At 35.3% G+C, this 84,055-nt stretch carries 87 protein-coding genes, 1 tRNA gene, 1 rRNA gene and 1 pseudogene (1 of these 90 running past the window's edge); 10 read left to right on the top strand and 80 right to left on the bottom strand.

The annotated features are described in order from the left end of the window. The 4 genes from N7659_RS03065 to N7659_RS03050 form a co-directional block, all read right to left on the bottom strand. Window positions 1-79, bottom strand: a 16S ribosomal RNA gene (locus N7659_RS03065); the annotation flags it as partial. A 243-nt stretch (window positions 80-322) separates the two neighbouring features. Beyond that, window positions 323-871 (bottom strand): ribosome hibernation-promoting factor, HPF/YfiA family, encoded by a 549-nt coding sequence (gene hpf / locus N7659_RS03060; RefSeq protein WP_263275752.1) that lies wholly within the window; start codon window positions 869-871, stop codon window positions 323-325. Between the two features lie 78 nt (window positions 872-949). Continuing rightward, the gene (locus tag N7659_RS03055) at window positions 950-1,612 is read right to left on the bottom strand and encodes a ComF family protein (protein WP_263275751.1); all 663 of its coding nucleotides are present in this window, start codon (window positions 1,610-1,612) and stop codon (window positions 950-952) included. After that, window positions 1,612-2,910, bottom strand: coding sequence for a DEAD/DEAH box helicase (locus N7659_RS03050; RefSeq protein ID WP_263275761.1), 1,299 nt, complete (start codon window positions 2,908-2,910; stop codon window positions 1,612-1,614). Before N7659_RS03050 ends, N7659_RS03055 begins: the two co-directional genes overlap by 1 nt. Before the next feature lie 56 nt (window positions 2,911-2,966). On the opposite strand from N7659_RS03050, the gene N7659_RS03045 reads away from it, so the two are divergent. Together N7659_RS03045 and cysK are read left to right on the top strand one after the other, a co-directional pair. Next, entirely contained in the window at window positions 2,967-3,593 is a 627-nt protein-coding gene (locus N7659_RS03045; protein WP_263275750.1) for a YigZ family protein, read from the top strand. A 51-nt stretch (window positions 3,594-3,644) separates the two neighbouring features. Further along, window positions 3,645-4,565, top strand: coding sequence for a cysteine synthase A (gene cysK / locus N7659_RS03040; RefSeq protein WP_263275749.1), 921 nt, complete (start codon window positions 3,645-3,647; stop codon window positions 4,563-4,565). Between the two features lie 31 nt (window positions 4,566-4,596). Here cysK and N7659_RS03035 read toward each other — a convergent pair whose 3' ends face one another. From N7659_RS03035 to rpmG, 16 genes are all read right to left on the bottom strand, one after another. Next, on the bottom strand, window positions 4,597-4,953 hold the full coding sequence (locus tag N7659_RS03035) for a S1 RNA-binding domain-containing protein (protein ID WP_263275748.1): 357 nt from the start codon (window positions 4,951-4,953) through the stop codon (window positions 4,597-4,599). Then, window positions 4,953-6,350: a Cof-type HAD-IIB family hydrolase gene (locus tag N7659_RS03030; RefSeq protein WP_263275747.1), complete on the bottom strand. Its 1,398-nt coding sequence runs from the start codon at window positions 6,348-6,350 to the stop codon at window positions 4,953-4,955. The genes N7659_RS03035 and N7659_RS03030 overlap by 1 nt, the downstream gene beginning before the upstream one ends. Before the next feature lie 29 nt (window positions 6,351-6,379). Next, entirely contained in the window at window positions 6,380-7,018 is a 639-nt protein-coding gene (locus tag N7659_RS03025; RefSeq protein WP_263275746.1) for a response regulator transcription factor, read from the bottom strand. Then, a complete protein-coding gene (locus tag N7659_RS03020) occupies window positions 7,011-8,018 on the bottom strand; it encodes a sensor histidine kinase (protein ID WP_263275745.1) in 1,008 nt (335 codons plus the stop codon). Before N7659_RS03020 ends, N7659_RS03025 begins: the two co-directional genes overlap by 8 nt. Continuing rightward, window positions 8,015-8,713, bottom strand: a complete 699-nt coding sequence (liaF, locus tag N7659_RS03015) for a cell wall-active antibiotics response protein LiaF (RefSeq protein ID WP_263275744.1) — start codon at window positions 8,711-8,713, stop codon at window positions 8,015-8,017. Before liaF ends, N7659_RS03020 begins: the two co-directional genes overlap by 4 nt. A gap of 130 nt (window positions 8,714-8,843) precedes the next feature. Next, complete coding sequence (gene pknB, locus N7659_RS03010) at window positions 8,844-10,703, bottom strand: Stk1 family PASTA domain-containing Ser/Thr kinase (protein ID WP_263275743.1); 1,860 nt, start codon at window positions 10,701-10,703, stop codon at window positions 8,844-8,846. After that, complete coding sequence (locus N7659_RS03005; protein ID WP_263275760.1) at window positions 10,703-11,440, bottom strand: Stp1/IreP family PP2C-type Ser/Thr phosphatase; 738 nt, start codon at window positions 11,438-11,440, stop codon at window positions 10,703-10,705. Before N7659_RS03005 ends, pknB begins: the two co-directional genes overlap by 1 nt. Window positions 11,441-11,481: 41 nt before the next feature. Beyond that, the gene (rsmB, locus tag N7659_RS03000) at window positions 11,482-12,804 is read right to left on the bottom strand and encodes a 16S rRNA (cytosine(967)-C(5))-methyltransferase RsmB (protein WP_263275742.1); all 1,323 of its coding nucleotides are present in this window, start codon (window positions 12,802-12,804) and stop codon (window positions 11,482-11,484) included. Continuing rightward, window positions 12,794-13,729 (bottom strand): methionyl-tRNA formyltransferase, encoded by a 936-nt coding sequence (fmt, locus tag N7659_RS02995; protein WP_263275741.1) that lies wholly within the window; start codon window positions 13,727-13,729, stop codon window positions 12,794-12,796. The genes rsmB and fmt overlap by 11 nt, the downstream gene beginning before the upstream one ends. A gap of 48 nt (window positions 13,730-13,777) precedes the next feature. Then, window positions 13,778-16,159 (bottom strand): primosomal protein N', encoded by a 2,382-nt coding sequence (locus tag N7659_RS02990; RefSeq protein ID WP_263275740.1) that lies wholly within the window; start codon window positions 16,157-16,159, stop codon window positions 13,778-13,780. Between the two features lie 40 nt (window positions 16,160-16,199). Continuing rightward, window positions 16,200-16,517 carry a DNA-directed RNA polymerase subunit omega gene (rpoZ, locus tag N7659_RS02985; RefSeq protein WP_258511751.1) on the bottom strand — a complete coding sequence of 106 codons (318 nt, stop codon included), beginning with the start codon at window positions 16,515-16,517 and terminating at the stop codon, window positions 16,200-16,202. A 21-nt stretch (window positions 16,518-16,538) separates the two neighbouring features. After that, a complete protein-coding gene (gmk, locus tag N7659_RS02980; protein ID WP_263275739.1) occupies window positions 16,539-17,165 on the bottom strand; it encodes a guanylate kinase in 627 nt (208 codons plus the stop codon). Window positions 17,166-17,333: 168 nt separating this feature from the next. Beyond that, complete coding sequence (smpB, locus tag N7659_RS02975) at window positions 17,334-17,801, bottom strand: SsrA-binding protein SmpB (RefSeq protein WP_263275738.1); 468 nt, start codon at window positions 17,799-17,801, stop codon at window positions 17,334-17,336. Further along, window positions 17,764-20,130, bottom strand: coding sequence for a ribonuclease R (gene rnr / locus N7659_RS02970; RefSeq protein WP_263275737.1), 2,367 nt, complete (start codon window positions 20,128-20,130; stop codon window positions 17,764-17,766). Before rnr ends, smpB begins: the two co-directional genes overlap by 38 nt. 48 nt (window positions 20,131-20,178) lie before the next feature. Next, window positions 20,179-20,415: a preprotein translocase subunit SecG gene (secG, locus tag N7659_RS02965; protein ID WP_258511749.1), complete on the bottom strand. Its 237-nt coding sequence runs from the start codon at window positions 20,413-20,415 to the stop codon at window positions 20,179-20,181. Between the two features lie 47 nt (window positions 20,416-20,462). Further along, window positions 20,463-20,609, bottom strand: a complete 147-nt coding sequence (gene rpmG, locus N7659_RS02960) for a 50S ribosomal protein L33 (RefSeq protein ID WP_199567817.1) — start codon at window positions 20,607-20,609, stop codon at window positions 20,463-20,465. A gap of 376 nt (window positions 20,610-20,985) precedes the next feature. Here rpmG and N7659_RS02955 point away from each other — a divergent pair, with 376 nt between their 5' ends. Next, on the top strand, window positions 20,986-21,186 hold the full coding sequence (locus tag N7659_RS02955; protein ID WP_026216741.1) for a cold-shock protein: 201 nt from the start codon (window positions 20,986-20,988) through the stop codon (window positions 21,184-21,186). 74 nt (window positions 21,187-21,260) lie between these two features. On the opposite strand, the gene coaE is transcribed toward N7659_RS02955, so the two are convergent. The 12 genes from coaE to rplK form a co-directional block, all read right to left on the bottom strand. Next, window positions 21,261-21,857: a dephospho-CoA kinase gene (gene coaE / locus N7659_RS02950; protein ID WP_263275736.1), complete on the bottom strand. Its 597-nt coding sequence runs from the start codon at window positions 21,855-21,857 to the stop codon at window positions 21,261-21,263. Continuing rightward, window positions 21,854-22,675 (bottom strand): DNA-formamidopyrimidine glycosylase, encoded by an 822-nt coding sequence (mutM, locus tag N7659_RS02945; RefSeq protein WP_263275735.1) that lies wholly within the window; start codon window positions 22,673-22,675, stop codon window positions 21,854-21,856. The genes coaE and mutM overlap by 4 nt, the downstream gene beginning before the upstream one ends. A gap of 9 nt (window positions 22,676-22,684) precedes the next feature. Next, the gene (gene era / locus N7659_RS02940) at window positions 22,685-23,584 is read right to left on the bottom strand and encodes a GTPase Era (protein ID WP_263275734.1); all 900 of its coding nucleotides are present in this window, start codon (window positions 23,582-23,584) and stop codon (window positions 22,685-22,687) included. A 15-nt stretch (window positions 23,585-23,599) separates the two neighbouring features. Then, entirely contained in the window at window positions 23,600-24,004 is a 405-nt protein-coding gene (locus N7659_RS02935; RefSeq protein ID WP_263275733.1) for a diacylglycerol kinase family protein, read from the bottom strand. Further along, a complete protein-coding gene (gene ybeY / locus N7659_RS02930) occupies window positions 23,988-24,482 on the bottom strand; it encodes an rRNA maturation RNase YbeY (RefSeq protein WP_263275732.1) in 495 nt (164 codons plus the stop codon). Before ybeY ends, N7659_RS02935 begins: the two co-directional genes overlap by 17 nt. A gap of 110 nt (window positions 24,483-24,592) precedes the next feature. Continuing rightward, on the bottom strand, window positions 24,593-25,552 hold the full coding sequence (locus N7659_RS02925) for a PhoH family protein (RefSeq protein WP_263275731.1): 960 nt from the start codon (window positions 25,550-25,552) through the stop codon (window positions 24,593-24,595). Window positions 25,553-25,667: 115 nt separating this feature from the next. Then, on the bottom strand, window positions 25,668-25,883 hold the full coding sequence (locus N7659_RS02920) for a YozE family protein (RefSeq protein WP_199567810.1): 216 nt from the start codon (window positions 25,881-25,883) through the stop codon (window positions 25,668-25,670). Window positions 25,884-25,959: 76 nt separating this feature from the next. Next, window positions 25,960-26,826: a S1 RNA-binding domain-containing protein gene (locus tag N7659_RS02915; RefSeq protein WP_263275730.1), complete on the bottom strand. Its 867-nt coding sequence runs from the start codon at window positions 26,824-26,826 to the stop codon at window positions 25,960-25,962. Between the two features lie 93 nt (window positions 26,827-26,919). Then, a complete protein-coding gene (gene frr, locus N7659_RS02910) occupies window positions 26,920-27,477 on the bottom strand; it encodes a ribosome recycling factor (RefSeq protein WP_263275729.1) in 558 nt (185 codons plus the stop codon). Between the two features lie 26 nt (window positions 27,478-27,503). After that, window positions 27,504-28,235, bottom strand: coding sequence for a UMP kinase (gene pyrH, locus N7659_RS02905; RefSeq protein WP_263275728.1), 732 nt, complete (start codon window positions 28,233-28,235; stop codon window positions 27,504-27,506). Between the two features lie 162 nt (window positions 28,236-28,397). After that, complete coding sequence (gene rplA / locus N7659_RS02900; protein WP_263275727.1) at window positions 28,398-29,087, bottom strand: 50S ribosomal protein L1; 690 nt, start codon at window positions 29,085-29,087, stop codon at window positions 28,398-28,400. Between the two features lie 95 nt (window positions 29,088-29,182). After that, complete coding sequence (rplK, locus tag N7659_RS02895; protein WP_199567805.1) at window positions 29,183-29,608, bottom strand: 50S ribosomal protein L11; 426 nt, start codon at window positions 29,606-29,608, stop codon at window positions 29,183-29,185. Between the two features lie 246 nt (window positions 29,609-29,854). Here rplK and N7659_RS02890 point away from each other — a divergent pair, with 246 nt between their 5' ends. Then, window positions 29,855-30,202 (top strand): DUF3397 domain-containing protein, encoded by a 348-nt coding sequence (locus N7659_RS02890; RefSeq protein ID WP_263275726.1) that lies wholly within the window; start codon window positions 29,855-29,857, stop codon window positions 30,200-30,202. Between the two features lie 86 nt (window positions 30,203-30,288). Here the strand turns inward: N7659_RS02890 and N7659_RS02885 are convergent, their stop codons facing one another. From N7659_RS02885 to N7659_RS08215, 3 genes and pseudogenes are all read right to left on the bottom strand, one after another. Further along, window positions 30,289-31,251, bottom strand: a complete 963-nt coding sequence (locus N7659_RS02885) for a Gfo/Idh/MocA family protein (RefSeq protein WP_263275725.1) — start codon at window positions 31,249-31,251, stop codon at window positions 30,289-30,291. Between the two features lie 144 nt (window positions 31,252-31,395). Next, window positions 31,396-32,154, bottom strand: a complete 759-nt coding sequence (locus tag N7659_RS02880) for a DUF3883 domain-containing protein (RefSeq protein WP_263275724.1) — start codon at window positions 32,152-32,154, stop codon at window positions 31,396-31,398. A gap of 64 nt (window positions 32,155-32,218) precedes the next feature. Beyond that, a pseudogene (locus tag N7659_RS08215) lies at window positions 32,219-33,667 on the bottom strand (DNA translocase FtsK); the annotation flags it as partial. 972 nt (window positions 33,668-34,639) lie between these two features. Between N7659_RS08215 and N7659_RS02870 the strand changes: the two are divergent. Further along, window positions 34,640-35,389 (top strand): peptidylprolyl isomerase, encoded by a 750-nt coding sequence (locus tag N7659_RS02870; protein ID WP_263275722.1) that lies wholly within the window; start codon window positions 34,640-34,642, stop codon window positions 35,387-35,389. Between the two features lie 94 nt (window positions 35,390-35,483). Here N7659_RS02870 and N7659_RS02865 read toward each other — a convergent pair whose 3' ends face one another. The 12 genes from N7659_RS02865 to N7659_RS02810 form a co-directional block, all read right to left on the bottom strand. Next, window positions 35,484-36,428 (bottom strand): metal ABC transporter substrate-binding lipoprotein, encoded by a 945-nt coding sequence (locus N7659_RS02865; protein WP_411575293.1) that lies wholly within the window; start codon window positions 36,426-36,428, stop codon window positions 35,484-35,486. A gap of 1 nt (window position 36,429) precedes the next feature. Further along, window positions 36,430-37,266, bottom strand: a complete 837-nt coding sequence (locus tag N7659_RS02860) for a metal ABC transporter permease (protein ID WP_263275721.1) — start codon at window positions 37,264-37,266, stop codon at window positions 36,430-36,432. Beyond that, window positions 37,263-37,991, bottom strand: a complete 729-nt coding sequence (locus N7659_RS02855; RefSeq protein ID WP_263275720.1) for a metal ABC transporter ATP-binding protein — start codon at window positions 37,989-37,991, stop codon at window positions 37,263-37,265. Before N7659_RS02855 ends, N7659_RS02860 begins: the two co-directional genes overlap by 4 nt. Window positions 37,992-38,312: 321 nt before the next feature. Next, window positions 38,313-39,593, bottom strand: a complete 1,281-nt coding sequence (locus N7659_RS02850) for a cell division protein FtsQ/DivIB (protein ID WP_263275719.1) — start codon at window positions 39,591-39,593, stop codon at window positions 38,313-38,315. Window position 39,594: 1 nt separating this feature from the next. After that, window positions 39,595-40,680 (bottom strand): UDP-N-acetylglucosamine--N-acetylmuramyl-(pentapeptide) pyrophosphoryl-undecaprenol N-acetylglucosamine transferase, encoded by a 1,086-nt coding sequence (locus N7659_RS02845; RefSeq protein ID WP_263275718.1) that lies wholly within the window; start codon window positions 40,678-40,680, stop codon window positions 39,595-39,597. Window position 40,681: 1 nt separating this feature from the next. Continuing rightward, the gene (murD, locus tag N7659_RS02840; RefSeq protein ID WP_263275717.1) at window positions 40,682-42,037 is read right to left on the bottom strand and encodes a UDP-N-acetylmuramoyl-L-alanine--D-glutamate ligase; all 1,356 of its coding nucleotides are present in this window, start codon (window positions 42,035-42,037) and stop codon (window positions 40,682-40,684) included. A 123-nt stretch (window positions 42,038-42,160) separates the two neighbouring features. Beyond that, on the bottom strand, window positions 42,161-42,421 hold the full coding sequence (locus N7659_RS02835) for a DUF3165 family protein (protein WP_263275716.1): 261 nt from the start codon (window positions 42,419-42,421) through the stop codon (window positions 42,161-42,163). Between the two features lie 25 nt (window positions 42,422-42,446). Further along, the gene (typA, locus tag N7659_RS02830) at window positions 42,447-44,297 is read right to left on the bottom strand and encodes a translational GTPase TypA (protein ID WP_263275715.1); all 1,851 of its coding nucleotides are present in this window, start codon (window positions 44,295-44,297) and stop codon (window positions 42,447-42,449) included. Between the two features lie 186 nt (window positions 44,298-44,483). Then, complete coding sequence (locus N7659_RS02825) at window positions 44,484-44,876, bottom strand: rhodanese-like domain-containing protein (RefSeq protein WP_263275714.1); 393 nt, start codon at window positions 44,874-44,876, stop codon at window positions 44,484-44,486. 9 nt (window positions 44,877-44,885) lie between these two features. Continuing rightward, window positions 44,886-45,857: an ROK family glucokinase gene (locus tag N7659_RS02820; protein WP_263275713.1), complete on the bottom strand. Its 972-nt coding sequence runs from the start codon at window positions 45,855-45,857 to the stop codon at window positions 44,886-44,888. Further along, window positions 45,847-46,056 (bottom strand): YqgQ family protein, encoded by a 210-nt coding sequence (locus N7659_RS02815; RefSeq protein ID WP_263275712.1) that lies wholly within the window; start codon window positions 46,054-46,056, stop codon window positions 45,847-45,849. Before N7659_RS02815 ends, N7659_RS02820 begins: the two co-directional genes overlap by 11 nt. A gap of 119 nt (window positions 46,057-46,175) precedes the next feature. Beyond that, a complete protein-coding gene (locus N7659_RS02810) occupies window positions 46,176-46,709 on the bottom strand; it encodes a Dps family protein (RefSeq protein ID WP_263275711.1) in 534 nt (177 codons plus the stop codon). 110 nt (window positions 46,710-46,819) lie between these two features. Here N7659_RS02810 and N7659_RS02805 point away from each other — a divergent pair, with 110 nt between their 5' ends. Further along, window positions 46,820-47,338, top strand: a complete 519-nt coding sequence (locus N7659_RS02805) for a prepilin peptidase (protein ID WP_263275710.1) — start codon at window positions 46,820-46,822, stop codon at window positions 47,336-47,338. 306 nt (window positions 47,339-47,644) lie between these two features. On the opposite strand, the gene N7659_RS02800 is transcribed toward N7659_RS02805, so the two are convergent. From N7659_RS02800 to N7659_RS02730, 15 genes are all read right to left on the bottom strand, one after another. Further along, window positions 47,645-48,871: a dihydrolipoamide acetyltransferase family protein gene (locus N7659_RS02800; RefSeq protein ID WP_263275709.1), complete on the bottom strand. Its 1,227-nt coding sequence runs from the start codon at window positions 48,869-48,871 to the stop codon at window positions 47,645-47,647. Between the two features lie 14 nt (window positions 48,872-48,885). Then, window positions 48,886-49,917, bottom strand: a complete 1,032-nt coding sequence (locus N7659_RS02795; RefSeq protein ID WP_263275708.1) for an alpha-ketoacid dehydrogenase subunit beta — start codon at window positions 49,915-49,917, stop codon at window positions 48,886-48,888. A gap of 18 nt (window positions 49,918-49,935) precedes the next feature. Beyond that, window positions 49,936-50,859: a thiamine pyrophosphate-dependent dehydrogenase E1 component subunit alpha gene (locus N7659_RS02790; RefSeq protein WP_411575294.1), complete on the bottom strand. Its 924-nt coding sequence runs from the start codon at window positions 50,857-50,859 to the stop codon at window positions 49,936-49,938. Window positions 50,860-51,039: 180 nt separating this feature from the next. Beyond that, window positions 51,040-52,380: a dihydrolipoyl dehydrogenase gene (gene lpdA, locus N7659_RS02785; protein ID WP_263275706.1), complete on the bottom strand. Its 1,341-nt coding sequence runs from the start codon at window positions 52,378-52,380 to the stop codon at window positions 51,040-51,042. A 308-nt stretch (window positions 52,381-52,688) separates the two neighbouring features. Beyond that, window positions 52,689-53,219, bottom strand: a complete 531-nt coding sequence (locus tag N7659_RS02780) for a VanZ family protein (RefSeq protein WP_411575292.1) — start codon at window positions 53,217-53,219, stop codon at window positions 52,689-52,691. Between the two features lie 66 nt (window positions 53,220-53,285). After that, on the bottom strand, window positions 53,286-53,879 hold the full coding sequence (locus N7659_RS02775) for a YutD family protein (RefSeq protein WP_263275705.1): 594 nt from the start codon (window positions 53,877-53,879) through the stop codon (window positions 53,286-53,288). 198 nt (window positions 53,880-54,077) lie between these two features. Continuing rightward, window positions 54,078-55,118: a SepM family pheromone-processing serine protease gene (locus tag N7659_RS02770; protein ID WP_263275704.1), complete on the bottom strand. Its 1,041-nt coding sequence runs from the start codon at window positions 55,116-55,118 to the stop codon at window positions 54,078-54,080. Beyond that, window positions 55,096-55,596, bottom strand: a complete 501-nt coding sequence (gene coaD / locus N7659_RS02765; protein WP_263275703.1) for a pantetheine-phosphate adenylyltransferase — start codon at window positions 55,594-55,596, stop codon at window positions 55,096-55,098. Before coaD ends, N7659_RS02770 begins: the two co-directional genes overlap by 23 nt. Beyond that, entirely contained in the window at window positions 55,586-56,125 is a 540-nt protein-coding gene (gene rsmD / locus N7659_RS02760) for a 16S rRNA (guanine(966)-N(2))-methyltransferase RsmD (protein WP_263275702.1), read from the bottom strand. The genes coaD and rsmD overlap by 11 nt, the downstream gene beginning before the upstream one ends. A 215-nt stretch (window positions 56,126-56,340) precedes the next feature. Then, window positions 56,341-57,288 (bottom strand): carbamate kinase, encoded by a 948-nt coding sequence (arcC, locus tag N7659_RS02755; RefSeq protein ID WP_263275701.1) that lies wholly within the window; start codon window positions 57,286-57,288, stop codon window positions 56,341-56,343. 14 nt (window positions 57,289-57,302) lie between these two features. Continuing rightward, entirely contained in the window at window positions 57,303-58,637 is a 1,335-nt protein-coding gene (locus N7659_RS02750) for a dipeptidase (protein WP_263275700.1), read from the bottom strand. Between the two features lie 20 nt (window positions 58,638-58,657). After that, window positions 58,658-60,151 (bottom strand): YfcC family protein, encoded by a 1,494-nt coding sequence (locus N7659_RS02745; RefSeq protein WP_263275699.1) that lies wholly within the window; start codon window positions 60,149-60,151, stop codon window positions 58,658-58,660. A 76-nt stretch (window positions 60,152-60,227) separates the two neighbouring features. Beyond that, a complete protein-coding gene (argF, locus tag N7659_RS02740) occupies window positions 60,228-61,241 on the bottom strand; it encodes an ornithine carbamoyltransferase (protein WP_263275698.1) in 1,014 nt (337 codons plus the stop codon). Between the two features lie 17 nt (window positions 61,242-61,258). After that, the gene (gene arcA, locus N7659_RS02735) at window positions 61,259-62,488 is read right to left on the bottom strand and encodes an arginine deiminase (RefSeq protein WP_263275697.1); all 1,230 of its coding nucleotides are present in this window, start codon (window positions 62,486-62,488) and stop codon (window positions 61,259-61,261) included. Between the two features lie 258 nt (window positions 62,489-62,746). Continuing rightward, complete coding sequence (locus N7659_RS02730) at window positions 62,747-63,427, bottom strand: Crp/Fnr family transcriptional regulator (protein ID WP_263275696.1); 681 nt, start codon at window positions 63,425-63,427, stop codon at window positions 62,747-62,749. A 202-nt stretch (window positions 63,428-63,629) separates the two neighbouring features. Between N7659_RS02730 and N7659_RS02725 the strand changes: the two genes are divergently transcribed. Beyond that, window positions 63,630-64,106 carry an arginine repressor gene (locus N7659_RS02725; protein ID WP_263275695.1) on the top strand — a complete coding sequence of 159 codons (477 nt, stop codon included), beginning with the start codon at window positions 63,630-63,632 and terminating at the stop codon, window positions 64,104-64,106. Between the two features lie 255 nt (window positions 64,107-64,361). Here N7659_RS02725 and N7659_RS02720 read toward each other — a convergent pair whose 3' ends face one another. The 9 genes from N7659_RS02720 to N7659_RS02680 form a co-directional block, all read right to left on the bottom strand. Further along, on the bottom strand, window positions 64,362-67,007 hold the full coding sequence (locus N7659_RS02720; RefSeq protein WP_263275694.1) for a valine--tRNA ligase: 2,646 nt from the start codon (window positions 67,005-67,007) through the stop codon (window positions 64,362-64,364). A 376-nt stretch (window positions 67,008-67,383) separates the two neighbouring features. Beyond that, complete coding sequence (locus N7659_RS02715; RefSeq protein WP_263275693.1) at window positions 67,384-67,638, bottom strand: DUF1912 family protein; 255 nt, start codon at window positions 67,636-67,638, stop codon at window positions 67,384-67,386. Between the two features lie 111 nt (window positions 67,639-67,749). Then, window positions 67,750-67,820: transfer RNA gene (locus tag N7659_RS02710), tRNA-Thr, on the bottom strand. Between the two features lie 116 nt (window positions 67,821-67,936). Continuing rightward, the gene (locus N7659_RS02705; protein ID WP_263275692.1) at window positions 67,937-68,473 is read right to left on the bottom strand and encodes an Asp23/Gls24 family envelope stress response protein; all 537 of its coding nucleotides are present in this window, start codon (window positions 68,471-68,473) and stop codon (window positions 67,937-67,939) included. Between the two features lie 39 nt (window positions 68,474-68,512). Continuing rightward, window positions 68,513-69,058, bottom strand: a complete 546-nt coding sequence (locus N7659_RS02700) for an Asp23/Gls24 family envelope stress response protein (RefSeq protein WP_263275691.1) — start codon at window positions 69,056-69,058, stop codon at window positions 68,513-68,515. A 12-nt stretch (window positions 69,059-69,070) separates the two neighbouring features. Continuing rightward, window positions 69,071-69,262: a DUF2273 domain-containing protein gene (locus N7659_RS02695; protein ID WP_018370258.1), complete on the bottom strand. Its 192-nt coding sequence runs from the start codon at window positions 69,260-69,262 to the stop codon at window positions 69,071-69,073. An 18-nt stretch (window positions 69,263-69,280) separates the two neighbouring features. After that, the gene (gene amaP / locus N7659_RS02690) at window positions 69,281-69,868 is read right to left on the bottom strand and encodes an alkaline shock response membrane anchor protein AmaP (protein ID WP_263275690.1); all 588 of its coding nucleotides are present in this window, start codon (window positions 69,866-69,868) and stop codon (window positions 69,281-69,283) included. 17 nt (window positions 69,869-69,885) lie between these two features. Next, on the bottom strand, window positions 69,886-70,125 hold the full coding sequence (locus tag N7659_RS02685; protein WP_263275689.1) for a GlsB/YeaQ/YmgE family stress response membrane protein: 240 nt from the start codon (window positions 70,123-70,125) through the stop codon (window positions 69,886-69,888). A gap of 34 nt (window positions 70,126-70,159) precedes the next feature. Continuing rightward, window positions 70,160-70,402: a GlsB/YeaQ/YmgE family stress response membrane protein gene (locus N7659_RS02680; protein WP_263275688.1), complete on the bottom strand. Its 243-nt coding sequence runs from the start codon at window positions 70,400-70,402 to the stop codon at window positions 70,160-70,162. 364 nt (window positions 70,403-70,766) lie between these two features. Here N7659_RS02680 and N7659_RS02675 point away from each other — a divergent pair, with 364 nt between their 5' ends. Then, window positions 70,767-73,487 carry a transglutaminase domain-containing protein gene (locus N7659_RS02675; RefSeq protein ID WP_263275687.1) on the top strand — a complete coding sequence of 907 codons (2,721 nt, stop codon included), beginning with the start codon at window positions 70,767-70,769 and terminating at the stop codon, window positions 73,485-73,487. A 56-nt stretch (window positions 73,488-73,543) separates the two neighbouring features. Here N7659_RS02675 and N7659_RS02670 read toward each other — a convergent pair whose 3' ends face one another. After that, window positions 73,544-74,827 (bottom strand): MATE family efflux transporter, encoded by a 1,284-nt coding sequence (locus N7659_RS02670; protein ID WP_263275686.1) that lies wholly within the window; start codon window positions 74,825-74,827, stop codon window positions 73,544-73,546. A 360-nt stretch (window positions 74,828-75,187) separates the two neighbouring features. On the opposite strand from N7659_RS02670, the gene N7659_RS02665 reads away from it, so the two are divergent. Further along, the gene (locus N7659_RS02665; protein ID WP_263275685.1) at window positions 75,188-75,736 is read left to right on the top strand and encodes an NADPH-dependent FMN reductase; all 549 of its coding nucleotides are present in this window, start codon (window positions 75,188-75,190) and stop codon (window positions 75,734-75,736) included. Window positions 75,737-75,840: 104 nt separating this feature from the next. Here the strand turns inward: N7659_RS02665 and N7659_RS02660 are convergent, their stop codons facing one another. From N7659_RS02660 to N7659_RS02640, 5 genes are read right to left on the bottom strand one after another with little or no spacing between them, the layout of a single operon-like run. Continuing rightward, window positions 75,841-76,245 carry a PTS sugar transporter subunit IIA gene (locus N7659_RS02660; protein WP_199567759.1) on the bottom strand — a complete coding sequence of 135 codons (405 nt, stop codon included), beginning with the start codon at window positions 76,243-76,245 and terminating at the stop codon, window positions 75,841-75,843. Window positions 76,246-76,261: 16 nt separating this feature from the next. Continuing rightward, window positions 76,262-77,089: a PTS system mannose/fructose/sorbose family transporter subunit IID gene (locus N7659_RS02655; RefSeq protein WP_263275684.1), complete on the bottom strand. Its 828-nt coding sequence runs from the start codon at window positions 77,087-77,089 to the stop codon at window positions 76,262-76,264. Continuing rightward, complete coding sequence (locus tag N7659_RS02650; RefSeq protein ID WP_263275683.1) at window positions 77,076-77,969, bottom strand: PTS mannose/fructose/sorbose/N-acetylgalactosamine transporter subunit IIC; 894 nt, start codon at window positions 77,967-77,969, stop codon at window positions 77,076-77,078. The genes N7659_RS02655 and N7659_RS02650 overlap by 14 nt, the downstream gene beginning before the upstream one ends. A gap of 30 nt (window positions 77,970-77,999) precedes the next feature. Then, window positions 78,000-78,482 (bottom strand): PTS system mannose/fructose/N-acetylgalactosamine-transporter subunit IIB, encoded by a 483-nt coding sequence (locus N7659_RS02645; RefSeq protein WP_263275682.1) that lies wholly within the window; start codon window positions 78,480-78,482, stop codon window positions 78,000-78,002. Window positions 78,483-78,505: 23 nt separating this feature from the next. Beyond that, on the bottom strand, window positions 78,506-80,272 hold the full coding sequence (locus tag N7659_RS02640; protein WP_263275681.1) for a glycoside hydrolase family 35 protein: 1,767 nt from the start codon (window positions 80,270-80,272) through the stop codon (window positions 78,506-78,508). A 203-nt stretch (window positions 80,273-80,475) separates the two neighbouring features. On the opposite strand from N7659_RS02640, the gene N7659_RS02635 reads away from it, so the two are divergent. Continuing rightward, window positions 80,476-81,186, top strand: coding sequence for a GntR family transcriptional regulator (locus N7659_RS02635; RefSeq protein WP_263275680.1), 711 nt, complete (start codon window positions 80,476-80,478; stop codon window positions 81,184-81,186). A 31-nt stretch (window positions 81,187-81,217) separates the two neighbouring features. Here N7659_RS02635 and N7659_RS02630 read toward each other — a convergent pair whose 3' ends face one another. The 3 genes from N7659_RS02630 to N7659_RS02620 form a co-directional block, all read right to left on the bottom strand. Next, a complete protein-coding gene (locus N7659_RS02630; RefSeq protein ID WP_263275679.1) occupies window positions 81,218-82,390 on the bottom strand; it encodes an SIS domain-containing protein in 1,173 nt (390 codons plus the stop codon). 39 nt (window positions 82,391-82,429) lie between these two features. Then, complete coding sequence (locus tag N7659_RS02625; RefSeq protein ID WP_263275678.1) at window positions 82,430-83,146, bottom strand: GntR family transcriptional regulator; 717 nt, start codon at window positions 83,144-83,146, stop codon at window positions 82,430-82,432. A 176-nt stretch (window positions 83,147-83,322) separates the two neighbouring features. Continuing rightward, a protein-coding gene (locus N7659_RS02620) for a nucleoside phosphorylase (protein ID WP_263275757.1) crosses the window boundary here: on the bottom strand, window positions 83,323-84,055 show its 3' portion. It continues 41 nt past the right edge of the window; only the last 733 of its 774 coding nucleotides appear in the window; its start codon lies beyond the right edge, outside the window; it ends in the stop codon at window positions 83,323-83,325.

Genomic DNA, 84,055 nt, shown 5'->3' with positions numbered 1-84,055 from the left:
TGATCAAAATGCGTTCCACTTGCATGTATTAGGCACGCCGCCAGCGTTCGTCCTGAGCCAGGATCAAACTCTCATTAAAGTTTGAGTCTTTACTCATTACTGTCGTCTGACAGATTTATTGCTTCTTATTTTTTGACAGGTTACTTTCATAACCCTGCACGTTTGGTTTCTTGTCTTGTTCAGTTTTCAAAGGTCATGCTCTTTCGAGACAACTATTATATTCTAGCACCTCAGCTAAGCTTTGTCAATACATTTTGTCGCTTTTTTATAAAAATTTCTCACCAAGTAGACTCGGTGAGAAGGATATATCATTATTTTTGAATTATTTTGCTTCGATAAGGCCAATTTGTCCATCTTCTCTACGGTAAAGGACATTTGTGGTATTGTCATCTCCATCAGTATAGATAAAGAAGTCGTGTCCAAGTAGTTCCATTTGTAACAAAGCCTCTTCAACATCCATAGGTTTTAGAGTGACATTCTTTGTTCTCACAATTTTTGACACAGGTGCTTCTTCAACTTCTTCTGCCTCAAAAACAGAAGAGAAAACTTCATGTGAAGGTAATTTTTCTTTATGTTTTCTTTCAATTTTAGTTTTATTTTTACGAATTTGGCGTTCAATTTTATCTACCACTAAATCAATTGAACCATACATATCTTGTGATACATCTTCTGCTCTTAGCGTGATAGATCCTAATGGAATGGTAACTTCTACTTTTGATGTTTTTTCACGATAAATTTTCAAATTGACTCTTGCATCTAATTCTTGTTCTTCATTAAAGTATTTTTCAATTTTTGAAATTTTTGCTTCGACATAGTTGCGTATAGCATCTGTTACTTCAATGTTTTCCCCACGAATACTATATTTAATCATACTTATACCTCTTTTCTATTAATAAGCGTTACCTTTACTTATATTATAACGTTTTCATGGATATTTGCAAGTTTTAAATTACCTTGCTAGTGAAAAACTAATCACTTCTTTAGCACCTTTTTGATAGAGTAACTTTTGAATGCCTAAAACAGTTGCACCCGTTGTATAAATGTCATCAATTAATAAAATTTTTTGGGGTATTTTGACCTTTGATTTTATTTCAAATCCCATTAGTGCTGTTAATCGTTCATTTTTTGATTTTTTTGATTGGGCAATACCGTCTTTTTTTATTAGTATGTCTTCATAAGTTACTTTAGCATCATCTAAGAATCCTGTTACTTGGTTAAACTGTCTTTTGGAAAATCGTTCTTTGTTTGTTGGAACAGGGACAATAGTGTAGCTTTTATATCCTTTTAAAAACAGTTTTATTTGATTTGAAAAAACTTTTCTAAGAAGATAATCTCCTTCAAACTTATAGCGACCAAAAAAACCTTTCATGGCTTCATTATAGAGATACAAACTTTGATGTGATGGCTTACTGCCTTTTTCTTGCCAGCGGTGACAATCATCACAAATTCCTGAAATGCCTTCTTTGAAACAAGTCATACAATGGCAGTCGGATAGTTTGGTAAATTGTGATGAGCATTCTGTGCAAATCGTTGGGATTTCTTTTTTAAGAAGGATAATATCAGTTAGTTTAATCTGATTCATCATTGCTTTTTGACATAATAAACAAGTCATTAAAATCCTCCTTTTTGATTCATTATTTTAATTTCTTTTATCGCTTTTTTAATATTGATATTTAAACCATCATGAAAAAACAAAAGTTCTCCTGTGGGTCTTTCACTACTACGTCCGACCCTGCCGGCAATTTGCACTAATGAACTTTTTGAGTAGAGTTTATGGTTGGCTAATAGGACAAAAACATCAACACATGGAAAAGTAACACCTCTTTCTAAAATGGTTGTCGTGATTAAAATCCTCAATTTTCCTTGTCGAAAAGATTCAACAATTTCTAAACGATCTTCTGATAAACTCGTGACAAAAGCTATGTTTTCATCCGAAAAATAACTGGTCATCACTTCTAATAATTGTTTCCCCAGTGTGATATCTGGGATAAACAGTAATAAAGGGTATCGTGTTTTTGCTTGTTGTTTTATTTTTTGTTGCAGTTTTCTGGGTAATTTTCCTTTGACAATACTTTCTCTTAGTTGGCTTAACCAAAAAGGTTTTGGAACAACTAAGGGATTGGCATGAAAACGTCTTGCTAAATCAACTTTTTGTAACCTTTTTTGAGCCACTTCTTTATCTAATTTTTCGGTTGACGTTGCTGTTAAAAAAATGGTTAGACCATCTTTTTTTAAAGCATTGGTCACTGCTTGATATAAACTTCTGTTATCAACAAAAGGAAAAGCATCTACTTCATCAATAATAATCAAATCAAAGGCATGATAGAATTTAAATAATTGATGGACAGTGGCAACAATCAAAGGACTTCTTTGATAAGGTTTTGAACCATTGTGGAGTAAACTGATAGAACATGTAAAATCACGAGAAAAACGATGGTGAAGTTCACGGCAGACATCAATCCTAGGACTTACAAGAGCAATACTTTGACCCTTTTTTAAAGAGCTTGAAACGATTGGATAAATCATTTCTGTTTTCCCAGCTCCTGTAACCGCATGAACCAAACTATTTTCTTTTTCTTTCATGGCAACTAATAGTTTTTGTGATACTTCTGCTTGTAAATCAGTTAACTTCCCTTGCCAGTCTAAGTAATCTTTTTTAGGAAAAGATTTTTGTGGCAGATAATAAAGTTTTTCTGAACTACTTATTCTACCAAAAACAAGACAGTCTCTACAATAATAATCACCGTTAGGTAGGTAGGCTTCTTGTTCAACTGTTGAGGCACATCTCTGACAATAATAAACACCATTTTTCTTTGTCATTGCTGGCATGCTTTTCACGTGTCCTTTTACAATTTCTGGTAAAGTATTTTGGGTAAACAATCTACCGTAATAATCATCTAAATTGGTCATCATTTCTTTATTCGTCTTTTTTTGTCAAAAAAACTAAAAAGAGGTAAAATAAACCTATGAATTATAAAACAATTGCGCAAAACGGTGAGAACGAACAAGAGATTAAAAAATCACGCTTTATTTGCCAAATGAAGCGTATTTCGTCTGAAGAAGAGGGGAAAGCCTTTATTAATGACGTTAAAAAGAAACACTATAAGGCCACTCATTCTTGTTCTGCCATGATTATTGGTGACAATAGTCTCATCAAACGAAGTAGTGATGATGGTGAACCTAGTGGTACGGCAGGTGTTCCTATGCTAACCGTTCTTGAGAAGAATAATCTGACTAATGTTGTTGCTGTAGTGACACGCTATTTTGGTGGTATTAAGTTGGGTGCTGGAGGGTTAATCAGAGCCTATGCTGGTAGTGTTTCTGAAGCCATCAGCCAATTGGGTAAGGTTGAAGTCAAACAATTAGAAGGGATCAAAATTGAGCTTTCTTATGCCCAATATCAAACCCTATCTCAATTTTTAGAAGCTGAAAATTTACAAGAATACCATACCGAATTTTTAGCTAATGTTACAACTTTTATATACTTGGAAAAAGAAAATGTTGACGCTACTCTTTCTCGTTTAACAGAATTTTACAATGGTAAAATAACTACTTCAAAGGAGGGAAGCCAAATTGTTGAAATTCCATTTTGATAGTGATAATATGTTATTCTATAAAAGCTTAAAAAGATTGGAGAATATTTTATGACTAAACTATATAACAATATTACTGAACTTGTCGGGAATACACCAATTGTCAAATTGAATAAGTTGGTTCCTGAAGGAGCTGCCGATGTTTATGTTAAATTAGAATCTTTCAATCCTGGTTCCTCTGTTAAAGATCGTATTGCTTTAGGAATGATTAATCAAGCTGAAAAAGATGGTCTTCTGAAAGAAGGAGATACTATCGTTGAAGCAACTAGTGGAAATACCGGTATTGGTATTGCTTTTGTTGGTGCCGCAAAAGGGTATCATGTTATTATTGTTATGCCTGATAGTATGAGTGTTGAGCGACAAAAATTAATTAAAGCCTATGGTGCTGAGTTAGTTCTAACACCTGGTAGCGATGGTATGCCGGGGGCTATCCAAAAAGCTAAAGAAATTATAGAAGAAAAAAATGCTGTGGCATTATCACAATTTAATAATCCAGCTAACCCAGCAGCTCACGAAAACACTACTGGCCCAGAAATTATTGCTAGTTTTGAAGATATTGGTCTAGATGCTTTTGTTTCAGGTGTTGGTACTGGTGGTACTATCTCAGGGGTTTCTCATGCTCTAAAAAAATGGCAACCAAACATTGCTATCTATGCCGTTGAAGCTAAAGAGTCTGCTGTGCTTTCTGGTGAACCAAAAGGAAAACATGGTATCCAAGGTATTTCAGCAGGATTCATTCCAGATACACTAGATACTAAGAGTTATGATGGCATTGTTACTGTTTCGACAGATGAAGCACTACAAACCTCTCGTAATGCAGCACAAAAAGAAGGGTTGTTAGTTGGTATTTCCGCAGGTGCCGCTCTCTTTGCAAGTATTGAAGTTGCAAAAAAATTAGGTGAAGGTAAGAAAGTATTAGCTATCCTACCGGATACTGGAGAACGTTACCTCTCTACAAGTTTGTTCCAATAAAATAAATAAAGGTTGTCATAAACGACAACCTTTATTTATTTCTTAAAAACTGAAGAGATTCATTAATCCAATGGGGTAATTCTTTTTCTAATGATCGAAAGCCAATCTTAATGCGACTATTAGAAAATCGATGGCGATGTTTCTTTGCTTGTTTTTCTTCTTCAAGGGTTCTTAAAGAAAGGCTTACTTTGTGATTATATTCATCATAGTCAATCACTTGAGCTAGTACATCATCTCCAATTTTAAGTAGTTTATGAATATCATCAATATAACCAGCCTTAATTTCTGAGATATGAATTAATCCGACTAAGCCATTGTCTAAATGGACAAATGCACCATAAGGTTTAATCCCAGTGATAACCCCCTTATGTTTTTCACCGATTTTCATCAATCATTAACCTCTATTGTTAAAATAGTCACATCTTGTGTAGGTTTGTCCGCTAGTCCTGTTTCAACACCAGCAATTTTGTCTAACACCTCATAAGACTCTTCATTTAACAGATGACCAAACACAGTGTGTCGATTATCTAAATGAGGGGTTCCTCCTTTGGTATAAGCTTGAGCAATTTCTTCAGGCCAACCACCTCTTACCATCTCTTTTGGACTATATGGCAAGGTTTTATTTTGTACAATAAAGAACTGACTGCCATTAGTGTTTGGTCCGGCATTGGCCATCGATAAAGCACCACGAAGATTATACAATTCTTTTGAAAACTCATCTTCAAAACGTTCGCCATAAATGGATTCTCCACCCATACCAGTTCCGGTTGGATCGCCACCTTGAATCATAAAGTCATTTATCACACGATGAAAAATCACACCATCATAATAACCATCTTTACTCAGTGCAATAAAATTAGCAACTGTTTTAGGGGCTTGTTCAGGAAATAATTTAAGAGTTAAATCACCTAAGTTTGTTTTAATAACGGCCACAGGCCCTTCACTATTTTCCACTTCTAACTGTGGGAAGTGTAATGTTTTTTCTACCATTCCTAGTTCCTCCAAGGCATTAAAAATACCATTTTCTTCTACTGTTTCTGTAATATAATCTGCTTTTTCCTTAATTTCATGAATAGCATTACCCATAGCGATTGTCATGCCAGCATAATCAAAGATTTCTAAATCATTTTTTTCATCACCAAACACAAGAACATTCTCTGGTTTTAAATCCAAAGTTTCAAGCACTTTGGCTAATCCTAAAGCTTTTGATGTTTCTTTAATCACAACATCCGAAGAATTCTTATGCCATCTAATCAGTCTTAAATTATCAGAAAGATCATCAGGTAATGTAAGACTATCACCTATATCTTCAAACGTCCACATTTGAAAAACATCATTAGTCTCATAAAAATCAGGAACAACATCTAGTTTACCATAAACTGGAATCATGGCATCATCAATAAGACTTGTTCTTTTAGATACCACTGCCTTTTTTGAACCAACAAAACCATAATCAATACCAACTGCTTGACACCACTTAACAAATGCTTCCACCCATTCTCTAGGAATGGGTTTTTTAAAAATTTCTTTTCCTGTAGCAGTCTCAACATAACCACCATTAATGGTTATAAAATAATCAGGTTTTAGAGCTTGAATTTCTGGAACAACGCCATAAAGAGCTCTGCCTGAAGCAATACCTGTGATGTAGCCCTTTTTTTTCAATGATTGAAAAACTGTCTTGATCGACTCTGGCATATAGCCAGTATCTTTGACTCGCAAGGTATCGTCTATGTCAAAAAAGACTGCTTTTATTTTCTTTGCTTTGTATTTTATTTTTAAATCCATGTTTCTCCTTTGTTCTTCCTATACTTCTATTAATCATCCTCAGGTACTAGGTGATGCTGAAAGGCATAGACAACAGCTTGAGTGCGGTCATCAACATTTAATTTTGAGAGAATATTTGAGACATGTGTCTTTACAGTCTTTAGGGAGATAAAGAGTTCATCAGCAATCGTTTGATTATCATAACCTTTCACTAAAAGACTCAAAATATCTCTTTCTCTAGCTGTTAAGTCATCGTGAAGTTCTGGATGCTCTTTATGATGTTTGAATTTTTTATCAACTTCTGTCTCAATAGCTAGCTCACCATTATATACTTTTTTAATGGCATGTAATATTTCAACAGCACTTGATGTCTTCAACATATAGCCTCTAGCACCAGCTTCTATTACTGGATAAATCTTTTCATTGTCAAGATAGCTAGTAAGCACTAAGATTTTAGCTTCTTTCCACTCTTTTAAAATTTCTAGTGTCGCCTTGACACCATCCATCTCAGGCATAACCAAATCCATAACGATAATATCTGGCTTTTTTTCTATGGCAAGACTGACTCCTTCACGACCGTTTTTTGCTTCTGCAACAACTTCTATGTCTGGTTGCATATTTAAAAAACTGCTCAAGCCAAGTCTTACCATCTCGTGATCATCAACTAAAATGACTTTTATCTTACTCATCTTGTTCTCCTTCTTGCATCAATGGCATACGAATGTCCATTGATACTCCTTTTCCTTTAGCACTTTTAATATCAAGTGTTCCTGCTAAATCATCAACGCGTTCTTCAATGTTTTTAAGACCATAACTAAGACTTCTTGCTTGATCAACATCAAAACCTTGGCCATTATCAACCATTTTCAATTGCACTTCAGACTCTTTTTGATTGAGATAGACTTCTAATTGACTGGCTTTGGCGTGTTTTAAGGTATTACTGATAAATTCTTGTGCTATCCTAAAGAGATTGTCTTCTATGGCTTTAGGTAATTGTTTAATGTTTTCCTTATAGACCACTTTTATGCCACTTTTATCCGTTAATTCTTGTAAAATCATGGCAAATCCTTCAGAAAGTGTTTTATCCTCCAACTCCGTTGGTCTTAGGTGTAACAACATCACACGCAAATCATTTTGAGCATCTGTTAAAATGCTTTCTACGGTTAATAACTGATTCTTAAGGTTTTCCTTATCTAGCTGATCAATATTTTGAGAAACACCTGATAGAATCATAGCTGACGCAAACAATTCTTGACTGACCGTATCGTGAAGATCTCTTGCAATACGATGTCTTTCTTTTTTAACAATTTCTTCACTGTTTTGAATATAAGCATTTTCAGTTCTTTGTAAATTAGCAACAAGATGCTTCATTTTATGAGATAAATGACTAATGTTATTTCCCAACTCACTGCTACTTTGCTTACCAATTGGTTTATTATTAATAATACGTCTCAAGTTATTATTCAATTGTCTTTTACTGTATTCATCCATTATAAACCAAACAATTAGTAAAAAGAAGGTTAAAGAAATGATAACAGAAAATGTTGAAAAAATAAACTTGATAAAGATTGATTGATTGCTTGTTATCAGTTCAATATCAAGTCCTAAACTATCAAAAATGATATAGATAATCGATAAAATCGCAATAATAGCATAGAGAAATAAAAGGAGAACGGTATGTTTTTTCATATGCGTTTCACCTCAACATTTCCAGCGATAACACTAATCACAATTTTGACAGTCTTAACAGAGTCTTCATAATCTTTTTCTTGAAATTTTATCGTCTCATTTCGTAAATCATACTCTGGAAAATCAAGAAATTGGATGCTGCCATAGACACTACTAATGTCTAATTTTATCCCAACATCAATAGGAACTTTGATAATAGTGGGGCCATAAATTTTGCGGATGAGAATAATATTATCATGTCCTGTCACAATGACTTGACTCAAATCAATAGTATCTGTACCACTTAATCGGATAATATTAATGTCATCAAAAGCATAGACAGATGAGTTGAGATGATTGTTGTTTCCAATCCACTGATTAGCCATTGGTTTACTTGATAAGCGACGTTCTTGAAATTTAATGAGTGCATATCGATTTTTTTTCTTGACCTGTGAAAAATGATTAATAATCATGTAAAGAATGGCCAAAATAATAGCAGTAATCACATAGGGATTTAGCATCAAGATTAAAAAGAATAACAAAACACTTGTTGTTAAAAAAAAGTTGCCGCGGTTATCGCGATTATAAAATCTCAAAGCTAGTAAAGTCAATACGACAATCAATACAAAACCAGTCAAATCATTTGAAAGAATTGTCATAAAAGCTAAGGCAATTAAAACACTTTCAATAATTAAAAAAATTTGAAATTTTCTCATAGGAGTCCTCATGTCATGGTAGTCTATTTTTGTCATTTTAACAAAAATTCAAGAAAAATTCATCTTCTGCCCATCAAAAAAATATCTTTAGGTGATACCCCTAACAAGGGGCACCAACCTAAAGATAACGTTATGGGGTAGCTTCTTCTTGAGAAGGGGTTGTTTCTTCTATCGTTGTCGTTGTTCTTTGACTTTCTGTTGCTGGCGCTTCAGTTGTTTTATTCTCCGTTGTTGCTCTACTTGTTTCTTCATCATTTGTTGGTTGAAGGTAGATGATGATATCATCTTTTGCAGATAAAATAATCTCTGCTCCATAGTAGGGTTCTTGGGCGACAATCAAACTAGATGTTGGAGGTGATTTAACTTCCACATAACCAGCATTACTTGCTACAAAAGTTTTAATACGAGATGTTGAAACACCAAGTTCTTTCAAGACATTAAGGGCATTGCCATAGGTATCACCGGTAATATTTGGCATAGTAATAGAGTCATTGACAGCTACTTCCAAGGTAATTTTAGAAGAGCCTTTTGGATTATAGGTTTTACCTGGTGCAGGTGTTTGAGCTACGATAATGTCTTTTTCAAACTCGGTAGTTGGAACTTCTTTAATCACAATATTATCTCTAGGGACTCCAAAATTTTGAACAAGTGAGTCCACGATAATTTGATAAGGTTGACCAACATAATTTTCCATCGTAAAAGTAGTGTTACCAATAGAAACATAGATATCAACATCTGTTCCTTTTCGTCTACTGACTCCAGCTGAAGGATTAGTTCTTACAACATGACCTTCTTCCACTGTTTCACTTTCTACTTCCTTGATTTCTCCGATTGAAAAACCTGCATCTCTAATCATGTCTTGAGCAACTGCTAAGGTTTTATTTTCAACGTCAGGTACTTTTTCAGTACTAGGTTGTGTTAAAACAAGGTAGGCAAAACCAACAATAGCTAGAATAACCAGACCAAAGAATAATTTCAAAGCTGTTGATAAAAATGGGTTTTTCTTACCTTTTTTCTCTTTAGTCTCTTCTTTTAATTCTTGTGTTTCTTCTTGTGCTTTTAACAATTGATTGGCAGGAATCGTTGCTGTACTTGAAGTGAATTTTGGTAGAACTTTAGTATCTGTCTGTTGCTCAAAAACAACTTTTCTGTCCTTGATTCTTTTTGGATCTAGAGCAGCGGTTAAATCACTATTCATTTCAACTGTTGACGAATAACGATTTTCAAGTTTTTTAGCAGTTGCTTTAATCACAACATTTTCAAGTGATTGCGGGACATTTAAATTCTCTACTGTGATAGATGGTAGAGGATTTTGGAAATGTTGTAGGGCTATCGTAACAGCACTATCGCCATCATAAGGGATATGACCCGTAAGCATCTCAAAAAGCATGATTCCCATGGCATAGATATCACTTTGAACGGTTGCTTTAGAACCTCTAGCTTGTTCAGGCGACAAGTAATGAACACTTCCTAGCATTGAGTTGGTTTGTGTTAAACTTGTTTCTGCAAAGGCAACAGCAATACCAAAATCGGTTACCTTAGCCATACCATCTGCCGTGAGTAAGATATTTTGTGGTTTTAAATCACGGTGAATAATACCTTTTTGGTGAGCAAGTGTCATTGCTGATAGGACTTGCGTCATAATCGACACCACTTTTTGATTGGATAGTGGTGCGTGTTCTTTGATGTATTTTTTTAAATCTGGGCCATCAACATATTCCATTACGAGGAATTGTTGACCTTCTTCTTCTCCAATATCTCTTATGGCAACAATATTGGGATGATTCAGTTCAGCCATAGCCTTTGCTTCACGTTGGAAGCGAGCTACTGCTACATGATCTGTTTGATAGTTGGTTCGAAGGACCTTAATGGCCACTTCTTCATTATCCAAAATCAAATCATTTGCCAAATAAACATCAGCCATCCCCCCACGACCAATCGATTTGAGGATTCTATAACGCCCAGCAAATAATTTTCCTATCTGGATCATTAGGTTTCCTCTCTTTCAATCTTAACGAGAGCTACGGTGATATTATCTAGACCACCTGCTTCATTAGCCATTTCAATCAGTTTTTCTGTTTTTTCATCAAGGCTCAAATCCTCTTCCAATACTGACACAATTGTTTCATTTGGCAACATATTGGTTAGACCATCACTATTTATCAAGAGATAGTCATTTTCTTCAAGAATTTGAACACCTAAATCTGGTTCAACAGGAGCTGCTTGACCAATTGATTGGGTGATAATATTTTTTTGTGGGTGAACAGAAGCTTCTTCCTCAGTTAGCTGACCAGCTTTAACGAGTTCATTTACCAAAGAATGATCGCTTGTTAGCTGATTATACTCGCCATTACGAATCAAACCGATTCTTGAATCACCGACATGGGCAAACAAGGCGTTTTTATCAACGATAGCCACTGCCTCAATAGTTGTTCCCATCCCTTTATAATCTTCTGATTTACCTAGATCATGGATTTTTTTGTTTTCAATTTCAATAATGGAAATGAGCCAATCTTTTATCTGATTAAGTTCAGTAAAATCAGTATTAACCCACTCACGGCCTAAATCAGTGACAGTCATTTCACTGGCAATATTTCCAGCTCTATGACCTCCCATCCCATCTGCTAAAATAATGAGAGTAATCCCACTTTTATTATCAAATTTATTGATATAATCTTGATTATTTGAGCGCTTCTGCCCAATATCTGTTAACAATGAAATTTTCATATGATTCATACTTTTTCTGACTTTGTCAGTCTCCTTTCAAACTATGAAATACGTTTTATTTGCCCGATAAAGAAACCATCTGTATGGTATTGTTCCGGGGTGATACTTATAAAGCCATTTTTAGTAATATCCTTAAGAGGATGTGTTAATGCTACTTGTTTAAAATTAGGGTGTGTCTCTAAAAATTGAGAAATCACCTGATTATTTTCTTCTTCAAATAGTGTACAAGTACTATAGGTTATTATACCACCTTTTCGTAGTGTTTGACAAACACTAGCTAGGATTTGTAACTGAATCTTTTGTAAATCGACTAAATCTTGTTCTTTTTTTTGATATTTAATCTCTGGTTTACGACGAATAAGTCCTATCCCTGAACAGGGAGCATCAACTAAAATTTTGTCAAAGCTATCTTTTGGAAAATGTTTGTGCACAGTTGTTGCGTCTAATTGCTGAGTATTAATCTTGTCAGAGACGTTCATGCGATTTGCATTTTCTCTTACTAATTCCAGTTTATGTTCATAAATATCTAAAGCAGTAATCTGACCACTGGTTAAATAAGTAGCCATGTGAACTGTTTTTCCACCAGGAGCACTACAGGCGTCAAGAATAGTTTCATCACCTTTTATTTTTAGAGTAGGAGCAACAAGTTGACTAGATTCGTCTTGAATGGTTATTTCACCATTTCTAAAATAATCTGTTCTCGTTACATTTCCTGATGATTTCACTAAACCAACCGGCGATAAAAGTGATGAACTGGCTTCTAAAACGTCAGCTATTTCTGTTATTTTTTCTGGGTTTGTGACACGAAAACTGGTTTTATTGCGTACAAAAAGACTTTCAAAAATGGCTAGTGCTCTTTGTTCACCGTATTGGGCAATCATTTTTTTCACCAACCAAACAGGTACAGAATATTGGATGGAATAACGTTTATTGATACGTTTTATGGTTTTATAATCTGGTCTTTTTGTTCTTAAAAATTGACGAAGAACAGCATTAACCAACTTCTCTTTGCCTCTATTTTTACCTCTATCTTTAGCGATAACGACGGCATCATTGACTACGGCATGATCTGGTATTTTATCAAGATAGATGATTTGATAAAGACTCATCATCAAAAGATGATAGAGCCAAGGTTCTAATTTATCACGGTCTTCTATAAAATGAGAAAGATACCATTCTAAGGTGATTTTTCGAGAGACGGTTCCATAAACAATTTCGGTGATAAGCGCCTTATCTTTATCTCCTAATTGACTTTTCTCTAAGTTTTGATTTAGGAGAATATTAGAGTAAGCACCTTCTTCAAAGATAGCAGTTAACATTTCTAGTGCTTTACCTCTAGGCATTTTTTTCCATTTACTCACCAAAAACATCACCTACTTCAATCGTTCTTCCAACTCCATTTAGAAAATCACTAACAGACATTCTTGGTTTTCCTGCTAGTTGCACACTCTTTAATGAAATAGCCCCTTTACCGGCAGCAACAATCAGTTCTTTTTTTGTCTTCTTAATGATTGTTCCTGGATGACCCTCACCTGAAACTTCACTGGCTTCATAAATTTTAAAGCGTTTGTCATTTAAAAAGGTGTGGGCTACTGGCCACGGGTACATCCCTCTAATTTGATTAAAAATGGTTCTAGCAGGTTTCTGCCAGTTTATTTGTTCTTCTTCTGGAGTAATATTGGGTGAAAATGTCGCCTTATCTTCTTCTTGAGCGATTGGTTTTAATTCTCCCTTAATATAATCTGGTAAACTCTCTAACAACAAATCTCTACCGATAATGGCTAATTTGTCAAATAAGGTGCCAACATTATCCTCATCGGTAATAGCTAGTTTGGCTGTTGCAATCATCGCACCTGCATCCATTTGTTTGACCATTTCCATGATGGTCACTCCAGTTTCTTTTTCATCATTCATCAGAGCGTAATGAATCGGAGCCCCTCCTCGGTATTTAGGTAGAAGAGAAGCATGAACATTAATCGCAAAGTCTACTGATTTTAGGAGTTTCTCTGGTAAAAATTGACCAAAAGCAGCCGTAACAATCCCATCAGCTCCCAAGGTCATTAGTTGATCAAGTTCTTGGCTGTTGGATAGTCTTTCTGGCTGATAAACAGGAATGCTATGCAGTAAAGCAAGATTTTTTACTGGCGTCATTTTGATTTCTTTTTTGCGTCCAACGGCCCTATCAGGCTGAGTGACCACTGCAATAATATCATACTGTGGCTGGGTTAGTAGCCCTTCTAAAACAGTCGCTGAAAAATCAGGAGTCCCCATAAAAATTAGTTTTGTCATTATACTTCCCTTTCCTTGTTCCAACTATTATAGCATAAGTCTGACAAGCTATATAAAGTTTTGAGGTTCGTAATCAATGGCTAAACGCAAGTGTTTATTTTCTTTGTCTTGCGTCAATTCTAAAATATGATTCATTGCCTCTTCTAAATGATCTTCAAAACGATACTTGACTATTAACTGGTAGTGGTAATAATTATTGGTTCTTGCAACAGGTTTTGGTGTTGGACCAAGAATGGTCACTTGATCGCTGAGTTGATTTTTCAAGATATCCAAGACCTGATATGATTTTTTAATGGCTTCTTCTTCACTACGATGTGACAAGGTTAAACCAATCGTAAAATAATAAGGCGGGTAACCGAGTTGGTGTCTTAGTGTCATTTCATAGCGATAAAAACTTTCATAATCTTGTTGTTGAGCTAATTGAATAGCATAATGATTAGGATTGTAGGTTTGGATAATCACTTCCCCATTTTTATCAGAACGACCTGCTCGACCAGCAACTTGGGTTAAGAGCTGAAATGTTTTTTCAGAAGCACGAAAATCTGGGAGATTAAGTGAGGTATCAGCATTTAAAACACCAACAAGAGTGACGTTAGGAAAATCAAGCCCTTTAGCAATCATTTGAGTTCCTAAGAGAATATCGGCTTCTTGTTTTTCAAATTGAGACAAGAGAGACTCATGTGCTCCTTTTTTTCTTGTTGTATCGACATCCATTCTTAAAATTTTAGCAGTTGGAAAGGCTTGTTGTAATTCATCATAAGCTTTTTGAGTTCCTGTTCCATAATATCTAATACTTGAACTACCACAGTTTGGACAGGTTCTTGGAATCGCCTTTGAAAAACCACAGTAGTGGCAATTCATTGTTTTTGTCGACATGTGAAGCGTTAATGAAATGTCGCAATTTGGACATTCATCAACATAAGCACACTCCCGACACATGATAAAACTAGAATACCCTCGTCTATTTAGCATTAAAATACTTTGCTCTTTTTTATTGAGACGATCAGCTATCTTCTCAAGTAATAGCGGAGTATAGTTACTCAATTCTTGTTGACCAACATAATCCCTAAAGTCAACCACTGTCACTTTAGGAATGGTCGCATTTGGCGTTGCTCTTTTTGTCAACTGAAGAAAATGATAAACCTCTTTACTAGCACGTGCACGACTTTCTATACTTGGTGTTGCACTTCCCATTACCAAAACTGCTTGGTGATATTTGGCTCTTATGAGAGCAACATCACGCGCGTGATATCTTGGGTTAGAATCTTGTTTATAGGAAGATTCATGCTCCTCATCAATAATAATGGCTCCAATATTATCTAGTGGAGCAAAAATGGCTGACCTAGCACCAACGACGACCTTGGCTTCTTTGTTTTTAATCTTTCGCCATTCATCAAATTTTTCACCTTCAGACAAGCCAGAGTGCATAATCGCCACTTGATGACCAAAACGTGAAATAAAGCGACTAGTCATTTGTGGCGTTAAAGAGATTTCAGGGACTAAAACAATAGCTGTTTTTCCCATTTTTAAAACCTGATCAATCACATGAAGATAGACTTCTGTTTTTCCACTACCTGTAATACCCTCTAAAAGATAAGGTTTATTAGGTTTTCCAACATGAGCAACAATCTCATCAACAATCTCTTTTTGTTGCTTATTGAGTTGTAAAAAATCTGTTTTAGAAATGGCATCAAAGTAATTTTGATTACGATTAATTTCAATTTCAGAAATTGTGATAAGCTGATGATCAATAAAATAGTTGACAACATTTCTTGAAAATTGTTGATAAAGGTCTGATAATTTCCCTTTTTCTTTTTGGGTCAGTAGATATTCTTTCAAGGCAAGACGTTTCTTTGCACGATTAGAAATCTCTACTTGTGATAGTGCTTTTGAAATGTCATAATACTTTTCAACTTTTATCGTTTTTTTATCTTTGGCTTCATAGGTTACTGAAATTTGCCCTGAAGCAATTAGCTTAAGACTTATTTTTTGTACTTCTTCTGAAAGAGATGAAAACAAAACATCTTCTTTCTCTTTGAAAATGAGTTTGGCATCTTCTTGGCTAAGACTCTCTCTAGGTGTCAACCGTTTATCATAATTAGAATTAAGGAGGTTAGGAATCATTGCTTTTAGGATTGATACTTTATAAGAAAAGACAGTTTTTCTCATTTCAGTTGCCAAAAACAGTTGTTCTTTATTAAGAACTGGCACAAAATCTAACACACTAACAACTTCTTTTAACTCGTCAGACTCAGAAAGAGTAATATCAAGGACAAAGCCTTGTAGTAATCGATTTGCTCGACCAAAAGGGACATGAACTCTTGAACCAACGGCAACAAGGTCAAGCAAGTGATCTGGAATACTGTATGAAAAAGGTTTATCTGTTTGCATTGAAGGAATATCAACAATGACTTGAGCTGTTTTTTTCATTAGCTACCTCCATACGAAAAATCTAAGATTGATAGCAATCTTAGATTTTTTCACCTTCTTCTTCTTTTTCTTTTGCAATTTGTTCTTTTATCTTACGTTCTTCAGCTTCTTTAGCAAGTCGTTCTGCTTCAATCTTAGCTCGTACTGCTGCACGTTTTGCAACAGGATCTGGATGGATAACAACATTTCCAGACTCAATTTCTTCTAAAGCACGCAAGGTTGACTTCACTGATTTAAAGTCTTGTGTTGGGGTTGCTCCCATCTCTAACTCATGAGCTCTTTTAGCTTGAAGCACACAAAGTGAATATTTAGATGGTACTTTATCTAATAAAGTATCAATGGAAGGTTTTAACATCATAAGTTTGATCTCTTTTCTATATTATCTAACAGGTAATTCTTTGGGAATCATGGCATTGTAATGACCAATCACTCGCTCAACTCTAAAATGTTCAACTTCAATAATTCGTTTTACACGTTCAGCTGCTAAAGCTACTTCGTCATTAACAACGGCATAGTCGTACTCACGCATAAGAGCAATCTCTTCTTTGGCACGCTCAATTCTTTTAGCAATCATTTCTTGACTATCTGTACCACGGCCGATTAAACGTCCTTCTAACTCTTCTAAGTCAGGTGGTGTCAAGAAGATAAAAACACCATCTGGTACTTTCTTTTTAACTTGAAGGGCACCTTGAACTTCAATTTCAAGAAAGACATCAATGCCTTTATCAAGCGTTTCATTAACATAAGTGAGCGGGGTTCCATAGTAATTGCCAACGTATTCTGCATACTCTAGCATCAACCCTTTTTTAATAAGGTCCTCAAACTCTTCACGCGTCCTAAAGAAATAATCCACACCATCTACTTCACCAGGTCGTTGTGGTCTGGTTGTCATTGAAACGGAATATTCAAATTTGTGATTGGGTGTCGAAAAAATTTCTTGTCTAACTGTGCCTTTTCCAACACCTGATGGTCCAGAAAAGATGATTAATAAACCACGTTCAGACATTCTATTCTCCTTATCATTTTGTTCTCTTTAGTCTATCAAAAATCGATTGTTTTTTCAAGTTTATTTCACAAGGACTAGCTGGCAACGTCTACTCTATCACTTATTTATCTTTTTATTTTAAACACTTCTTTACAATTCAAACATTAGAACAATAACGCCATTTTTACCTTAGCGTTTGTTAAATTGTTTCATCTGACGTTTAATGTCTCTTTCTTGCTCACGACGCTTGATAGATTCACGTTTATCATAGTCATGCTTACCTTTTGCTAGACCAATCAAAACCTTGGCAAAACCATTTTTAAGGTAGACTTTCAAAGGAACCAAGGTCATCCCAGTCCCTTTTAATTCTTTTTCAATTTTTTCAATTTCTCGACGTTTTAGCAGTAATTTACGGGTTCTATAGGGGTCTTGGTTCCAGATGTTCCCTTGTTCATATGGGGTGATATGTACATTATTTAGCCAAACTTCACCATTTTTAATTTGGGCAAAACCATCTTTTAAGGTGATTCTAGCAGCTCTGACACTTTTAATTTCTGTTCCTGTTAGAACAATTCCTGTTTCGTAGGTGTCAATAATATGGTAATCGTGTCTCGCTTTCTTATTTTGAGCGACGAGTTTTCCCTCTTCTTTTACCATGGCCTCCTCCTTTTTTAATCACTTCCTTATATTTTATTTTCTCGCCTTTTTTCTTGGGAATGGCTTTAGCGATTTTTTTATCAAGTGATTGTTTATTAGCTTTTTTCTCACCGTGTTTGGTTAAAGGTTTCTTTTCTTTTGTTTTTGAACGACGACGATGATTTTTTTCTACTTTCATGCGTTTTTCAACAACATCAAAATCACTAGGAAGATACTCAAAATCAATATCGCCTGTTTCTTTATCGGCATTAACCAGTTTGACTCTAATGGGCTGTCCAACCCTAAAAACCTTGCCTGATTTTTCTCCTAGCAATAACATGCCACGTTCATTGTAATGATAGTACTCAGGGAGATTAGTGACATGGATTAAGCCTTCAATAGTATTTGGTAATTCAACAAACATCCCAAACTTAACAATACTACCGATAATACCATCAAATTCTTCACCAACATAGGCAGACATGTATTCTGCTTTTTTCATTGACTCAACTGTTCTTTCAGCATCAACGGCACGTCTTTCTAATTGTGATGATTGGCTAGCAATCTCTGGAATCAGATGGCTAAAGTGTTCTGTTTTTTCATGTGAAACTGTTTCATATTCTCTAATCAAACGGTGAACCAGTAAATCTGGGTAACGTCTGATGGGACTTGTGAAATGCGTATAATACTCTGCAGCCAAGCCATAATGTCCATGATTATGCTCAGAATATCTGGCTTGTTGCATGGAACGTAGTAGCATCATAGAAAGCACTTCACTACCTGGTTGCCCTTTAATATTTTTCATGAATTCCTGAAGGGCAGTTTGTGTGATTTTATTGGCTGTTCCTTGAATTTTCACACCAAAAACACTAGCATAGTCAATAAATTTTTGTACTTTTTCTGCTTTTGGTTCTTCGTGAATACGATAGATAAATGGTAATTCTAATTTGGCAAAATGTTCAGCAACACATTCATTGGCAGCCAACATAAAGGATTCAATCATCCTCTCAGATAGACCTCTTTCACGCACAGCAATATCAATCGGAAAACCTTTGTCATTCACGATAATCTTGGCTTCTGTTGTGTCAAAGTTAAGACTTCCTCTTTTTTCACGCATTTTTTCAAGACGATCATGAAGAATAACCATCTGTTCAACACTGTCTTTAATAGTTGAGTAGGTCTGTAACAATTCTTCGTCACCAGCAATCATCTGGTTAACATCACTATAAGTCATCCTAAAAGTAGTGTTAATCACTGATGGTGCCATTTGATAGTGGACAACTTTCCCTTTTGGATTAATTTCCATGATGGCTGAAAGTGTTAGGCGATCAACGTTTGGATTAAGAGAACAAATACCATTTGACAAACGTTCTGGTAGCATAGGGACCACACGGTCTGTCACATAAACACTGGTTCCTCTTGATAAGGCTTCCTTGTCAAGTGGTGAATTTTCTGTGACATAATAAGAAACATCTGCGATATGTACTCCCAACTCGAAATTGCCGTTATCAAGTGCTTTGATATGAATGGCATCATCCAAGTCTTTGGCATCTGCACCATCAATAGTAAAGGTAATCTCATCTCTTAAATCAATGCGACCAAGATAATCTTTTTTGTCGGGTTTTTCTGAAATACTATTTGCTTGATTAATGACCTCTTCTGGAAATTGTGAGACGATGTCCATCGACTCTAACACTTCCAAGACATCAATACCTACCTCACCCTTGTGACCAATAATATCTGTAATGTCAGCTATAAAATAATCAGCTTCTTTAGTCGGATAACTGCTAATAGCTACTTTTAAAACTTCTGTCCCATCTAAAACAAGCGGTGTTTTTTTGAGATAGATTTTTTGACTAATCTTTTGATTTTTACTCTTAATATAACCGATAAAACCATTTTTTTCTGTGCTTGGGACAAAGGAGCCGACAACTGTTTTGATACTTCTTTCAACAATTTCAACAATCTCGGCTTCTGCTGAAGAATCACTCAAGCGATTTGCCACTTTTTTGATACTGACTTTCACCCTATCACCATCTATGGCATTCGCGGTATCTTGTCTACTGACGAATAAATCAGCTTCTTCACCATCAATTGAGATAAAGCCAAAACCAGCTCGGTTAGCTCTAAAAATCCCTTCTATTAAGACTGCTTCTTTCTTTTTTTTCGCCTCTTTTAAAGAGATATCTCCTTGGTCATTAAACCATAGAACTCCCTTGTTATCTAATTGGGCAATTATCTTAATAAGATCACGAAAACCAGTTGACGTGTCAACATCTAAGGCCTTAGCGATAGTGTCAACACTAGATGGTCCGTGTTCTTTTAAGTAGTTCAATAATAAATCTTTCATTTGTTCCTTTCATTAAAAAAATGAGCTAGACAATGTCAAGCTCACCTTTTATTTACTTGATAAAATAGCTAAAGCAAGTGCAACTAAGAGCCAGACAAAAACTAAAATTCCGGTAAAGCGTTGCATGAATGCTTCAAAACCACGCGCCTTTGTTCTTTCAAACAGGGCTTGTGAAGCACTATTGTCAAATACGTTGCTACTTGGATTTTTTTGTGGTTGCATAAAAATAGCAACAATAATAATACCAGATAATATCAATAATATATTTAGTAAAATGCTATACATGAGTCATCTCCTCTACTGTCATCTTGGTCATTCTATCATAATTTTTATTAAGATTCAAGATGTAAGGTCACTTTTCTTTCTTTTGGGCAATACTTTAAAACCTTTATTTTTTCGGGATGATTGGTTTTATTTTTGCTGGTGATGTAATTTTTACTACCACATTCTGTACAAGTTAAATTAATTTTAATGCGCACACCATCACCTACCCTTCTTTCAATATTCCAGTTATAACAATCATAAGATTTCTTTTAATGTTTATCATGATGATGACTTCATCTAAAATACTAGAGATATTATATCACACAAACCATCACTTTAGGAAATAAACTTGACAAGTCACATCAAAAGAACTAAATCATCTAATATTTTTTTAAGGATTGTTTCTTACCCATTTTTAATCTTCAAAAGCAATATTTAAAAAGAATTGTCAATTAGTTTTGCTATATGGGTGGACAAAGGAGTGAAATGATGTTATACTGACTCTAGTAGATTGATTAAGAGTAACATTTGTGTTTTATCATATTTTGTCTCAAAGATTTACCAATATTAAAGAGAGGAAGTATGTATACTATGACACAAGGTACAGTAAAATGGTTTAATGCTGAAAAAGGTTTCGGTTTTATCAGCACTGAAGAACATGGCGACGTTTTCGCACATTTCTCAGCAATCCAATCTGATGGTTTCAAAACATTAGATGAAGGCCAAAAAGTGACATTTGATATTGAAGAAGGCGCTCGCGGACTTCAAGCAGCAAATATTACAGCAAACTAAAACAAAGCCACTAATTAGTGGCTTTTTTGATTGCCCCAAAGAAAAGGAATTTCTTTTTCTTTAGGATTTTAGTTTTAAACAGAAGATTCTTTTAAAAGTGCTAATACTTTTTGTTTTGTGACTTCTTTTGAGCCGTTGTTATCAATGATAACATCTGCTTTTTTCTTTTTTGTTTCGAGACTTTCTTGAGAGGTTATTCTTTTCATTGCCTCTTCTTCACTATAATGGTTTCGTGCCATAAGACGTTTTAATTGTGTTTGTTCATCTACATAAACAAGCCAAACCTCATCAACAGAAGTTTCATAATGCCTTTCAAACAAGAGGGGGATATCCATGAAAAATATATCATGGGTTTGACTGGCACGTTCTCTTTCAAAAGCTAGAGCTTCTCTGATAATATCATCTTGGAGCTGCGAAACTTTTTGTTGCACTTCGCGGTTAGAAAAAAAGAGAGCCGATAATTTAGGACGATTGAGTTCCCCATCAGTTTGAAGAATGTCATCGCCAAAAAAATCTACCAAAACACGATAGAGTTTACCTCTTTTTTTTTGGAGGTTGTGGACCACTTCATCAGCATCAATCACTAGAAAACCTTGCTCTTTAATCAACTGACTAACAAATGATTTCCCTGAGGCAATCCCGCCTGTTAAACCAATAATTTTTGCTTTCATTTCACTTGACAAGACGGACAAAAGTGTGTCCCTCTTCCTCCTAACTTTATTTTTTCAATTGGTGTTTGACAATTAAAACAAGGCAGGCCTTGTCTACCGTATACTTTTAAGAAATCCTGCATTTCGCCCGCTTCCCCTAAGGTGTTTTGATAGGTTCTAATCGTTGAGCCTCGTTTTAATACTGCAAAAGCCAGCAACTCAATAATCGCTTGATGTAAGTGTGTGACTTGTTTTGATGAGAGGTGGGAACTTACTGTTTCAGGATGAATTTTACTAGCAAATAAAACCTCATCAACATAGATATTACCTAATCCTGCTACAAGAGTTTGATCTAAAAGATGAGACTTGATAGGACGACTAGACTTTGATAGGGCTTTTTTAAAGGGAGCTAACTTAAAATCATTTTCTATAGGCTCTGGGCCTATTTTTTTTGATTTAAAATAGTTATCCAATTCTGCTTTAGAAAAAAGTTCCATGGTGCCAAATTTGCGAACATCTTGATAAACCAAGGTAGAGCCATCAGATAATTCAAAGAAGGCATGAAAATGCTTGTTTTCAGGCACATCATTAGCAAAACTAAAATATTTCCCTTCCATGCGCAGATGAGAAATAATAACATTGTCCGTCAGCTCAATCAAAAGGTATTTCCCTCTTCTTTTGACAGCAGTAATCACTTTATCAGTAATTTCCTGCATAAATTGTTTTTTATCTGTTTTAATCATTTGAGGATAGGAAAAGAAGACCTTTTTGATCTTCTTTCCTACAAGTAATGTTTCTAAACCACGTCGAACAGTTTCAACTTCTGGTAATTCAGGCATGTTAACTCCTTAGTATTCTTTTTTATTATAACCAAAATCAGCTAAATCAAGTTTTTTATCACGCCAGTTTTTCTTAACTTTAACCCAGGTTTCTAAAAAGACCTTGTCTCCAAGCATTAATTCGATATCTCTGCGAGCAAGACTGCCAATTTTTTTCAGCATACCACCTTTTTTCCCGATGATAATCCCTTTTTGGCTATCTCTTTCGACCATGATTGTCGCTCTAATATGGATTTTATCAGTTTCTTCATCACGTTTCATCGATTCAACAACAACGGCAACTGAGTGAGGTACTTCTTGCATGGTTAAATGAAGAACCTTCTCACGAATCATCTCAGACACTAAAAAACGTTCCGGATGATCGGTAATCATATCTTCTGGGAAATACTGAAAACCCTCTTCAAGATTATCAACTAAGATACTCATCAAGCGCTCAACATTGTTTCCTTGAGTGGCTGATATTGGGACAATTTCTTTAAAAGCCATCTGACTTCTAAAATCATCAATTTGTTCTAGTAATTGATCAGGATGCACCTTATCAATTTTATTAATGACTAAAATAACGGGAATATTGGCGGCTTTTAAGCGTTCAATAATCATGTCATCACCTTTACCACGCTTTTCATCAGCAGGTACCATAAAAATGACGGTTTCTACTTCCCGTAGAGTACTATAAGCTGATTCCACCATGAAATCACCCAGAGCCGTCTTTGGTTTATGAATACCAGGAGTATCGATAAATACAATCTGTTCTGTTTTAGTGGTATAAATCCCCATGATTTTATTACGGGTGGTTTGTGCTTTATCGCTCATGATGGCAATTTTTTGACCCATCACATAGTTTAAAAAGGTTGACTTCCCAACATTTGGGCGTCCTAAAATGGCTACAAAGCCTGATTTAAATGTCATTCATTTCTCCAATACTTAATCAAAAATAAGGTTCCAAATTTTTGGAACAAAGATAACGAGACCGGTGATAACAGCATAAATAGAGACTAGTAAAACTGCTCCTGCTGCCATATCTTTTGCATTTTTAGCTAGCATTGAAAAGTGATAGTCACTAGCTAAATCAACCACATTTTCAATGGCTGAATTTAATACCTCAAAAGAAATCACTAAAAAGATGCTCAACAGTAGCAATAACCATTCCATTGCTGATAGATGGAAAAAAAGACCGGCAAGGGAAACCAAAATAGCAGATAAAAGATGCTTTTTCATGTTTCTTTCTTCTTTAAATGCCGTAAATATGCCCGTCAAAGCAAATTCTAGACTTGCTATCAGGGTCTGATTTTTCCACTTTTTCTTTGTTTTCTTATCTGGTGAGGCCATAAGCAGTCAGTATCTCCTCTTGTAACGTAAACATCTCTTTTTCTTCTTCTGGGGTGTAGTGGTCATAGCCGTTAATGTGTAAAAAACCATGGACGACTAAAAAGCCCATTTCTCGCTCAAAACTATGACCATAGTCATCTGCTTGTTCTTTAGCCTTATCTATCGAGATAAACAATTCACCAATGTAGGCATTCATCTCAAGAAGCATCTCAGATAACTCGGGATTTTCTGCTAAATCATCCTCTGAAAACATGATGTCATTATCTGGTTTGTACTCTAAACTAATCACATCAGTAGGTCTATCGGTATCACGATAGTAACGATTTAGCTCGTGGCTACGCTCATTAGTCACAAACGTCACAGCCATTTCCTTATCTGTTTTATTGATTTTCTCGGCTGCTAAATTAAGCAAATCAAGTGTTTGCTTCTTAATCACATCAGAGACTGAATTTGTCTCATCAACCATCTCTATATACATATCTATCTTCTTTCACTTTATGATAATTTCATTATACCATAGACTATGCATTATTGCTTCAAACATCTAAAAAAGCAGCACTTGCTGCTTTTATTTTTCTAAAAACTGTTTTAGTTTGTTTCCTTAGGTTCATAAGCATTGATAATTTCAGCCACAACGGGATGTCTAACCACATCTTTAGCAGAGAGGTGAACAAAATCAATGGCTTTGATGGTTCTTAATTTTTCTCTAGCATCAATGAGACCCGACGTCACATTTTTTGGCAAATCAATCTGACTAATATCGCCATTAACAATCATCTTGGAATTAAAACCTAGACGGGTTAAAAACATCTTCATTTGCATGATTGTAGTGTTTTGCGCCTCATCAAGAATGACAAAGGCATCATCTAACGTCCGTCCACGCATATAAGCTAGAGGGGCGATTTCAATAATTTCACGCTCCATCAAACGGTTAGTATGTTCTTTTCCTAAAATCTGGTAGAGTGCATCATAAACAGGACGAAGATAAGGATCAACCTTTTCTTTTAAGTCACCAGGTAAGAAACCTAGGCTTTCACCGGCTTCAACAGCAGGACGTGTCAGGATAATACGTTTGATTTGACCACGCTTTAATGCGGTGACTGCTAGAGTAACAGCTAGAAATGTTTTTCCTGTCCCTGCTGGACCAATACCAAAAACAACATCATGAGACTTGATGGCGTCAACATATTCTTTTTGACCTAATGTTTTAACGCGAATGGGCTTACCGGAATTGTCTTTAATGATTTCTTCTTCATACAAAGCGACAAATTTATTAATCTCATTATTTTTAGCCATTGATAGAGCCGTGACCACATCTGGTGTGTTGATTAGCATGCCACGCCCGACAAGAATTAACAGAGCTTCAATCGTTAGACGAGCCAACTCTACCTTTTCTTTGTCGCCAATTATTTGAATATTTTCAATGCGAGCATGGATAGTCACTCCCAATTCTTTTTCGATGAGTTTCAAGTGACGTTCATTACTCCCAAACAGGCTAAATAAATCATCTGGATGGTTTAAAATAATATCAATAGAATAATCTTGCAAAAAGTGTCTCCTTTAGTTTAAACTCTTTTCTTTCATTATATAATAAACGCAGTAAAATACCTAATAAATGCCACAACTAAGTTGATGCCACCTCAGTAAAAAGATATTTTCATTTTTAATGGTTAAGGTACTCTTCCCAAATCAAATCAAATTCATTTAAAGGAAAGCTAAAGCTAGCTTCTTCTTCCAAAAACCGACTAATGCGATCAAAATCACTGGTTTGCTTGGGAAAATCAGACTCTTCAAAAACATGATCGGCTAAAATGGCCAAAGGGGCATTACTTTTAGGATTTCTTTGCGACATTAGCCAAGTATAAAAACTTTTTCTCATTTGCTATCTCTTTCTGGAAAATACACTGAGTATTTCACTCATGGTATCTCTTAACGTTTATCGTTGTTTAAGGTTATCAGGATTGGGGAGAAATTAAGGTGACGCCTGTTGTGTCTTGTTTAATCTTTTTAGCTTTCATCAAGCCACCAAGAGCTTTTTTAAATTGACCTTTTGAAATACCAAAGGTGGTTTTAATGTCTTCTGGTGATGATTTATCATTTAGGGTCATAAACCCACCATTACTTTCCAGATAAGTTAGAATCATCTGGGCATCATTTTCAAGCATTTCAAAGGAGCGAGGTTTTAAAGAGAGGTTCAATGTTTGGTCTATTTCACGATAACCAATAACGCGAACACTTAATTCTTGACCTAGTCTTGGCTCAGTATACCTTTCACTAGGATGAATAAAACCAAGTATGTTATTATCAGGTAAGTAGACAAAAGTTCCAGATAACTTCAAACGATAAACAATGGCTCTTAATTGCTGATTGTGCATGTTGTCGTAGGCACGACCGGCTAGCTTTTGAAAAACTTCTGGTTGTGCAGGTTGCGCCCAAAGACGTCCTTTGGCATCAACGTCTAAAGAAACTAGTAATTGATCGCCTTTTTGTGGCCATAGTTGCTTTAATTCGGGTAAAATATCAAGAGAGACAACAACTTCTTTATCTGGTAAACCTGTATCAACAAAAACACCCAAATCTTTTCGAACAGCTGTCACAATTCCCCAACCATAGTTGTCTTTTGTTGCTTCAATCATTTTTGTTGTTAGGCGCATTTTTTGATGCTTGTCGGTATAAGTAAAACCAGAAACCATCTCACCCAACTGGTGTTCACCTTCTGATTTAGAAAGAGCAAAAGTAACCCCTTCTTTTTGGACAAAATAAAACTGTTCATTTTCATCCGTCACAAGACCTGTTAGTCTAGTAGCAAGTAATTCATTCATGTTTTTACCTCGTGTTTATCTTTAAACACATTTCTTTTTATTAGGGATGACTTAACGATAGGAAAAAGGGATCTGCTTGCAAATCCCTTTTACTTAGACTTCAAGCAACTCTTTTTCTTTTTCTGCTGTCATCTGATCGATATGTTTAATGGCATCGTCTGTTGCTTTTTGAATATCTTTTTCTAGCGTTTTTAAATCATCTTCTGTGATTTCTTTATTTTTTTCTTGTTTTTTAGCTTCATCCATAGCATCACGGCGAATGTTTCTGATTGCTATTTTGGCATTTTCACCAACTTTTTTCACTTCTTTGGCTAACTCTTTACGTTTATCTTCTGTTAAAGCAGGGATAACAAGACGGACAACACTACCATCTGATTGAGGTGTAATCCCAATATCACTTGCATTGATACTACGTTCAATTTCTTTTAAAATTGATTTGTCAAAAGGTGTGATGAGTAGCACACGTGCTTCAGGAACAGTAATAGAAGCCATTTGATTTAGGGGTGTCATGGCACCATAGTATTCTACTTGAATACGATCTAAAAGACTAGCATTGGCACGTCCAGCACGAATAGTCGCATACTCACGGCCTAGTGCTTGAAATGATTGTTCAAATCTCTCATTAGCTTTGGTAATAATAGCGTTTGTCATTATCTCTCTCCTTAAAATAAAATTGATTATTGTTGATGTTTATTAGATACGGTTGTTCCGATAGGCTCACCATAGACAACTCGTTTGATATTTCCTGGTTGATTAAGATTGAAGACAACCAAATCGATATCATTGTCCATGGATAATGAACTAGCGGTTGAATCCATAATCTTCAAGCCTTGTTTTAAGACTTCAATGTGGGTTAATTCGTCAAATTTGATGGCATCGGCATTTTTCCTAGGGTCATCATTGTAGACACCGTCAACCCCATTTTTTGCCATTAAAATAGCATCAGCCTCAATCTCTACAGCTCTTAGAGCAGCTGTTGTATCCGTTGAGAAATAAGGAGACCCTGTCCCTGCTGCAAAAATAACAATGCGATTTTTTTCTAAGTGTCTAAGCGCACGTCCTCTAATGTAAGGTTCAGCAAGTTGTTGCATATTGATGGCTGTTTGCACACGAGTTTCCACACCATATTGTTTCAAACTATCTGCCATGACTAAGGCGTTCATCACTGTACCAAGCATTCCAGTATAGTCTGCTGACACACGATCCATTCCCGCTTTTGCGGCAGGTTCACCACGCCAGAGATTGCCTCCTCCAATAACCAGTGCAATATCAATACCTTCTGCATGAACTTCTTGAATTTCTTTAGCCATTTTTTGAACCGTTGGTAAATCGATACCGACGCCTCTCTCACCAGCTAAAGCTTCTCCAGATAGTTTTATCAATACACGTTTATATTTAGGTTTTACCATATGACTACTCCTTACTTTATCTGTACTATTTTATCATATTTTATTTTTTTTAGATAGTTAAATCTATAGAGAAGATTGAAAAACTAAAATTGACAGTTTAAGCTATTACCTGTCTGATAATATTCATAAAAAAACACTTGCCAAAAGCAAGTGTTTTTAAGATTAAAGTGAACTTGTATCAACTTTGATACCAACACCTTGAGTTGTTGTGATTGAAAGATTTGCAATATAAGTTCCTTTAGAAGTTGCTGGTTTAGCTTTAAGAATTGTGTCGTGGAAAGCTTTAAAGTTTTCAACTAATTTTTCTGAATCAAATGACACTTTACCGATAAGTGCTTGAACGTTACCTGCTTTATCAGCACGGTAAGTGATTTTTCCACCTTTAGACTCTTCAACAGCTTTAGCAACATCCATTGTTACAGTACCTGTTTTAGGGTTTGGCATAAGGTTACGAGGTCCAAGAACACGTCCTAGACGTCCAACAACTGCCATCATGTCTGGTGTTGCAATAACAACATCAAACTCTAACCAACCACCTTGGATTTTTGCCACAAGGTCGTCTTCACCGACAAAATCTGCACCAGCAGCTTTTGCTTCTTCAGCTTTTGGTCCACGCGCAAAAACAAGCACGCGAGATGTTTTACCAGTTCCGTTAGGTAAAACCATAGCCCCACGGATTTGTTGGTCAGCTTTTTTAACATCAATGTTAAGGTTATAAGCCACTTCAACTGAAGCGTCAAATTTTGCGAAGTTAGTTTCTTTTGCAAGTGCTACAGCTTCTTCAACGCTGTAGGCTTTTGTGCTGTCAATTTTTTCAAGAGCAGCACGTAATTGTTTGCTTTTTTTAGCCATTTTAAAATTCTCCTTGTAATGTGGTATTATCGATTTAAAATCTCCCACGTCACTCATCCAATTATGATGAAGTCTTGCGGGTAATGGGGTTACGATTAATCAGTAACGTTGAATCCCATAGAACGAGCAGTACCTTCAATCATACGCATTGCAGACTCAATGTTTGCAGCGTTCAAATCTGGCATTTTAGTTTCAGCAATTTCTTGTACTTGTGCACGAGTAACTGTTGCCACTTTTGTTTTGTTAGGTGTTCCAGAACCTTTTTCAACACCTGCAGCTTTTTTCAAAAGAACAGCAGCTGGTGGTGTTTTGGTAATGAAATCAAATGATTTATCCTCATATACTGAGATAACAACTGGTATAATCATACCAGCTTGATCAGCTGTACGAGCGTTAAACTCTTTTGTGAATCCCATAATGTTAATTCCTGCTTGACCAAGTGCTGGTCCAACTGGTGGCGCTGGTGTAGCTTTACCAGCAGGAATTTGAAGTTTGACAATTTTTTCGACTTTTTTCGCCATTTTAAAATCCTCCTGTTGTGGTTCTTTCGGTAATTAAGATTTTTACCTCCCACAGTTATGCTAATATAGCATACCTTACTATTATACCTTAAAATCAGTAAATTGCAAGCTATTTTTCTTATTTTTTTATCATTAAAATCAGAAAGATATAGACTAAGTTAAATTGATTCTTGCTCTGTTCTTTTTCATATGATTATTTTAGGATTGGTCATTTACAATTAGAACAATTAACGTTAAAATAGAACCATGATGATGTACAAAATGATGGCAATTTTATTTGTTTTTATAACTCCCCTATTTTCATTTATTATGGTGAAATTATTAGGACTTAGTAAATATAAGATTAACTTAGCAGACCTATCACTTCCGCTTTTTGTCGGCGAAATTTATCTGGTGTCTAAGAATTTTTTTACACATAGTTTTATTTTTTACTATCTGATTGTGATGTCACTCCTTGCTATCGGATTAACGATTTGGTTACTACGTTCTAAAAAAGAATTCCATTACCGTCGTTTCTTTAAATTCTTTTGGCGAGCAGGGTTTATTTTAACCTTTTTATTCTATATTGCCACTGTTGTCGCTATTTTTCTATAAGACAGATCGTTTAAAAGCGCCTATCTCTAGTTTATCAGAGATGAGACGCTTTTTTGTTGTTCTATAATAGAAAAATTTTTTAGCTTCTATGATTTTCCCCAAGAACGATATAGTTCTTCAATGATTTTAATGCCAGATAAGGTCAAATCCTTAGTCATGATTGGGCTTGTTTTTTGATTTTCTAAAATCATCTGACTGACATGGTAGGCTTCTGCTTCAAAATCACTTTGCATGGGAGCCTCGATGATGTCGTGACTGCCGTCTTCTCCAATCAACCTAGCGTGTGTTGCCTTCCAAAAATGTGGAATTTCAAGACGCCCCTTGGTACCTACAATCACCATCTCATGTGGTAATTTAACATATGTGGTGAGATAGACATTCACCAAAATATCATTAGATAATTTTAGCAGGATTTTTGATTGACTATCACTTTGACCATCAGGAAAAGTAGCTACACCACTGTATGAAGTAATGGTCGCATCAAAAATATATTGTAAGTAAGATAAGGCATAGGGTGCCATAAAATGCACTGTCCCACCTCCAAGAGCTAAATCTCTAAACCAAGTGACATGGTCAATATTATCATAGGCTGTGGTTGACGACACTGAAACAATTTGACCCAATTTCCCAGAAGCAACCACTTCCTTAATGGCTTGTGTCATAGGGATAAACACTGATTTTTGGGCCTCCATCAAGAAAAGGTTGTTGGATTGCGCTAAATCAAACAATTCAACGGCTTGAGCATAAGTCAGTGTGAAGGGTTTTTCAACGAGCACATGCTTACCTGAAAGGAGCGCTTTTTTAGCTGTGAGATAGTGGGCTTGATTGACATTCGCAACATAAATGACATCAATATCAGGGTCTTTTAACATCTCATCAAGACTTCCATAAGCTTTAGAAATATCATGTTTACTAGCAAAAGCCTGGGCTGACTCTAGCGAGCGACTAGACACTGCCACCACCTCGCCATTACCAGCAAGACGGACTCCCTCAATAAAACGAGGCGCCACCTGAGCAGTTGATACGACACCATACTTTACCTTAGCCATAGCAATCTCCTTTGTCTTTGATAAAACTATTATAACATGTCAAAGAGAAATGTGATTTTTTGAGGCTTGTTAAGCTTTGGAAAGATAAATAAATGGCATCAGAAAACCCCTATCATTTAGAATGAAAGGGATTAATTTTTGAGATTATATTTTGTCAACAAGGTGATATTCAACGATAGATTTCGTTTCTTTAGTCTGTTTTTTAAATTTTAAATGATGAGTCGGGTCATCAATTAAGAGTATTTTGGGTGATTCATCTAGATTGGTTACTAAGGAAATAACATAATTTTTTCTATATTGTTTTGCTTTTTCAAATTCTTTTTCTGTCATTCTAAAAGTACCATGCTTTGCTCTAATACCTTTTACCTCAGACAAATAATGATTATCACCAACACTAATTTGAAAATCATAACCATCACCATATAACCTAGCATCTTCTAAGATGCCTTTTCTGAAAAGACTTTGCTCTTGATAATGACTCATGAAATAAAGTTCTGCTTCAAGCCCTGTTTCTTGCAACCTTTTAAAGCGTGATGAGATGATAGGTTTTTCAATAACAGCCAAGTTAGTGATTTGATAATTTTCTTTGAGATAAATTTTTACAATATCAGCAAATTCTTTAGCATTTGCTTGACCAAATAGACTATCAATTAAATCTTTTCGATGGCGGTAAATATCTGCTTTTTGCCACCAACCACGTCTACCATTATCAAAGTATGGGTCAAATAAATCCATGCGATTCTTGATAACGCCACTTGTCGCTACTAATTTTAAATCAACAAAATAGCGATAAAAAGCAGTCTTTGTGCTAAAACCAAACTCTCGAACAAATGTCATATTAAACTTAGCCAAACCATAACCAATCAAGTTCAGTACTTCATAATTTTCATGTTTGCTTGCCATTATTTTCCTCTCTTCTTTCTTCAAACTTTTTAAAAAGAGAGGGACAAATTGTCATCCCACCCTTTTATTTACTTTGTAACACTTTTCGTGGTTTGGTGCCTTCGGCTGGGCCGATGACGCCTGCTTCTTCTAGTTCTTCCATCAATCGTGTTGCTCGGTTAAAGCCAACAGAAAGGCGTCTTTGTAGCATGGAGGCACTGGCTTTTTGTGATTCGATAATCAATGCTTTAGCTTCTTCAAATAGAGGATCCCCCTCACCAGAGGAGCCATCACTTGAGGCATCATTTTCTGATACTTCGCCTGGATCAAAGCTATCGTCATAGTCCGCGTCAGCTTGTTTTTTGATAAAGTCAACAATTCGTTCCACCTCATCATCAGAGATAAATGAGCCTTGCAAGCGAACAGGGTGATTTTCATCAATTGGTTTAAAAAGCATATCGCCTCGACCAAGGAGTTTTTCTGCGCCATTTTCGTCTAAAATCGTACGGCTATCTGTCCCACTTGATACCGCAAAGGCAATTCGACTTGGCACATTGGCTTTAATCAAACCACTAATAACATCAACACTTGGGCGCTGTGTGGCAAGAATCATGTGGATACCAGCCGCTCTAGCTTTTTGCCCCAAGCGAATAATGGCATCTTCAACTTCTTTACTAGCTACCATCATTAAGTCTGCCAATTCGTCAACGATGACAACAAGAAGTGGGAGTGGGATTTGTTTAACTTCTGATGTGAGATTATATTCTGCTACTTTTGCATTATAACCAGCAATGTTTCTGACACCGATTCGGCTAAAGAGCTCGTAACGGTTTTCCATCTCATCCACTACTTTTTGAAGCGCCTTACTGGCTTTTCGAGGATTGGTCACCACAGGAATCAAAAGATGAGGAATATCATTGTAAACGGATAATTCAACCATCTTTGGGTCAATCATCATCATTTTTACCTGATCTGGTCTGGCTTTCATCAAGATACTTGCGATAATGCCATTAATCGCAACAGACTTCCCAGAACCAGTTGAGCCGGCAACGAGAAGATGAGGCATTCTTGCCAGGTTAAAGGAACGGCTAGTGCCATTAACAGCTTTTCCAAGTGGCACTTCAAGCAGTTTTTCTGGGTCTGTTTTTGACTGCTCCCACAACTCTCTAAAAGAAACTGTTGCCACTTCTGAGTTTGGCACCTCAATGCCGACCAAGGACTTCCCTGGAATTGGTGCCTCAATACGAACGTCTTTTGCTGCTAGGGCAAGGGCCAAGTCATCAGCCAAGTTAGAAATGCGGTTGACACGAACACCAATGGCAGGTTTAACCTCATATTTTGTCACAGAAGGGCCTATCTCTGCTCTTTCAACAACCACTTTAATGCCAAAGCTGGCAAATGTTGCTTCTAGTACTTTGATATTATCACGCACCAGTTTTTTCTCGCGTGTTTGGTTTTTCGGTTTGTCGATATCAAATAGATCTATGGTTGGTAACTGATAATGAAGCGTTTTTTTCGGTGTAAAATCAACATCAATTGGCGTCTCATCATCTTCAAAAGAAGGCTTATCTGCTAGATCATCATCTAAATCATAGGTGATTTCTTCTTCCTCATCAGCCACATAACCAACAATTTCTGGTTCACGATAACTTTTGGTCTCCAAAACGTTATCATAACTAGGTGGTCTTACTTCTTCTTGAGAAAAATCAGAGTCCTCTAAATCTTCTTCAGCCACTTCAATTTGTGCCAAAGCTTTTTCTTCTTCAAGGCGTTTTTTTTCTTCTTGTTTGAGGAAGCGTTCTTGTCTTTTTCGTTCATTTCTTGCTTTTATTTTTTGAGACGTGTCTTTTACAAATTCAGTAATGTCTCTAATATTCCACGGCGTCATTAAAAATAATCCTAATAAGATAAAAAGGCCACCGATGAAGAAACTACCAATGTTTGAAAATAAAAAGGAAATGGGTTTGTATAAAAGGGCACCAATCATGCCACCACCAGTGAAAGATTTGACCTGAAAAGCCATCAAATCATTAACGATGACTTTCATTGTCCCAGCAAAAATCTCCTTGTCTCTCATTATTGGCAGTGAAAAGAAATAAGCATGCCATTCCAAAAGAAGCCCCATGAGTGCCATGATAAAGCCACCTAAAAGACCATCTCTTTTTCTAATCCATTTGAAAGCATACAAATAAATAAGATATGAAAAAATAACGAGATAAGCTAGGCTACCAAATAAAAAACGGATGACATTGTAAATAGTCGTCCCAAATGGTCCCAATTTAAAAATCGCAAAAAAGAGAACTATCGTCATCCCAAGCGCTAATACTAAGCGTTTGGTTGCCGCTTGTTTTTCCTTTTCTGCCTTTGTTACGTAACGTTTTTTTGTTCTTGTTTTTCCAGAATTCTTCGATTTAGCCATACTTTTATTATAACATGTTTTTAAGTTTTAGGTAATATCAGATAAATATGGTAAAATAAAAAAAGATTATCATTTGAAGGAGTTCCTATGAAAAAAATTATTCTTTTGGCCCTTGGTTTGCTACTTTTTTTAACTGGTTGCAGTAGTGAAGCAAAAGACACCCAAGAAACAACACAAAAGGATCCAGCTACAGAAAGACTTGAAAAACTCAACAAGGCCGACTTCCCTCAGCTATCAACAACGATTGCTGACAATGAAGCTGCTGTTAAGATTGTCACTTCTAAAGGTGACATCACGATTAAACTCTTTCCAGAACTTGCGCCTTTAGCCGTTGAAAACTTTTTAACACATGCTAAAGAAGGTTATTATGATGGCGTTATCTTTCACCGAGTGATTGATAATTTCATGATTCAAACAGGTGACCCTAAAGGAGATGGTACTGGTGGGGAGTCTATTTGGCAAGGTAAGGATGATAGTATTGACGCAGGCAATGGCTTTGTTAATGAGCCATCTGATTATCTCTATAATATTCGTGGTGCCCTTGCTATGGCTAACGCTGGACCTGACACTAACGGCAGTCAATTTTTTATCAACCAAAACACTTTTGACCAAACATCAAAACTGGACCCAAGGTATTTCCCGAAAAAAATCATTCAAGCCTACTCAAATGGTGGCAATCCGAGTCTAGATTTTCAATACACTGTTTTTGGTCAGGTGATTGAAGGAATGGATGTGGTAGATAGCATCGCTTCTGTTCCGACGGATGATAAGGATAAACCTCATGAGGACATCGTGATTAAAACCATTGAAATCACAAAAGACTATACTTTTAAATAAATGGAAGACACTAAAAAAAGCGTTAGCAATGGCTAGCGCTTTTTAAAGGTATTGTAATTATGTATTAACCTTTATTTTCTTTATTTTTTATTTCTTATTGTCCTAAACCTTCTGCAATTTTGTTAAGGTTCCATTCCATCATCGCATAGTATGAATCACCATCTTCGCCTTCTTCAGCAACAGAGTCTGTGAAGATTTCAGCGTAGATTGGGATATTTGTGTCTTTAGACACAGTTTCCATTGGACGACGGTCTACTGAACTTTCAACAAAGAGAGCTTTTAGGTCTGTTGATCTTAATTTATCTACTAATGTAGTGATTTGTTCAGGTGTTCCTTCTTCTTCTGTGTTGATTTCCCAGATGTAAGCTGATGGGACATTATAAGCTTTTGAGAAGTACTTGAAAGCACCTTCACTTGTAACGATCAACTTGCGATCTTCTGGAATAGCATCAAATGCAGATTTTGCTTCTTTATCTAGTGTTTCTAGTTTTTCAACATAAGCATCTAGATTTTTTTGGTAAGTATCCTTGTTAGCAGGATCTTTTTCCATAAGGTGTTTACCGATGTTCTTAGCGTAGATGATACCATTTTCAAGACTTAACCAAGCATGAGGATCTTCTTTTCCTTCTTCGTTTTCTCCTTCAAGATAAATGATTTCGACACCATCACTGGCTGCAAAATAATCTTCATTTTCTTTTTTACCAGCATTTTCAATCAATTTAGTGAACCAAGCGTTTCCACCTGTTTCAAGATTGATACCATTGTAAAAAATAAGATCTGCATCAGTTGTTTTACGAACATCTTCTGATAAAGGCTCATATTCATGTGGATCTTGACCAATTGGAACAATACTGTGAAGATCTACAAGATCTCCAGCAATGTTTTTAGTCATATCAGCTAAGATAGAGTTTGTAACAACAACACTAATTTTGTCATTAGTATCAGCTGCTTCATCAGCTTTTTTGCTAGTTGAACATCCTACTAAAAGTATAATTGCAACTAAGGCTCCTAAGAAGCCTAAAAATTTTTTATTTATCACGTTAACTTCTTCTCTTTCTAAAAATTTGTTGTTTTGGAGAAATAAAGAAAGAAATAATGAAAATCACTGCGGAAGTCAAGACAATACACGAACCAACGGCAATATTAAAGGTATATCCTAAAAAGATACCAAGAATTGAAGCGCTAGCTCCTAAAGTAGAAGATAGTATTAGCATGTATTTTAGCCTATTTGTATACAAATAAGCTGTCGCTGCAGGTGTAATCAGCATGGCAACAATGAGGATGGTTCCAACACTTTGCATGGCTGTTACCGCTACTAACGTTAAACAAATCATCAAAAGATAATGGTAAAACTGAACATTGACACCAGTTGATTTTGCAAACACTGGGTCAAATGAGGTTAGTTGTAATTCTTTGAAAAAGACAACGATGACTAGTAAAACGATACCAGAAATCAGAATCGTTAACCATTTGTCACTATCTTGAACTGCCAAGATATTCCCAAAAAGGATGTGAAAAAGGTCGGTTGAACTTTTGGCAACACTAACAAGAATAACCCCTAATGCTAAAAAAGCACTGAATGTTATCCCGATAGCCGTATCGCCTTTGAGAGAACTGTTTTCCTTGACAAAGGTGATAATAATGGAGGCTAAAAGTCCGAAAATCGTTGCTCCTAAAAAGAAATTAATCCCTAAAATATAGGACATTGCAACACCTGGTAATACAGCATGTGAGATGGCATCTCCCATGAGCGACATGGATCTTAAAATAATAAAACAACCAACCGCTCCTGACACAATACCAACAACAATAGCTGTCACTAAAGCATTCTGTAAAAAATGATAAGATTGTAATCCATTAATAAAATTTTCAATCATGACTTCACCTCACCTTCAACAATAATTGATTCGCCGTAAGCGGCTTTTAGGTTAGACATAGTGTAAACATCATCAACATCTCCATAGGCAATTAATTCTCTATCAAGAATAATTAATTGGTCGAAATATTGATTGACTTTACTTAAATCATGATGAACAACTAAAATGGTTTTTCCTTCATCTTTTAACATCTTGAGAATATCAACGATGATACTCTCACTGACAGAGTCGATACCAACAAATGGTTCATCTAAAAAGATATAATCTGCTTTTTGGATGAGACATCTTGCAATCAACATTCTTTGGAATTGACCTCCAGAAAGACTATTAATTGGTCTATCTGAAAATTCTTCTAATCCCACTTGTTGAAGAGCTGTTGCGACTTCTTGCCAATCTGATTTAGAAAGGTATTTGAATAATCCTATTTTTTTATATAAGCCAAGTCCCACACACTCTTTAACCGTCATGGGGAAGCTTAAATCAATTTGACTTTTTTGTTCTACATAAGCTATTTTCTTTAAAACTTGCGCGCTATCTTGTCCGTCTAGTTTGGTATGCCCTCCGTGTTCTACAAGATTTAACATCGCCTTCATCATTGTTGATTTGCCAGCCCCATTAGGACCAATAATCCCAATAATGCCTGTTTTATCAATCGTTAATGAAAGATGTTCTAAAGCAAGATCGTTTCCGTCATATGATACGGTCAAATCTTCCATAATTATCATTATTAATCTCCTTAATGAGCTAACAATAATTACAATCACCTCAATTATACCTATCTTTTTAAAAAACGTCAACTTGATGTCACAAAGTGGTTAAAATTGAAGCCTTGTTAATATCGATTAACCTCTTTTTTCTCAAATTCAAATAGCAACTTTCTTCTCTGTTTAAAGGATAGAGAAAAAGGCTAAAACATGGTGTTTAGCCTTTACTTTTGGTGTTTTATTGATAGTAGTGTTGAGTTGTAACACTAATAAGCTGATAGGGTGGCTTTTCTTATTTCATCAACTCTAAAATTTGTGAAATAAGTGGTTTTTCTAATCTTTTTATTCACTAACTTCTGAGTTGGTTGGCTCTGTCGTTGGAGCTAATTCTTCTGAAACAGGAGCTTCTTCACTACTTTGATTGTTAGCAGCCTCTTTGGCTTCTTCTGCTGCCTTTTCTTCTTCTTTTTTAGCAATATTTTCTGCTTTAATTTGATCTGAAAGTATTTCTAATTGTTCACTTGTTGCATAAACCCCAACTTCCATATCAATAATACTACCAACAGGGACTTGTTGTGCAATTTCAGAATATAAAGGCATTTTAACCTCTAACTGTGACAAAGGAACTCTGACATTATTTCCATCTCTCATTTGGATATTAAGAAGGTCTTTTGTGGTTGTTGAGTTGGCTAAACGGATGGATACCATGCTATCAACAATCTCTCTGTCTAATGTCATTAATTCTTTAACTAGTAAGGAAACATCTTCTTGTTGGAGAAGTTCAATCAACAAAAACTCCTCAGGCATTTGAGCTTTGGTAATCGTTGGCATTATCTTTCCAGTCTCTAATATCGGTTGAAAACCAGCCTCAATTTGCTGATAAGCAACAATGCGATATTCTGAGACAGTTATCCTAAACTGGTTAGGAAATTGATAGCTGATATTGGCACTTTTAACCCATGGATCACCATTAACAACAGCTTGTTCAAACTGCTTTTTATTGGTGATTAAAGATAAGATATAATCACTATCTTTGATGCCAGAAGCAGCATAAACCGTTTCCTCATTGGTATGAGTCATACCTGCTACAGAAATTTGTTTGTCCTTGCTATATGGCGTAATCATAAAAATGGAAAATAATAAAAGAATTGAAAAACCGATTAAAATTGGTAAAGCCTTTTTTAATTTTTCATCTAAAACAAAGGGTTTTTTAGGGAGAGTGTTAGGTCTATTTTCTTCTAATTCTTTTATTTGAACATTATCTTTTTTAACGGGAAGAGTGACCTTTACATCCTCTTTAGAATTCTCTTCTTCTATCGAAGTTTCTTCTTTTTGAGCAACCTCTTCTTCATCAACCTCTTCGTTTGAAGAATTTTCTTCAGAAAGAACTTCTTTGTCATCAGAAACTTTTTGAGACTGCTCTTCTTCTTGTTCTTGTTCTTTTTCCTGTTGTCGTTTTAGCTTGGCTTTTTCTATCTCTTCTTTCTTTTTTTGTAGTTCGCGTTCTTGTTTTTCTTGTTCTAATTTTTCTTTTTCTTGTTTACGCTTTTGAAATTCAAGATTTTTTTTCTGCCATTCTGTTAAAACGTCCTCTTTCTTAGAGGGTTCTTGTTTATTTGACATGCTATCTTCCTTTAGTTTTTTCTGATATGTCTTGCATTAAAATATGATAAAAATCTTCAACTGATGTTGTTTCATTACTAGCTTTCATAGTTTCCACAAAGGTTTCTTGATGGGCTAAAAGAAACTCTACTTGTTCATAAAAAGTTTTTTCAGACAACTGATTTTCTGCCAATTGTAGAGCATATCCTTTATTTTCAAAATAAGAAGCATTTTCCAATTGGTCGCCACGACTAGCTTCTTTACCAAGAGGAATAATAAGATGTGGTTTTTTCATTGCTAAAAGTTCAAAAATAGTATTAGAACCACCTCTTGTTACCACAAGATCTGCCATTGCCATCAGGCTTTGATAAGTATCTGTCACATAATCTATGCGATAAAGATTTTTCTTTAATTGATTAAGTGTTTTATCACCAGAAATATTAATAATATTATAGTGTTTGGTTAATTCTTCTTGATGTGCTGTGATGAAATCATTAAAGACTCTGGCACCAGCAGAACCTCCGATAAATAACAGTGTCTTTAAGTCTGGACTGAACATCTCTTTTACTTCTGTCACTAATTGTGATGGAGATATTTGTGTCTCTTGGGAAATTTTAGTAATCGCTCCAACATGTTTCAATTTTACAGATTGATGTTCTTGTTCAAAAGTGGTATACATCAAAGTTGCTAGTTTATAAGCAATTTTATTGGCTAGACCCATAGACAAATCCGATTCATGAACAAAAATAGGAATGCCGATAAGCTTTGATGCCATGACTGGTGGGACTGAAACAAAGCCCCCCTTAGAAAATAAGGCCTTGGGTTTTATTCTCAATAAAATCACCACGGATTGTAGAATGCCCCAGAAAACTTTGAAAAAATCTGCCAAATTCTGCCAAGAAAAATAACGACGTAGTTTGCCCGTAGCAATACTATGAAAAGTCACTTGATTTTTGAATGGTTGCAATTGTTCAAATTCTACGCCATTTTTATCACCAATATAGTGCACCTCAAAACCATCTTTAATCAACTGTGGGATTAATAATAAATTTAAGGTCACATGGCCGACTGTTCCTCCACCAGTTAAGACTATTTTGGGTTTAGTCATTTCAAACTCCTTTTAATTCGTTAAAAGCTACGATAAATTCATCACCACGCACTTCAAAGTTATCATACATATCCCAGCTAGCATTGGCTGGACTCAGTAAAATAGTATCCCCATTGGTTGCAATGTTAAAAGCTATTTTTGTCGCATCTTTGACGTCTTTTGCTTGCACATAAGGGATATTTGCTTTTTGTGCTGCCTTTATCATGCGAGGGGCTGACTCCCCAATTAAAATCATGACTTTTAAGCCAGTGATATCTTCTACTAGATCATCAAACTCATTACCACGGTCTAAACCACCAGCAATAAGAAGAACTTTTTCATTGTTAAAGCCAGAAAGAGCTTTTTTTGTTGCTAAGATATTGGTTGATTTGCTGTCATTATAAAAAGAGATACCTTCAATGCTACCAACAGACTGTAAACGATGTTTGACACCACTAAAATGCGATAAGGCTGTGACAATCGTTTGAGTTGGCACTTCAAGTATTTTAGCAACAGCAATAGTTGCTAAAGCATTTTCAACATTATGCAAGCCTGGAACGCCTAGTTGGTCAACTGACATGATTTTTTCTGTACGAAAATAAAGACTATCTTCTTTCAGATAAGCCCCATCAACTATTTCTTGCGTTGAAAAAGGAACCACCTTTGCTTTTGTGGTATCAGCCAATGTTTTTAGTAAGTCTTGATTAACATTTAAAACGAGAAAATCAGAAGCTGTCATCTCTTTTTGAATAGCCCATTTGGCTTTAACATAATCATCAAAAGAACCATGATAGTCCAAATGCGTCGGCATAATATTTGTCATCACAGCAATATGAGGTTTAAACTCTTTAATCCCCATCAACTGAAAACTCGATAATTCCATGACTAAAATATCATCTTTTGAAACTGATTGTGCCACTTCACTGGCTGGAAAACCAATATTTCCAGACAGATAAGGCGATTGACCCGCTGCTTTTAAAACCTGTTCAATCATTGTTGTTGTGGTGGTCTTCCCGTTTGAACCTGTAATACCAACAATTGGAGCTTCTGAAATTAAATAAGCCAGTTCAACCTCAGTATAGATAGGAATTTCTTTACTCATTGCTAGTTGAATCATAGGATTAGCATAAGGAATCCCAGGATTTTTAACGATAAGACTAAAATCCTCATCTAATAATGCTAAAGGATGATGACCAGTAATCACCCTAATACCTTCTTCTAAAAGAGATTTGGCGCTAGGGTTGTCCTCAAGAGGCTTAGCATCATTAACAGTGACAATGGCTCCTAATTTTACTAACAAACGTGCTGCTGCTTCTCCAGAACGAGCCAAGCCCAAGACTAAAACTTTCTTATTTTTAAATTGCGATAGTTGTTTCATTTTTCTTTCCCATTCATTCTTGACGTTGTTTCTATTTTACCTTTAATCAGCTACTTTTTCAACACTTATCAGATAAGCAAAACTAACTGTTTTGTTCTTATATTAGACAGATTAAAAAGATAGCTATGGGCTATCTTTTGTTTCTATTTTACTTGACAATTTAACCACATCTTTGACGATGTAAAAACCAGCAATCAGCATGCCTAAAATCACATAGATTTCTGGTGGTGATTCCATCAGTTTAATCGCACCCATTCCTATGACAAAGACAGCAAAAGAAATAATCGCAACGATCATAATCATATTCATAGTGTTTTTTATCGTCTTGGAAGCGACAAATAGGTAATACAAAACAATCAAAATAGCAATGATTAAGTAAAACATCTATTTCTCCTCCCAAATGATGATATTATTCTTCTGATTCTGAATTTTTCTTCTTTTTAGAAGCTTTGGCACGAAGGTTTTTATCAAGAATTTGTTTACGAAGACGAATAGACTCTGGTGTGACTTCCATGTATTCATCATCATTTAAAAATTCTAATGACTCTTCGAGGGTTAAAATACGTGGTGTTTTAATAACAGATGTTTGATCTTTAGTGGCTGAACGAACATTTGTCATTTGTTTTGCTTTGGTAATGTTAACAGTTAGGTCATTATCACGAGAATTCTCTCCGATAATCATCCCTTCATAGACTTCTGTCCCAGGATTGACAAAGATAGTACCACGTTCTTCAATAGCCATGATAGAGTATGTTGTTGCTTTACCTGCATCAATAGAGACAAGTGCACCGCGATGACGGCCACCAATTTCAGCACGAACAAATGGCATGTAACTGTCAAAGGTATGGTTCATGATACCATAACCACGTGTCATTGATAGAAATTCTGTTGTGTAACCAATCAATCCTCTAGCTGGTACCAAGAAAATCAAACGTGTTTGACCATTTCCTGTTGACTGCATATCAATCATTTCACCTTTACGTTCTGATAATGATTGAATGACTGATCCTTGGTATTCTTCTGGCGTGTCAATTTGCACGCGCTCAAACGGTTCCATCTTAACACCATCAACTTCTTTGATGATAACTTCTGGACGTGACACTTGTAGCTCATAACCTTCACGTCTCATAGTTTCAATTAAGATTGATAAATGCAATTCACCACGTCCTGAAACCGTCCATTTGTCTGGAGAATCAGTTGGGTCAACACGAAGAGAAACGTCAGTTTGTAATTCTGCTAGTAAACGCTCTTCTACTTTACGCGAAGTGACAAATTTTCCTTCACGTCCTGCAAAAGGAGAATTGTTTACCAAAAAGGTCATTTGTAGAGTTGGTTCATCGATATGAAGAACAGGTAACGGTTCGACAACATCAGTTGGTGTCACTGTTTCACCAACGAAAATATCTTCCATTCCTGAAACGGCAATCAAATCACCAGCTTTTGCTTCTTTGATTTCACGACGTTCTAAGCCAAAGAAACCAAATAGTTTTGTTACTCTGAAGTTTTTCGTGGTGCCATCTAATTTTGATAGGGTAACTTGATCACCGACTTTTACACTACCTCTAAAGACACGACCAATCCCAATACGACCAACAAAATCATTATAATCTAGTAGGGATACTTGAAATTGTAATGGCTCATCAGAATTATCTATTGGAGCTGGAATGTGTTCAATAATGGTATCAAACACTGGCGCCATTGTTTTTTCTTGGGCATTAGGGTCATCTGATAACGATGATGTTCCATTAATCGCTGAAGCATAAACAACAGGGAAATCAAGTTGCTCATTATCAGCACCAAGTTCGATAAACAACTCTAAAACTTCATCAACAACTTCTGCTGGACGAGCGGATGGTTTATCAATTTTGTTAACAACGACAATCGGAATGAGGTCTTGCTCCAACGCTTTTTTCAAAACAAAACGTGTTTGAGGCATCGTACCTTCATAGGCATCGACAACCAAAACAACACCATCAACCATTTTCATGATACGTTCCACTTCTCCACCAAAGTCGGCATGCCCTGGGGTATCCATGATGTTGATACGTGTGTCATTGTATAAAACAGCTGTGTTTTTGGCTAGGATAGTAATCCCACGCTCTTTTTCAATATCATTTGAATCCATTGCGCGTTCATCTAGAGTTGTTCTAGCATCTAGTGTTTTTGATTGTTTTAACAATTCGTCAACAAGTGTCGTTTTCCCATGGTCAACGTGGGCAATAATAGCAATGTTACGAATGTCTTCTCTTAATTTGGTCATATAATCCTCTGTATCTTTTAATTTCAACTTATGAATTATAACATAATTTCACTCAAATAACAGTGATAAGGTCGTTGTAAATGTTTTCAGAAACCATAAAACTTCTTTTAAATCCTTTTTTGGGCTTAAAAAAATTAAAAAAAAAGAGAGTTATACTCTCTCGTTTTTAATGATTTCTTAGTTATTTTAACCTTTTTTCTTTTTACCATCCCAGTAATCATAACCAAATTTCAAGACATAAATCTCTTGGTAACCTGCTTTTTTTAATTCGATAACCGCGCGACCCACACCTTTACTACGATTACTATCATATAATAAAACGGGCTTGTCTTTTCTTAAGGCTGACAAAGAGGTTTTAAATTGACCTATCGGGAAATTTCTAGCTCCTAAGATATGCTCACGTTTAAAAACAGAAGGTTCTCTAATATCAATCAGTTGTCCTGTTCTCATCAAAGCAGCAAATTCTTCATTTTCAATAAATTTAGAGGCTTTTCTAATTCTAAAGTAGTTCCAAATGGTCCAGCCAATAAAACCGATTACCCCAATCCAAAGTATAATTGTTACAATATTATTGTCCATAACTCTCCTTTAATTTTCCTTTAATTGACTAGCTAGGCTAGCAGCACCAATAATGCCAGCATCATTTCCAAGCTCAGCCATTTTAATCTTAGTTGATTGTCTCACTTGTGGGAAAGTAAATGTCTCAAAGTATTTTTCAATGCGAGCACGTAAAAATTCTCCGGCTGCAGAGACACCGCCACCAATCACAATACTATCTGGGTTTAAAATATTACTAATATTAGCTGTTGCAAGGCCTAAATAAAAACTCACTTTTTCAACAATACTATTAGCAAAGCCATCGCCATCCTCAGCAGCAACAAAAACATCTTTACTTGTCACTTCTTCACCATTATCAAGCGCAAGCTTAATCTTTGAGTCGCCTTCATAAGCTTCAGCCAATTGGCGCGCTACACGAACAACACCAGTCGCTGAGGCTACTGTCTCAAGGCAACCATGGCTACCACAAGTGCAAAGAAAACCATTGGTAGGCTCAACGATCATATGACCAATTTCACCTCCTGCACCAGCAACACCATGAATGAGCTTCCCGTCAGTGATAATACCACCACCAACTCCCGTTCCAAGAGTCATAAAAACAACATCCGAATGGTTGTTACCAGCTCCAACCCAACGTTCTCCAAGAGCCGCAACATTAGCATCATTATCAATCGCAAAAGGAATACCAATTTCCTTTTCAATCACTGAACCTACTTCTTGGGTCTTTGCCCAGTTAAGATTATAGGCCCCGGTCACCGTTTTCAACTGACGATCAACAGCTCCAGGAGAACCCATACCAATACCAACAAAATCTTCTTTGGTTAGGCCATATAATTCCAAACGATGTTTAATAGAAGCCACAATGTCAGGAACAATATGTTTACCTTCTTCCAAGATATTGGTTTCAATAGCCCATTTTTCTTGAACCTCACCTTCAAGTGTTAAAATACCAAATTTAATAGTGGTTCCACCTAAATCAATTCCTAGTAGCTTATTTGCCATTTTCTTTTTCCTCTTCTATCCTGTGCTCTCGCCTTAAAATCAATTCAGCAATCAGGTAATCTTCTTTTTCAATTAAGCCATTATCATAGAGTCTTTCCAACTCAATTTTCATCATCTCAATATCATAAAGTCTTTTCCCAAGATACACAAAAATCCCAAAATGCTTTAATAGCTGTTGCACATCATAAAGTGTTTTCATACACTGATTCTATCAAAAAGAACCTTTTTTTTCAAGATATGATGCAATCGGTTTCTATAACATATTTTTATAAACAACAAAAAGCCTAGGACATCTATCCTAGACTTTTTTGATTGTCATTATCTAATTCCTGGCTTGTTCCCAAGCTCTGCTTGAAGCATCCACAATGTTTTTTCAGCGTCTGTTTGAGCGGCTACAAATAAATCATTTGACGGATCATCACCTTCTTCATCAGTCACATCTAAACCTACTTGGTAAAGGTTAGCTAAGTAGCTATAAACGTCAACCAAACGTTTCAAGTGATCTTCGATGGTTTTATCAAACGAACCAGGCACTTCTTCTAATTTAGAATTTTCATCAAATTCTTTAAGAGTAGAAAAAGGAGCTCCTCCGATAGTAATCAAACGTTCACTAATTTCATCAAGATGTTCATTTAAACCATCCATTAATTCATCCATTTTTGGATGTAGGTGGAAGAAACCTCTTCCTCTCATATACCAATGAACTTGGTGAACAATAGAAGCTGCTTTAGAAAGGTCTGCGACTGTTTGATTTAAAACAGCCTTTGTTTTAGAATTACTTTCTGTTTCTTCTTTTTTTGTGATATTATGAACGATTGATGCATAAATTTTTTCAACACTAATTGTACTCATTTTTCTCTCCTTATTTAGAATTATTATTATTTACATTCTTATTCTATCGTTTTTTTGATGAAAATGCAACTCATTTGATTATTTTAAACAATTTTTTCGAATAAAGAAATATGACCTATTTCACTAAGCAATTACATCACTGGCAAAAAGGATTAACTACTAAAATAACTAAATCTTTAAAACCAAAAATGAGCTTATTAATGCTATTCACTGGATTAATCATTGCCATCTTAGCCTATAAATGGATGAGTACAACCATCACTAGCACTCATATCGTAATCATTGGTATTAGTTTATTACTCAGTCTTTATGATATTTTTTATCAAGAATATCCTTTAACCATATGGATGATATTGACTTTAAGTACAATAATTTTTTATCCCATAACACTGACTGCTATCATTTTATTTTTACTAGCTCTTTTAGCAGAATTTCGGGATATTAAAATAGGAAGTGGTGATTTGTTTTATCTCAGCACTATCAGTTTAACCATCACCATTTGGCAACTCTCTTGGCTTATTCAACTGGCAAGTTTAATGGGAATAGTAGTCATTTTCTTAAGTCATAACAATAAAAAACCCATTGCCTTTATTCCCTTTTTGACATTGGCTTATTGCCTTGTTTTTTAAATCATAAAAGCTATTATAAAACATCTCTGTTGAACTACCCAAACAGTTGGATAAAAGAAAAAATCTTATAAGACCAATCTCTTGATTTGAACAAGGAGGTTGGTTTTTTGATGATATTAAAAGATTAGTGTCGTGTTAAATGTCATATCGTTTTTGACCATAGTAAAACACTCCTGATTTTATTTTACTAACATTTATCAGAAGTGTTTCTAGAGTCTCATTTTATGGGTGCGATACCCTTAATCATTTACCCTACGTCAAGAACTAAATCTCATTAGTATTGTCATAAGCATTTATTCCTTTTAATTAAAATAGTAGTTGGTAAGGATCTTCTAAATAGTCAATAACACTTGCCAAAAACTCTGCAGCAGGTGCCCCATCAATAATTTGATGGTCAAATGTTAGACTGAGTGGGAGATAAGATTTTTTAATCACTTGATTATTTGAATCTAAATCCAGTTGTTTTTGGCTTTGTCCAACTCCTAAGATAGCAACTTCAGGTGAATTAAGAATCGGAGTGAAATATTCAATACCTGCTGATCCTAGGTTAGTAATTGAAAATGTTGAACCAGAATAAAGGGTTGAAGGAAGTGTGCCTTTACGAGCTTGATTGGACAAATCTTTAATGGACTGACCTAATTCTGATAATGTCATTTTATCAGCATTTTTAATAACTGGTACAACAAGTCCATCATCAAGTGAGGTAGCCATACCAATATGAATTTCCTCGTTGTTAATTAATTGACCATTAGCATACCAAACATTGATATTTGGATGTTCTCTCAATGCTTTAGTAACTGCCTTAGTGAGTAATGTTGTTATGCCAAGTTCACCATTTTCTAATGGTGTTTTGACACGGTCTTTAATTTCTACACGAAAATCAAGTAATGAGGTAATGTCTGCTTTTCTATGTATGGTGAGTTGAGCAGCATTTTGCAAACTAGACATCATTCTTGTTGCAATCGTCTTACGCATGCCCTCTAGACCAGAACCGTAAACATGATCATTTCCGGTTTGAGTTTGTAAGATAGTGTCTGAACTTGGTTTTTCGCTTGGTTTAAAGTTCTCAACATCCCTTCTCGTGACACGCCCATTTCCACCAGTTCCAGGGATTTCTTCAATCCTATAGCCTTTTTCTTTAGCAATTTTCTTTGCCAAAGGGGTAATGAAAATACGATCTGAACCTTTGCCTGCTACTTCTTTGGCTGTCTTAGAGGCTGCTATATCTTTTTCAGTTGATTGTTTTTCAGTTTCTACTTGCGGTTCTTGTTTCTCTTTTGCTGAAACTTCTTCCCCTTCTTGTCCAATGAAAGCTATTGGTTCTTTACATTTGACAGTGTCTCCTTCATAATAAAGAATCTTTAAGACCGTTCCAGATGCTGGACTTTCAACATCACTGGTTAATTTTTCTGAACTAATTTCTAAGATAGGTTGTCCAGTTGAAACAGTATCTCCTTCTTTAACTAACCAATTGTCAATGACACCTTCTGTCATGGTTAGTCCAAGTTTGGGCATTACTACTTCTTTAGCCATAATGTACCTCCCTTCTATGCTTTCAAATCTTCAATGAGTTCAGAAGCAATAGTTAATACTTTTTGAGCATCAGGGATATACATTTGTTCAAGATTTGCAGCAAATGGAACGGGTACATTTGGAGCACAAACACATTTAATTGGACCATCCAAATAATCAAATGCTTCATCTGTAACAACAGAAGCAATATCAGTTGCAGTGTTGTTATGAGGATTAGCTTCATCAACCACAATTAATCGACCAGTTTTCTTAACAGATGCAATAACTGTTTCCTTGTCCCATGGTGCAACTGTTCGAAGATCAATAACTTCAACTGAAATGCCATCTTTTTCAAGTATATCAGCTACTTCGAAAGCAACATATAACATTTTACCAATGGTGACAATTGTTAAGTCCTTCCCTTCTCTTTTTACTTCAGCTTTTCCAATTGGAACAGTATAATAGTCCTCTGGCACATCACCTTTCATACCATATAAGGTTTTATCTTCTGAGAAAATAACGATATTATCGTCTTCAATAGCTGATAATAATAATCCCTTAGCATCATATGGTGTTGCTGGAACAACTACCTTGATTCCAGGAATGGAACCAAAAAGACCATAATATGAACCTGAGTGTTGAGCTGCTGCAGATGCTCCTGCACCATGCATGGTTCTGACAGTCATTGGAACTTTTGCCTTGCCACCAAACATATAACGCATTTTTGAACCTTGCCCTAATAAAGCATCAAAACAAAAACCAAGAAAGTCATTAAACATTAATTCAGGAACGGGTCGTAGACCAGTTAAGGCCATTCCTACAGAGGCAGACATATAACCATGTTCTGAAATTGGGGTATCAATGACGCGATCACGACCATATTTAGGCATCAAGCCTTTAGTGACGCCCATAACACCTCCCCAAGCTTCTTGATTTTCATCTTCAAGGTGATTTACCGTGACACCACCAGCTATATCCTCTCCAAGTAGAACTACAGTGTCATCTTTTGCCATTGCTTGATCAAGTGCTTCATTAATAGCCTTCATAAATAATATTTGTCTAGACATTGTAAATCCTCCTTCATATTATTCTGCAAAGACGTCTTCTAATAAGGATTCTGGTTTAGGAATTGGACTTTCTTGAGCAAATGCAATAGCTGCCTTTATATCGTCTTCAGATTCTTTCTCAATTTCTGAAAGCTCATCTTCTGTGAGTAAGCCTTCTTTCAAAACATAATCCTTGAAAACATCTAAAGCATCTACACCAGCCCAGTCTTTTTCAAGCCCTTCTGGAGCCTTGTATTTCTGTTCATCCCCTTCAAAGTGTCCATAATTACGGTAAGTTACCGCTTCAATTAAAGTTGGACCTTGACCACTGCGAGCGCGTTCAATAGCATCTTTAGCAACTTCATAAACAGCAAATAAATCTTTACCATTGACACGCACGCCAGGCATATTATATGCTAAAGCTCTTTCAGCAATGGTTGGGGAACCAGATGAATACCATTGAGGTGTTGATTCGGCAAAGATGTTGTTTTCATTAACGAAGACAACAGGAAGTTTCCAAATAGAGGCCATATTCAAACATTCATGGAAGTTTCCTTCATTAGCAGCACCATCGCCAAAGAAACATACTGCTACACTATCAGTTTTCAGATATTTATTTCGCATGGCAGCTCCGATAGCTAATCCAAAACCGCCACCAACCATACCGTTGGCTCCTAGAATTCCCTTATCTAAATCAGCAATATGCATGGAGCCACCTTTACCTTTTCCGAGACCAGTAGATTTACCAAAAATCTCTGCCATCATCCCTTTAAGGTCTCCACCTTTTGCCACGCAATGACCATGTCCTCTGTGTGTTGAAGTAATATAATCTTCATCTGTTAGATTGGCACAAACACCGGTAGCAATAGCTTCCTCACCAGCATATAAGTGAACAAATCCTGGAATGTCCCCTGCTGCAAAAAAGCGCCGTGCACTCTCTTCAAAATTGCGAATATCCCACATGGACTTGTATATGGATTTCAATTTTTCTTTTGGGATATCTCCTACTGGTAAATCCTCAACAGTTTTAATGGTAACATCAAATGTTTCAAACGTATTCAGTTGACGTTTTGACGCCATCAACTCTTTTGCTAAGTCTTGATAATGTGACATCATAAATCCTCCTTCACAAATACTCTAGATTTATTGGGTAACGACATTTTTTGAGACTTCTTGAATAAGTTCTGAGACTGTAGGGTGAGCAAAGATAGATTCAACGACCTGGTCGTAAGTAGCTTCAGCATCTTTCAAAAGAATGAGACTCTGCAACAAATCCGTGCTATGAGGTCCAACAATAACAGCTCCTAAAATTTGATGGTATTTTTTCTCTGAAATCAGTTTGACAAATCCTTTCGTTTCATTTGAAGCAATAGCTCGACCATTGTAAGAAAAAGGAAGTACCTTAACAATTGGATCATAGCCAGCTTCTTTGGCTTCTGCTTCTGATAAACCAAAAGAGGCTACTTCAGGATTGGTATATAACGCTCTGGGAACTGATGTTTGATCAAGTACTTCCTCGGCATTTCTTAAAATGGCTTTAACAGCCTTGATGCCTTCTTTACTAGCAACATGAGCCAACATATACGATTCAATGAGATCGCCAATAGCATAGACTCCTGCCTGAGAGGTTTCATAATAATCGTCCACTTTTACAAATTGTCGACTGGTCAACTCTAGACCCATTGCTTTTGCTAAATCAAGATTGGGTTTACGTCCTGTCGCAATCAGTAAATGGCTATAAGTAATTTCTTTAGACTCTAAAAGTACTTTATCTTTTGTAATCGATTGAATTTTGGCACGCTCAAAAATCTTAACACCCAAATGGGATGTTAATTCTTTTTTGATGATTTTACGAGCAGCTTCATCCTCTGTTAATAAAATTTCTGGAGCTACTTCAACAACTGTTACATCAATACCAAGTGGCGCCATAGCAAAGGCTAACTCGATAGCAATAACACCACCACCTATAATAACCAATTTTTGCGGTAATTCTTTTAAATCAAAAAAAGTATCTGTTGTTAGATAGGAAACCTTATCAATACCATTGATTGGTGGAATAAAGGGATGGCTACCTGTTGCTAAGATAATGTTTTTTCCTGAAAACAGTTGATTATTGACTTTAAACTGTTTGTCTTTGACAAATTCAGCGTCTCCTTCAATAAAATCGATGCCCAAGCCTTTGAAGGTTGAATGAATCCCTGCTTGTAAAGTTGATACTACTTGATTTTTACGATCAACTAACTTTGAAAAATCAATCCTCCTTATCTCTGAATGAATACCAAATTGCTCGGCTTCTTTAAATGTTTGAAGCCAGTGACTGTGTTGTAAATAGGTTTTTGACGGAATACAGCCTACGTTTAAACAAGTACCGCCTATTTTAGAGCGCTCAATAACGGCTACCTTTTTCCCGTTTTTAGCTGCTTCTTCTGCTGCTACATAACCACCTGGTCCTGCACCTATAATTAAAATGTCATATTGTTTCACTTTTTCACTCCTTTCTTAAAGTAGCAAAAAATTAGAAAACGTTTTCATCAATCTAATTATATCATTCTAAAATAGAAATTCAAAAAAATAGCTCAAATTGTTAAGTCGATAGTATCAAATTGTTCACCTCATATAGTCACTATATCTTTGGTATTTGAGGTAGCTAAAATAGTTGTTTGGTAGATTGAGAGCCGTGTATTTCCATTCCTTCTTAATGTTTAGATTTCTAGTTTATTGTCATCACTTAATTTCATAAGAAAAACACCCCATTCGTTAGATTTTTTGTCCAACTTTTGGGGTGCAGTTCATTAAAACAGAGGTTTTTTATGACGTTGATGCTGATGTTTCATCCATTTGTAAGTCAGTAGAGCTAATAAACCACCAAGGGTATTGGTCCATAGATCATCGATTTCAAAAACACGATTGGCATCAATTAAAATATCTAAAAGGATTTGAGTCAATTCAATCCCTAAACTGAGTAGAAAACTAAGTAGAACTATTTTTTTAACTTTTCTTATTTTAGGGAACAAGAATAAAAGACCCAAAACGAGTGGGTAGAGTAAGAAAACATTGGTAACATTTTGAAAAATAATCCAAAGAAATTCCCAAATATTATTGGCTTGGCTCGCATTAATCAATGAATTAAAAGGTGTTAAAAGAACAACAACACGGCCATAATGTTCTATTCCAGGTGTTTCAAAACCTGAAATATCGATTTGAGGGGTAAAACAAAGAAGTCCAACAATAAGACTATAAAGTCCTACCAAAAAGAACATCAGAAAACGATAGTTAGGTTTTAAATTAAAATGCCGATCAAATCCTTTTCTAAAAAACGTCATGTTATCTCCTTTTTAGAGTTGTTTGATGTCTAAAACCACTGACTTTAGTCAGTGGTTTTTAACGAGTTATTCACGTTCATTCTTTTTACGAATCACAAAATTTTGATTCTGTTGCGTGATAGATTTTTCTGACTTTAGTTTGCTAGTTGGTTTTTTACTTGTTTTTTGCTTTTTCTTAAAGTCATTTCGCTTATTTTTTTCAACTGATGGATTAGTATTCTTTTCAGATGATGATTTTTGCGAATGATTATTATGCTTACGTCTTGGTCGACGTTTTCTAGGACGTCCTTTGAATTCTTCTTTAGGCATCTCTTTTGGTTCTTTATTTTCTAAAACAAAATAAGCACAACCAAAACTACAATACTCTTTTAAATAGTCTTCTAAGCGACTAATTTTCAAAGAATTGGTCGTCTTCTTATCATCTTTATAAAAACCTTTTAGACGAAGTTGGTCGCTCGCCCAGTCGCCAACAATATAGTCATATTTCAACATTAATTCTGAAAAACGTTGGCTAAAACTGGTTGTGTCAAAAGCATTTTTGAAATTTTCAAGCATGGTAAACTGAATCTCATCTGATTTCACGATATTATCAAATGACACAAATTGAGGACCGGGAAATTTATTGTAATTAAATAATTCAGGGTCTACTTCTTTTCTCATAATCTTCCTTTCGTTTTAATTTTTGTAGGTCATTTTTAACGCTATTATTTAAGGATAATTTATTTTTCTTAACCTAATCATTATACACTATTTTTCTTTTTTTGTAAGTGAAGACAAAAGATTAACAACATATTTGATGACATGACTACCTAACAAAAACGAAACACAGAATAATTTATTTCTGCATTTCGTTCACTTTTAATGTTCTCTTAAATATGCAATCGCTTCTTCCACTGTCTTAACAGGAACAATTGTCATGTCTGTTTTTAATGCTTTAGCAGCTTCTAAAGCTTCCTCATAATTGGTTTTGGCGTCAGGGTTTATTTTTTTGAGTTCATCAGGCACTGGATTGTTAGGGGCAAAAAAGATAGTTGCACCAATCTCATCAGCAGAGACAACTTTTTTATCAATGCCACCAATATCACCGACAGAACCATCTTGTTCAATGGTTCCTGTTCCAGCAATAATACGTCCCTTTCTTAAATCCTCATCAATGAGTTGGTCATAAATATCAAGAGTAAACATCAATCCAGCACTAGGTCCACCAACACCTTCAGTGTTAAAGGTTACTGGAATTTCAGTATTAACTTCAGTATGATCAACTAAACCAATACCGATACCATTTTTGCCATTTTCTAGTTTTATAATTTTACCCGTTGCACTCTCCTCATTACCATTTGATGTGTATTGAACGGTAACATCATCATCAATCTTTAAACCACTCACATAGTTAATCAAATCTTGTGAGGACTCAAAGCTTTTACCATTAACACCTGTTACAGTGTCGGCAAGATTGAGGACATTTTTAAAGGTTGAATCCTCAGAAACACTAAGAACATAAACCCCTTGATAGTCTAATTTAGCTTCTTTCCCAGCCAACTTTAAGGCTTGGTAAATGGCACTATTTTGTGAAGTCTCCATGTAAAACTGATTGATACGCCAGTAATCTTCTTGACTATAGCCTCCGGTTGTCTCTTCAATACTTGTAATATCTGCAAAAGGTGTGAGCCAAGAATAGATAATTTGTGCAAGGCTAGCACGACTCACAGTTACCGCAACAAAGTTATAAGAGCCTTCTTCATTATCATCAGTTTCATTAACGGTTAAAACACTTCTAATATCATAAGCACCACCTGGGGTTTCCATGTAATAAGGAAGGGGAATCGCAACCGCACCAATCATAAATAATACTGTAAAAAGAGTAACGAACCACCATTTAAATTGTTTTATTGTTTTCACTAATTCTCTCCAATTCTTCTACGACACTATTTGGGACAAACTGAGAAATATCTTGCTTAAAGTGCAATAATTCTCTCACACGACTTGAACTAATCGATTGCAAACTAGGTTTTGATAACAGATAAACCGTTTCAATAGTTGAAGACAGATGATGATTAAAAAACTCAAGCCCCATCTCATAATTCAAATCTTCAGAATTTCTTATCCCTCTAAACAACACACTGGCACCAATTTTTTTGGCAACATCAACAGTTAAGGTGTTACTAGACGTTATCACTGTGATATTATCAAATTCTGCCAAAGCATTGACAAGCATCTTTTCTCTTAGTTCTTTAGAAAACAAGGTGGTTTTTTCCTTATTGTAAAACAAACCAACATAGAGTTTATCAACTAGTTTTGCTGCTCTTTTAATGACATCAATATGACCCGTTGTGACTGGGTCAAATGTGCCTGTATATAATCCTATTTTATCTGACATAAACGGTTACCTTACTAATTCCATAAGTTTTTTGTTTCCAAATTCCAAAATCACTAACTTCTTCTGGTAGTGATACAGTTTTATCTGTTTCACAAACAATCATCACATCTTTTGAAAGAAGACCTAGCTCTTCTAGTTGAGAAATCGTCTTGACAATCTCTTCTTTAGCATAGGGTGGGTCTAATAAAACTAAGTCAAATTGACCATCTAATTGGGCTAATGCTTTTTTAGCATCCATCTTTAAGAGTTTCAATTGGTTTTTAGTCTTAGTCATTTTAATGTTTTCTGCAATGACTTTTTGAGCACGATAATCTTTTTCTACCAAAACTGCTTCTGACATTCCTCTTGAAACAGCTTCAATGCCTAAACTCCCACTGCCAGAAAAAAGATCCAAAGCCCTACCACCATCAAAAAAAGGACCAATCATACTAAAAATAGCACCTTTGACTTTATCTGAGGTTGGTCGCGTGGTTTTGCCATCTAGGGTAATAAGTGGTCTACCACGAAATTGACCAGCAATTACTTTCAAAATGTCACCTCCTGATACCATTTATTGATTGAAAAGACGATTGATAATTCTTTATTGACTATTATTTTACCATATTGCATTAAATTCAGCTTAAAAATGAATTATCTTGATGAAATAAAGTAACATTTTTTATCTTTCAAAAAGAAATGTCGTCATTTTATACAGCAAAAAAGTCCCTCTTTTTTAAGAAGGACTTTTAAGGGTAATTAAAGTTTTCAATCTTTAACAACTTGTGTCCCACCGTCTCCTGTTAAAACATTTCCAATATTTTCAAGAGAAGTGATGATGGCTTTACCTTCAGGATAGTTTTCTACAAAAGCAATAGCTGCTTCCACTTTAGGTAGCATACTTCCTGGAGCAAATTGGTTTTCAGAAATATATTGTTTCATTTCTGAAACCGTCACTGTTTCTAATTTTCTTTGGTCTGGTTTGTTGTAGTTGACATAAACATTATCAACACCAGTTAAGATAACAAATAAGTCTGCTTCAACTAATTCAGAAAGCGTTTGGCTAGCAAAATCTTTATCAATAACTGCCTCTACACCAGTGAGTTTATGAGTGTCTGGGTCTTCAACCACAGGAATTCCCCCACCTCCAGCACTGATAACAACAACGCCTGAGTTAACTAAAGACTTAATCACATTAGCTTCTTTAATCCCTACTGGTTTTGGCGAAGGGACTACTTTACGCCAGCCACGACCAGCATCTTCTTTAAAGCTAGCTTTAGTTTCAGCTTCTTGTTTTTTAGCTTCTTCTTCTGTTAAGAATGGACCAATTGGCTTGGTTGGATTTTTAAAGGCAGGATCATCTTTAGAAACAATCACTTGAGTAACAATGGTTGCCACTTCTTTTTCAATACCTTTTTCTTGCAATTCATTGACAAGTGCATTATCTAACCAAAAACCAATACTACCTTCTGTCATCGCCACACAAGTATCTAATGGCATGGCAGGATTTTTTTCAGAATCAGCTGCAGCTTGTTGGAGTAATAAATTGCCAACTTGTGGACCATTACCGTGAGTAATAATTAAATCATCACCATTTTCAATAAATTTAACTAATGATTTTGATGTTTGGATAAGAGCTTCTTGTTGTGCTTTTGCAGAAGCATCTGTTGAAAGAATAGCATTTCCCCCCAGGGCAACAACTATTTTTTTTCCCATATTTTGTTCCTCCATTATAAAGTTAATAAGCGATAAATCGTTTCAGCATAAATAGCCATCGCTTGATAAAGATCATCTAGTGGAATTCTTTCATTCTCTTGATGTTCAGTTAACAAAGTATGAGGGAAAGCAGCACCAAAAGCGACACAGTTTTTCATGGTTCTAGCAAAAGTAGCACCACCAGATGTCATGGCTGGAGACATATCTCCCGTCATTTCTCGATACACTGCTAATAGGGTTTGAATTAATTCACTATCTAGTGGAACATATAATGGACCAACATAGTCAAATTCTTCATAAACCAAACCATATTGAGCGACTGTTTCTGAGAGTTGTTTCACTAGCTTTTCTTTATCGGCTAAAACAGGAATTCTCATGTCTATTCGAATCTCTGAATAATTTTTATCAATGGTTAAGCCAGCAACATTAAATGATAAACGTCCAGATGGTTCATCTTCAACAATACCAAATAATTGACCGCCAGTTCCATCATGTCCAACATGAGTTAGCAAAAAGTCAATGGCTGGGTGTGATTGAATAGGAGATAATCCTTCAAGCAATCGGATAATAGCATTAACACCTTCTGCTGCATCTTTAGAGTGTTTAGCCTCTCCTAAGACAACAACACTATTGTCTGTTGTTTCATAAGCATAGCCTAAACGTGTTAAGTTTTCCATTAATTCTTTTTGATTGTCACCACTGTAACTAGCTTTTCCAGGGACGACATTAAAGGCATCACCTAAGTTTAATGAAAGATTTGAACTACCTTTGCCAGTTATTTTGACTTGTAGTAACCCTTTTTCAGCATAGGTAAGTGGGAAACTTGAATCAGGGGCAAAGCCCATATCAGCGACTTCTTCAATTTCATTATAGCGAGCCATACAACGCCACAATGTTTCTTCGTCAGTCCCATAAATGAAACGAACACGTTTATTAAAGGCTACACCAGCGTCAAGTAATGCTTTGACAGCATACATTGCTGCTACTGTTGGTCCTTTGTCATCTTGAGAACCACGTCCAAACAGTTGATTTTCCTTAATAACAGCTTCAAAAGGATTAGTTTCCCATTTGCTCAAATCTCCAGCAGGAACAACATCAAGATGGCAGAGAACAGCAATTAAAGTCTCTCCCTCACCAATTTCTGCATAGCCATAATAGCCTTTAGGATCAATATAAGTTTGAAATCCTAGGGTCTTAGCAATGTCAAGTGTTGTTTCTAATGCTTTCTGGATATCTTTGCCAAATGGTGTTCCGGCTTCCCCTTCATTTAAAACGGAAGGAATAGCAATCAATTGTTTAAGAGTGTCAACACATTGTTGTTGATGTGACTCAGTAATAAAATCTTTCATATCATTAAACCGTTTCTAAATTAGAAGAATGTTGCAACCACTAAGATAAGGATGCTTAATACAACAATTGCGACAATCAATTTACCAACATATTTCCACCAAGTAGTGATATCTACACGACCCAAAGCAAGACCACCCATCACAATCCCTGATGTTGGTGCAATAAGGTTTAAAACACCAGATGCTGCTTGGAAGGCAGTGATGATTAAGTGAGTTGGAACTTTAGCGAATTCTCCCAATGGACCAAGAATACCCATAGTTGCCCCAGCAAGACCTGAAGTTGATGGGATTAAAAATGACATTGGTAGATAGAAAATATAAGTCAAAACGATAAATACTTGAGAAGAGAGTCCTTTTAGTCCTTCTTCTCCCCAGTGTAGAATGGTAGCAGTAATTTGACCATCATTCATAACGACTTGAATACCACGAGCTACTGCAACAATTAGAGCAACACCTAATAAATCAGCTGCACCATTAAGAAAGGCTTTGAAGAATCTATCTTCACCCATTTTAGAAACAATACCAACTAATACTCCCATAAAGATAAAGAGCATTGTAATTTCTTGGAAATACCAATCTCCAAGTGGAAGAGAATGACCAAAGAATTGACCAAAGACTGGAAGACCTGTTAAGAAGTCATTAATGGCTTCAAAGATATGAATGCCAAATCCAGACCATGGAATCAAACTAATAATCATGATTAGGAAAGTGATAATAAAGATCCAGAGTGTTTTTCTTTGACTCTTAGTTAAGTCTGATTGAACATCAACTGGTTTAAAATGTTTTAGGTTCTCTTCTCTTTGTGCGTAAACATAAGATTTGGTTGGATCTTTTTCAATCTTACTTGCATAGCTATAAACATAGAAAATGGAAACTCCAAGAATAACAACGAAAAATACCACACGCCAAATGGCACCATCAGCAATACTGATACCAGCAGCATCCGAAGCTACACCGGTTGCAAAAGGGTTAACAGTTGAGGCTAAACACCCGACTTGAGAACCAATCAAAATAATGGAAACAGCTGTTATAGTATCAAAGCCTACAGCTAACATCACAGGAATAAGTAATGGGTAAAAAGCCATCGTTTCTTCACCCATTCCGTAAGTAGAGCCACCAAGAGCAAATAGTATCATCAAAACTGGGATGAGCATTTTTTCTTTGCCTTTAAAGTTTTTAACTAAAGAGGCAATCCCTACATCAAGAGCACCTGTTTCAGTGACAACACCCAAAAAGGCACCAACCATAATGATAAAGAAGGATACTTCAATAGCCCCACTAGTGATGCTATTTCCAATCATCCCAACAACAGGAGCCATCACCACTTCATAAAAACCTTGAGGATTTTGTTCAACCGTTTCATAAGTTCCTGCTATCAAATTTCCTGTTTCTTCACTAACTTGGTACTGACCAGCTGGAATAATCCAAGTTAAAATTGCCATAACAGCAATAATTAGGATAAGTACCGTATAGGATGAAGGCATTTTAAATGCCTTTTTTACTTTTTCAGTCATAAATTTCTCCTATCTATAGAAAAACTGCTCTGGTCCTGATTTCAAGAATCAAAACCAGAACAGTTTGATCTGTGGATTATACTTTTGGAATAAAGAGATCTCCTAAAGTAACTGCCATAACGGCTTTAATAGTATGCATACGATTTTCTGCTTGATCAAATTGGCGACCATGCTTACTTCTAAAGGCACCATCGGTAATCTCCATACTATCAATACCAAATTCTTCTTTGATTTGTTTACCATATTCTGTTTCTGTATCATGGAAGGCTGGTAAACAATGCAGAATAATGAAATCTTTATTATCAACAAGTTCTAATAACTCTTCATTAATTTGGTAAGGCTGTAATAAAGCGATACGTTCTGCAAATTTATCTTCTTCACCCATTGATACCCATACATCTGTATAAAGCACATCTGCGTCTTTCACAGCGGCTTTTACATCAGCGGTGATTTTAACAGTTGCACCAGATTCTTTAGCATATTTTTCAGCCATTTCAACTAATTCTGGTTCTGGGAAAAGAGATTCAGGAGCAGCAATAGTGACATTAACACCAAGGATAGCACCCGTTACTAATAAGCTGTTTGCAACATTATTACGACCATCACCACAATAAACTAAGGTTAATCCTTCTAGCTTACCAAAGTTTTCCTTAACAGTAAGGTAGTCTGCAAGCATTTGTGTTGGATGCCATTTATCAGTTAAACCATTCCAAACTGGAACACCTGAGAATTTAGCCAAATCTTCAACAACTTTTTGACTAAAGCCACGGAATTCAATACCATCAAACATGCTACCAAGAACAATAGCTGTATCTTCAACAGATTCTTTTTTACCTAATTGAATATCATTTTTACCAAGATATTCTGGGTGAGCTCCTAAATCAATAGCTGCAGTTGTAAAAGCAGCACGTGTTCTTGTTGATGTTTTTTCAAACAAGAGAGCAATGTTTTTGCCTTCTAAGTAACGATGCCAAACATGACGTTTTTTCAAATCTTTCAAATGTGCTGAAAAATCAATAAGATACTCTAATTCTTCACGAGTGAAATCAATTTCCGCTAAAAAACTTCTTCCTTTAAATACTGATGTCATTAGTTACTCCTTTATTATTAAATATCTTCACGAATAATTGGCATTGACATACAACGTGGTCCACCACGCCCTCTAACCAATTCACTTCCTTGGATTTTATGTAATTTTAATCCTGCTTCTTCCAGTTTCTTGTTTGTGACTACGTTACGATCATAAACCACAACTTCACCTGGTGCAATAGTTAATGTATTTGAACCGTCATTCCATTGTTCACGCGCAGCAGCAACTAGATTAGAGCCACCACAACGAATGAGTGTAACATTATCAAGACCAAGGTTTTTAGCTAGAATATTTTCCAAGGTATCTTTTTCTTCAGTAATGCGAACACTGTCACCTTCAGGTACCACAGAGAAGACACGTAAACCACCTTCAATTTCTGGATGGATAGTAAATTTATCATAGTCAACCATGGTAAATACTGTATCAAGATGCATGAATTTACGATTATTTGAAATTTCAAAAGCCAAAATTTTCTTAAATCCTATGTTAGCTGAGAAAATATTAGCCATTAATTTTTCAATTGACTCAGCATCAGTTCTTTGGGAAATACCAACTGCCAAGACATCTTTTGAAAGAACTAATTCATCTCCACCTTCAATACGAGTTGTTTCCTCACGATTATAAACAAAAGGAATATCAGCATCTTTAAAGCGTGGATGATATTTGAAAATGTATTTAGCATACAAGGTCTCACGGTTTCTTGTTTCAGCGTACATGTGATTCAATGAAACACTATTACCAATTGTTGCAAATGGGTCTCTAGTGAAGTAGAGGTTTGGCATTGGGTCAATAGCAAACGGATAATCAGATTCTACCAAGTCTGCTAATCCTTTATCAGTAATTTCTGGTAATTCTACTTTCTGAATACCAGCCATTGTTTTATTGATTAATTCTTGATTATCTGTGATATCAAGCAGTAACTTACGAATACCTTTTTTCGTTTGTTTTCCTCTAACATTAGCTTCTGAAATGTATTCGTCAATAAATTCTTCTTTGATTTCTTGACTCGTTAACGACTCAGCTGCTAATTGTTCCAAATACAATACTTCTACACCACAGTCTCTTAAAACTTGTGCAAAACCATCGTGTTCTTTTTGTGCTTGCTCTAAAAATGGAATATCATCAAACAATAATCTTTCAAGGTAGTCAGGAACAAGATTTTCTAATTCTTGACCTGGTCTGTGAAGAAGAACTGTTTTTAATCTTCCAATTTCAGAGTAAACATGGATTGGTCCTCGTTCAGTCATTGATAGACTCCTTTCTTTTTTTGCAATGTATATAACTTCATAAGAACGTTGTTCTTATTTATCAACACCTTTATTGTAATCGTTTTCAAAGTTAAAAAATGTGGTCTTTTTAACAGAGGAAACGTGATATTTTTAACACAATTTGGAGATTAAATGGAAGTTTATCAAAATTAGAAACTCTTTACTAGAATAATTACCGTTTTTATCAAAAAAAATAATAATTATAATCATTTAAAAAGTGATAATTTTTAAAAATTCTTATTTAATGTACTTCAAAAAGTAGTCTTTATCCAAATAAGACAATTTTTTATGCTCAAAATGGATAATATTGTTTTCCTTAAGTGGCTTAAGAACATGACTAACTGTTTCTCTCGTCGTTCCACTCATATTGGCTATATCAATGGTTGTGATTGAAAAAGGCAAGTCCATTTCATCAGTACATTTATCTACCAATAAAAACGCTAGGGTCTGTATCACTCGATCTTTTGCACTAGAGGTAACCATATTCCTAATTCTAAACTCTTGAAGATGTATTAATTTAGACAATTTTTGACACAACATTTTCATTTGATATTTATTGCTCAGTGAGTAGGATTCATAAACCTCTCTTGGAAAACAAATGTATTCAATAGATGTAATAGCAACAGCTGAAAAATGATAAGTTTTATCTAAAAAAATACCACCATAAGGAAATATAGTATCTGTGTTGACATAATCAATATAGATAAAAGACCCTGATGAGTCACTTTGCTCTAATTTGACATGCCCTTTTAACAGAATATACATCTTTTCCAAAGGATCGCCATCAAAAAACAAGATCTGATCCTTAGGAACCTTATGGTAGGTCATCATTGCTATGAGTTGATCGAATTGAGAAATGGATAGATATTTAAAATCATCCAATCTCCTCAAATGTTGGTAGAGTTCTTTTCCAACCATTTCTGACTCCTTTTCATTTTTTGCTATCTATTATCATCTATTCTTATCATTATTATAACATAACAATTTGTATTCGTCTTTTGAAATCAGTATAATTTAAAATTTATAAACTCATACTATTGTCATAAATTAGAATTTTCTGTTATAATTAAGTTAGTAGAAACTTGTAAACATTTCCAATTTATTTAGAAAGGACATTATTATGAATAAAAAAGAAATACGACACCAACTTATTTTATCTCTCATTTCCGAGAATAAAATAAATACACAGCACCAATTACAGCAAGAACTCAAGAATAAAGGTATCTCTGTCACACAGGCAACCTTATCTCGAGACATGAAGGATTTACATTTGGTAAAAATATCAGATGAAGATTCTTACTATACTGTTCACAGTATCGCTCCTGGACGTTGGGAACATCGCCTTCGCTTTTATATGGAAGATGCGCTTGTTATGCTAAGACCTGTACAACATCAAGTTATTCTTAAAAGTTTACCTGGTCTTGCCCAATCATTTGGTTCAATCCTTGATGCTATGCAAATTCCTGAGATGGTTGGAACAGTCTGTGGTGATGACACTTGCTTAATTATTTGTGAAGATGCAGAAGGAGCAAAACGTTGCTTTGAAAAATTAAGTGAATTTGCCCCACCTTTCTTCTTTAGTAACCAAATTAATTAATCCCTAAAAACTAGCAACAATTGTGTTGCTAGTTTTTTTACATTCAAAATTTATGCTTATAATAATCACTTTTTTAAGATAACATTTTAAATCTCTTCAAAAGAAGTAATAGAAAAACTATCTTGGAAATAATCTTTCAAATGAAACAATATTAGACTGCCTAATAAATAAGAAAGAAATTCTCTCACTAAAAAAGGATAAAAATGATTGTTTTTATCCTTTTTCTTTATCTTAGTTTTTACCCTAAACGAGAGACTACTGTAATTTTTTCATTTCTTCAATACGAGTCAGAGTCGCATCATATTTTTGTTGATAGTCTGCTTGTTTTTGACGTTCTTTTTCAACAACTTCAGGTTTGGCATTAGTTACAAATTTTTCATTGGATAATTTTTTGCCAACCATATCGAGTTCTTTCTTCCATTTTGCCAGTTCTTTATCTAAACGTTCTAATTCTTCATTAACGTTTAATAAATCAGCTAACGGTAGGAAAATTTCAGCACCGCTAATCACACTAGACATAGCAAGTTCTGGTGTTTCTAAACTAGCACTAATTTCTAAATGATCTGGGTTGGTAAATCGTTTGATATAATTTTGATTGGCATTAAAGAATTGTTCTAGATTAGCTTCTACTGTTTTAATCAGAATCGTAATTGGCTTACTTGGTGCCACATTAACCTCACTACGCGCATTACGAACGGAGCGAATGAGGTCTTTAAGACTTTCTACACCCTTGTGAGCAGATTCGTTTTCAAAGATCGGATTAACAACTGGGTAGTCTGCTGTCACGATAGAACTCGTTGAAATGTGTTCAAAGAGAGCTTCTGTGACAAACGGCATGATGGGATGAAGGAGTCGTAAAATCTGATCTAACGTATAGAGCAAGACTGAACGTGTCACCGTTTTTTCTGCTTCATTATCACTATAAAGCACTTCTTTGGTTAGCTCAACATACCAGTCCGCAAATTCATCCCAGATAAAGTTGTAAAGGATGTGCCCAGCAACACCAAATTCAAATTTATCAAAGTTTTCAGTGACTTTACCTATTGTTTCGTTGAGATTATGAAGAATCCAGCGATCAGTCACATTTCCAGCCTCTTCTTTGGCAACTTTTTTGACAGTTTTTTTGGCTTCCTCTATGGTTAAGCCTTCATTATTCATTAAGATATAACGTGAGATATTCCAAATTTTATTAATGAAGTTCCATGAGGCATCCATTTTCTCGTAGCTAAAACGAACATCTTGTCCAGGTGCAGAACCGTTTGACAAGAACCAACGTAAAGCATCTGCCCCGTACTTGTCAATAACATCCATTGGGTCAATCCCATTACCTAGAGATTTAGACATTTTTCGTCCTTGTTCATCTCTAATTAAGCCATGAATTAACACATTTTTAAATGGTGCTTCTTTGGTGAATTCTAAACTTTGGAAAATCATTCGAGATACCCAGAAGAAAATGATATCATAGCCTGTTACAAGTGTTGAGGTAGGGAAGTAGCGTTTAAAATCATCGTTTTCTTCATTAGGCCAGCCCATGGTTGAAAATGGCCAGAGAGCCGAACTAAACCAAGTATCAAGAACATCCTCATCTTGAACCCAACCTTCTTCTTTTGGTGCTTCTTCACCAACGTAAATCTCTCCAGCTTCATTATACCAAGCAGGAATTTGATGCCCCCACCAGAGTTGGCGTGAAATAACCCAGTCATGAACATTTTCCATCCATTGTAGGAAGGTATCATTAAATCTTGGTGGGTAAAAAGTGACTTGATTATCAGTAGACTGATTTTGAATGGCTTGTTTAGCCAGTTCATCCATCTTGACAAACCACTGAGTGGATAAGCGAGGCTCAACCATGACACCTGTTCTTTCAGAGTGCCCAACACTATGAACACGTTGTTCAACAGCAACCAGATTGCCTAGTGCTTTTAATTTTTCGACTACTGCTTTTCTCGCCTCAAAACGGTCCATACCAACAAATTCACCAGCTAGTTCATTCATGGTACCATCATCATTCATCACATTGACTTGAGGAAGATTGTGACGTTGACCAACAAGAAAGTCATTCGGGTCATGTGCTGGTGTAATCTTAACAACACCTGTTCCAAATTCTGGATCAGCATGTTCATCAGCAACAATCGGAATTTTCTTATTAACTATGGGTAAAATAACATGTTTACCAATTAATTCCTTGTAGCGTTCATCTAAAGGATTAACAGCAACCGCCACATCACCAAACATGGTTTCAGGACGAGTCGTTGCCACTTCAAGGGCACGAGAACCATCTTCAAGCATATAGTTCATGTGGTAAAAAGCACCTTCAACGTCTTTGTGGATAACCTCAATGTCAGATAAAGCTGTACGCGCTTTAGGGTCCCAGTTGATGATAAATTCACCACGGTAAATCCATCCTTTTTGATAAAGGGTTACAAATACTTTTCTAACTGCTTCTGAAAGTCCATCATCTAAAGTGAAACGCTCTCTAGAATAATCTAAGGATAGACCCAATTTACCCCATTGTTCTTTAATCGTTGTGGCATATTCATCTTTCCACTCCCAGACCTTATCCAAGAATTTTTCACGTCCTAAATCATAACGTGAGATATCGTCTTCTGCAAGACGTGCCTCTACTTTAGCTTGCGTAGCAATCCCTGCATGGTCCATCCCTGGTAACCACAAGGCATCATAACCTTGCATGCGTTTTTGACGGATAATAATATCTTGTAAAGTCGTATCCCAAGCATGGCCTAAATGCAGTTTACCAGTAACATTTGGAGGTGGAATAACAATAGAATAGGGTTTACTTTCTTTCTTTCCAGAAGGCTTAAACACTGACTCTTCTAGCCATTTCTCATAACGTCCAGCTTCAACCTCATTTGGTTGATATTTCGATGATAATTCTTTCACTCTCAACTCTCCTTTATTTTTTTAGAATTTAAGGTTTATTTAAGCTAGGATGATTATACTATAGTCATCCTAAAACTTTTCTTTTTCATAAATCTCCCTGAAACAACACATGACTCATGTGTTGTTTCTTTTTGTTTAGAAAAATAAATAAAAAGTCCCTATCTTAACGATAGGGACGAATAGTTATCCGCGGTACCACCCATATTCGGGCATGGCCCGCTACTTTTAGTTATTTCATTCATCACTCAGCAACTAGCTCTGGTTTTTCTGTGCGGGTTTCTCAGCAAGACCGCTCTCTGTAACAGATGATAACAAAGCACCTCTGATGTCCTTATTCTAACAAACAGGAAAGAAAATAGCAAGTCCTTTATCTGTTTTAATAATGCCTTTCAGAAGAAAAATGGTCTGGTAAATCATGAAAATCTTTTCTTTGATGATAATTGGCAAATTTACCTTGTAAAAATCGATAAGCATCTAAGCGACTCTCATAACGGATGATAGCTTCTTTTGCTTTTTCGTCACCATAAGTGTCATAAACGTTTTCACTTTCAGTTTTTGCCATGTCATTAACCATAACTTGAGTATTTAACCATTCTTCAAATGCTTTTAAGAATTCTTGTTCGTATGTCATCACTTTTTGCCTCACTCGTTTTAATCTTCTTTATTATATCAAAAATAATCATCAAGATAATACTTCATCTTATAAATGAAAAACAGTCAGAACATCTGACTGTTTTATTTTTGCCACCACCGAGAATCGAACTCGGAACGGAGCATTACCATTGCTCTATTATACCATTTAACTATAGCGGCTACCTCAATATAATACTATATTCTCTCATTAAAAGCAAGCCCATAAAAGATTATTTATTCTTATTTTAAAACACAAAAAAAGAAGATGATAAGCCACCTTCTTTTTATTATCACTATTATTCAACACGTGATTTAGCTAAGTTTTCTTTGACATTTTCTGTTCCATCTACAACTGCATCTTTAGCTTTATTAGCTGTATCAGATGCTAATTCACCAGTTGATTGTGCTACGTTAGAAAGACGATCTTGAAGAGAGACTTTATTTTTTTCAAATTCTTCTTTTGTTTGAATGTCAACAACATTGATGTTAACTTCAATGACTTCAAGATGAGTCATTTTTTCAACGTTTTTAGCAATAACTGCTTTCATCTCATCAGCAATTTTAGGAATATCTTTATCGTATTCTACGATGATATTTAAATCAACAGCGACTTGTTTTTTACCAACTTCAACGTTAACACCATCAGTTACTGATTCAGAGTTAACCAATTTTTCTTTAAGGTTTGCAAAGAAACCGCCATCAACAGATAATAGACCGTCAATTGTTTTTAAGGCATGACCAACAATTTTTTTGATAACTTGTTCTTCATAAGATACCTCACCTTTTAAAACTGGAGTTGCTGCTTGTTTGTTTTTATTTGTTTCGTTAGACATATATTTTTCTCACTTTTCTTTTTATTTTTATTTAATTTCTTATAAGACACGCGGTTCAGTTGGTTCAGCTACTTTTTCCAAAGAACTACTTACACCTGATTTCAATTTACCAAATTGTTCTGAAGTTGCTTCACCCGTAGCACTTGCTACCCCTGAAACACGATCTTGTAAACTAACTGAATCTGCTTCATGTTGTTCTTTAGTCTTAATGTCAACAACTTTAACATTGACTTCAACAACATCCAAATCAGTCATTTCTTTAACTTCTTTTTCAATAATTGATTTAATATTACGATAAACTGTTGGCACATGTTTTTGATATTCTACAATGATATTCAAATCTACTGCTACTTGTTTAGTTCCAACTTCAACATGAACACCATCTGTTACTGATTCAGTGTTAACTAGTTTTTCTCTAATATTAGAGAAAAAACCACCATCGACTGCTAAAAGACCATCAATAGAAGCTATTGCAATACCAATAATCTTCTCGATAACTCTTTCTTCATAAGTCAATTCACCTCTAACGTCACTAACCTTTTTAGGGGTTTCTGTAACAACTGTTGATTTTACTTCATTCGCCATCTTTTTCTCCTTTTAACGATTTTTGTTAATAAACTTATCTAAGAGACCTGTTGTTTTTAAATAAAAACCAACAAAAGCTCCCAAACCAATACAAATCAATAATAATAAGGTTTTAAAAAAACCAACTGATATAATAAAAACTGCCATAAGGAGGCCAACAATTCCTCCCAAAATTGGGTATTTATATTTTTCAAAAAGTTCCATTTTTTCTCCTAATTTCTACTAAATAACACGTGGTGCAACAGGTTCTTTATCAGGTGCTTTAATCTTTTTAACTGATATTTCAAATTTTACAGACTGGTTTAAGCCAAAGAACTCTTTCAACCCTTTTTCGATATCAGCCTTAATTTGACTCACCTCTGGAATAACATTAACTCTTGACTCAAGAGTTCCTGATACAATTACTTTGAATTTACGCTTATATAATTTAACAGAAACATTAGGAGTTTCCATTATTTCTTTGTTGTTAATCAAAGAGCGAACGAAACCTTCAATTGCTGACTTACTCAGTAATAGAGTTCCTTGTTTTTCTTTCAAATCAATCTCAGTTTTAGTTCTTGGGTAGAACAATACGACTAAAATAGCAATAACGATGACTACAAATAGTACTAATGACACCCAAAAAAGATATTGTGAAACAAGTCCACCTTTAAATATTGACAGATAGGAAGGAAGTTCTATCTGAAATTGTAGCCAATTCATATAATTGGGTAAGACTACACTATGAGCATTTATAAGAATAATTGCTCCTAGGAAAGTCAAAACTACTATTCCTATCAAAAAACTAATAATTTTAGTTAATTTAGACATTCGTTATAAATTTCCTCCTATTTTGATTTCAATTTAGAAACCACTAATACTAAGATAACTGCTCCGATAATTGATGGAATGATTGCCATCCCTGCGAGCATTGGTCCCCAATTACCTAATAGTAATTGACCAATAAATGATCCGACAAGTCCTGCAACAACATTTGCCACTAAGCCCATTGAATCACCTTTTTTAGTAATAGCTCCAGCAATAGCTCCGATAATACCACCTACAATTAATGACCAAATTAATCCCATAATATTTCTCCTTTTTAAAATAGTAAAAAATTAATTATTTTTTTGCTGTAATTGCTGATACAATCGCAACAACGATAACTGCTCCGATAATTGATGGAATGATTGCCATCCCTGCGAGCATTGGTCCCCAATTACCTAATAGTAATTGACCAACAAATGATCCGACAAGTCCTGCAACAACATTTGCCACTAAGCCCATTGAACCACCTTTTTTAGTAATTGCTCCAGCAATAGCTCCAATAATACCACCTACAATTAATGACCAAATTAATCCCATAATGTTTCTCCTTTTGATATAAAAATTTCCTAAATTATATAAATTTATATAAATTAGATTATCTAGTTAAACACTATATATTAAGTTTAGTATGTTTTTAAATAATAGTCAATTAATACGCTTATAAAATGATTTTATTTTCAAATTTTTATTTTTCCATTTTGCTTATATTGATACAAATAAGTAATAATATTAACTTTTGTTAGCCACTAAAAATAGTTTAATATTATTAAGTTGTAATGATGTGAAGCTATTCTATGCTTATTCCCCCCCTTTTCATAGTAATTATTTATACCAAAATGTATTGAGTAATCATCTGTTTTATTGTAAAATATAAGTAATATATACAAAAAAAGGAGATAACATGAACGTCAAAAAATCATTATCAAAAGCGATGATTTTATCACTAACTTCTGGAGCTATTTTAGTGGCTCAAGATGGATTAATACCACTAGATAATTCCTTTAGCATTACTGCTTTTGCAGATAGCAAAGTAGATAATCAACAAATCAATACGGATGCTTTAGAATTTATTAAAGCATATGCTGAACCAACAGCTTATACACGTTGGGATGAAACACTTCCAGGGTTAACCATGACAAAAGCACAAGAAGAAGAACTAAATGCTTTTGTTAGAAATGAAATTATTAAAAATCCTAATGATAGCGATATTAATAAAGCCGAGCAAATTTTTAATTGGATTACCAGTAATGTCAAATACGCTACCGGCAATCAAAATCCAAGAGCTAATCCTTATGAGGTTATGAAAGAAAAAATTGCCGTCTGCGGTGGTTACTCTAATCTTTATAAAGCCATGTTAAATGCTGCTGGCATCCCTTCTGTTGTTGTCTATGGAACTATTCCATCAGGAAGTACCGTTAATAATTTACTGCTAGACCCAGCTCATCAATGGAACGCTATGTATATCGATGGGGAATGGTATTATTCTGATAGTACTTGGGGAAATGGTTATTTTAAAAAATCAACAGCTGATTTCTCAAAAGATCATAAAACGACTAACATTCATAGAGTCACATATAAAGACAATCAATTAACACTTGGCTTTGAAAATAGCGGTTTGTCTGTTGTCAATATTAGTGGTAATAATGAAGAAATAACAATTCCAGATACTTCCTCTAATTCTCCTATTATTGCCTTATCAGCTCAATTATCAGCCAATAATAAATCACTTAAAAAAATTATTCTTGGGAAAAATATTAAACACTTTGAATCTGCTGCTCTTGATTTTGAAAACCTAGATTCAATTGAAGTGTCACCAGAAAACCGTTGGTATAGTGCTAGAGAGGGTGTCCTTTTTTCAAAGGATTTATCAACAATTGTTTATTATCCTAAAAATAAAAAGGAAACCACTTTTACTATTCCAAAAGAAACAAGAAGCTATGATGAAAAACAAACCTTCCAAAACCCTCATCTCACTAGCTTCATCGTTGAAGAAGGAAATCCTAATTTTTCAGCTTATCAAGGGGTATTACTTAATAAAGATCAAACAAAATTACTGACCGTTGCTGAAGGAGCAACTGAAGCAACTATTCCAGGTTCCGTTTTGCTAGATAACATTGCACTATCTTTCAAACCAAATCTAAAAACAGTTACTTTAGAAGAAGGTATTACGACTATTCCTGATTATGTTTTTAATGGTTCTGAGCATTTAACAACTGTTAATATACCTGATTCAGTCACTACTATTAATGCCAATGCCTTTTTTGGTATACCAACTAATAAACTAACACTAGTTGGTAGTGAGCAATCAATAGCAAAAGAATTTGCACAACAACACAAGATTGCCTTTCGTTCTAATCAAGCAAACGACCAAGTAGCTGAAGATGAGGATATCAAAATCAAGGTTCAAAAACTAATTGACGATGTTGGTCATGTCAGAGAAATTGACTACACTCCTGAAAGCTTTGCACCATTCCAAAATAAAATTTCTGAATTAGGTGCCTTACTGGCCAGAGATTCTTTCACTATGAACGAATTGGACAGTTTAATTGAAAGTATTTACCAGGCTTATGGTAATCTAGTACCAAAAGAGAGCATTGATAAACAGCTATTAAATGAATTCTTAGCAGCTAAAGAAGCTTATGATACTATTAAAAATAGCATTGATCCAAATGTGCCACTTTCTCGACAAACCTTAGACAGACTAAATGAAGCAATCATTACCTATAATAATGCTCTTGAAGCTGCTAAAGAGGCTATTCAAGATATTGCTATTTTGGAACAATTAAATGCTTATAGTACTATTGAAGAACGACATTTTGAATGGAACGTGCCAAAAACAGCACCTAAATCTGAGGATGCACCAGAATTCAATGGTAAATTAGAAGAAAAAGTCCCTGAAAATGCGCCAACAGTTAAAGATGCACCGGAATTCAATGGCAAGCTTGAAGATAAAACACCTGACAATGCACCTAGTGTTGAACAACCAATTGCTGAGTCAAGTGTTCCTAAAAATGCGCCAACCGCTGAAGACAAACCTAGCATCGAATGGGAAATCCCTAAAAATGCACCTAGTGTTGAACAACCAATTGCTGAATCAAGTATCCCTAAAAATGCACCAACAGTCGAAGATTTACCGGAATTCGATGGCCTATTAGAGGAGAAAGTTGCCGAAGTAGCACCAACAGCCGAAGATCTACCGGAATTTAATGGTCCTTTAGTTGAAAAAGTTCCTGAAGTGGCTCCAACAGCTGAAGATCTACCGGAATTTAATGATTCTTTAATTGAAAAAGTTCCTGAAGTGGCTCCAATAGCTGAAGATAAACCTAGTATCGAATGGAAAAATCCAGACAATGCACCTAGTGTTGAGCAAACAACTGCTGAGTCAAGTGTCCCTAAAAACGCTCCGACAGCTGAGGATAAACCAGAATTTAAAGGAACACTAGATGACAATAATACTACAGATAAAAAAGAAACTTTAGAAAATAAACCTTCTAAACAAGAACAAACTAAAGAAACTCTTCCTAAAACTGGAGATTCTAACACTTTCTCTTTAGTTGCTTTCTTAGCTGTTATCGTTAGCATAGTATTAGGAACTGTTAATAGCAAAAAAGAAAGTCGTTAGTTTTTATTGAAAATAAAATCTCAACATCTGAAGGATGCTGAGATTTTTTTATTTTCTTATTCTAATGTATTAATAATACCTTTTTTAATTTTATTATAGAAAAATAGTGAGATAAACATGGAGACAACCTCAGCGACAAAAAAGGCCCACCACACATTATTAACATTTCCCGTCAAAGACAGTAACCAAGCCGTTGGACTTAAGATAACTAATTGACGATATAAAGATGTCATTAAAGAGTAAATACTCTTTGAAAAAGCTGCAAACACTCCACTAATGGTTATCCCTACGGCAGCCATTGGAAATGATAAAGCAATGATCCGTAAGGCTGCAATTCCAATTGTTTCCATTTTTGGTGTTGCGTTAAACAGGGATAGTAGTTCTTTTGGAAATAGCTCTAAAATGATTAAACCAATCACCATAATAGTAATGGCTAAAAGCATGGCAAATTTAATGGCTTGATTTATTCTCTCTTTTTGACGCGCCCCATAATTATAAGCTAAAACTGGCACTAAACCACCATTTAAACCGAAAATAGGCATAAAGAAGAAACTTTGCAGTTTAAAGTAAACACCAAAAACAGCTACTGCTGTGGTTGAAAAGCCAAGTAGTATCTGATTCATGATAAGTAGCATCAAAGAACCAATTGAAACCATCAAGGTTGAAGGGATACTGACAGAATATATTTTAACTATAGTAGATTTAATTGGATGCAAAATACCCTTTAAAGATAACTGAATATCCTTATTAAATTTAATATTAAGGTATAGAGCTAGCATAGATGCCATTGCTTGTGCCAAAATTGTTGCAATAGCGGCTCCGGTAACACCCATAGCAGGAAAACCAAAGTAACCAAAAATGAGGATTGGATCTAAAATAATATTTAGCACAGCTCCAAATATTTGAGAATACATACTAAGGACAGATCTGCCAGTCGATTGTAACAAGCGTTCAAACGTGATTTGAGCAAAAGCACAAAAACTGAAGACACAAATAATAGTTAAGTAAGATTGACCATATTCAGCAATAACCTCATTTGAGGTTTGAAGCATCATCAAAGGTCTGACAGCAAAAAGACCAATTGCCAAGAAAATTAATGAATGACAAGTATTTAAAAAAATCCCTGTGTTAGCAGCATCACTAGCACCACGAGAATCTTTTTCCCCTAATTTTTTAGACAAAAGAGCGTTTATCCCAACACCTGTTCCAGCAGCAACAGCAATTCTGAAGTTTTGTACTGGAAATGCTAGTGAAATAGCTGTTAAAGCATTTTCATTAATTTGCGCAACAAACATGCTATCAATAATGTTATAAAGCGCTTGAACTAGCATTGAAAACATAATAGGCAATGAGATATTAAAAATTAATTTTTTGATGGACATCGTGCCCATTTTATTCGTTTCTGATACTTGAGTAATATGAAACACCTACCATTCTTTTCATTATCGTTTTGTCTTATAAGACAGAAATAACAAGAGAATAAGCCTTCTATCTCAAAAAGACACTAGATTAATATATCATAATTCATTTAAAAAATCATTGATTTGATTCCTGAATTTTCCTATTAATTTAAAGAAAAAGTAAAATATAAAATAAAGCTCGATAAATTATTTTAGTTTTTTTGAACAAAACCCTTTACAAATGACAAAATTATAGATATAATTATTTCATATTCTAAATAATTTTTAAGGAGAAATTTTATGTCTAAAAAAATTCTTTTCATCGTAGGATCATTACGTAAAGAATCATTTAACCACCAACTTGCTAAAGAGGCTGAAGCTCTACTTTCTGGAAAAGCTGAAGTATCATACTTAGACTTCTCTGAAGTACCTGTCTTTAACCAAGACCTTGAATCACCAGTACTTCCAGCAGTTGCAAAAGTACGTGAAGAAATCCAAGCTGCTGACGCTATCTGGATTTTCTCTCCAATTTACAACTTTGCTGTTCCAGGCGCAGTTAAAAACCTTTTAGACTGGGTATCACGTGCGTTAGATCTTTCAGATCCAACTGGACCATCTGCAATCAACCAAAAAGTTGTGACTGTTTCTTCAGTTGGTAATGGTGGACATGAGCCATTGTTTGCTGAATACAGCAAAATGCTTTCATTCATCCGTACAAATGTTGTTGGTGACTTTACAGCATCTAAAGTTAATCCTGAAGCTTGGCAAACAGGTAAACTTGAAGTTGCTGAAGACGTAAAAGAAAATCTTAAAAAACAAGCTGACGTTCTTCTTGAGTCAATCAACTAGAACGAAAAAAAACACCGCTTCAGCGGTGTTTTTTTTTGTTGATTTTTTACCAAAAAAACAGACCTACAAATGTAGGTCTGTTTGGATACTTAAAGACTTATTGATTATTCATCTTCGTCATCATCATCACTAAATAGCACGTCATTAACATGTTGAATATTTGTTGTACCAAATTCTACAATATCAACATCTTGGTCAAGTAAAACACCATTCAAGAAACCGATAACCATTGGCATATTCATACCTACATAGAAATCGAATTTCTTACCTTCAAGCATCATTCTTGAAACGACGTTTGCTGGTGTTCCACCAAGGAGATCTGCAAAAACAACAACGTTTTCAAGACCTTCAACAACTGCTTCTAATTTTTGACGAAAATCATCTGGGCCTTCTTCTGGTAAAAGACTAACCGCATGAATATTTTCTTGAGGGCCCATAATCATCTCTGTACTTTTTTTCAATTCTTCACAGAATAATCCGTGACTAACTAAAACTAAGTGTTTACTCATTCGATTTGCCTCCTAATTAGACTGTAAAGATTTCAAAACCAAAGAAGTTAGTAATAAGTTTTGAACCGATAGCGATTGCGATAACAACAAAGATTGCTTTTGTTGAAGTCATACCTTTACGGCCAAGTAACCAGTAAACAAATCCTGCAAACATAGCTGGTACAAGTCTTGGGAAGATTTTGTCAAGAGTGCTTTGAAGATCAAATGTAACACCACCAAAGTCTTGAGCAAAACCAAATTTAAAGTTAATCATTGTTGCGATAAGTGCACCAACCATGAATACACCAAGAACAGTTGCAGCATCAGTAAGAGCTGATAATCTGTGTTGCATTGTTGTAACAAGGTTTACCCCTTCTTTGTAAGCAAACTCTAATTGTTTCCAACGGAAAACGTTGATTGCCATAGCTACAGCTACCCAAAGGAAGATACCAACTGGGTTTCCTTCGATTGCAAGACCAGCAGCCAAACCACCCATGATAGCTGGTACAGTTGCACCAAACAAAGCATCACCGATTGCGGCAAATGGTCCCATCAAACCAGTTTTGATACCTGTAACAGTATCTTTTGATTCAGTACCTTCATTTTCTTCCAAAGCAAGGTCAATACCAGTAACGATAGTGTGGAAGAAGTTTGAAGTGTTAAAGAATTGCGTATGTGTACGCATCATTTCTAACAATTCTGGAGTGTTATCTCCATACATTTTACGAAGTTGAGGCAAGATCATGTAAAGGTAACCTGATGCTTGCATACGCTCATAGTTCCATCCTAATTGGAAAGTAAATAAACTACGACGATTAACTTGATTAAAATCAGCTTTTGTTAATTTGTAATTAGATTTCGTCATCTTCAATTTCCCCACTTTCTGATTGAGTAGTAGAAGCTACTGCTACAGGAGCGCTAACTGCGTTTTTGTAGCTAATTCCTGCTAACGCAAAACCGATAACAGCAATACCGATCATTGGAAGACCGTTAAATTGTGCTCCACCTAATGCTTCTGCGATTTCTGATACAACACCTACACCACCAGCAAGAGTACCGATGTATCCGTAAAGAGTTGTAAGCATAGCAGTAATAGCAAAACCTAAACCAAGGTATAGAAGGTTTTTCTTAACTGGAAGGTAACGAAGTAAGATAGCAAAACCGACACCAGGAAGCATTTTACCTGCAAGGATAAGACCATCAGCCATCCATTGTGCATTATTAGTAATCCAGTCAGAGATATTTCCAACGGCATCTCCACCAAGTGCAAGTGCTAAGAATACTGGAAGTGCACGAGAAAGTGCCCAAGGAATTGCACCTAATAGGTAGTTAATTTCGATTCCTTTATAGTTGAAGTTTTCAACATGTTTGTCGATACGGTGTGCGAAGTAAGTAGTTGAGAAACGACCTAATACGTCTGTGTATACCATAAGTGCCGCAACAGGTACCGCAATTGCAGAGATTGCAAGTTCTCTGTCCATTCCTGTACCAACTGAGAATGCAGTCGCAAGAAGAGCTCCTGAAGTTGCGTCGATACGAGAAGCACCACCAAAGGTACCTACACCAAGAACAACGAGTTGCAAGCTACCACCGATGTATAGACCAGTAGCCACATCTCCCATTACAAGACCTGCGATAAAACCTGAGAATACAGGTGAACCAGCAGATGAAACAATTGTTAACTCATCACAGATTTGGTATGCTGAGTAAAGAGTTAAAAGTAAAATTTGCCACCATTGAATCATGGTTGTTTCCTCCTTTTATTTGGATAAAAATTATAACTTATTAAGTAAAGGCATGAAGTCGTTGATTGGATCACTTGGAACCATTTGAGCAGTTAAGTGAACACCTTTAGCGTCAAGTGCTTTGAATGCTTCAATATCACTATCCACGACATTAATGCTACGTGTAACAGAACGAGTTTCTTCTGTTTGAGACATATTTCCTACATTTAATTCAGTCAATGGTACTCCGTACTCAACTAAACGTAAGAAGCGATCAGGTCTTCTAGCCACAATAAGTAAACGTTGTGCGTCATATTTACCAGCCATAATGTTATTAGCTGCTTTTTCAACAGGTAAAATACTTAATTTTACTCCTGGTGGAACAGCCAATTTAAGACCTGCTTTTTCGATAGCATTCTCAGCAACTTCATCATCAATTACCATAATTCTAGTAATTCCTAAAGAAGTTGACCAAAGGTTTGCTACTTGACCGTGAATTAGACGACCATCAATTCTTGAACCAATAATTGCCATGATTTTCCTCACTTTTCTTTTTTTTATAATATTACAGGCTTTTCTGAAAAAGTTATACTTTCCACGAATTGTCCTTCAGTTTCGAAGACGACAATCTCATTATCTCCCTGCTTTAAGTATCCATGTGGTAAATAAAGAGAAAGTATAGGTCCCTTGTTCCAGAAACGACCAATATTAACATTGTTTACAAAGACAACACCTTTTCCAAATCCAGACATGTCAAGATAAGTATCTTTAACATCATCTATTGTAATCTGATATTTGTAGAAACTTGGTGTTCCTTCTTGCCACTCTTGATTAAAATCAACTTTAGAGAGATTTTCAAGAGGTAATGGATAAATTTTCCAGTTACCAATGTAGTGCAAGTCGGCTATGACACCTCTGCCCAGACCTTTTTTCTGAGTCGGTGCTGTTAATTTGTGTCCATAATTAACACGCCCCATGTTTTCTACCAATATCTTAAGATGAGTTTCGTTACTTTCTGGAGTGAATAAAATATCCTCTCCAATCTCTTCTTGATATTGTGTTGTCACTAACTTATCATCAGCATAAAGTTTTATTCTATCTCTAGCATCAATAACACGTAATCTTTCTTCGTCAGCTTTATCTTTTTCGATAACAGTGTGATAGAGAGTGTAACCAGTGTTTTGACCAATTTCTTCCATATTTAATGGATAGAAAGAAGAGACGTAATCGCTTTCATTTTCGATCAATGAAAACAGACTCACTTTATCCTTTAACTCTGCTTTATCATAAGCTTTTGCCTTCTTAATGAGGGGTTCGCTATATGATAACTCTGGAAATCTTTTCTTCATGAGATTTTGAAGAGCGTAAAATTTCTTACTAGGATTTCCCGCTTCATCTAAAATAGCATCGTAATCATAAGATGTTACTTGAGGTAAGTCTTTTTGACCTCTTGCTGAACATCCGTTCATGAAGCCAAAATTGGTTCCCCCATGAAACATATATAGATTGACACTACCAATTTCTAAAGCATCCATAACAGACTGGGCTAATTCATCCGGGTCGCGTCTAATAACATCTTCACCCCAACGATTGAACCATCCATCCCAAAATTCCATACACATGAGTGGCCATTTTTTACCATACTCATCAAAGAAATCTTGCATCATTTTAAAGTTTTCTTGTGCTTTAGAACCAAAGTTTCCTGTCGGCAGAATATCATCTTCTATCAGGCTTCCTGCTCTTAAAGTAGCTCGCCATGGACCATCTGATGTGAAAAATGGTGCATCAACACTTCTTTTTTCCATCATCTTTTTGATTGCTCTAAGATACTCTTTTTCTTCCCCATAAGAGCCATATTCATTTTCGATTTGGAACATCAGAATGTTTCCACCTCGATTTAATTGACGCTTAGCTAATTTAGGGATGAGAAACTCATAGTAATCATCAACATGTTGCAAGTAAGTAGGATCCGACGTACGAATACGCATGTTTTCTTTAAGAAGCCATGCAGGTAGACCACCAAATTCCCATTCTGCACAAATAAATGGTGAAGGGCGAACAATAGCGTAAAGACCAAGTTCTTGTGATAAGTCTAAGAATCTTTCAACATCGAGAATGCCTTCGGATGTAAACTGCCCTTTTTGAGGTTCATGCATATTCCAAGGAATATAAGTCTCAACAGTGTTAAATCCCAAAGCTTTTAGATTATATAGCGATTGATACCAATCATCCGGATGAACTCGAAAATAATGAATACTACCAGACATAATCTTGATGGGTTTATCATCTATATAAAATTGATCAGAAATCTTAAACTGAGGCAAACGCTTCACCTCCCATTTCTTTTTAAATTTTACATTATTATATTAACATATCTGAGTGGTTATATCAAGTTATTTTTTCAAAAAAAATTTTTCTATTTTACTTTTTTAAAAAATATTTAGTATAATAATATTTATAAAAGGATTTGTTAAAGAATTATAAGATCAATCAGTTTTACATTTTATAAGTTAGGAAGTGACGTAATATGAAAATACCTAAATACCAAATGATTCAAGATGAACTTCGCCAACAGATTATTAACGGTAAATTTGAAAATGGTGACAAATTTTATACAGAATTAGAACTAAGAGAAATTTATAAGGTTAGTTCTATTACTGTCATTCGTGCAATGAATGAACTGGTCAAAGATGGTTACTTGGTTCGCCAGCAAGGAAAGGGAACCTTTGTCTCTCGCTCAAGAAAAGGAAAATTGGTCGGCTTTTCAGATATTGAACTGTTCCCTTTAAAAAATGATTCTGTTACTGTTCTTTCTATTGAAAAAGGCAATGACCCTGACTATATTAAAAAATTAGAATTAGGTAAAAATGATTACTACTATAAGATTGTGAGACTAAGAAAAGCTGACAAACAGCCTTATATTTACCAACAATCTTATATCCCTGCTCGTTATATTTTAAGTCCTAATAAACCACTATCCCATTATAATTCTATTTATAAACGCTTCAGAGATGATTTTAATATCCACATGTCTGAGGAACCTTTTGTTGAAACTAATGAAGTTAGTCTTCCTACTCCAAAACATATCGCTAGTGCTTTGAAGCTAAAAACGAATGAACCAAGTATTAAACAAATCAAATTAACAAAACGTAGCAATAGTGAGGAAGTTTTAGAGTATATCGAAAGCTATAAACATTGGAAATACTTTAAATTTGAAATTACTGCTAACGAGCAATAAAAAAACTGGTTTAACCAGTTTTTTTTATTTTTTATTTATATTCGTGAATGATAACACCTTTAACGACACGGTTCACGGTTCCTGTTTTAGAAGGTGTATCAGGTGTGTTTTTTACTTTCACAGCAGTCATAAGTGAAATCATTTGAGCAACAAATACGTCTGCTAAACTAAGGTAAGCATCTGGAAGAATGACATCAGATTTTAACTCAAACGTATCACCTGAGAACGTTAAATCTCCTTTTTGTCCTACAGCAAGTGTTTTAAGAGCAATTTGATCGCCATAAACTTCCTCAATTAAATCAATATCATATTGTCTTGTGTAAGGATTGTTGTGGATAAAGTCGATAAGAAGAGTTTTCTCGTTAACAAATGATTTTGGACCATGTCTAAAGCCCATTGAAGAGTCAAACATAGTAGCAACTTTACCAGCTGTTAATTCAAGAATCTTAAGTTGTGCTTCTCTTGTTAAACCAGATAAAGAACCAGAACCAAGATAAACAATACGGTCAAAGTCTAAATCAACAATAGCTTTGACGATATCTTCTCTATCAAGAACGTCATGAGTAATCTCTGCTAAATAATTAACAAACGTTTCTTTTTCAGCCAATGAATGCTTAGTGTCAAAGGTCAATAAAGTTGTTAATAACATACATGAAAAACTACCAGTCATTGCAAAACCAGCATCATTAGACAATTCTGGCATCAATAATAGAAGATTATTATCATCACCTTCAGCATTTTTGGCTAATTGACCTTCTTTTGCACAAGTAATTGTTAAATGGAAAACAGAAGGTACGAGTTGATTTGCTAATTGAACTGCTGCAACGCTTTCCGGGCTATTACCACTACGTGCAAATGACACTAACAAAAGTGTTTCATCTTCAAATAAGTGCTCATAAGGAACAGATACCAAATCTGTTGTTCCAACACTTTCAAAAATAAAGCGACTACGATCACCATGATGTTTTAAGAAAGGTAGGGCTGTATCACCAACATATTGAGAAGTTCCAGCACCTGTAAAGATTACCTTAACACGTTTATTTGGACTAGCTGCTTTTACTTTATCTAAGAAAGTAGCAATTTTTTCTTGATGTTCTTTAAATAAACCAAAAGCCTCTTGCCAAAGTTCAGGCTGTTGCTTGATTTCCTTAGTTGTAATCTTAGCACCTAATTTTTCTAGTTGTTCATCACTATATTGAAACATTATTTTCTCCTTTTTATTTTTATTTCTGATAGTTATCAGTTAGGTTTTATGATGTGTGATTTTGTATCTAAATTGGTCAGCACGCGCAATACTAAAGGTAAATTCAATGATATGATTTTTAGTATTAAACGTTTTGCGGACAATATGTAAAACAGGACTTCCTGATTTAATTTTTAAAAATTTAGATTCACGATCAAGTGCAATACTTGCAAAGAATTCTTCTTCTGCCGTTCTAATGGTCTGACTATAATCATCAGAAAAAATCTCGTAGAGAGGTTTTTCATAAAGACGTTCACACCTTAGACCTTTAAAAATATCTTTTGGGATATAAGAACGCTCGACCATCATCGGAACATCATCGGCAATCCGTAACCGTTCAATTTCGTAGACCATATCATTTTGAGAAAGATTTAGCTGTTTAGCGATATAATCAGAAGCCTTAACCTCACTAAAAGAGAGAATTTCAGTTTTAGGAACTTTTCCTAGATTTCTCATGTGGTCGGTAAAACTGTAAGATGCTGACAAGTCAACCGTACTATCGCTAGTTTCAGCAACAAATGTTCCTTTACCATGCTTTTTATAGATCAAGCCTCTAGTTTCTAATTCCTGTAAGGCCAATCTCACGGTCATTCGACTGACACCATATTGATTAGTCAATTCACGTTCAGACAATAATTTATCATTGGGAGAAAACAATTCTTTTATCTTTTGCGCTAGTGTATCAGCTAGTTGTAAATATAATGGTTTTTCACTCATCGTCTTCTCTCCTTTCACTGTCTGGTTATAACCACATATCCAGTATAATATATTAATATAGAGGAGTCAAGGGGAAAATGTGATTTCTAAAAATTTTTTTAATCTTTCAAACTCTTATTTTATCAAGAAGATAACGTTTTCAGTCACTATGGCAATTTTTTCTTGTGAGATTAGTTTCACTCTTTCTCAAATAGTGTCAGTGCCAACTTTATCGCTAGTTGACCAATCTTATCCTTTCTTTCTAAATCAGTATGATTGCTGAGACTTCTTTCATCCCAAACTTCAGTATCTAGATTATCAGCCGAATAAAAGAGTTGTACATGGTTAATTCCTCTAAATTGGCTCATGGCAGCAATCGCTGAACATTCCATATCGACACAAATGGCTCCTTCTGTCTTTCTTTGTTTCATTTTATTAGCTGTTTCTCGGTAAATACCATCTGTTGTCCAAACTTTTCCTATTTGATAGGAGACTTTTTCCTTATCCAAAAAGGCTGTCATTTCCAATAGAAATGCCTTGTTAACAGGTACTTCACGACTAGCTTTTAGATAGTGATAACTAGTGCCCTCATCTCTAATGGCAGAGCTTGGTATGATGATAGAGGTTTCTTCTATAGTAGCATCTAAGACACCACATGTTCCAAACACCAACAAATTTTTCATCCCCATAGCAATCAAATCTTCTAACACAGCAACACAAGCAGCTGATCCAACATAGGAATTGAAAAAGCCAATACGAGTCCCTTCTATTGTCAAGACATAGATTGGTATTTCCATATTAGCCATTGTTGTTGTCGTTAGGACTTGGTGTGGCAACTGGTGCAACAGTCTCTTAAAGGTCTCACGCGCAAAACAGGTGATAACTGTTTGAGGGAAATCCTCAATGGGTTCAATAATGTCTTCTGGATTA

This window comes from Streptococcus sp. CSL10205-OR2 (genome assembly GCF_025660655.1).
Taxonomy (GTDB): domain Bacteria; phylum Bacillota; class Bacilli; order Lactobacillales; family Streptococcaceae; genus Streptococcus.
The sequence above is the reverse complement of the archived record's forward strand: the minus strand, read 5'-3'. Positions and strand labels throughout refer to the sequence as shown.

Bases quoted from the DNA above. Each gene is read 5' to 3' on its own strand.
- hpf (WP_263275752.1), bottom strand. From the start codon at position 871: ATGATTAAATATAGTATTCGTGGGGAAAACATTGAAGTAACAGATGCT.
- N7659_RS03055 (WP_263275751.1), bottom strand. From the start codon at position 1,612: ATGACTTGTTTATTATGTCAAAAAGCAATGATGAATCAGATTAAACTA.
- N7659_RS03050 (WP_263275761.1), bottom strand. From the start codon at position 2,910: ATGACCAATTTAGATGATTATTACGGTAGATTGTTTACCCAAAATACT.
- N7659_RS03045 (WP_263275750.1), top strand. From the start codon at position 2,967: ATGAATTATAAAACAATTGCGCAAAACGGTGAGAACGAACAAGAGATT.
- cysK (WP_263275749.1), top strand. From the start codon at position 3,645: ATGACTAAACTATATAACAATATTACTGAACTTGTCGGGAATACACCA.
- N7659_RS03035 (WP_263275748.1), bottom strand. From the start codon at position 4,953: ATGAAAATCGGTGAAAAACATAAGGGGGTTATCACTGGGATTAAACCT.
- N7659_RS03030 (WP_263275747.1), bottom strand. From the start codon at position 6,350: ATGGATTTAAAAATAAAATACAAAGCAAAGAAAATAAAAGCAGTCTTT.
- N7659_RS03025 (WP_263275746.1), bottom strand. From the start codon at position 7,018: ATGAGTAAGATAAAAGTCATTTTAGTTGATGATCACGAGATGGTAAGA.
- N7659_RS03020 (WP_263275745.1), bottom strand. From the start codon at position 8,018: ATGAAAAAACATACCGTTCTCCTTTTATTTCTCTATGCTATTATTGCG.
- liaF (WP_263275744.1), bottom strand. From the start codon at position 8,713: ATGAGAAAATTTCAAATTTTTTTAATTATTGAAAGTGTTTTAATTGCC.
- pknB (WP_263275743.1), bottom strand. From the start codon at position 10,703: ATGATCCAGATAGGAAAATTATTTGCTGGGCGTTATAGAATCCTCAAA.
- N7659_RS03005 (WP_263275760.1), bottom strand. From the start codon at position 11,440: ATGAAAATTTCATTGTTAACAGATATTGGGCAGAAGCGCTCAAATAAT.
- fmt (WP_263275741.1), bottom strand. From the start codon at position 13,729: ATGACAAAACTAATTTTTATGGGGACTCCTGATTTTTCAGCGACTGTT.
- N7659_RS02990 (WP_263275740.1), bottom strand. From the start codon at position 16,159: ATGAAAAAAACAGCTCAAGTCATTGTTGATATTCCTTCAATGCAAACA.
- rpoZ (WP_258511751.1), bottom strand. From the start codon at position 16,517: ATGATGTTAAAACCTTCCATTGATACTTTATTAGATAAAGTACCATCT.
- gmk (WP_263275739.1), bottom strand. From the start codon at position 17,165: ATGTCTGAACGTGGTTTATTAATCATCTTTTCTGGACCATCAGGTGTT.
- smpB (WP_263275738.1), bottom strand. From the start codon at position 17,801: ATGGTAAAAGAAGAGGGAAAACTCGTCGCTCAAAATAAGAAAGCGAGA.
- rnr (WP_263275737.1), bottom strand. From the start codon at position 20,130: ATGAAAGATTTATTATTGAACTACTTAAAAGAACACGGACCATCTAGT.
- secG (WP_258511749.1), bottom strand. From the start codon at position 20,415: ATGTATAGCATTTTACTAAATATATTATTGATATTATCTGGTATTATT.
- N7659_RS02955 (WP_026216741.1), top strand. From the start codon at position 20,986: ATGACACAAGGTACAGTAAAATGGTTTAATGCTGAAAAAGGTTTCGGT.
- coaE (WP_263275736.1), bottom strand. From the start codon at position 21,857: ATGAAAGCAAAAATTATTGGTTTAACAGGCGGGATTGCCTCAGGGAAA.
- mutM (WP_263275735.1), bottom strand. From the start codon at position 22,675: ATGCCTGAATTACCAGAAGTTGAAACTGTTCGACGTGGTTTAGAAACA.
- era (WP_263275734.1), bottom strand. From the start codon at position 23,584: ATGACATTTAAATCAGGCTTTGTAGCCATTTTAGGACGCCCAAATGTT.
- N7659_RS02935 (WP_263275733.1), bottom strand. From the start codon at position 24,004: ATGGCCTCACCAGATAAGAAAACAAAGAAAAAGTGGAAAAATCAGACC.
- ybeY (WP_263275732.1), bottom strand. From the start codon at position 24,482: ATGTATATAGAGATGGTTGATGAGACAAATTCAGTCTCTGATGTGATT.
- N7659_RS02920 (WP_199567810.1), bottom strand. From the start codon at position 25,883: ATGAGAAAAAGTTTTTATACTTGGCTAATGTCGCAAAGAAATCCTAAA.
- N7659_RS02915 (WP_263275730.1), bottom strand. From the start codon at position 26,826: ATGAATGAATTACTTGCTACTAGACTAACAGGTCTTGTGACGGATGAA.
- frr (WP_263275729.1), bottom strand. From the start codon at position 27,477: ATGACAAACGCTATTATTACCAAAGCTAATGAGAGATTTGAACAATCA.
- pyrH (WP_263275728.1), bottom strand. From the start codon at position 28,235: ATGGTAAAACCTAAATATAAACGTGTATTGATAAAACTATCTGGAGAA.
- rplA (WP_263275727.1), bottom strand. From the start codon at position 29,087: ATGGCTAAAAAAAGCAAACAATTACGTGCTGCTCTTGAAAAAATTGAC.
- rplK (WP_199567805.1), bottom strand. From the start codon at position 29,608: ATGGCGAAAAAAGTCGAAAAAATTGTCAAACTTCAAATTCCTGCTGGT.
- N7659_RS02890 (WP_263275726.1), top strand. From the start codon at position 29,855: ATGATGATGTACAAAATGATGGCAATTTTATTTGTTTTTATAACTCCC.
- N7659_RS02885 (WP_263275725.1), bottom strand. From the start codon at position 31,251: ATGGCTAAGGTAAAGTATGGTGTCGTATCAACTGCTCAGGTGGCGCCT.
- N7659_RS02880 (WP_263275724.1), bottom strand. From the start codon at position 32,154: ATGGCAAGCAAACATGAAAATTATGAAGTACTGAACTTGATTGGTTAT.
- N7659_RS02870 (WP_263275722.1), top strand. From the start codon at position 34,640: ATGAAAAAAATTATTCTTTTGGCCCTTGGTTTGCTACTTTTTTTAACT.
- N7659_RS02860 (WP_263275721.1), bottom strand. From the start codon at position 37,266: ATGATTGAAAATTTTATTAATGGATTACAATCTTATCATTTTTTACAG.
- N7659_RS02855 (WP_263275720.1), bottom strand. From the start codon at position 37,991: ATGATAATTATGGAAGATTTGACCGTATCATATGACGGAAACGATCTT.
- N7659_RS02850 (WP_263275719.1), bottom strand. From the start codon at position 39,593: ATGTCAAATAAACAAGAACCCTCTAAGAAAGAGGACGTTTTAACAGAA.
- N7659_RS02845 (WP_263275718.1), bottom strand. From the start codon at position 40,680: ATGACTAAACCCAAAATAGTCTTAACTGGTGGAGGAACAGTCGGCCAT.
- murD (WP_263275717.1), bottom strand. From the start codon at position 42,037: ATGAAACAACTATCGCAATTTAAAAATAAGAAAGTTTTAGTCTTGGGC.
- N7659_RS02835 (WP_263275716.1), bottom strand. From the start codon at position 42,421: ATGTTTTACTTAATCATTGCTATTTTGATTGTTTTGTATTACCTATTT.
- typA (WP_263275715.1), bottom strand. From the start codon at position 44,297: ATGACCAAATTAAGAGAAGACATTCGTAACATTGCTATTATTGCCCAC.
- N7659_RS02825 (WP_263275714.1), bottom strand. From the start codon at position 44,876: ATGGACAATAATATTGTAACAATTATACTTTGGATTGGGGTAATCGGT.
- N7659_RS02820 (WP_263275713.1), bottom strand. From the start codon at position 45,857: ATGGCAAATAAGCTACTAGGAATTGATTTAGGTGGAACCACTATTAAA.
- N7659_RS02815 (WP_263275712.1), bottom strand. From the start codon at position 46,056: ATGAAAACACTTTATGATGTGCAACAGCTATTAAAGCATTTTGGGATT.
- N7659_RS02810 (WP_263275711.1), bottom strand. From the start codon at position 46,709: ATGAGTACAATTAGTGTTGAAAAAATTTATGCATCAATCGTTCATAAT.
- N7659_RS02805 (WP_263275710.1), top strand. From the start codon at position 46,820: ATGACCTATTTCACTAAGCAATTACATCACTGGCAAAAAGGATTAACT.
- N7659_RS02800 (WP_263275709.1), bottom strand. From the start codon at position 48,871: ATGGCTAAAGAAGTAGTAATGCCCAAACTTGGACTAACCATGACAGAA.
- N7659_RS02795 (WP_263275708.1), bottom strand. From the start codon at position 49,917: ATGTCTAGACAAATATTATTTATGAAGGCTATTAATGAAGCACTTGAT.
- N7659_RS02790 (WP_411575294.1), bottom strand. From the start codon at position 50,859: ATGTGGGATATTCGCAATTTTGAAGAGAGTGCACGGCGCTTTTTTGCA.
- N7659_RS02780 (WP_411575292.1), bottom strand. From the start codon at position 53,219: ATGACGTTTTTTAGAAAAGGATTTGATCGGCATTTTAATTTAAAACCT.
- N7659_RS02775 (WP_263275705.1), bottom strand. From the start codon at position 53,879: ATGAGAAAAGAAGTAGACCCTGAATTATTTAATTACAATAAATTTCCC.
- coaD (WP_263275703.1), bottom strand. From the start codon at position 55,596: ATGTCAGATAAAATAGGATTATATACAGGCACATTTGACCCAGTCACA.
- arcC (WP_263275701.1), bottom strand. From the start codon at position 57,288: ATGGGAAAAAAAATAGTTGTTGCCCTGGGGGGAAATGCTATTCTTTCA.
- N7659_RS02750 (WP_263275700.1), bottom strand. From the start codon at position 58,637: ATGAAAGATTTTATTACTGAGTCACATCAACAACAATGTGTTGACACT.
- N7659_RS02745 (WP_263275699.1), bottom strand. From the start codon at position 60,151: ATGACTGAAAAAGTAAAAAAGGCATTTAAAATGCCTTCATCCTATACG.
- argF (WP_263275698.1), bottom strand. From the start codon at position 61,241: ATGACATCAGTATTTAAAGGAAGAAGTTTTTTAGCGGAAATTGATTTC.
- arcA (WP_263275697.1), bottom strand. From the start codon at position 62,488: ATGACTGAACGAGGACCAATCCATGTTTACTCTGAAATTGGAAGATTA.
- N7659_RS02730 (WP_263275696.1), bottom strand. From the start codon at position 63,427: ATGGTTGGAAAAGAACTCTACCAACATTTGAGGAGATTGGATGATTTT.
- N7659_RS02725 (WP_263275695.1), top strand. From the start codon at position 63,630: ATGAATAAAAAAGAAATACGACACCAACTTATTTTATCTCTCATTTCC.
- N7659_RS02715 (WP_263275693.1), bottom strand. From the start codon at position 67,638: ATGACATACGAACAAGAATTCTTAAAAGCATTTGAAGAATGGTTAAAT.
- N7659_RS02705 (WP_263275692.1), bottom strand. From the start codon at position 68,473: ATGTCTAACGAAACAAATAAAAACAAACAAGCAGCAACTCCAGTTTTA.
- N7659_RS02700 (WP_263275691.1), bottom strand. From the start codon at position 69,058: ATGGCGAATGAAGTAAAATCAACAGTTGTTACAGAAACCCCTAAAAAG.
- N7659_RS02695 (WP_018370258.1), bottom strand. From the start codon at position 69,262: ATGGAACTTTTTGAAAAATATAAATACCCAATTTTGGGAGGAATTGTT.
- amaP (WP_263275690.1), bottom strand. From the start codon at position 69,868: ATGTCTAAATTAACTAAAATTATTAGTTTTTTGATAGGAATAGTAGTT.
- N7659_RS02685 (WP_263275689.1), bottom strand. From the start codon at position 70,125: ATGGGATTAATTTGGTCATTAATTGTAGGTGGTATTATCGGAGCTATT.
- N7659_RS02680 (WP_263275688.1), bottom strand. From the start codon at position 70,402: ATGGGATTAATTTGGTCATTAATTGTAGGTGGTATTATTGGAGCTATT.
- N7659_RS02675 (WP_263275687.1), top strand. From the start codon at position 70,767: ATGAACGTCAAAAAATCATTATCAAAAGCGATGATTTTATCACTAACT.
- N7659_RS02670 (WP_263275686.1), bottom strand. From the start codon at position 74,827: ATGTTTTCAATGCTAGTTCAAGCGCTTTATAACATTATTGATAGCATG.
- N7659_RS02665 (WP_263275685.1), top strand. From the start codon at position 75,188: ATGTCTAAAAAAATTCTTTTCATCGTAGGATCATTACGTAAAGAATCA.
- N7659_RS02660 (WP_199567759.1), bottom strand. From the start codon at position 76,245: ATGAGTAAACACTTAGTTTTAGTTAGTCACGGATTATTCTGTGAAGAA.
- N7659_RS02655 (WP_263275684.1), bottom strand. From the start codon at position 77,089: ATGACGAAATCTAATTACAAATTAACAAAAGCTGATTTTAATCAAGTT.
- N7659_RS02650 (WP_263275683.1), bottom strand. From the start codon at position 77,969: ATGATTCAATGGTGGCAAATTTTACTTTTAACTCTTTACTCAGCATAC.
- N7659_RS02645 (WP_263275682.1), bottom strand. From the start codon at position 78,482: ATGGCAATTATTGGTTCAAGAATTGATGGTCGTCTAATTCACGGTCAA.
- N7659_RS02635 (WP_263275680.1), top strand. From the start codon at position 80,476: ATGAAAATACCTAAATACCAAATGATTCAAGATGAACTTCGCCAACAG.
- N7659_RS02630 (WP_263275679.1), bottom strand. From the start codon at position 82,390: ATGTTTCAATATAGTGATGAACAACTAGAAAAATTAGGTGCTAAGATT.
- N7659_RS02625 (WP_263275678.1), bottom strand. From the start codon at position 83,146: ATGAGTGAAAAACCATTATATTTACAACTAGCTGATACACTAGCGCAA.